This window comes from Halobacillus sp. ABH2_015, assembly GCF_056158945.1.
Genome location: NZ_JBSWUG010000002.1, coordinates 3,178,418 through 3,293,760, shown reverse-complemented (window position 1 = coordinate 3,293,760; position 115,343 = coordinate 3,178,418). Strand labels below are relative to the sequence as shown.

General features: G+C 47.8%; 104 protein-coding genes and 1 riboswitch (1 of these 105 cut by a window edge). Of the genes, 70 read left to right on the top strand and 34 right to left on the bottom strand.

Going from position 1 to position 115,343, the window contains the following annotated elements:
* From ACXAD6_RS17065 to ACXAD6_RS17025, 9 genes are all read left to right on the top strand, one after another.
* Positions 1–611, top strand: the 3' end of a protein-coding gene (locus ACXAD6_RS17065) for a lysine N(6)-hydroxylase/L-ornithine N(5)-oxygenase family protein (protein ID WP_474969913.1). Its footprint begins 694 nt before the window's first position; 611 of the gene's 1,305 nt are visible here — the last part of the coding sequence; its start codon lies beyond the left edge, outside the window; its stop codon occupies positions 609–611.
* Positions 612–1,269: 658 nt separating this feature from the next.
* Positions 1,270–2,307: an N-acetyl-gamma-glutamyl-phosphate reductase gene (argC, locus tag ACXAD6_RS17060; RefSeq protein WP_474969912.1), complete on the top strand. Its 1,038-nt coding sequence runs from the start codon at positions 1,270–1,272 to the stop codon at positions 2,305–2,307.
* A gap of 21 nt (positions 2,308–2,328) precedes the next feature.
* Positions 2,329–3,555, top strand: coding sequence for a bifunctional ornithine acetyltransferase/N-acetylglutamate synthase (gene argJ / locus ACXAD6_RS17055; protein WP_474969911.1), 1,227 nt, complete (start codon positions 2,329–2,331; stop codon positions 3,553–3,555).
* Positions 3,518–4,327 carry an acetylglutamate kinase gene (argB, locus tag ACXAD6_RS17050; RefSeq protein ID WP_474969910.1) on the top strand — a complete coding sequence of 270 codons (810 nt, stop codon included), beginning with the start codon at positions 3,518–3,520 and terminating at the stop codon, positions 4,325–4,327. The genes argJ and argB overlap by 38 nt, the downstream gene beginning before the upstream one ends.
* Positions 4,324–5,484: an acetylornithine transaminase gene (locus ACXAD6_RS17045; protein WP_474969909.1), complete on the top strand. Its 1,161-nt coding sequence runs from the start codon at positions 4,324–4,326 to the stop codon at positions 5,482–5,484. Before argB ends, ACXAD6_RS17045 begins: the two co-directional genes overlap by 4 nt.
* 98 nt (positions 5,485–5,582) lie before the next feature.
* On the top strand, positions 5,583–6,644 hold the full coding sequence (locus ACXAD6_RS17040; RefSeq protein ID WP_474969908.1) for a carbamoyl phosphate synthase small subunit: 1,062 nt from the start codon (positions 5,583–5,585) through the stop codon (positions 6,642–6,644).
* Positions 6,637–9,657: a carbamoyl phosphate synthase large subunit gene (locus ACXAD6_RS17035; protein ID WP_474969907.1), complete on the top strand. Its 3,021-nt coding sequence runs from the start codon at positions 6,637–6,639 to the stop codon at positions 9,655–9,657. The genes ACXAD6_RS17040 and ACXAD6_RS17035 overlap by 8 nt, the downstream gene beginning before the upstream one ends.
* Complete coding sequence (gene argF, locus ACXAD6_RS17030) at positions 9,654–10,610, top strand: ornithine carbamoyltransferase (RefSeq protein ID WP_474969906.1); 957 nt, start codon at positions 9,654–9,656, stop codon at positions 10,608–10,610. The genes ACXAD6_RS17035 and argF overlap by 4 nt, the downstream gene beginning before the upstream one ends.
* Before the next feature lie 193 nt (positions 10,611–10,803).
* Positions 10,804–11,289 (top strand): GyrI-like domain-containing protein, encoded by a 486-nt coding sequence (locus tag ACXAD6_RS17025; RefSeq protein WP_474969905.1) that lies wholly within the window; start codon positions 10,804–10,806, stop codon positions 11,287–11,289.
* Positions 11,290–11,440: 151 nt separating this feature from the next.
* Here ACXAD6_RS17025 and ACXAD6_RS17020 read toward each other — a convergent pair whose 3' ends face one another.
* Entirely contained in the window at positions 11,441–12,847 is a 1,407-nt protein-coding gene (locus ACXAD6_RS17020) for a Na+/H+ antiporter NhaC family protein (RefSeq protein WP_474969904.1), read from the bottom strand.
* Positions 12,848–13,011: 164 nt separating this feature from the next.
* Between ACXAD6_RS17020 and ACXAD6_RS17015 the strand changes: the two genes are divergently transcribed.
* The 3 genes from ACXAD6_RS17015 (at position 13,012) to ACXAD6_RS17005 (ending at position 15,555) form a co-directional block, all read left to right on the top strand.
* Complete coding sequence (locus ACXAD6_RS17015; RefSeq protein ID WP_474970452.1) at positions 13,012–13,437, top strand: SRPBCC family protein; 426 nt, start codon at positions 13,012–13,014, stop codon at positions 13,435–13,437.
* Positions 13,438–13,573: 136 nt separating this feature from the next.
* Positions 13,574–14,713: a DEAD/DEAH box helicase gene (locus ACXAD6_RS17010; protein WP_474969903.1), complete on the top strand. Its 1,140-nt coding sequence runs from the start codon at positions 13,574–13,576 to the stop codon at positions 14,711–14,713.
* Positions 14,714–14,799: 86 nt separating this feature from the next.
* Positions 14,800–15,555, top strand: coding sequence for a CAP domain-containing protein (locus tag ACXAD6_RS17005; RefSeq protein WP_474969902.1), 756 nt, complete (start codon positions 14,800–14,802; stop codon positions 15,553–15,555).
* Positions 15,556–15,655: 100 nt separating this feature from the next.
* On the opposite strand, the gene ACXAD6_RS17000 is transcribed toward ACXAD6_RS17005, so the two are convergent.
* Positions 15,656–16,273, bottom strand: coding sequence for a hypothetical protein (locus tag ACXAD6_RS17000; RefSeq protein ID WP_474969901.1), 618 nt, complete (start codon positions 16,271–16,273; stop codon positions 15,656–15,658).
* A 93-nt stretch (positions 16,274–16,366) separates the two neighbouring features.
* On the opposite strand from ACXAD6_RS17000, the gene ACXAD6_RS16995 reads away from it, so the two are divergent.
* The 4 genes from ACXAD6_RS16995 (at position 16,367) to ACXAD6_RS16980 (ending at position 21,148) form a co-directional block, all read left to right on the top strand.
* Positions 16,367–17,758 carry an amidase gene (locus ACXAD6_RS16995; RefSeq protein ID WP_474969900.1) on the top strand — a complete coding sequence of 464 codons (1,392 nt, stop codon included), beginning with the start codon at positions 16,367–16,369 and terminating at the stop codon, positions 17,756–17,758.
* Between the two features lie 271 nt (positions 17,759–18,029).
* A complete protein-coding gene (locus tag ACXAD6_RS16990) occupies positions 18,030–19,202 on the top strand; it encodes an MFS transporter (protein WP_474969899.1) in 1,173 nt (390 codons plus the stop codon).
* Between the two features lie 101 nt (positions 19,203–19,303).
* Positions 19,304–20,590, top strand: coding sequence for an alpha/beta hydrolase family protein (locus ACXAD6_RS16985; protein ID WP_474969898.1), 1,287 nt, complete (start codon positions 19,304–19,306; stop codon positions 20,588–20,590).
* A gap of 183 nt (positions 20,591–20,773) precedes the next feature.
* On the top strand, positions 20,774–21,148 hold the full coding sequence (locus ACXAD6_RS16980) for a hypothetical protein (protein ID WP_474969897.1): 375 nt from the start codon (positions 20,774–20,776) through the stop codon (positions 21,146–21,148).
* A gap of 47 nt (positions 21,149–21,195) precedes the next feature.
* On the opposite strand, the gene ACXAD6_RS16975 is transcribed toward ACXAD6_RS16980, so the two are convergent.
* Genes ACXAD6_RS16975 through ACXAD6_RS16965 form a run of 3 tightly spaced genes read right to left on the bottom strand, consistent with a single transcriptional unit; the run spans position 21,196 to position 23,932 of the window.
* Positions 21,196–21,918: a Bax inhibitor-1/YccA family protein gene (locus ACXAD6_RS16975; protein WP_474969896.1), complete on the bottom strand. Its 723-nt coding sequence runs from the start codon at positions 21,916–21,918 to the stop codon at positions 21,196–21,198.
* Positions 21,919–21,978: 60 nt separating this feature from the next.
* Positions 21,979–22,599 carry a response regulator gene (locus tag ACXAD6_RS16970; protein WP_474969895.1) on the bottom strand — a complete coding sequence of 207 codons (621 nt, stop codon included), beginning with the start codon at positions 22,597–22,599 and terminating at the stop codon, positions 21,979–21,981.
* The gene (locus tag ACXAD6_RS16965) at positions 22,577–23,932 is read right to left on the bottom strand and encodes a sensor histidine kinase (RefSeq protein ID WP_474969894.1); all 1,356 of its coding nucleotides are present in this window, start codon (positions 23,930–23,932) and stop codon (positions 22,577–22,579) included. The genes ACXAD6_RS16970 and ACXAD6_RS16965 overlap by 23 nt, the downstream gene beginning before the upstream one ends.
* 174 nt (positions 23,933–24,106) lie before the next feature.
* On the opposite strand from ACXAD6_RS16965, the gene ACXAD6_RS16960 reads away from it, so the two are divergent.
* Genes ACXAD6_RS16960 through ACXAD6_RS16950 form a run of 3 tightly spaced genes read left to right on the top strand, consistent with a single transcriptional unit; the run spans position 24,107 to position 26,820 of the window.
* The gene (locus ACXAD6_RS16960) at positions 24,107–24,709 is read left to right on the top strand and encodes an anthranilate synthase component II (RefSeq protein ID WP_474969893.1); all 603 of its coding nucleotides are present in this window, start codon (positions 24,107–24,109) and stop codon (positions 24,707–24,709) included.
* On the top strand, positions 24,706–26,439 hold the full coding sequence (gene pabB / locus ACXAD6_RS16955; RefSeq protein WP_474969892.1) for an aminodeoxychorismate synthase component I: 1,734 nt from the start codon (positions 24,706–24,708) through the stop codon (positions 26,437–26,439). The genes ACXAD6_RS16960 and pabB overlap by 4 nt, the downstream gene beginning before the upstream one ends.
* A 12-nt stretch (positions 26,440–26,451) precedes the next feature.
* Entirely contained in the window at positions 26,452–26,820 is a 369-nt protein-coding gene (locus tag ACXAD6_RS16950) for a thiol-disulfide oxidoreductase DCC family protein (protein WP_474969891.1), read from the top strand.
* 585 nt (positions 26,821–27,405) lie between these two features.
* On the opposite strand, the gene ACXAD6_RS16945 is transcribed toward ACXAD6_RS16950, so the two are convergent.
* A complete protein-coding gene (locus ACXAD6_RS16945; RefSeq protein ID WP_474969890.1) occupies positions 27,406–27,567 on the bottom strand; it encodes a hypothetical protein in 162 nt (53 codons plus the stop codon).
* Positions 27,568–27,707: 140 nt separating this feature from the next.
* On the opposite strand from ACXAD6_RS16945, the gene ACXAD6_RS16940 reads away from it, so the two are divergent.
* Positions 27,708–28,538: an STAS domain-containing protein gene (locus tag ACXAD6_RS16940; RefSeq protein WP_474969889.1), complete on the top strand. Its 831-nt coding sequence runs from the start codon at positions 27,708–27,710 to the stop codon at positions 28,536–28,538.
* 41 nt (positions 28,539–28,579) lie between these two features.
* Here ACXAD6_RS16940 and ACXAD6_RS16935 read toward each other — a convergent pair whose 3' ends face one another.
* Positions 28,580–29,590 carry an NADP-dependent oxidoreductase gene (locus ACXAD6_RS16935; RefSeq protein WP_474969888.1) on the bottom strand — a complete coding sequence of 337 codons (1,011 nt, stop codon included), beginning with the start codon at positions 29,588–29,590 and terminating at the stop codon, positions 28,580–28,582.
* A gap of 107 nt (positions 29,591–29,697) precedes the next feature.
* Here ACXAD6_RS16935 and ACXAD6_RS16930 point away from each other — a divergent pair, with 107 nt between their 5' ends.
* Positions 29,698–30,411 carry a GNAT family N-acetyltransferase gene (locus tag ACXAD6_RS16930; RefSeq protein WP_474969887.1) on the top strand — a complete coding sequence of 238 codons (714 nt, stop codon included), beginning with the start codon at positions 29,698–29,700 and terminating at the stop codon, positions 30,409–30,411.
* Between the two features lie 64 nt (positions 30,412–30,475).
* On the opposite strand, the gene ACXAD6_RS16925 is transcribed toward ACXAD6_RS16930, so the two are convergent.
* Positions 30,476–30,847 (bottom strand): DUF779 domain-containing protein, encoded by a 372-nt coding sequence (locus tag ACXAD6_RS16925; RefSeq protein WP_281658864.1) that lies wholly within the window; start codon positions 30,845–30,847, stop codon positions 30,476–30,478.
* Positions 30,848–30,886: 39 nt separating this feature from the next.
* The gene (gene adh / locus ACXAD6_RS16920) at positions 30,887–32,407 is read right to left on the bottom strand and encodes an aldehyde dehydrogenase (RefSeq protein ID WP_474969886.1); all 1,521 of its coding nucleotides are present in this window, start codon (positions 32,405–32,407) and stop codon (positions 30,887–30,889) included.
* A 173-nt stretch (positions 32,408–32,580) separates the two neighbouring features.
* Here adh and ACXAD6_RS16915 point away from each other — a divergent pair, with 173 nt between their 5' ends.
* Positions 32,581–33,453: a 5'-3' exonuclease gene (locus ACXAD6_RS16915; protein ID WP_474969885.1), complete on the top strand. Its 873-nt coding sequence runs from the start codon at positions 32,581–32,583 to the stop codon at positions 33,451–33,453.
* A gap of 628 nt (positions 33,454–34,081) precedes the next feature.
* Here ACXAD6_RS16915 and ACXAD6_RS16910 read toward each other — a convergent pair.
* The 4 genes from ACXAD6_RS16910 to ACXAD6_RS16895 form a co-directional block, all read right to left on the bottom strand.
* Entirely contained in the window at positions 34,082–35,344 is a 1,263-nt protein-coding gene (locus ACXAD6_RS16910) for a helix-turn-helix domain-containing protein (RefSeq protein ID WP_474969884.1), read from the bottom strand.
* A gap of 145 nt (positions 35,345–35,489) precedes the next feature.
* Entirely contained in the window at positions 35,490–36,125 is a 636-nt protein-coding gene (locus ACXAD6_RS16905; protein WP_474969883.1) for an SDR family oxidoreductase, read from the bottom strand.
* A gap of 60 nt (positions 36,126–36,185) precedes the next feature.
* Positions 36,186–37,136, bottom strand: coding sequence for a PD-(D/E)XK nuclease family protein (locus ACXAD6_RS16900; protein ID WP_474969882.1), 951 nt, complete (start codon positions 37,134–37,136; stop codon positions 36,186–36,188).
* Between the two features lie 29 nt (positions 37,137–37,165).
* Positions 37,166–37,489 carry an MGMT family protein gene (locus tag ACXAD6_RS16895; protein ID WP_474969881.1) on the bottom strand — a complete coding sequence of 108 codons (324 nt, stop codon included), beginning with the start codon at positions 37,487–37,489 and terminating at the stop codon, positions 37,166–37,168.
* A 110-nt stretch (positions 37,490–37,599) separates the two neighbouring features.
* Between ACXAD6_RS16895 and thiD the strand changes: the two genes are divergently transcribed.
* Positions 37,600–38,403: a bifunctional hydroxymethylpyrimidine kinase/phosphomethylpyrimidine kinase gene (gene thiD, locus ACXAD6_RS16890; RefSeq protein ID WP_027956670.1), complete on the top strand. Its 804-nt coding sequence runs from the start codon at positions 37,600–37,602 to the stop codon at positions 38,401–38,403.
* A 66-nt stretch (positions 38,404–38,469) separates the two neighbouring features.
* Here thiD and trhO read toward each other — a convergent pair whose 3' ends face one another.
* The 4 genes from trhO to ACXAD6_RS16870 form a co-directional block, all read right to left on the bottom strand.
* Complete coding sequence (gene trhO, locus ACXAD6_RS16885; RefSeq protein WP_474969880.1) at positions 38,470–39,411, bottom strand: oxygen-dependent tRNA uridine(34) hydroxylase TrhO; 942 nt, start codon at positions 39,409–39,411, stop codon at positions 38,470–38,472.
* Between the two features lie 88 nt (positions 39,412–39,499).
* The gene (locus tag ACXAD6_RS16880; protein WP_474969879.1) at positions 39,500–40,834 is read right to left on the bottom strand and encodes an MFS transporter; all 1,335 of its coding nucleotides are present in this window, start codon (positions 40,832–40,834) and stop codon (positions 39,500–39,502) included.
* Between the two features lie 111 nt (positions 40,835–40,945).
* Entirely contained in the window at positions 40,946–41,494 is a 549-nt protein-coding gene (locus ACXAD6_RS16875; protein ID WP_474969878.1) for a cysteine hydrolase family protein, read from the bottom strand.
* Between the two features lie 49 nt (positions 41,495–41,543).
* Positions 41,544–42,773, bottom strand: a complete 1,230-nt coding sequence (locus tag ACXAD6_RS16870) for an MFS transporter (protein WP_474969877.1) — start codon at positions 42,771–42,773, stop codon at positions 41,544–41,546.
* 313 nt (positions 42,774–43,086) lie between these two features.
* On the opposite strand from ACXAD6_RS16870, the gene treP reads away from it, so the two are divergent.
* The 5 genes from treP (at position 43,087) to ACXAD6_RS16845 (ending at position 49,104) form a co-directional block, all read left to right on the top strand.
* Entirely contained in the window at positions 43,087–44,496 is a 1,410-nt protein-coding gene (gene treP, locus ACXAD6_RS16865) for a PTS system trehalose-specific EIIBC component (protein WP_474969876.1), read from the top strand.
* A gap of 23 nt (positions 44,497–44,519) precedes the next feature.
* Positions 44,520–46,205, top strand: coding sequence for an alpha,alpha-phosphotrehalase (gene treC / locus ACXAD6_RS16860; protein WP_474969875.1), 1,686 nt, complete (start codon positions 44,520–44,522; stop codon positions 46,203–46,205).
* A 21-nt stretch (positions 46,206–46,226) separates the two neighbouring features.
* A complete protein-coding gene (gene treR, locus ACXAD6_RS16855) occupies positions 46,227–46,943 on the top strand; it encodes a trehalose operon repressor (protein ID WP_474969874.1) in 717 nt (238 codons plus the stop codon).
* 88 nt (positions 46,944–47,031) lie between these two features.
* A complete protein-coding gene (locus ACXAD6_RS16850) occupies positions 47,032–47,535 on the top strand; it encodes a DUF6933 domain-containing protein (protein ID WP_474969873.1) in 504 nt (167 codons plus the stop codon).
* Positions 47,536–47,706: 171 nt separating this feature from the next.
* Positions 47,707–49,104: an MBL fold metallo-hydrolase gene (locus tag ACXAD6_RS16845; RefSeq protein ID WP_474969872.1), complete on the top strand. Its 1,398-nt coding sequence runs from the start codon at positions 47,707–47,709 to the stop codon at positions 49,102–49,104.
* 264 nt (positions 49,105–49,368) lie between these two features.
* Here the strand turns inward: ACXAD6_RS16845 and ACXAD6_RS16840 are convergent, their stop codons facing one another.
* Positions 49,369–50,739, bottom strand: coding sequence for a tetratricopeptide repeat protein (locus tag ACXAD6_RS16840; protein ID WP_474970451.1), 1,371 nt, complete (start codon positions 50,737–50,739; stop codon positions 49,369–49,371).
* Positions 50,740–50,964: 225 nt separating this feature from the next.
* Between ACXAD6_RS16840 and ACXAD6_RS16835 the strand changes: the two genes are divergently transcribed.
* Positions 50,965–52,914 carry an aconitate hydratase gene (locus tag ACXAD6_RS16835; RefSeq protein ID WP_474969871.1) on the top strand — a complete coding sequence of 650 codons (1,950 nt, stop codon included), beginning with the start codon at positions 50,965–50,967 and terminating at the stop codon, positions 52,912–52,914.
* A gap of 174 nt (positions 52,915–53,088) precedes the next feature.
* Here ACXAD6_RS16835 and ACXAD6_RS16830 read toward each other — a convergent pair whose 3' ends face one another.
* The 4 genes from ACXAD6_RS16830 to ACXAD6_RS16815 all read right to left on the bottom strand — a co-directional run bounded on the left by ACXAD6_RS16830 (position 53,089) and on the right by ACXAD6_RS16815 (position 55,588).
* On the bottom strand, positions 53,089–54,042 hold the full coding sequence (locus tag ACXAD6_RS16830; protein WP_474969870.1) for a ring-cleaving dioxygenase: 954 nt from the start codon (positions 54,040–54,042) through the stop codon (positions 53,089–53,091).
* A gap of 73 nt (positions 54,043–54,115) precedes the next feature.
* Entirely contained in the window at positions 54,116–54,817 is a 702-nt protein-coding gene (locus tag ACXAD6_RS16825; protein ID WP_474969869.1) for a YqjF family protein, read from the bottom strand.
* Between the two features lie 77 nt (positions 54,818–54,894).
* Positions 54,895–55,044, bottom strand: coding sequence for a sporulation histidine kinase inhibitor Sda (gene sda, locus ACXAD6_RS16820; RefSeq protein ID WP_474969868.1), 150 nt, complete (start codon positions 55,042–55,044; stop codon positions 54,895–54,897).
* 16 nt (positions 55,045–55,060) lie between these two features.
* On the bottom strand, positions 55,061–55,588 hold the full coding sequence (locus ACXAD6_RS16815; RefSeq protein WP_474969867.1) for a helix-turn-helix domain-containing protein: 528 nt from the start codon (positions 55,586–55,588) through the stop codon (positions 55,061–55,063).
* Positions 55,589–55,836: 248 nt separating this feature from the next.
* On the opposite strand from ACXAD6_RS16815, the gene ACXAD6_RS16810 reads away from it, so the two are divergent.
* Entirely contained in the window at positions 55,837–56,448 is a 612-nt protein-coding gene (locus ACXAD6_RS16810) for a trimeric intracellular cation channel family protein (protein WP_474969866.1), read from the top strand.
* A gap of 205 nt (positions 56,449–56,653) precedes the next feature.
* On the opposite strand, the gene cysK is transcribed toward ACXAD6_RS16810, so the two are convergent.
* The 3 genes from cysK to ACXAD6_RS16795 all read right to left on the bottom strand — a co-directional run bounded on the left by cysK (position 56,654) and on the right by ACXAD6_RS16795 (position 59,238).
* A complete protein-coding gene (gene cysK / locus ACXAD6_RS16805; protein ID WP_474969865.1) occupies positions 56,654–57,583 on the bottom strand; it encodes a cysteine synthase A in 930 nt (309 codons plus the stop codon).
* A gap of 87 nt (positions 57,584–57,670) precedes the next feature.
* Complete coding sequence (locus ACXAD6_RS16800; RefSeq protein WP_474969864.1) at positions 57,671–58,303, bottom strand: YpmS family protein; 633 nt, start codon at positions 58,301–58,303, stop codon at positions 57,671–57,673.
* 17 nt (positions 58,304–58,320) lie between these two features.
* A complete protein-coding gene (locus ACXAD6_RS16795; protein WP_474969863.1) occupies positions 58,321–59,238 on the bottom strand; it encodes an SGNH/GDSL hydrolase family protein in 918 nt (305 codons plus the stop codon).
* 172 nt (positions 59,239–59,410) lie between these two features.
* Between ACXAD6_RS16795 and ACXAD6_RS16790 the strand changes: the two genes are divergently transcribed.
* The 14 genes from ACXAD6_RS16790 to ACXAD6_RS16725 all read left to right on the top strand — a co-directional run bounded on the left by ACXAD6_RS16790 (position 59,411) and on the right by ACXAD6_RS16725 (position 74,040).
* The gene (locus ACXAD6_RS16790) at positions 59,411–61,687 is read left to right on the top strand and encodes a helicase C-terminal domain-containing protein (protein ID WP_474969862.1); all 2,277 of its coding nucleotides are present in this window, start codon (positions 59,411–59,413) and stop codon (positions 61,685–61,687) included.
* Between the two features lie 73 nt (positions 61,688–61,760).
* Positions 61,761–62,249, top strand: coding sequence for a carboxymuconolactone decarboxylase family protein (locus ACXAD6_RS16785; protein WP_474969861.1), 489 nt, complete (start codon positions 61,761–61,763; stop codon positions 62,247–62,249).
* 193 nt (positions 62,250–62,442) lie between these two features.
* Complete coding sequence (locus tag ACXAD6_RS16780; protein ID WP_474969860.1) at positions 62,443–63,030, top strand: biotin transporter BioY; 588 nt, start codon at positions 62,443–62,445, stop codon at positions 63,028–63,030.
* A gap of 141 nt (positions 63,031–63,171) precedes the next feature.
* Positions 63,172–64,272, top strand: coding sequence for a M24 family metallopeptidase (locus ACXAD6_RS16775; RefSeq protein WP_474969859.1), 1,101 nt, complete (start codon positions 63,172–63,174; stop codon positions 64,270–64,272).
* Between the two features lie 546 nt (positions 64,273–64,818).
* Positions 64,819–65,166, top strand: a complete 348-nt coding sequence (locus ACXAD6_RS16770) for a lmo0954 family membrane protein (protein ID WP_474969858.1) — start codon at positions 64,819–64,821, stop codon at positions 65,164–65,166.
* 16 nt (positions 65,167–65,182) lie between these two features.
* Positions 65,183–65,821, top strand: a complete 639-nt coding sequence (locus ACXAD6_RS16765; protein WP_474969857.1) for a PspA/IM30 family protein — start codon at positions 65,183–65,185, stop codon at positions 65,819–65,821.
* 90 nt (positions 65,822–65,911) lie between these two features.
* Positions 65,912–66,631, top strand: coding sequence for a cell wall-active antibiotics response protein LiaF (liaF, locus tag ACXAD6_RS16760; protein ID WP_474969856.1), 720 nt, complete (start codon positions 65,912–65,914; stop codon positions 66,629–66,631).
* Positions 66,628–67,665: a sensor histidine kinase gene (locus ACXAD6_RS16755; RefSeq protein WP_474969855.1), complete on the top strand. Its 1,038-nt coding sequence runs from the start codon at positions 66,628–66,630 to the stop codon at positions 67,663–67,665. Before liaF ends, ACXAD6_RS16755 begins: the two co-directional genes overlap by 4 nt.
* On the top strand, positions 67,665–68,297 hold the full coding sequence (locus ACXAD6_RS16750; protein ID WP_474969854.1) for a response regulator: 633 nt from the start codon (positions 67,665–67,667) through the stop codon (positions 68,295–68,297). Before ACXAD6_RS16755 ends, ACXAD6_RS16750 begins: the two co-directional genes overlap by 1 nt.
* 307 nt (positions 68,298–68,604) lie before the next feature.
* On the top strand, positions 68,605–69,303 hold the full coding sequence (rpiA, locus tag ACXAD6_RS16745; protein ID WP_474969853.1) for a ribose 5-phosphate isomerase A: 699 nt from the start codon (positions 68,605–68,607) through the stop codon (positions 69,301–69,303).
* An 83-nt stretch (positions 69,304–69,386) separates the two neighbouring features.
* Positions 69,387–70,913, top strand: coding sequence for an RQC-minor-2 family DNA-binding protein (locus ACXAD6_RS16740; protein WP_474969852.1), 1,527 nt, complete (start codon positions 69,387–69,389; stop codon positions 70,911–70,913).
* Between the two features lie 187 nt (positions 70,914–71,100).
* Positions 71,101–71,745 (top strand): DUF4166 domain-containing protein, encoded by a 645-nt coding sequence (locus tag ACXAD6_RS16735; RefSeq protein ID WP_474969851.1) that lies wholly within the window; start codon positions 71,101–71,103, stop codon positions 71,743–71,745.
* A 14-nt stretch (positions 71,746–71,759) separates the two neighbouring features.
* Complete coding sequence (gene kynA, locus ACXAD6_RS16730; protein ID WP_474969850.1) at positions 71,760–72,596, top strand: tryptophan 2,3-dioxygenase; 837 nt, start codon at positions 71,760–71,762, stop codon at positions 72,594–72,596.
* A gap of 94 nt (positions 72,597–72,690) precedes the next feature.
* Positions 72,691–74,040, top strand: coding sequence for a polysaccharide deacetylase family protein (locus tag ACXAD6_RS16725; RefSeq protein WP_474969849.1), 1,350 nt, complete (start codon positions 72,691–72,693; stop codon positions 74,038–74,040).
* A 52-nt stretch (positions 74,041–74,092) separates the two neighbouring features.
* Here the strand turns inward: ACXAD6_RS16725 and metX are convergent, their stop codons facing one another.
* The gene (metX, locus tag ACXAD6_RS16720) at positions 74,093–75,148 is read right to left on the bottom strand and encodes a homoserine O-acetyltransferase MetX (RefSeq protein WP_474969848.1); all 1,056 of its coding nucleotides are present in this window, start codon (positions 75,146–75,148) and stop codon (positions 74,093–74,095) included.
* Positions 75,149–75,171: 23 nt separating this feature from the next.
* On the bottom strand, positions 75,172–76,872 hold the full coding sequence (locus ACXAD6_RS16715) for an O-acetylhomoserine aminocarboxypropyltransferase/cysteine synthase family protein (protein WP_474969847.1): 1,701 nt from the start codon (positions 76,870–76,872) through the stop codon (positions 75,172–75,174).
* Positions 76,873–76,981: 109 nt separating this feature from the next.
* Positions 76,982–77,090, bottom strand: a riboswitch (SAM riboswitch).
* A 143-nt stretch (positions 77,091–77,233) separates the two neighbouring features.
* Here ACXAD6_RS16715 and ACXAD6_RS16710 point away from each other — a divergent pair.
* From ACXAD6_RS16710 to ACXAD6_RS16695, 4 genes are all read left to right on the top strand, one after another.
* Entirely contained in the window at positions 77,234–77,431 is a 198-nt protein-coding gene (locus tag ACXAD6_RS16710) for a DUF2188 domain-containing protein (RefSeq protein ID WP_027953364.1), read from the top strand.
* A 120-nt stretch (positions 77,432–77,551) separates the two neighbouring features.
* The gene (locus tag ACXAD6_RS16705) at positions 77,552–78,769 is read left to right on the top strand and encodes an FAD-dependent monooxygenase (protein ID WP_474969846.1); all 1,218 of its coding nucleotides are present in this window, start codon (positions 77,552–77,554) and stop codon (positions 78,767–78,769) included.
* A 41-nt stretch (positions 78,770–78,810) separates the two neighbouring features.
* On the top strand, positions 78,811–79,266 hold the full coding sequence (locus ACXAD6_RS16700) for a hypothetical protein (RefSeq protein WP_474969845.1): 456 nt from the start codon (positions 78,811–78,813) through the stop codon (positions 79,264–79,266).
* A gap of 51 nt (positions 79,267–79,317) precedes the next feature.
* Entirely contained in the window at positions 79,318–80,283 is a 966-nt protein-coding gene (locus ACXAD6_RS16695) for an NAD(P)/FAD-dependent oxidoreductase (RefSeq protein ID WP_474969844.1), read from the top strand.
* A gap of 263 nt (positions 80,284–80,546) precedes the next feature.
* On the opposite strand, the gene rarD is transcribed toward ACXAD6_RS16695, so the two are convergent.
* Positions 80,547–81,452, bottom strand: coding sequence for an EamA family transporter RarD (gene rarD / locus ACXAD6_RS16690; protein ID WP_474969843.1), 906 nt, complete (start codon positions 81,450–81,452; stop codon positions 80,547–80,549).
* A gap of 300 nt (positions 81,453–81,752) precedes the next feature.
* Positions 81,753–83,339 carry an FAD-dependent oxidoreductase gene (locus ACXAD6_RS16685; RefSeq protein WP_474969842.1) on the bottom strand — a complete coding sequence of 529 codons (1,587 nt, stop codon included), beginning with the start codon at positions 83,337–83,339 and terminating at the stop codon, positions 81,753–81,755.
* A 274-nt stretch (positions 83,340–83,613) separates the two neighbouring features.
* Here ACXAD6_RS16685 and ACXAD6_RS16680 point away from each other — a divergent pair, with 274 nt between their 5' ends.
* The 8 genes from ACXAD6_RS16680 to cls all read left to right on the top strand — a co-directional run bounded on the left by ACXAD6_RS16680 (position 83,614) and on the right by cls (position 89,865).
* Entirely contained in the window at positions 83,614–83,739 is a 126-nt protein-coding gene (locus ACXAD6_RS16680; RefSeq protein ID WP_474969841.1) for a hypothetical protein, read from the top strand.
* Between the two features lie 30 nt (positions 83,740–83,769).
* A complete protein-coding gene (locus ACXAD6_RS16675) occupies positions 83,770–84,078 on the top strand; it encodes a hypothetical protein (protein WP_474969840.1) in 309 nt (102 codons plus the stop codon).
* 74 nt (positions 84,079–84,152) lie between these two features.
* Positions 84,153–85,331: a methionine gamma-lyase gene (megL, locus tag ACXAD6_RS16670; RefSeq protein ID WP_474969839.1), complete on the top strand. Its 1,179-nt coding sequence runs from the start codon at positions 84,153–84,155 to the stop codon at positions 85,329–85,331.
* A 152-nt stretch (positions 85,332–85,483) separates the two neighbouring features.
* Entirely contained in the window at positions 85,484–85,978 is a 495-nt protein-coding gene (locus ACXAD6_RS16665) for a PTS sugar transporter subunit IIA (RefSeq protein WP_281658899.1), read from the top strand.
* Positions 85,979–86,036: 58 nt separating this feature from the next.
* Complete coding sequence (locus ACXAD6_RS16660) at positions 86,037–86,174, top strand: hypothetical protein (RefSeq protein ID WP_474969838.1); 138 nt, start codon at positions 86,037–86,039, stop codon at positions 86,172–86,174.
* Between the two features lie 6 nt (positions 86,175–86,180).
* On the top strand, positions 86,181–87,650 hold the full coding sequence (locus ACXAD6_RS16655) for a glycoside hydrolase family 32 protein (RefSeq protein WP_474969837.1): 1,470 nt from the start codon (positions 86,181–86,183) through the stop codon (positions 87,648–87,650).
* 77 nt (positions 87,651–87,727) lie between these two features.
* Complete coding sequence (locus ACXAD6_RS16650; protein ID WP_474969836.1) at positions 87,728–88,276, top strand: 3H domain-containing protein; 549 nt, start codon at positions 87,728–87,730, stop codon at positions 88,274–88,276.
* A gap of 146 nt (positions 88,277–88,422) precedes the next feature.
* Positions 88,423–89,865 carry a cardiolipin synthase gene (gene cls / locus ACXAD6_RS16645; RefSeq protein WP_474970450.1) on the top strand — a complete coding sequence of 481 codons (1,443 nt, stop codon included), beginning with the start codon at positions 88,423–88,425 and terminating at the stop codon, positions 89,863–89,865.
* 716 nt (positions 89,866–90,581) lie between these two features.
* Here cls and ACXAD6_RS16640 read toward each other — a convergent pair.
* The gene (locus ACXAD6_RS16640; RefSeq protein WP_474969835.1) at positions 90,582–91,793 is read right to left on the bottom strand and encodes a S1C family serine protease; all 1,212 of its coding nucleotides are present in this window, start codon (positions 91,791–91,793) and stop codon (positions 90,582–90,584) included.
* 118 nt (positions 91,794–91,911) lie between these two features.
* Here ACXAD6_RS16640 and ACXAD6_RS16635 point away from each other — a divergent pair, with 118 nt between their 5' ends.
* From ACXAD6_RS16635 to ACXAD6_RS16595, 9 genes are all read left to right on the top strand, one after another.
* Complete coding sequence (locus ACXAD6_RS16635) at positions 91,912–92,598, top strand: response regulator transcription factor (RefSeq protein WP_474969834.1); 687 nt, start codon at positions 91,912–91,914, stop codon at positions 92,596–92,598.
* Positions 92,595–93,935, top strand: a complete 1,341-nt coding sequence (locus tag ACXAD6_RS16630) for a sensor histidine kinase (protein WP_474969833.1) — start codon at positions 92,595–92,597, stop codon at positions 93,933–93,935. The genes ACXAD6_RS16635 and ACXAD6_RS16630 overlap by 4 nt, the downstream gene beginning before the upstream one ends.
* Positions 93,936–93,988: 53 nt before the next feature.
* Positions 93,989–94,510, top strand: coding sequence for an acyl-CoA thioesterase (locus tag ACXAD6_RS16625; RefSeq protein WP_027953351.1), 522 nt, complete (start codon positions 93,989–93,991; stop codon positions 94,508–94,510).
* A 297-nt stretch (positions 94,511–94,807) separates the two neighbouring features.
* Complete coding sequence (locus ACXAD6_RS16620) at positions 94,808–96,193, top strand: alanine/glycine:cation symporter family protein (RefSeq protein WP_474970449.1); 1,386 nt, start codon at positions 94,808–94,810, stop codon at positions 96,191–96,193.
* 132 nt (positions 96,194–96,325) lie between these two features.
* On the top strand, positions 96,326–98,215 hold the full coding sequence (locus ACXAD6_RS16615) for an ABC-F family ATP-binding cassette domain-containing protein (RefSeq protein ID WP_474969832.1): 1,890 nt from the start codon (positions 96,326–96,328) through the stop codon (positions 98,213–98,215).
* Positions 98,216–98,385: 170 nt separating this feature from the next.
* On the top strand, positions 98,386–99,633 hold the full coding sequence (locus ACXAD6_RS16610) for an aminopeptidase (RefSeq protein WP_474969831.1): 1,248 nt from the start codon (positions 98,386–98,388) through the stop codon (positions 99,631–99,633).
* 188 nt (positions 99,634–99,821) lie between these two features.
* Positions 99,822–101,309, top strand: coding sequence for a phytoene desaturase family protein (locus ACXAD6_RS16605; RefSeq protein ID WP_474969830.1), 1,488 nt, complete (start codon positions 99,822–99,824; stop codon positions 101,307–101,309).
* Between the two features lie 48 nt (positions 101,310–101,357).
* Positions 101,358–101,525: a hypothetical protein gene (locus tag ACXAD6_RS16600; RefSeq protein ID WP_474969829.1), complete on the top strand. Its 168-nt coding sequence runs from the start codon at positions 101,358–101,360 to the stop codon at positions 101,523–101,525.
* A 130-nt stretch (positions 101,526–101,655) separates the two neighbouring features.
* Entirely contained in the window at positions 101,656–103,182 is a 1,527-nt protein-coding gene (locus tag ACXAD6_RS16595) for a BCCT family transporter (RefSeq protein WP_474969828.1), read from the top strand.
* 49 nt (positions 103,183–103,231) lie between these two features.
* Here ACXAD6_RS16595 and kynB read toward each other — a convergent pair whose 3' ends face one another.
* The 3 genes from kynB to recQ are packed head-to-tail and all read right to left on the bottom strand — an operon-like array spanning position 103,232 to position 107,277.
* Positions 103,232–103,852: an arylformamidase gene (kynB, locus tag ACXAD6_RS16590; RefSeq protein WP_474969827.1), complete on the bottom strand. Its 621-nt coding sequence runs from the start codon at positions 103,850–103,852 to the stop codon at positions 103,232–103,234.
* A gap of 10 nt (positions 103,853–103,862) precedes the next feature.
* Complete coding sequence (gene kynU, locus ACXAD6_RS16585; protein ID WP_474969826.1) at positions 103,863–105,131, bottom strand: kynureninase; 1,269 nt, start codon at positions 105,129–105,131, stop codon at positions 103,863–103,865.
* Positions 105,132–105,144: 13 nt separating this feature from the next.
* Positions 105,145–107,277, bottom strand: coding sequence for a DNA helicase RecQ (gene recQ, locus ACXAD6_RS16580; RefSeq protein WP_474969825.1), 2,133 nt, complete (start codon positions 107,275–107,277; stop codon positions 105,145–105,147).
* Between the two features lie 110 nt (positions 107,278–107,387).
* On the opposite strand from recQ, the gene ACXAD6_RS16575 reads away from it, so the two are divergent.
* The 4 genes from ACXAD6_RS16575 (at position 107,388) to ACXAD6_RS16560 (ending at position 111,754) form a co-directional block, all read left to right on the top strand.
* Complete coding sequence (locus tag ACXAD6_RS16575; RefSeq protein ID WP_474969824.1) at positions 107,388–108,323, top strand: NADP-dependent oxidoreductase; 936 nt, start codon at positions 107,388–107,390, stop codon at positions 108,321–108,323.
* A gap of 140 nt (positions 108,324–108,463) precedes the next feature.
* On the top strand, positions 108,464–109,924 hold the full coding sequence (locus ACXAD6_RS16570; RefSeq protein WP_474969823.1) for a circularly permuted type 2 ATP-grasp protein: 1,461 nt from the start codon (positions 108,464–108,466) through the stop codon (positions 109,922–109,924).
* Complete coding sequence (locus ACXAD6_RS16565) at positions 109,917–110,879, top strand: alpha-E domain-containing protein (RefSeq protein ID WP_474969822.1); 963 nt, start codon at positions 109,917–109,919, stop codon at positions 110,877–110,879. The genes ACXAD6_RS16570 and ACXAD6_RS16565 overlap by 8 nt, the downstream gene beginning before the upstream one ends.
* Before the next feature lie 23 nt (positions 110,880–110,902).
* Positions 110,903–111,754, top strand: coding sequence for a transglutaminase family protein (locus tag ACXAD6_RS16560; RefSeq protein ID WP_474969821.1), 852 nt, complete (start codon positions 110,903–110,905; stop codon positions 111,752–111,754).
* Between the two features lie 42 nt (positions 111,755–111,796).
* Here ACXAD6_RS16560 and brnQ read toward each other — a convergent pair whose 3' ends face one another.
* Entirely contained in the window at positions 111,797–113,116 is a 1,320-nt protein-coding gene (gene brnQ, locus ACXAD6_RS16555; protein WP_474969820.1) for a branched-chain amino acid transport system II carrier protein, read from the bottom strand.
* Positions 113,117–113,458: 342 nt separating this feature from the next.
* Here brnQ and ACXAD6_RS16550 point away from each other — a divergent pair, with 342 nt between their 5' ends.
* On the top strand, positions 113,459–115,312 hold the full coding sequence (locus ACXAD6_RS16550; protein WP_474969819.1) for a cation:proton antiporter: 1,854 nt from the start codon (positions 113,459–113,461) through the stop codon (positions 115,310–115,312).
* Positions 115,313–115,343: the final 31 nt, after the last annotated feature.

Below are 115,343 nucleotides of genomic sequence, written 5' to 3'. Positions count from 1 at the left end.
AATCGATGGAAGAATCAAAGTTGAGTCTGGAGCACTTTTCTCCGGATTATGTGGATTATTTTTATCAGCTTCCCCAAAAGCAGAAAGATGATATTTTTGCCGGGCAGGGATTGTATTACAAAGGAATCAGCAATCATACCATTAATGATATCTATAATTTGTTATACGAGCATTCGGTCGGCCGGGAGACATTGAACGTCGGATTGAAAGTGCTCAGTGAAATCAATGGAATAAAAAGAAATGAATCGGGGGGCTTCACCCTTGAAGGCCGTCATATTCAGAAGGGTGAAACATTCAGTCATGATTCTGAAGTGATTATTGCAGCCACAGGTTATCAGCCATATGTTCCGGACTTTGTCACGGAACTCACCGATCTATTGGTGTGGGACGATGAGGGCCGGTATAAAGTGACAGAGGATTACCGTCTGGTGCAGCAGAAACCGAACTCCAATCATATTTATGTCCACAGCGGCATTTCCCACACCCATGGCGTTGGTTCCACAAACCTCGGGTTGTCGGTACACCGGAATAAGGTGATTATTAACCACCTGACGAAGAGAAACGTTTATCCTTTGAATGAGACCAACGTTTTCCAAACCTTTGACGTCTAATAACCGAAACGGCGTGGCACATGCTGGACCATTTCATTGTATAGACAACCCTGTGATTTCTGCTTTGGCTGTTATGATCCATACGGATGGTTTTCCGGTGAAGGGGAAGCACATTTTTTCGCACCTATGACTTTATAGGATAAGAGAGGAGTTTTTCTGGTGAACAGAAAAACTCCTCTTTTTCATTCCGTCATAAGGTGAGGTCTCGAGGAGCGTTCGGTGGTGACGCCTGCGGGAACAGCACGGACCAAAGATCCACTTGGACAGATGGTTTTCCTGTCCAAGTTAGCTGAGGTCGTGCCCGCGGCAAGCATCCACCGATAAGCGGAACGTGACCGTCAAACCTTTTATGTGGAAAGATCCTTACCTTTTCTTAGATAGGGAAGGGCATATAAGACTTTGATTGTGGTTTTTGTGTATAAATGTGTGTATATGTGAATAAAAACAGAAATTTTCAGGAATAGGTGTCAGTTATGCACATGTGGATAACTTTGAGCTGGAAAAGCTGGATGAATTGCAACAACAGCAGTCTATGAGATTACGACACTGTAAAATCGTCAGAATGTGGCAACAACCTATTGACAGATGACTTCTAAGGGTTAATAATATTGTAAATATACAGACCTTATCATATTTATACATAAAGGTGGTTTTTTCGTTGAAAGCAGGAATTGTAGGGGCGACAGGATACGGAGGCATGGAACTGTTCCGGATCCTCAGCACCCATCCGCAGATCAGTCAAATAACGCTGTACTCCTCATCAAGGGCAGGAGAAGTTTATGAGGAAATGTTTCCTCAGTTTGCAGGGGGAAGCCGTCATGAATTACAGGATCTTGTCCCTGAAAAGATGAAGGAAGAGCAGGATGTCCTGTTCCTGGCAGCACCCTCAGGAGTGTCGTCGGAACTTACACCTGAACTGCTTGGAGGAAAAGCTAAAATTATCGATGTATCCGGAGATCTGCGCCTGCGGGATCCTGAAGCTTATCAACAATGGTATAAAAAGCCGCCCGCTCCTGTTGAAACCCTTCAGAAAGCTGTTTACGGACTTCCTGAATGGAATGCAGAAGCCATTCGTGCAGCCGGAGTGATCGCTAATCCGGGTTGTTACCCGACGGCTTCTCTGCTCGGACTCGGTCCAGTGATATCCGAAAACCTTGCTGACCCATCATCTATTGTCATCGATGCGAAATCGGGTGTTTCCGGAGCAGGTAAAAATGCCAATCCATTGACGCATTTCGCTCATGCCCAGGAAAATTTCCAGATTTATAAAGTGAATCAGCATCAGCATATCCCGGAGATTGAGCAGCAGCTTTCTGTATGGAGTGGAGACACGCGTCCGGTGACGTTTTCCACCCATCTGGTTCCGATGACGAAAGGAATCATGGCTACGATCTATGTAACATTAAAAGAAGAAAAGACAGCCGAAGAACTGCATTCTCTTTTTCTCAAATACTATGAATCCAAACCATTCGTCCGTGTGCGAAGGCCGGGGGAATTCCCAGCTACGAAAGACGTATCCGGGTCCAATTATTGTGATATTGGTGTAACGGTCGACCCAAGAACGAACCGGGTGACCATCGTCAGTGTCATTGATAACCTAATGAAAGGTGCAGCCAGTCAGGCCGTTCAAAATATGAATCTATTATTCCAGCTTGACGAAAGAACAGGACTTGCGCCACATCCTGTCTATCCCTAACTAAAGAAGGAGAGAAATGATTTGATACAAGTGGATAAATCAAAGCAGATGGAAAAAGTAACGGGAGGCTCCATTTTGTCTCCAAAAGGGTACCGTGCAGGCGGGATTCACAGCGGCCTCCGCTACCGTAAAAAAGACTTTGCCCTTCTGCTAAGTGAAACACCAGCTTCTGCTGCAGCCGTTTATACCCAGAGTCATTTCCAGGCTCCTCCATTGAAGGTGACTCAGGAGAGTGTCAATGAAGCAGGGAAACTCCAGGGGATTGTCATTAACAGTGCTGTAGCGAACGCCTGTACAGGAGAAGAAGGTTTGCAGAACGCCTATGAAATGAGAAAAATGATCGCCGGACGCTTTGGTCTGCCTGAACATTTTGTAGCCGTCGCTTCCACCGGTGTAATCGGACAGCAGCTTCCTATGGAGAAAATATCCTACGGGTGTGAAACCGTTGAAGTATCGGAAGAGGGGTACAGCGATTTTCAACAGGCGATTTTAACGACAGATACCTGTCAGAAATCCGCCTGCTATCAGGTGGTGATTGATGGGAAAACCGTGACCATCGGCGGCGCATCCAAAGGTTCAGGGATGATTCACCCGAATATGGCGACGATGCTTGGTTTCATTACGACCGATGCGGCTATTGAACCCGCAGCGCTCCAACGCGCGCTCAGCCAATCGATAGATAAATCGTTCAACCAGATTACTGTGGACGGGGAAACTTCCACGAATGATATGGTTTTGACGCTTGCCAACGGCCATGCGGATAATGAACCGCTTGATGAGGATCACGAAGACTGGGATGCATTCCAAGCGACCCTTCAACTGGTGTGCGAGGATCTGGCCAAGCAGATCGCTAAAGACGGGGAAGGAGCTACCAAGCTCATCGAAGTGAACGTTTCCGGTGCTCGTTCAGATGAAGAGGCACGGATCATTGCTAAGAAGGTAGTCGGCTCAAGTCTTGTGAAGACGGCCGTCTACGGGCTGGATGCCAACTGGGGCCGGATTGTCGGCGCGATTGGTCACAGTGAAGCTGAAGTGAACGCGGAAGCGTGTGACATTTATATTGAGGATCAGCTCGTCTTCAGCAAAGGGACGCCGTGTCCGTTTTCAGAAGAGCAGGCAACGGAGGATCTGGACAATGAAGAAGTGCATATTTCCATACACCTTGATGAAGGAAATGGAGCTGGAACGGCCTGGGGGTGTGACTTAACGTATGACTACGTCAAAATCAACGCCAGCTACCGAACATAAACCAACCATTGTCATCAAACTCGGCGGCAGTATGCTCGATAAGCTGACAGACGATTTTTATGACAGTTTCCAGGAACTCCTTACCCATTACCGCTGCATCATCGTGCACGGTGGAGGACCTGCTATCAGCCGGCTGCTTGATCGTCTGCAGATCCACGGGGAGTTTATTGAAGGGTTGAGGAAAACGACAGCAGATACGATGGAGGCTGTTGAGATGACCCTCGGTGGTACCGTGAGCAGTCAGATTACAGGAAGGCTTGCCGGACGAGGGATAAAGGCTCTCGGTGTGAAAGGATCTGAAGCCGGATTGTTGACCGCTGACTTTGTGGACGAAGCACAGCTTGGTTTCGTTGGAAAAGTGAAAGAGATCGATCCATCCGTGCTCGATCACCTGCTTGAGGGTGGATACGTACCAGTCGTCGCTCCATTTGGAAAAACGACAGACGGACGCACGGTAAACATCAATGCCGATACCGCTGCCGCCGCAGTAGCAAGAGCTGTTCAAGCAGAAAAGCTCCTCTTTGTCACAGATGTTCCCGGTATTTTAGTAGAAGGGGAGCTGGTTGAGGGTACCACCCCGGAGGAAATTAATCAGTACATCCAGGAAGGTGTCATTTATGGGGGGATGATTCCAAAGGTGCAGTCCGCCGTAGAAGCCTTATCGGACCGGCTTCAGGAAGTGTGGATTGTAAGCGGCGGGGATCGTCTTGTACAGGGCAGCCATTTGAAAGGGACCTCCATCCGTTCTGGACGAAAGGAGACCGTATTATGAGTTTATTTCCGACATATAACCGTTTTCCGTTAACGATTGTATCTGGAGAAGGTACAAAAGTGACGGACGATCAAGGAAAGGAATATTTGGATTTTGTATCAGGGATCGCTGTCTGTAATCTCGGACACCGTCCACCCAAGGTCCAGGAAGCCCTTCAGAAGCAGCTCGATCAGGTGTGGCACGTATCCAACCTTTACGAAATTCCTGCTCAGCAGAAAGCGGCGGAGCTTTTATGTGAAGGATCGGGTCTGGATTATGCCTTCTTCTGCAACAGCGGGGCGGAAGCGAATGAAGCGGCTATTAAATTGGCCCGCAAGCATACAGGAAGGGAAAAGATTATTTCCTTCAAACAGTCCTTCCATGGACGGACCTTTGCGACGATGAGTGCGACAGGCCAGGCGAAAATTCAGGAAGGGTTCGGAAGTCTGCTGCAGACGTTCGAATACTTCCCTTACAATGACAAGGAAGCCATTGAGCGCGTTCATGATGGTTCAGTTGCCGCCATCATGGTTGAGGTGATCCAAGGGGAAGGGGGCGTCATCCCTGGTACCACAGAATTTCTGCAGGCAGTTGAAGCCAAGTGTGACGAACTCGGGGCACTTATGATCATTGATGAAGTACAGACAGGGATCGGCAGGACAGGGAAATCGTTCGCCTACCAGCATCATGGTCTGAACCCGGATATCGTAACGACAGCGAAGGGGCTTGGCAGTGGGTTTCCGGTCGGAGCCATGATCGGAAAAGAAGAACTGGCTCCTTCCTTTTCAGCCGGGTCCCACGGCTCTACATTTGGCGGAAACCCGCTGGCTTCTGCCGCTGTGCAGGCGACGCTGGAAGAGATTTTTGTTTCTTCCTTCTTATCCGACGTAGAGGAGAAGGGACGCACGTTCGTCCAAGCGCTCCAAGAAGAGCTTGGCTCTTTAAACAGCGTCAAGGATATCCGTGGAAAAGGATTGATGATCGGAGTGGAGGTGGACACGCCGGCTATTGAGCTCGTCCACTCCCTCAGAGGCAGAGGACTGCTGGCTGTTGTAGCCGGACCGAATGTCCTGAGACTGCTTCCCCCATTAACGGTGGAAACGGACGAACTGCAGCGGGCGGCCGCTTTGATCAAGGCATCCCTTGTGGAACAGGAAAAAAACCTGCAGAACGCCTAATAGATGAGACGGTGACTTCTAAGCGCCGTCTTTTCCAGACACTCAATGTATAAAAATTCAGTGTATATAATAAATATTCATTCAGCGAGGTGAAGGGCATGGAAAGTTACCTACATTTGCAAGACGGCCGGACATTTAAAGGAAAGGCTTCTTCGACGTTACAAGAACCGATGCAGGGGGAGATTGTTTTCTTTACCGGCATGACCGGATATCAGGAAGTTCTCACAGATCCCTCCTACAAAGATCAGATCGTCGTTTTCACGTATCCACTCATTGGAAACTACGGCATTAATGAAACGGATGAAGAAAGCAGCGAAATTCAAGTGAGTGGAGTGGTCATGTACCAATGCACACAGCAGCCTTCTCACTTCCAGTCGACCCAGTCGCTCGGGGCCTATTTGGATGGGCAGCAGGTGCCCTATCTCACGGGCGTAGATACAAGGGAAGTCACGAAAGCGATACGGGCTCATGGAACACAACAGGCAGTTATGAGTCATCAGAATCATCACGACTTTTCCGAACCGTCTGATCAGCAGATATTCGCTGTACAGGGGGAGACGGTAGAGACGTATGGTGAAGGAAGTCTTCATGTCGCTTTAATCGATTTTGGTTGGAAAAAATCCATCCTGCAGGCTTTGCTGAAGCGCCAAGTGAAAGTTTCGGTTATTCCTTTTACACAGGTTGAAGCCGTTCATAAGGTGAAACCAGAGGCCGTCATTTTGTCCAACGGTCCCGGTGACCCGAAAGATGCTTTACCGAAGATTGAACAGATCAAATCCATTCTCGACGAGTATCCGTCCTTCGGAATCTGCATGGGCCATCAGGTCATTGCACTGGCCTACGGAGCGGATACGGAGAAGCTTCCATTTGGTCACCGTGGTGCCAACCACCCGGTCAAAGATGCCGTGACAGGGAAGGTTTTTTTAACGTCCCAGAATCATAACTACGTTGTGAAAAAAGACAGCTTATCACAGACCCCGCTGTCAGAGCGTTTCTTTAATGTGAATGATCGTTCGATTGAAGGGTTGATGCATGATTCAGGACGGTTGATGTCGGCTCAGTTCCACCCGGAAGCCCATCCTGGTCCACAGGATGCGGAATGGTTGTTTGATGATTTCATTAGTCTTGTAGGCAGCAAAGGAGTGAAGGAACATGTCTAAAGTATTGGTGATCGGATCAGGACCCATCATGATCGGTCAAGCCGCAGAGTTTGATTATTCCGGAACACAGGGATGTCTGGCACTGAAAGAAGAAGGTCATGAAGTCATCCTCGTCAACAATAACCCGGCGACCATCATGACGGATTATGATGTGGCGGATAAAGTCTACTGCGAACCGCTGACGGTAGCGAGTCTGGAAAAAATCATTGCGATGGAGCGCCCCGATTCTCTGTTAGCGGGCCTGGGCGGACAGACGGCTCTGAACCTCGCCGTCGAACTGGAAAAGGAAGAAGTATTGAAAAAATATAACCTCACCCTTCTGGGGACAGGGATCTCCTCGATTATGCAGGGAGAGGACCGCGAATTGTTCCGTGCTTTGATGAACGACCTTGATCAGCCGGTTCCGGAAAGTGAGGTCATCACTACGACGGAACAGGCGCGCGTATTCGCTGCGGAAGTCGGTTATCCGATCATCAGCCGCCCGGCCTACACCCTTGGGGGACGCGGTGGTGGAATCGTTCACGATGAGGCAGACCTGGATGAATTGATAGCTACAGGTCTGAAGGCGAGCCCGATTCATCAGGTCATCGTCGAAAAAAGCATTGCCGGATTTAAAGAAATCGAATATGAAATCATGCGGGACCATAAGGGGACGTGTATCTCGGTATGCAATATGGAAAACTTCGATCCCGTCGGTGTGCATACGGGGGATTCCATCGTCGTTGCGCCTTCCCAATCTTTGACCGATGATGACTATCAAATGCTTCGTTCCGCTTCGATAAAAATCGTATCGGCGCTTGAAGTCATTGGAGGATGCAATGTCCAGCTGGCCCTTGATCCAGTAAGCAAGCAGTATTACGTCATTGAAGTCAATCCGCGTGTCAGCCGCTCCTCCGCCCTTGCTTCAAAGGCGACAGGCTACCCGATTGCTAAAATGGCCGCCAAGATTGCACTTGGATACACACTGGATGAGTTGGAGAATCCATTGACAGGATATACGTACGCAAGTTTCGAGCCTGCTCTTGATTATGTTGTCGTCAAATTCCCAAGATGGCCGTTTGATAAGTTTCCACAGGCGGACCGTTCGCTTGGTACGAAAATGCGGGCGACCGGCGAAGTGATGGCGATCGACCGCACGATGGAGGGAGCGTTCCAAAAGGCTGTACAATCGCTCGATACAAGAATTCCTGAAGTGGAAAATCATTGGTACCATCTGCACCAGCCGACAGACCTGCGCTTTTTTGCTATCTATGACTTGATTCGGAAAGGGACGTCGATGGATAAAATCCATCAGGAAACACACATCGATCCTTTGTTCCTTCAAGTCATCCGTCATTTAGTCGATACAGAAAAGGCTCTTGGTACGGAAGGACTGTCACAGCCGCTGCTTCATCAGGCAAAAGTCTACGGGTTTTTGGACGACCATATCGCAGCGCTTGCCGGGTGTACAACAGCCGATGTGGAAGAGGCACGCAAAGCGTATGATATCCAGCGTTCCTTTAAACTTGTCGATACATGTGCAGCCGAATTTGAAGCCGCCACAAACTATGTATACAGTACATTTGCCGGTATGAATGAAATTGCACCGCTGCCTTCAAAAGGGAAGAAGGCGTTGATTCTTGGTTCCGGACCTATTCGAATCGGTCAGGGGGTTGAATTCGACTATAGTGCGGTTAAGGCGATTGAAAGTCTTCAAAAGCAGGGATGGACGACGATCATGATCAATAATAATCCGGAAACGGTCAGTACTGATTATGAAACCGCCGACCGCCTTTATTTTGAACCGATCCAAAAAGAAATCATCGCTTCCATTGTGGAACACGAAAGCATTGACCTTGTCTTCCCTCAGTTTGGAGGACAGACGGCGATCAATCTGGCTGAAGACTTGGAGAAAGCGGGCCTTCCGTTAGCTGGCGTCCGCGCCGATGTGCTTGATGCCCTGGAGGACCGTGATAAATTTTACGCAGCGCTGAAAAAACTTGGTATCCCGCATGTGGCCGGAACGACCTGTCATTCCAAGCAAGAAGCGCTGGAAGCTGCGGATTCCTATACCTTCCCGCTTCTCTGCCGCCCTTCGTATGTCATTGGTGGTCAGGGGATGGTCATTGTACAGGATAAACAGGAGCTGGAGCAGGCGCTCGCTGAATCGGATGATCGTCATTATCCGATCGTTTTGGACTCTCTGCTCCAAGGGGCGGAAGTAGAGGTGGATCTCGTGTCGGACGGCCATTCGATCTACCTGCCGGACATCATCGAACATATCGAGCCTGGTGGAGTTCACTCAGGCGACAGTATGGCTGTATTCCCATCCACACTGGCAGATGCATGGAAGCAGAAAATCCGCACGTATAGTGAAAAGATTGCGGCGGAATTCGCCTATTGCGGCTTAATGAACATCCAATTTCTCATTCAGCAGGATAACGTGTACGTCCTGGAAGTCAATCCACGGGCAAGCCGTACGGTTCCGATCGTCAGTAAGGTCGCAGATATCCCGATGGTCGACTGGGCCGTCCGTATCCTGATCGATGACGCTGAATTCAGTCTGTCCCAACAGCCGGCTCCCGTTTTTCAGGAGACAGCTGTCAAATACCCGCTCTTCTCCTCCTATGCCATGACGGACCTGGATCATAAGCTTGGTCCAAACATGAAATCGACGGGAGAAGGCATGTGTCTCGGAACAACGGTCGAGGAAGCTCTTGCCAAGGTATTCGCTCATCTCCCTGATCTGTATGACGTGAAGGAAGCGTGTATGGTGGAACTCGAAGGAAGACACGTTCCAGAAGCTTCTGACCTGTCATTCGAGGAATGGATTACGAAAGAAGATGCGGCTGTTTATGTCAATGACCAATCGGGTGAGGAAGCAGAAAAACGCAGAATTACAGCTGTCAAAAACGGCCTGACCGTCATGAGCGAGGCAGCGACCTTTGATGCGTATGTGAAGGGGTTGGAATGCAAAGACCCTGTACCTGTCCCTCTGCCGCAGCAATCCCTTGAAGGAGTGAAACCCCTATGAATTTAATGGAACAAATGCACGCAGCTAATGAATCCCTGCACGGCCGTCATCTGCTCACGTGGCTTGATTATACCCAGTCGGATGTCTCGCGGCTCCTGGCGGCCGCCCAGCATGTGAAGGAGAATCCTTACTCGCAGTCCATGAAAGGGAAGACGCTGGGCATGATCTTTGAGAAGTCTTCCACAAGAACCCGGGTGTCCTTCGAAGTCGGAATGGTCCAAATGGGAGGGCACGCCCTATACTTGAATTCAAGAGATATTCAAATCGGTCGCGGTGAAACGATCGCTGATACAGCACAAGTTCTGTCAGGGTATGTGGATGCGCTTATGTACCGCACCACCTCCCATGAGAAACTCGAGGAACTGGCTGCCCATGCTTCTGTCCCGGTCATCAACGGGTTGTGTGATCGCTACCATCCGTGTCAGGCTCTTGCGGACATCTTTACGATTCTTGAAATCAAAGGCCGTCTTTCTGGATTGAAAGTGGTCTATATCGGCGATGGCAACAATGTGGCCCACTCTCTGATGATCCTATCCGCTATGATGGGGATGGAAGTGGTCATCTGTACCCCGGAAGGCTATGAACCGGACAAGGAGCTGACAGAACGGGCCCGGGGGCTGGCTGGCAAATACGACGGGAAAGTGACGATCGAACCGGACCCCAAGCGGGCCTCATGGAAGGCTGATGTCATTTATACAGATGTCTGGGCAAGTATGGGGCAGGAGGACGAAGCGGAGGCCCGCCTTCAGGACTTCAACGGTTACCAGGTCAACGATGCATTGTTGAAGCAGGCAGCTGACGATGTCACCTTCCTCCACTGCCTCCCTGCCCACCGGGGAGAGGAAGTGACGGCCGACGTCATTGATGGAAGCCATTCGGTCGTTTTTCAACAGGCGGAAAATCGTATGCACGTGCAGAAGGCGGTTCTGCAGGCGGTTATCGGCTGGAAATAAAAATGACATAAATGCTCCTCCCTGCACCGTAAGATAAAGGAATGGAACTTTATACTTTATCTTACGCCAGGGTGCATAAAAAGATAGTCGAATGGCTGCGAATATCATCGAACGAGTTATTTCTACAAGGGATTACAAGGTTTCATGTGGAAGTAGTCAAAGAGAGATCAAAATCAAAAGGAGTGGCCATGCAATGAGTGAGCAAGTGACAACAGCAGTGGAACCTAAGGTCGTTGAAAAGCCCCATTTCAAGGTGGTCGGTGTCTCTTGTCAAACGATGATGGATGAACGTGCCATCAAGGTGCCGAGGCTGATGGAACAGTTTCATACGATGAAACTGCCGAAAGTGAAGAACCGTGTCCACGCCCCCCGGTCGATCGGAATGTTTGTAGACCCGCCGAATTGGAATGAATCCAGAGATGCTTTTTATTGGATTGCTGCCGTGGAAGTTGAGAGTTTTGAGAAGATTCCACAGGATATGATTACTAAAACCGTCCCTGCTCACACGTACGCCATGATCGATTATGACCCTTCTATTCATGACTTTGACCCGTATACGTTTCTTCATCAATGGATTGTAGAAAATGGATATCAGCAGGTGGAAGGATTCGGCTTTGAGGAGTATCAGCCTTACACGGGACAGGAAACAAGATACTGCCTCTATCTGCCAATCAAATGAGGCTGGAAAACCACTCCGGCTCCCCGGTGTTTAAGCTGGATAAAATGTGGATTACCGCTCGGCTTTCTGCCGCAGTCGTCACCAAATGAGACTCAGAAAAAAAGGAGCTGATCTGTTTAAGCGGATCAGCTCCTTTTTTGTGCTTCAATGTTCAAGTCAGAAAGAAGGAAAGCATGAAATAGAGAACAGCGGCAGCACCGGCGGCAATGAGAGCGGGACGGAGCTTGAACCGGGCGTACTTCATAGGATTCAAATCCAGAATACCGGCCGTCGTATTCGTATCGTCACTTAATGGAGAAGCAAAAGCTCCGAACGTACCACTTGCAAAGACAGCTCCGATCACCATAGGAAGGGAACTGTCGGCGGCAGCAGCAATGGATACTCCGACAGGCATGAGGATGCCCCACGTCCCCCAGGAAGACCCAATGAAGTAGGAGATGCCGCAGCCTGCAATAAATGTAATCACGGCGACAAATCCTGCAGGGACCCAGGAAAAGGAGGAGGAAATCGTCTCCGCAAAACCAAGCGCTTCCGAGCCGGTGCTCAGCCCCCATACCATCGCAAGGAGGAGGATGACGCCCATCATATCATTCCCGCCGGCAATTAAGCTGTCCATCATTTTTTTCAAAGATTCCGACCGCAGCTTCAAATAGATGACAAAGGCTGTTAACGTAAGCACAACCGCAAGTACCATGGCATCAAGCACATTGGCGTTGATCAGAGCATCAAGCCCCTGGCGGCCGGCTTGAACGCCGAGACTGTACATGAGTAGAAAAGTCAGGAGAATGACGCTGATCAAAGGGACAATCAAATGCCACGGTTTGGCAGGAAGATCTTTCGTTACGGCCGGGTGGCAGTCCTCCCATTGATCATCCTCCGTCTGTTCCTCATGATTTTCAGCATCAGTGGCAGGCGTCTTATTTTTATGAAAAAAACTTAGATAGAAGCCTACCCCGAGCATTGCAAAAGCGAAAAAGTTGTAGGGAATGCTTTGGATGTAAAGGCTGTAGGCATCTCCCTCCAGTCCCGCCTGTTTGAGTGATAATTCGATGACGGAGGTCATGTAGCCGACGAAGGCTGTAGCGATCGGAATCAGGACGACGAGGGGGGAGGCGGTCGTCTCGATGACAAATCCAAGCTCCTGTTTCGTCATAGGGATGGATTTTCTTAGAGCTTTCATGACAGGTCCGATCGTGACGATCCGGAAGCTTGGGGCGCTGAAGGTTCCGACAGAGGAAATCCAGGTCAGCATGAAAGCTCCCCGCTTATGTTCAATCCGTTCGGCCGCCTCCTGCACAAATCCTTTAATCCCGCCTGACATTTTAATCAGACCGATCAAAGCAGAAAAAGCATATAAAAACAGGATAATTTTAATGTTGCTTTCATCCTTCAGGCCGTCAATAATGAAACCGAGAGCCGTCAACATCCCTCCAAGCCAGTGGAAATCCATAATATATCCGGCAACAACAACCGCGAAGAGGAGACTTGGAACGACCTGCCTGGTCCATATGGCTGCGAAGATGACAACGATAAATGGAAGGACGGATAACCAGTCCATCATCGGTCCTCCTTTCAAACCTCTATTTTTCGTAGGTTGTGTGTTTCCACACGTGTTATACCTCCAGGAGCGGGAGAAATGGAATCATCATCTGGAAAAAGGGGGACGGGCCTTTTGTGGAGAATAGGAAAAGGAGAGAGAAAGGAGGAAGGCTATTGAGTTTTATGACCCAGACGGTCCTGATTGAACGGCCGGTAGAAGAAGTGTTCCAAGCTGCCGTGGATTTTTCCAACAGTCCGCAGATTATGGAAGCGGTCGTTGGGGTGGAACTGCTGAGTGATGGCCCTGTAAGAGAAGGGTATAAATTCAAAGAGACGAGAGAGATTAGAGGCAGGAAGGTCTCGGCGGTCATTGAGGTCACCGCCTTGGAAGAAAACCGGTCGTATTCGGTGAAAAGTGTACAGAGTGGTCTTGACCTGCGTTACCATTATCAGTTTGAACCGGCGCCGGGAGGAACGAAGGTGGTCTTCAAGGGTGAATTGTTCACACAGGGACTGCGCAATACGCTGACCCGCCCGTTAATCAAACAGATCATTAAAAAAGAAGACCAGGATCATCTGCAGCACTTGAAGAAGTTTATCGAATCTTAAACGCAATCATGCTATACTGGAAGTAAGCTGTGGATCACACATGAAGGCCTCTCCATCAAACGAATTGGGAAGAGGCCTATTTTTTATACCGTGAATCATACACAACGTTTTTCAGATAGAAAGGAACGAATAAATCATGACAGATAAACAACAGGAATGGCTGGAGAGCTTATCTTCCTCTACGAAACAGGCATGGGAGGAATCCGGCTTTGATTCGTGGACAGCTGTGCAGGAAGCGTCTTTTCCTCCTATTTCAGCGGGGGAGGATGTGCTGGCAGAAGCACCGACAGGAAGTGGGAAAACCCTTGCCTATCTCCTTCCACTGATCGAGAAAATCGACAGCAGCCAAAAGCATACGCAGATCCTTCTCCTTGCTTCTTCCCATGAGCTGGTGATGCAGATCCACCAGGAAATTCAAAAGTGGACGAAGGGAAGCGGGATTACGAGCACGACGTTGATTGGCGGGGCGAACGTGAAACGCCAAATCGATAAATTGAAAAAGAAACCACATATGGTGGCAGGGACGCCCGGGCGTGTCCATGAGCTCATCCAGAAAAAGAAATTAAAAGCTCATGAAGTAAAGGCTGTCGTTCTTGATGAAGCGGATCAGCTCCTTGTCCCTGAACACAAAGAGACGATCAACCATATTTTAAAAAGCGTCCAGCGCGATACGCAGAAGCTGTTATTCTCTGCGACTCTTCCAGACGAAGTCATCGACCTGGCGCAGACATTCATGGATGAGAATGCCGAAGTCATCCGCATTGATGAAGAGATGAAAAAGCCACAAGTGACCCACCATTATATCGTCAGTGAAGATCGGGAAAAAATTGAAGTGGTCCGGAAGCTGGCCCACACCGAAGGGTTTACCGGACTAGCCTTCATGCAGGATATCGCCAAACTGAACGTGATGGCTGAAAAGCTGGTTTACAAAAAGCTGGATCTTGGTCTCCTTCACAGTGATGCGAAAAAAGAACAGCGTGCAAAAGCGGTCAAGGAGTTCCGTAACGGGACTTATCCATTATTGATGGCGACAGATGTGGCCGCGAGAGGACTGGATATCCACGAAATCAATCACGTCGTCAATCTGGATATTCCGAAGGACCCGAGTTCTTATGTGCATAGAGCAGGAAGGACCGGCCGTATCGGGGCAGTGGAAGGACGCGTCGTTTCCATCGTCAACCCCGTGGAAGAGAAGCGTTTGAAAAAGATGGCTAAAGACCTTGATATTCCGTTAGAGGAAAGTATCATCTATAAAGGCCGTCTGCAGACCCGGTAGCAGACAGCGGGAAAGTTGCCTTTTGAAGGGGAGCATGGAATACTGGAAGTAGAATCATACCTTCACAAACCAAGGAGAGAATCATCATGATAAAGAAACTTGTCCTCTTTTCAGCCGCCTTGTTTGTCATTATTGTTGCAGCTACTCCTGTCTCTGCTCAGGACCTTTTTAAAGAAGGGCCGAAAGCCTCTTATGAAAAAGTCAGCCAACATATTCAGGGATGGGTGCAGGAAACCGATTTTCAAAAAGAAGTGGAAGGATTCCGGTCCGACCTTCAGGACTTCTTTACGTTTATAGATCAAATCGAATGGACCTACCCGGATGAGTCTCCGTCGGAACAGGACGGGGAAGGGGAACAACCTTCAGCTGAGTCTTCCTCCTCTGCTCAACCGGATGGAGAGGACGAAGCCGAGCCGACAGCGGAAGTGCAGGCGCTGGACAGCTACACCCCCGGTGAATATGAGCGGGAAGTCGTTGTCCTTGTCAATAAAGAGCGGGCTGAAGAAGGTCTGCCGCCTTTAGAAATGCATGATCGATTGAGCGGCATGGCCGATGTGAAATCCCAGGATATGGCGGATAAGAATTACTTCAGTCATGAATCGCCGACATATGGAAGTCCGTTTGATATGATGGATCAGTTTGACTTCTCCTACCTTGCTGCTGGTGAAAATATTGCAGCCGGACAGCGGACACCGGAGGAAGTAGTGGAAGGCTGGATGAACAGTGACGGTCACCGGGCCAACATCCTTCATGAGGATTTCACTCATATCGGAGTGGGTTACGTAGAAGGGCAGGGCAGGTTCGGTACGTATTGGACCCAGTTGTTCATGAAGCCGAGATAAATGTGAACAGGAAAGGCTGCCGGGAATGTTCCCGGCAGCCTTCTTTTTTCGTCTGCGGTGTGGAAAATAAATGTGTACTTGTTACGCTGTAAGTATGGAATCATGAAGGTTCGTTGCGTTGGACACGGTGGAACTTCCCTTTCACCGTTGACTGGTCCGTTTGTTCTTCTGCAGCTGCCCACGTATGGATGAAATAGAAAAGGTACATGATCAATGCGGTGGTCCCTGTCGTCATAAACGTGATGGATACAGGGTCTCCCTGTACATAACCGGCGGCTTGGTGATAAAAGTAGAAGAGCATACCTGTAACGATCAAATAGGCGAACTTTTCCATAGAGGTTCGTTTCCGCAAAAAAGGAGCCGGGATCAAAAGAGGAGACCAGAAAAGCAGCGCCGCCCAAAATGACAGGCTCAGATGGATGCCCGTCCATATGGAGGACGGTGCCTCTTGGGCCGGGAAGTCGTATGCGGCGGTGGTGCCTGCCAGAAAAATTGCTGCGGTTACCGGCAGGCAGGAGACCGTAGGAAGCAGCTGTTTCCAGGAATGGCGGAACCAGCTCCCCCTTTTTGTAGTGTATCCAATCAAAGCCGGGGCTGCACCAAAACAGAGAAACGTCCGGATCAGCTGAAGCAGTCCTTCCTGATGGGTGAAACTGATAAACAAGGACAAAATCATGAGAGCGGCCGCATACGCCGTCCAGAAGATGTTAGGATGCACACCTTTTCCCTCCTCTTTTGTTTGTTTTACTTTACCCTGGCATAAAGGGGACAAACCTGTACATATTCAGGAAAGTATAAAGGAGGAAACATAATGGAACACCGTGAACTTTACCGTTATGATGCGTGGGAGCTTCGAAAGAAACTCCTTCAGAAAGAATGGAAAATTGAAGAAGTGATCGATCACTACCGGGCTGTCATCAACCGGAAAAACCCGGATCTGAACGCTGTTGTTCATCAAATCGAAGAGCCTGTGAACACCGATGGTCCATTTATGGGGCTCCCCTTCTTAATTAAAGATTTGAATGCCGTGAAGGGCCATCCGTTAACATATGGATCCAAAGTGATGGAAGGATTCAAGGCTGGATGGGATGATGAATTCGTCAAGCGCTTTAGAAAAGGAGGCTTGACCATCATTGGAAAGTCCAACACCCCTGAATTCGGCTTTACACCAGCGACAGAGTCTGTCCATCTCGGGTTTACGAAAAATCCGTGGAACAAAGATTTCTCACCCGGTGGATCGAGTGGTGGAGCTGCAGCGGCCGTCGCATCAGGGATGGTTCCTTTCGCCCACGCCAGTGACGGTGGAGGCTCGATCCGGATTCCTGCTTCCAACACCGGGTTGTTCGGATTCAAGCCGACAAGGGGGCGGACTCCATTCTCCATGCACTTGAACAGTTTTGCGGTAAGTCATGGGGTGACTAAATCTGTCAGGGACAGTGCAGCCCTGCTTGATATTTTAGAAGGCCCGCAAAAAGGGGATCTATTTGCCACTCCTGCGCAGGGAAAACCTTATGCCGGCCTGGATCATCGCGATCTGGGCTCCTTGAAAATCGGATATATGGCTGATTTCGGCGACGTTATGCCGATCAGTCAAGATGTTCAGGAAGCCGTAAATAAAACAGCACGGCTGTGCGAATCACTCGGTCATCACGTTGAGCAGGCGTACCCGGACATTGATTTGAACAAGTTTATGGATGCTTTTGTCGTCGTGTGGGTCGTAGGAGGCGCATTGGCCGTGAAAGAAGCGGCACGGATGAATGGGAAAACGGCAGACCGTCACAGCGTAGAACGGATGCTTTCCACCCTTATTGAAAAAGCAGAAGGTTATTCAGCTCTTGATTATGAAAAAGCACGTCTCTATCTGGCGGCTGAAAGCGCGAAATTCCATGCGTTCTTTGAGAAATACGATGTTCTCCTTCACCCGGTCAATGCTTCTTCCGCGCTTCCGCTCGGCTGTTATAACGGGGAAGAGAAGACGATTGATGAAATCCTTGCTGTTTCAGCGGCCTATGCCCATCTGGCCCCGGCAGCCAATGTGACGGGGCTCCCTGCGATGAGTGTGCCGCTGTATTGGAAAGAGAACCATGTGCCTGTCGGTTCCCACTTCACGGGCCGGTTCGGAGATGAAAAGACGCTCTTTAAACTGGCGGCGCAGCTGGAGGAGGCGGAGCCATGGTTCCACCGATATGAAACATTAATATAATAATGAAGGCTGGTGGATTCTCCCGCCAGCCTTGTTTGTTTTTATAAATCAGGTCATCTTCATCTCTGTATGCCGTGTTTTAAGGTTTCATGAGTGGTGGATAACCAGGAAGATAAAGGATATTCACAGGAAGAGGAGATCATTTTTCTAAAATAATAGTAAGAAATTTTATAAAAAAACGGTTACATAGAAGATTGGAGTTTTACTAAAAAAAAACCGGGGTATTTCCTGAAAATGTTCCCATACAAAAGACGATCAGGAGGTACCACACATGAAGAAAGGGAAAAGTTTACACGCTTTAATCATTTTAATGTTTACTCAATTTATATCAGGCGGGGTGACCAACACCAAAGGGATTGTCCTTGACCAGGTGGAAAATGATCTGGGTCTGGACATGAGCCAGTTTGGTCTTGTCGTTTTAATCTTCCAGCTTGGCTTTACGCTTGCCAGTGTCATCATTGGATATTACACAGACAAAAAAGGTCTGCGTACGATGACCATCATCGGCTCGATTATTATGGGTCTTGGATTCCTGGGGACAGGTCTTGCCCCCAATATTATGTTTTTCCTCGGTTTTTATATGATTGTCGGTTTTGGTCTTGGAGCGCTCGGGGTAGCTTCCAACGCCATTGTTCCCGCCGCTTATCCAGAAAAACAGAACCAGATGTTCAACCTTGCGATGGGTGTTTATGGTCTTGGGATGGTGATCTTCCCACAAGTATTGAACTTCCTTTTCCAATTCGCGTCCTGGAGATACTTTTATCTAGGCATTGCGGTTTCACTGGTTGCTGTCATTATCTATATCACAAGTGTAGCCTTCCCTTCAGGGAAAGCGGAAAAAGTCGATTTGAAGGCTTTTATTCCGATGCTGAAGGATGCTCAATTCGTTTTCCTTATGATCTTTCTCGTCTTTCAAGTATCGGCGGAAGTGTCCTTTACAAACTTCTTCCCGGTCTACCTCAAATCGCTTGATTTAGGAGGCATGGCAACGGCAGAGAAGGAAGATCTGGTAGCGGCTATTCTATCGATTTTCTCTGTTTTCTTCATGGTTGGAAGACTCGCAGCCGCCTATATTACCAAATGGGTGAACGAGCGGGTGATCCTGATCAGCTTTTCGGCAGGGGCGCTGCTGATGGTCGGTATCAGTTTCCTTGTAGCGGAAAGCTTCCCGTATCTTTTCGCAGGAGCCGGCCTGTTCTTCTCAGCATTGTTCCCGACAGCGACAGCGTTTGGGACGCAGATGTCCAAAACCAGCGGTTCTGCCTTAGGACTGATCTATATTGCCGCCGGTATTGGCGGGGGTATTGCCGGTTACATTGTAGGCCTGGCCTCTGAAATTTTCGGAATGGCCGGTGGATTCAGCATCGTGCTCGTATTCCTCGCCCTTATGCTGCTCATGACCTTCTTTATGAACAGCAGCAAATCCCGTCAGCAGCAGGCTTGATGTTTACTCCGTCTCCTTGAAGAGACGGAGTTTTTTTATTGATGTTGTGATATTCACTTGAATTTCCTGTAAAATTTAAGAAAGGAAAGGGTGGGAAATCAATGGATAAGTGGGTAGGGGGCATCTTTCTGGTCGTTCTTTTCTTAGTTGGATGTCAAACGGGAGAAAAGGGAGAAGATCAAAGGAGTGTTGAAATGCTGGAGGGGAGATGGGAAGGTTCCATTGAAGTGCCGGGACAGCCGCTGGGCATTGTTATACATATGGATAAACAAGAAGAATGGCAGGGAACCATCAGCATCCCTGCCCAAAACGTGGAGGATTTCGTCTTGTCCGATATTACGGCAGGCGGGGAGGAAGTGGCTTTCACGATGCCGGTACCGGGTCAATCCATTCAATTCAATGGACAATTAACAAACGGGGAGCTTGCGGGGACATTTACCCAGGGAGGACAGTCCTATCGTTTCCAAATGCAGAAAAAAGAAGCGGTCCCTGAAGAAGAGGGGGAGTTTCTGAGTATAGAGATGGATTCCGGCACCCTCTACGGGGAGTTGGTGATGCCTGAAGGGTTGGAACAGGCGCCGGTGGCTCTGCTCATTCCAGGATCAGGCCCGACGGATCGTAACGGAAATTCGCAGGGCGTGCAGGGGAGGAATGACAGCCTGAAAATGCTTGCCGCGACACTTGCGGAATCCGGGATCGCTTCTGTTCGCTATGATAAGCGGGGCGCGGGGAAGAACCGTGAGGCCGTTATGGATAATCAAAACATGAGGTTTGAGGTGTTTGTTCATGATGCCAGCCAATGGATCGACAAACTCTCCAGGGATGACAGGTTTACGAAAACAGCGGTCATCGGGCACAGTCAGGGATCACTTGTCGGCATGATGGCCGCTGAGGGCCATCCGGTGGACGCTTATGTCTCCCTTGCAGGCGCCGGCCAGCCGATTGATCGAGTGCTTGAAAACCAGCTCGAGGAGAGTCTGCCAGAGGATTTATATAAGGAAAGTCTGGATGTGTTGGAAAAGTTGAGGAATGGAGAGGATGCCGGGAGGGTGAGTTCTCCCCTGCAGAGCTTATTCGCTTCTGACCTTCAGCCGTTTCTCCGTTCTTGGATGAGCTATGATCCAGCCGGCCGGATCAGTGAGCTGGATATGCCGGTGCTCCTTGTGAACGGTACCCATGATGTTCAGATTCCGGTAGCGGAAGCTGAGCGTTTAAAGAAAGCGGCACCGGAGTCGGAGCTTCTTCTGGTGGAAGGGATGAATCATGTATTGAAGGAAGCTCCTGAAGACCGTGAAGGAAATCTGGAAACATATACAGACCCGGACCTTCCGCTGCCGGAGTCCTTCACTGATCCATTGATCACTTTTTTACAGAACAACGGTTTTTGATAATCATGATGAAATCCACTCAATGCCAGACGATTTTCTATAACAGCATAGCTGCCTTTCTTCTAATATCTTTTGAAGCAGTAACCTGCCTGGCCCTTTTTAACAAGCAGGCAGGAGACGGCTGGCGATGACACCAACACAAGAAAAGAGGGATTTTTTATCATTGAAGGTTCAGATCTTATTATGCAACTCTATGTCTATATAGGTATTGGCGGGCTGATGACAGGTTTGATGACTTACCTGATTATACGAGGTATTATTAGAAAAAAGCCCTTTGGTGTATGGATCATAATCTTTGCAGGATTCACAATAGCTTTCGGGATTTCAACTATCCTCACGGGCATTTTCGACATCCAATCAACAAAGTCTATCCTCCAAACTGACGAAAGTGGAGTTTTATTAGACCAGTTAACACCCAACAGCATCAGCCTGCCGGTATTATATATATTCCTCAGCATGCAAACCCTTTTGGGATACACTCTTACCCGCAAGCATGAAAAGGAAAAGGCTGCCCGAAAAAAAGAAAAACAGGACCGGCCGGTCAATGATAAAGTATGAAAAAAGCATGGAAGGAACCCTGGGGTTCCTTCCATGCTTTTAGTGTTTCAGCGCCGAATCTTCTGTAAGAGTCTGAGAATTTCAATATACAGCCACACAAGCGTCACAATCAGACCGAAGGCGCCGTACCATTCCATATGCTTAGGTGCCCCGCGTTCCACTCCCTGTTCGATAAAGTCAAAATCAAGGACGAGATTCAACGCAGCGATAGCGGTAATAAATAGACTGATGCCGATGCCGATGGGCCCGCTGGAATGGAGATAGGGCACTTCCATTCCGAAAAACTGCAGAATGAACTGCACAAGATAGACGAGGAATATTCCAAGCGTAGCGGAAACAACCATCAAACGGAAGTTCCTCGTTACCTTAATGATTCGGGTGGCATATAGAAAAAGCAGGGCAGCCATGACTGCCAGCGTTAAACTGACCGCTTGAATGACAATGCCTGAGTAAGCTCCCTCCGCATAAGCGGACAGCCCTCCGATCAGAAATCCTTCCAAAGCGGCATAAATGGGAGCTGTAACAGGAGCAGCTTTTGGAATAAAAGCGGTCACCAGGGCGAATACCAATCCTCCGAGCGCTCCGATCAACATCATCATTGTTACGTCCGCTCCCTGGGCGTACTGATACCATGTATATCCGGCAGTTCCAAGCAGGAACAGGAATAAAACGGCTATTTTGGCGATCGTTCCGCCAAGAGTCATTGTTTTCCCCTGTTCACGGGATCGCTGGAACGCGTCTGTTTTTAATATCGGGTTGCTGGTTCTCAATAGAGAGCCTCCTTTATAAATCGTTCGATACCCCTGTACCCTGAGGGCGGGGGATGTATGTTAGTGTGCGTACCATTTATATAATTTTTTCGGACGGCCGATGCGTTGGTGGCTCACGACCTGTTTTACTTTTCCTTCTTCCAGCAGGTGCATTAAGTAACGATAGACCGTTGGATAGGCAAGACCGATTTCCTTAGAAATCACATCGACAGGGAAGGCTTCCCGGTTTTCCTGTAAGTATTGAGCGATGGAGTGGAGCGTACCTTTGCTGATTCCTTTGGCGGTAAAGACATCTTCCTCTTCTTCCTGGACATGTTTCATATTCGCAATCTGGGCATGGAGTTTGATTCGTGAAATGAGATCAGGAGCTTTCACAGGCTTTAATGCGAAATCCGTCGCCCCTTCTTCAAGGAAACGGTCGGCGACTTCCTGCCTTTCGTCGACGGTCAGGACAAGAATAGGCACGATCGAGTTATGCCGGCGGATTTCCTTGACTGTCTGTAAACCGTCCATCTCCGGCATATGGTAGTCTACGAGAATCACATCATAGTTTCCTTTCAGAAACAGATCTACGCCTTCACGGCCATTGGCGGCCGTATCGGACTCCCATTGGGCATGACGGCAGAATTCCGTAAGCATATATCTAAGAGATTCGTCATTATCCATGATTAATATTTTCATCTCGTACTCTCTCCTTCGGTAAGTGAATCCAGAACGTAGTTCCCAGGCCTTTCTTACTTTCAATCGTCATTTCAGCGCCATGCTCTTTCACGACGTTTTTCACAAATGTCAGGCCGACCCCCGGATGGGATTTCGTACTGTAGCCTGCATTCCATATTTTATTGATGTTTTCTTTACTGATGCCATGGCCGTTATCCTGGACACCGACGGATACGCCCTGCCCGCTCTCTTTCGTAGCAATCGTTACTTTGGCATCTGCTTTTCCTTCGACCGCATCTCCGGCATTATCAATTAAGTTGACAAGCGCTCTTGTCATACGGATTTTGTTGATATTGATTTCCAGTTCTTCGTCCGCAGCCAGGTCAAACGTGTACATCGTCTCTGATTCCGACAGTTTATTGGCCCTGACATATTCGATGAAAGTCTTTAATGAACACCAGTTCTTTTTTTCATGATAGAGGATTTCGGAAACCATATCACTGGTGGCTTGGATGGATGAGGATATTTTATTGGTGTACTGCAGGATTTCCCTGTCTTCTGTCTTCATCTGGATGAGGGAGTTGAGCCCTTCCATTAAAGAGAGTGGTGTTTTCAAATCATGCACGAGGTGCAGAGCTTCCCGTCCGGATCTGGATTCCACCATGTCGAGACGGGCAATATCGAGGTCCTGCCTCATGCGTGTTTTCTGTTCAGCCACAGTCAGGTAGACAGCAAGGACGGTGGCGTTACTGATAAAGAAGGCGAAGAAAAGGAAGCTGTAAAGGCTGATCGCCTGTTCAAAGCCGAGCAGTTCTGCCGTAGTTTTCACCAGCATGGAAAGCTCTCCGCCCCCGAATCCGAAGGCTGTCAGGTACGTGATCGTATCCAGCCACTGGAATCCGAATAAAAGCTGGGCGAGAATAAAGGCTTTGTAAATCGGGCGGAGCTGTCCTTTGCCTAACAGGTGAAGAACAGCTATGGATAATAAGAGAATGATGGCGGGTCCGCCAAAATGATAGTTGATCGAATTATACCCGTTGATGATGGCATAGACAAGGGGAATGATGGCGAACGGCACAGCAATCTTGAGCCAGGGTCGTTCCAGGCGTCTTCCTAATTCATCACCAAGAAGGAGGGCCCCGATATAATGGGGCAGCGCCCGGATGGTGTTCAGCATGACAAGGCCGAAGGCAGCGAGCATCAGGGTGCTTCCATCGGGATCGGTTTGGAGGGTTTCCATCCATTCATCAATGCCTGTCCGTTCAATACTCAGCCACAGCGGCATCGTAATACCGATTACGATACAGGCGATCTTGATCCATATGCTTTTTGAATAAAGCAGTTGTTTCCACATTTGATTCATCCTCACTGGAGCGCATCTTTTTATACATTCTAATATATCCATCAGTCATTTTCGATTGTTTTTTCCTGAGCTGATGGATTTTACCAGCAGTTCTTCCTATGAGGAGGACCTCAAAGGGTAGTATAATGAAAGCATTATGATTACGGACGAAAGGTGAACGAAACTATGATCGTCGTTATTGATAACTATGATTCTTTTACGTATAACTTAGTACAATATTTTCGGCAGATGGACACAGAAGTCATCGTCAGGAAAAATGATGCCGTATCGGTAGAGGAAATCTCCCTGCTTGCACCAAATCTGATTGTGCTGTCCCCGGGGCCTGGTAAACCATCAGAATCCGGTGTCTGTCTGGAGGTACTCCGGGCCTTTGAAGCCGACATCCCTATTCTTGGTATTTGTCTCGGCCACCAGCTGATTGTAGAAGCTTATGGAGGCTTGGTCCGTAAAGGGAGGCAGCCGATGCATGGAAAGGTAACAGCGATTACCCACGATGGGGCACACGTGTATGAAGGGCTTCCGGAAAAGGTACAGGTTACACGGTACCATTCCCTTGAGGCCGATAAGCGCCAGCTTCCGGAGCAGCTTGAGCTGACAGCTTCATCTGAAGATGGAAGTATTATGGGGGTCCGGCACAAAGACTATCCAGTGGAAGGGATCCAGTTCCACCCGGAATCGATTCTCACTGAACACGGCTTTACGATGCTGTGGAACAAGTATCAGCAGTCTCTGCACTATCAAGCAGGCAGGAAAGGGGCGGTTGTATGAATGAAGCGCCTTTCCTGCATTTTGAGTTTGTGAACGAGCACGGAAAAAAGGAGACCAGCCGATTTGAAAAACCGGTCGAAATCTTAACCACCGACGACCACAGGGAAGTGAAGGGAATTTTCGATCGGCTGGAGCATGTTCTTGATGAAGGGTATTATGCGGCGGGATTCGTCTCCTATGAGGCAGCACCGGCTTTTGATGAGGCGTTCACGGTTCATGATTCACCGGAATGGCCGCTCGTCTGGTTCGGTATCTTTGAGAAAGCGATGGACGCTCCTGAGCCTTCCTCGAACCTGCCTTTTCATGTGTCCCAGTGGAAAATGAAGGGCAGCTATGAGCACTACCAAAAAGGCATCGAGCAAGTAAAGAGGGGCATAGAAGAGGGGGACACGTACCAGGTCAATTATACGACAAGACTGGAAGCAGCGTTTTCGGGTGATGCTTATTCGTTGTATAAGCGCTTGATTAAAAATCAGAAGCCCGATTATGGCGCTTATATAAATATGGGAGGACATAGTCTTTTATCCGCCTCTCCTGAACTTTTTTTCCGGATGGACAACGACACGATTACAACAAAGCCGATGAAAGGGACGGCTGCGCGTGGAAGGTTTCACCGGGAAGATGAAGAGCAGTACAGACATCTTCAAGTTTCTGAAAAAGAAAAATCAGAAAACCTGATGATTGTCGACCTATTAAGGAATGATCTCGGCCGGCTTGCCATACCCGGGTCTATCCGTGTGCCGGCTCTGTTCGATATAGAAACCTATCCTACGGTCCATCAAATGACTTCCACCGTGAAAGGGGAGCTTCCTGCCTCCTTCACGATGTATCAGGTGTTTGAAGCGTTGTTTCCGTGTGGATCGATTACGGGGGCGCCTAAGGTGCGGACAATGGAATACATCCAAAAGCTCGAAGATTCTCCCCGTGACGTGTACTGCGGAGCGATCGGCTTTATCACTCCGCGGAGGGAAGCTGTTTTTAACGTCCCGATCCGGACGATCATGATCAATCATGACAGCGGAAGGGCGGTTTACGGAACCGGGGGCGGGGTAACTTGGGATTCGACTTCAGAAGGGGAGTACCAGGAGGTCCTGACCAAAGCGCGTCTTCTCACAGAAAACCGCCCCGACTTTCATCTGTTGGAAACGATGAGGCTGGAGGAGGGACACCTTCACCTGCTGGATTACCACCTGCAGAGGCTCGAGCGGTCGGCCCGGTATTTTCGTTTCTCTTTAAACCTATCCCGATTGAAGCAGCGGTTACTGGATGAAGCGGATCAGCGGCCGGAGGGTCTGTACAAAGTAAGACTGCTCACGGGTGAAAAGGGGCGGGAGGAAGTTCAGGTCACACCGATGGATCAGCCGGATTCCCTTGTCCAGACCGCTCTTGCCGACACCCCTGTGTCCGACCAGGATCCTTTTTTGTTTCATAAAACAACCCACAGGGAAGTGTATGAGAGACACAAGAAGCCCGGTAAAGCAGCTGTTCTGCTTTGGAACGAACGGGGGGAGCTGACAGAATTCACAATAGCGAACCTCGTCGTTAAATACCAGGGAGAGTACCTCACCCCACCAGTTACCAGTGGTCTTCTCGGAGGGACCTACCGGCAGTACCTGTTGGATGAATCACTGATAAAGGAGCAGATTCTCTACAAGGATCAGGTTGGAGAATTCGATGAAATCTGGATGGTGAACGCCCTGCGCGGATGGGTGAAGGTGGAGTTTTCATAAAGGAGTGATCCAGTGAAGCATATCGTGTTTTACGATGCGCAGTGTCCTTTCTGCTTCTATGTAAAAAAAGTATTGAGAAAGTTTGACTGGATGGAACAGATTAAATGGGTAGCTGTACAGGAAACAGAGAAATATGGGAAATACCCTTACTTAAAGGATCGAAACGTCTTAGATGAGATTCATATGCTGACAAAGCAGGGGGAAGTCACTCAGGGGTTTGAAACGATTCGGCGGCTGATGCTTGCCCTGCCATTTTTTGCAGCCCTTGGCGTCCTCTTATCCCTCCCTGGCGCCTCCCGGATCGGATCGCCATTATACCGTTGGTTTTCCGCCCACAGGCACCAGTGGTTCGGGAGATACGATCTTCCCAGATATGCATGAAAGCCTTCTGCACAGAAGGCTTTTTGACTGTAGAATAAGCCTGTGTTAACCAGTTAGAGTTGTCCATTTGTCGTGTGAAGGGTCACTTTCCGCTTATCGGTGGATGAATGCCGCGGGCACGCCCTCCGCTGACTTGGTCAGGAAGGTCGCCTGCCCAAGTGGGTCTTCGGCCCGTGCTGTTCCCGCAGGCATCACCACCGAACGCTCCTCGTGCCGACGTTAGAATATAGAGGAGAGAGACTGTGCCCTGCGCTATGGCCGCTTGCGTGGAAAACAAAAAGGGAAAGAACAGGCGCTGGTGCCGGCTGGCTGCCGGAATATGAAGAAGACTTTCCTCCATCCAGCAAGGATAAGCGGGGTGAAGGAGAGTCTTTTTCAATTTTAAAGAACTCTCAAGGAGCGGTGCCCCTTCCACTCCTGCGGAAGAACGAGTAGTCCGAGATCGCCGAGCGTGGGTTTTGCGAGGAAACTCGGGCGCTCGTCTGCGGAAAGGGAAGGGGCTTTCGCTCCTGGCAGCAAGAAAGAAAAAAGCTATAAAGAAACAGAGGTTCCTCTACAAGCTGAAAGCCTCCTTTACAGAAGGCTTTATTTTTGGTTTTTCTTAAAAAGGCGGTAGGACCCAAAGGCAATGATGAGAAGGGCGATGATCAAGGATGTCCATTCCCCCTGAGAAACACCAATATAGAGCCCCCTGGTCAGGAAGAGAAGGCAGAGTACAAGAAAAACAATCAGAGTCGCTTTATTCATATGGATCCTCCATGGATAAACGTTTTCTTTCTCATCATACAAAAATTGAACAAAGAAGAATAGGCATAGTTATTCTTTCAAAAAATAGTTTATGGTATGGTTAGGACAAAAGAATACTTTAAACAGGGAGACGGTTGCAGATGAATAATGAGCTGTCCTACATAAAAGAGAAGATTTTATCCAGCAGGGAGACGCTGGGTGAGCAAGTCAAGGCGATGAAGAAAAAAGAATATGGGGTACAAGCCCTCATGACTGCTGACTGGGAGCAGTTGTTCATTTATATTGCCCAGAGCCTGGAAGAAGAGACGTTGGAAATTCATGAAAAAGTGAAGAACTGGTCGGAGAAAGAAGTGGAAAGCAAAATCAACCAGGGCGGGGAGTTATCCCAGTCGCTGCGAGCTGTACATTTCGTCCGTCGGGTCCTTTGGGATCACTTTCAGGAAGAGGTGGAACAGGACGTTTTTTCTTCTTCTGCGATTATAAAAGTAAGTAAAACGATCAGTTCCATCCTGGATGAAGTTACCCGTCATTTCAGCGAATGTTATTCAAGGAGCATCCAGCAGGAGGCAGAACGGAAAGAAACCAGACTCGCTGAATTGTCTGTGCCGGTTGTTTCCATCGTTGAAGGAGTGGCGGTTCTTCCTCTTATTGGAGAGGTCGATCCCCCAAGGGCAAGAATGGTGATGGATACGTCTCTGCGCCGGAGTATGGAACTGGATCTTGATGAGCTGTTCATCGATGTATCCGGGGTTCCGATCATAGATACGTATGTAGCCAACTACATTTATCAAATCTTTCATGCCTTGGAGCTTGTCGGTGTGAAAACGACATTGACAGGACTGAGACCGGAAATGGCCAAAACAATGGTGGACCTTGGGGTCAACTTTAAACGGATCCATACGAAAGGCGGCCTTGAACAGGCGCTTAGTGATCTGGGAATCCAGCGCCCTTCCAAATCGCTTGAAACGTAAAAAAACCTGTAGAAGGAGCCCTTCTACAGGTTTTTTTACAATTAGGAATGGGAAGGTTCAGCAACTTTTACGAGCTGTTTCCCGAGGTTGGTCCCTTCAAACAGTCCAAAGAAAGCGTCCGGGACGTTTTCGAAACCTTCGATGATTGTTTCTTCATACGTCAGCCGGCCTTCCTGAAGTTTCTGGGACAAGTATTGGAAGCCTTCACTGAAACGATCCTGATAATCGCCTACAGTGAACCCTTTAATAAGGGCGCTTGATTTAATAAGGTGGGACTGCATGCGAGGTCCCTGAGCGTTCGGTGTATTGTATGTGGAAATTGCTCCACACTGGGAAATCCGCGCAAATTTATTCAGGCGTGGATAAACCGCATCGGAGATCTCACCACCGACGTTATCGAAATAAATATCAATGCCGTTCGGGCAGGCTTCATCAAGACGGGAAGGAACGTCATCCGTTTTATAGTTGATGACTTCATCGACACCCAGCTCATCTTTTAAATACGCAAGTTTTTCATCAGAGCCGGCGATACCAACGACGTGGCAGCCTTCAATTTTACCGATTTGAACGACAGCTGAGCCAACAGCCCCGGCCGCACCGGAAACGACCAGTGTCTCGCCTTGTTTCGGCTGACCAATGTCCATCAATCCGAAATACGCGGTTAATCCCGGCATACCAAGGATACCGAGGGATGTGGTTACAGGTCCCAGACTTGGGTCGATTTTTCTCAGGGTATTTGGATCAGCCGTTGTGAACTCCTGCCACGGAAGCATGCCGGTTACGATATCTCCCGACGCAAGGGCATCTGATTTTGATTCCACAACTTCAGCGACAACGCCGCCTTCCATCGGTTCATTTAATTGGAAAGGGGCTACGTAAGACTTTGCATCACTCATACGTCCACGCATGTAAGGATCTACAGATACGTAAAGAAGTTTCACAAGGACCTCTCCCTGCTTTGGTTCAGGTGTTTCTGTTTCAGCGATGTTGATATGCTCATGGGTAGGCGCGCCTACGGGTCTTTCTACCAGCTGGATTTCTCGATTACTCATTTAATCATCCTCCTTTGTTTCTATTTTATCGTAACGCTTTTTAAACCCTGCTGAAAAGTAATAGGGCCTGCGTAATGAACATTCATTCAATGGAAGGGGATACATGTATGATGCCTGCAGAAGAAGGTGCCATCAAACGAATCGAAGGTGAAAAGTATATCACCATTGAAGATACAGGGAGATTGTCTGCAGCGGACATCTGCTCATTGGCAGATGTTCTTGAACAGGATGCTTCCCCGGGGCAGATCATTACGCTTATGCTGGAAAATTGTCCTGAAGCAGAAGTGTACCTGCTGAACAACGGCTTTACCAGGCACAACACGACCGTTTTTTACCGGACCCCTTTAAAGTCTCTGCCTTCTGTTTCCTCTTCATACACATGGAAGACAGTCTCAGAGATAGGGGAACCTTTATTTAAGAAAGTCTGGGAGCAGTCGATGAACGATTCTCCAAACGGAAAGTCGACGCTGACGATGGATGATCATATGGAAAGCGTCAAACAGGAATTAGGAAAAGGATACGAATCCTCCTGTCTGACCGTTTTTGAGAAGAGGCGGCCGATTGGGATTGTTATGCCTCATATTGAACCAGGAACAGAGAATGAGGGGCGGGTGTTTTATTTCGGACTGGTGCCTGAAGAGCGTGGAAGGGGAAAGGGGACGGCGTTGTTTTTTGATACTCTCCGCAGGTTGAAGCATGACTTCGGTGCTTCCTCCCATGTAGGTTCGACAAATATCCGGAACAAAGCGATGCTGAGGCTGTTCGAAAAAGCGGGTGGTGTCCAAGAGAGAGTCACGACAGCTTTCAGGAAACAAAAGTGAATGGACATCCGAGGATTGAAAAAAGGCTGCCGGGAATATTCCCGGCAGCTGGTTGAGAGCCCTTTTACTTCTTCACTTCTGCTTCTTTCAACTGCTGATACTCTTCATCCGTGAAGGCGCGGGACCTCGTAAGAAATCTTTTCCCTTCGACTCCTTCGAGAGAAAACATGCCTCCCCGTCCGTCCACAACATCTATGATCAGCTGGGTATGCTTCCAGTAATCAAACTGCCGCTTATTCATATAGAAGGGGGTGTCCCCGATTTCCCCGAGCCGGACATCCTGACTGCCAATCATCAGATCGCCTTCTTCGTAACACATCGGCGAGCTGCCGTCGCAGCATCCGCCTGATTGGTGAAAAAGGAGGGGGCCGTGCTTATTCTTCAGACGGTCGATGAGATCCAGGGCAGCATCGGTTGCTTTTACACGTTCCACCATCTTAAAGAGGTCTCCTTTCTTTTAGGAAGCTGAGGGGGATCAAAAGAACCCAAGCTTTTTCGGACTGTAGCTGACAAGCATATTTTTCGTCTGCTGATAGTGATCGAGCATCATTTTATGATTCTCACGGCCGACGCCGGACATTTTGTATCCACCGAAGGCTGCATGAGCAGGATAGGCATGGTAGCAGTTTGTCCACACACGTCCGGCTTCAATGCCGCGGCCGAAACGGTAGGCGGTATTCATATCCCGCGTCCATACACCAGCTCCGAGACCGTAAAGGGTATCATTGGCGATTTTCATAGCTTCGTCATGGTCTTTGAATGTGGTCACAGACAAGACGGGTCCGAAGATTTCCTCTTGGAAAATACGCATGCTGTTGTTCCCTTTAAAAACGGTCGGCTGCACATAATAGCCGTCCTTAAAGTCGCCGTCCAGCTGATTGCGTGCTCCACCGGTCAGGCACTCGGCACCTTCATCCTTACCGATTTCCAGATAGGACAGGATTTTTTCCAGCTGTTCAGAAGAAGCCTGGGCACCCATCATCACTTCAGGGTCCAATGGGTTTCCGGTTTTGATTTCTTTCACCCGCTTTATCGCACGCTCCATGAATTCATCATAGATGGACTCCTGGATAAGGGCACGGGATGGACACGTGCAGACTTCACCCTGGTTCAAGGCGAACATGACCATGCCTTCGATCGTTTTATCAAGGAAATCGTCATCTTCGCGCATGACATCTTCAAAGATTATGTTTGGTGATTTACCACCAAGTTCAAGCGTGACAGGAATGATATTTTGAGAAGCGTACTGCATAATCATACGGCCTGTCGTCGTTTCTCCAGTGAAGGCCACCTTGTTGATGCGGGGACTCTGCGCCAGAGGCTTACCAGCTTCCAGACCGAAGCCGTTCACGATATTCAGGACGCCTGCAGGAAGAAGGTCCTGCACCATTTCCATGAAATAAAGGATGGATGCGGGTGTCTGCTCGGCCGGCTTCAGAACGACCGTATTTCCTGCAGCCAGAGCAGGGGCGATTTTCCAAACACCCATTAAAAGCGGGAAGTTCCAAGGGATGATCTGACCGACAACGCCCAGTGGTTCTTTAAAATGGTAGGCGACCGTATCCTGATCGATTTCCCCGATGCTTCCTTCCTCTGATCGAATGACAGAAGCGAAATATCGGAAGTGGTCTACAGCAAGAGGGATGTCTGCATTCAAGGTTTCGCGTACGGCTTTTCCGTTTTCCCATGTTTCAGCGATGGCAAGCTTTTCAGCGTTTTCCTCCATCCGGTCTGCAATCCGGTTGAGAATCAGCGATCGTTCCGTGACGGATGTTGTGCCCCAGGAATCTTTTGCTTTATGAGCCGCATCCAAAGCCAGTTCAATATCCTCTTCTGTGGATCGTGCGACCTGACAGAAGGTTCTGCCGGTTACAGGAGTCACATTTTCAAAGTACTGCCCCTTAATGGGTGCTGTCCATTCCCCGCCAATGAAATTATCATAGCGCTCCTTAAACTGAACGTCCGACCCTTCTGTGTTTGGAAAAGCATAAACCATAGATCCATCCTCCTATTAAAATAATTTTGCAAGCGTTTACATTATCCTTCATTTTGAAACTACCATTAAGATGGAAAATTGTCAATTTACAGAAAACAAAACTGAAAAACAGCGCTCGATGCTTTGGACATTCTTGTTATAATAAGAGTATCTAGTGAAAAAGGAGCTTATGTATGACGACCAACCGAGTACTGCTTGTCGATGGCATGGCACTATTATTCCGCGCTTTTTACGCCACGGCTATGAGTAATTATTATATGATCAACAGCAAAGGCACACCGACGAATGCTGTCTATGGGATGATGAAGCATTTATTCACCGCTTTGGACACCTATCAGCCTACCCACGTCATCTGCTGCTGGGATATGGGAAGTAAAACCTTCCGGAACGATTTATATCCGGATTATAAAGCGAATCGGGGGGAGCCGCCTGTTGAGCTGATTCCCCAATTTGAACTGGCTAAAGAAACCGTCGCGGCCTTGGATATACCGAATGTTGGGCGGATCGGGTATGAAGCGGATGACTGTATGGGGACGCTCAGCCGGGTGTATAGTGAGGATTCCCAGGTTTTCCTGCTGACAGGAGATCAGGACCTCCTCCAGCTTTTGAAACCGAATGTGAATGTCGTCCTATTGAAGAAGGGATATGGAAACTATGCCGAGTATCATGAAGACAGCTTTTATGAGGAAAAAGGCATCACACCTTCTCAGATGATTGATTTGAAGGCCTTAATGGGGGATACGAGTGATAACTATCCAGGGGTGAAAGGGATTGGTGAAAAAACAGCCCTGAAACTTCTTCTGAAGTATGGAACTATTGAAGGCATCCTTGAAAATATCGAGGAACTGACGAAAGGGCAGCGCTCGAAAATAGAAGAGAACCTGGAGATGCTTCATTTATCAAGGAGGCTTGCTGCGATTCATTGTGAAGCAGAGGTTGACTGTTCTCTTGATGAGGCGCTGTTTTACATCGATGAGGAGAAAATGGGAGCTAAATTCGATGAGCTGGAATTTAAGAACTGGAAGAAAAACATTACCGGGATGTAAAAAGGAAAAGGCGGAAGCGGATGCTTTCTCCTCAGGCTGTAGAAAAATCCGGGTTATCCAGGCAGAGTTCTCCGCATGTCGTGTTGAGGGGACAAGTTCCGCTTATCGGTGGATGCTTGCCGCGGGCACGGCCTCAGCTGACTTGGTCAAGAAAACCATTTGACCAATTGGATCTTCGGCTCGCGCTGTTCCCGCAGGCCTCACCACCGAACGCTCCTCGTCCCGACGTTAGAATATAGAGGAGAGAGTGTGTGCCCTGAGCAGGTTCGCAGATTCAAAAGAACGGCATGGGCTGCGCTTGTGCGCACTTGCGTGGAAAAGAAAAAGAACAGGCGCTGATGACGGCTGCCTGAATATAAAAAAGACTCTCCTCCATCCAGCAAAGGTGAGCTGGGAGAAGGAGAGTCTTTGTCGATGTTAAAGAACTCTCAAGGAGCGGTGCCCCTTCCACTCCTGCGGAAGAACGAGTGGTCCTAGATCGCCGAGCGTGGGTTCTGCGAGGAAGCTCGGGCGCTCGTCCGCGGAAAGGGAAGGGGCTTTCGCTCCTGGCGGTAAGAAAGAAAAAAGCTCGTAAAGAAACAGGGGTTTCTCTACAAGCTGAGGAGGAAGCGGTTGCTTTCTCCTTTTTTTATAGTAAATCTTTTTTTTGGGTTTCTCTGTAGTGGTTGGCTTCTTTGTAGTACATGGCGGCTTTTTTGTACATGCGTTTTTCGTAATAGAGGTTGCCGAGCATTTCTACAAATTCTTTATAGTCTTTGTATTCATTCAACCGCCGGAAGTCAGGAATAATTGTATGCTCGAGCTTTTCCATGAAGGAATCTTCGAGTGTTGTTTCACTCACCATGTTCCTTAAGATATAAAACTTATGTTTGTATTTCAGGAGATTTTCCTTTTCCGACTCAGCCTCTCCATCCGCAATGTACTTCCAGCACTGGGGTAAATCATTACTATAGTAGCTGGTCAAAGCAAGCAGGTAGATCGTACTGGATCTGAACATGGTTTCCTTCGTATCGATTTCATAGGCTTGGTGCAGGTAGTGATAGGCATCAGAGTATCTTTCCTGATTAATATAGTTGATCCCCAGGTTGTGATAAATCCTTCTTTTTTCAGTAACAGGCAGCTGATATTTAGCGACCTTCAGCACTTTTAAGAGGAACCTTTCAGCAATTTGATGCACGCCGAGGGCGTTGTAATTAATCGCAATAATAATATAGTTATCAACCATGCGTTGATAATAAAGTGTAGCCTCATAGATCTCTAAGGCCTGGTAGGCATAGTAGGTGGATTCAACAAACGACCGGATTTTTGAATACGCTAAAGCTAAATGGAAATAAACCTCCCCGTCGTGGATGGGAAGTCTATTCATGAGGTGTTCGGCTTCCATAAAGTGCTTCAGGGCCTTCTTCAATTCCGCTGATAACAAGTAATGAACACCGACGGTTTTATGGAAAAAAAAACGATATTCTGGATTTGCACCGTCATAAATATTCGAAAGTTCCTTCATGACGTCATCCGTAAGGGTTTTTCCGATTTTAGTCATTTGATGGCGGGTGTGAACAATTTTATATAAGTTGGTCAATTCAATATTCTGGTTATCATCTAATTGATGGGTACACTCTTCATAGAGTTCTTCCATAAGGGAGAAATCCCTCATCTGGGCAGCCTCGTGCCAGGCATGCAGATTGTTGTATATTGCCTCGTCGAACTCTTCGTTAATATCAATCAGTTTAATTTTTAAGCGCTCGCCGAGCAGGCGGTAAATCTCTTCACTGGCATTGATTGTATCGTGCTCGATCTTACTCAAATAAGAGACCGAGCAGATTCCTGATGCAAGTTCTTCCAAGGTCATATTTTTAAATTTCCGATGTTGTTTAATTAATGAGCCTTTCATAATTCACTACTCCTTTAACGCATCAGTTGTTAACATTATAGCAGAGAATTATATTTTTCAATACTTTTGTCCTATGAAGTGACTTTGTGCCTATGCCTATTGCTTATGTATAAAAAAACCAGGCGCGCGGCCTGGTTTTTTTTGATTATAATGTTTTTAATGCCTCTTCAATCTGCTGGTTACCGGAAATCATTTCAAATGTCTTGTGATAGCAGTTCTGTTCTTGAAGGCAGGCAATCATTGTTTTCGCAACATCTTCTCTGGAAATCGTTCCAGCGTCTACTTTTTCACCGACCTGGATTTTGCTCGTGCCGGATTCATTGGTCAGACCGCCGGGACGGACGATGGTATAGTCAAGCTCCGTGGATGCAAGATAATCATCCGCTTCGCCCTTCATTTTCATGTAATGCTTCAGTTCCTCAGGCCCGCGTTCCGGTTCACCTGCGGCCATACTGCTCAGCATAATGAATTTCTTAATGCCGAGGTTTTCGGTTGCTTTGACGAGGTTGATCGCGCCATCACGGTCGACAGCTTCTGTCTGGTCAGCACCGGTACTGGATCCTGAACCGGCTGCGAAAATAACCGCATCCATTCCTTTAACCGCATACCCTACATCACTCTTGGTTACATCGGCAAGGACTGGTGTTCCACCAAGCTTCTCGACCGCTGCTTTTTGTTCTTCTTTACGAATCAGGCCGTAAGGCTCATGGCCGTCAGCTTTTAAATATTCTACTAATAGACGTCCGGTATGTCCGTTTGCTCCTGCTACAAGTACTTTCATGTCGTATACAGCTCCTTCTAGAATGTCTTCTGCTAATTGTTTAGCCTTTTCTCATCTTTCTCAAACATTCGAATTGGAAGGGAAGCAGAGTTCCTGATAATTGCACCGTGAACAGATGGAAGGATTGCTCTGCATCGGAAACTGCTGAAGGGGGAGGGGCTCATTTTTATCCGGATCGGCCAGGTACAGCTTCATCTGCTCCATACTGATTTGATAGAGGTGCTGGACATTGATCAGATCCTGATCGTCCAATTGGTGCTCCACATGTGTTCCATCAAGGAGATATTCGTTTCGGATAATGATGTCGTCCAAAGATGGAATTTCGTACTTTTGAAGCAGGTACAGGGCGTAGAGAGAAAGCTGACTGCGGTCTTCTTCGGAGGACTTTCCGGTTTTCCAGTCTACGATGATCCATTTATTTCTTGTGACATCTTTGTAGACAAGGTCCATCACAACAAAAATCTTCACACCGTCCGCTTTCATGAAACGAAAGGTTTCCGAATCGATGAATTCCATTGATTCTTTATTCTGAACATCCTTGAATGTCCGGCTGTTAAAAAAGTGTTTCACTACATGCTTCAGCCTTCCTGTAATTTTCTCCACCTTGGCTGCCGGCAGGGTATTGGACTGGCTGTAGTATATTTCATGAAGCATGGTGTAGTGTTTCGGTCTGTTCATCCACAAATGTTCTTTTTTTGTGGATTCAACAAAACCACGGTTCAGATGGTGGCGGATGTCATCCAAAAGATGATTCTCGCCCGGCAGGGGCTCATCCCTGCGCACTTTTTGCAGGGTTTGATAAATCAAATCGTGGACAATGCTTCCGAACAGCATTTCCAGATTGGTGATCTTCTTTAAACGATACGCCTGTCGGGCCAGCGAATCAGCCTGACGCAGCCATCCATTATGGGAAACATAGTAATCATAGGCGTATTTCCTGGAACAGGTCAGCATGGTCTTATGCCGCGAAAGAGACCAGGACAACTCGGGATATGGTTTGATTTCAAACATAGAAAAACATCCTTTTTTCACACATTCAGCTATATGGATTCATAAGGTTCATGATTCACGTATTGATAGGTTTCCAACGACACTTTATTATGAAGCACCAAAATGCCTTCATCCTCTAAAAGATTCCGCTGGACAGCCGCTTTTTCTTCATCCTGAAAAGCGATCCGCCCCTGGGCATTCACTACACGGTGCCATGGGAGGTGGTAGGTGGAGCTCATACTGTGAAGGATACGGGAAACCTGTCGGGCTGCGCGTGGGTTACCGGCCGTACGAGCTACCTGTCCATAGGTCATAATGTGTCCTTCGGGGATCTGCTTAATGATGGTTATGGTCCTTTCGGTGAACGGTTTCATCTTCACGTCTCCTTTGCCTTTATTCTACAGGATAGAAAAGGGGACTGGATAGCTTTGGACCTTTTGTTTTTGTTACAATTTATGAACAGAGAAGAAAGAGGAGGTCCATGATGGGACAAATACCAAGAGTCTTGAGTATCGCTGGTTCGGCCTCACAGGGAAGTGCAGGCATTCAGGCGGACTTGAAGACATTTCAAGAATTTGATGTTTACGGAATGAGCGCTGTAACAGCTCTTGTTGCAAATAATAGAAAAACAGAGCAGGGGATTTTTACACAGCCGCTTGTGTCTATCGAAGCTCAAATATACGCATCACTTGAGCATGTAGGCGTGGATGCATTAAAAACAGGGATGCTGTTTACGGAAGAAATCATTAAGCGGACGGCTGAAATCATTGAGGAGTCCCAGGTGGAGAATGTAGTGGTGGACCCTGTGATGGTCGGGAAAATGGGTTCACAGCTGCTGAAGGATGAGGCTGTTGAGACACTTATGAACGAACTGCTGCCATTAGCGAAAATCATCACGCCCAATCTTCAGGAAGCGGCCCATATGCTTGGTGTTCCGGTTCCGGAAACCCCGGAAGATATGAAGGCAGCGGCGCGTGATCTGTATCACCTTGGTCCAGAGTATGTATTGATTAAAGGGGGAGCGTTGAAGGATTATCCAGCCGTTGACATGCTCTATGATGGAAGCGGAATGATGGAACTGGAATCGGAACGTGTCCAGACAATCCATACAAGTGGAGCGGGTTGTACGTATTCTGCAGCCATCACCGCTGAACTGGCTAAAGGGAACAGTGTGGAGGACTCTGTCCGGCGGGCTAAGTCTTTCGTTACGACAGCCATTCAGCATGCGTTATCCTTTGACCGCGGCATCGGTTCCACTTATCATGCTGCCCACCGGCTTAAAGGATAAGCCCGGACCTGATGGAGTGCGGAATGATAAAAGGCTTGTCCCCAAGCAGGGGACAAGCCTTTTTGTTTAACCGTGAATACGGTCGTATTTATCAATCTGCTTTTTCTGAACAGCATCCCAGCGGTTTTCCGGGTGCTCTTTACATTCAGCTGTGCAGGCTGCGTGATGCTCTTCTTCACAAGCTTCGCAGCAGACATACTGGCGGTTGCAGACGGGATTGCTGCAGTTGATCATGCGGTCTTCCGCTTTTCCACAGTGCTCACATTCAGCGATGACCTTTTCTTCTACGTGGTTGACGGGAATAGAGATACGCTCATCAAAGACGTACATCTTTCCATCAAACAACTCACCTTTCACTTCCGGGTCCTTGCTGTACGTGGTGATTCCACCTTCAAGCTGGTACACATCCTCAACACCGTTTTTCTTAAGAATACCGGTCAGCTTTTCACAGCGGATGCCTCCCGTGCAGTAAGTCAGGACTTTCTTGCCCTTCCACTGGTCTGCATTTTCAGCAATCCATTCAGGGAATTCGCGGGAGTGGTTGACGTCCGGCTGAATAGCGTTACGGAAATGGCCGATCCGGTATTCATATTCGTTTCTGCCGTCAATGACGATCGTATCTTCATCTTTCAACATTTCGTTGAATTCCTTCGGCTTCAGGTGCTTACCTCCGAAGGTTTTAGGATCGATATCATCTTCTTCGAGGCTCCAGTTGACAAGTTCGGGCTTCACACGGCAGTGCATTTTCTTAAATGCGTGGCCTTCATGCTCATCCATTTTGAAGTGGATGTCTGCGAAGCGCTCATCGGAGCGGACGTAGTTCATATATTCCTCGACCTGTTCTACTGTACCTGAGACGGTTCCATTGATTCCTTCATGAGAAACAATGATTCGTCCTTTCAGCCCGAGATCCTTACAGAATTTCAGGTGGTTTTGGCAATACTCTTCGTAATCAGGAAGGTCAACATACTTATAATACAGCAGAACTCGATAATCTTTTGAGCTCATAAGTGATTCCTCCTATTGTTCTATCTATATCAGTTTGGGTTAATTAAAATTTTTCCATTCTCCATCATATTCGATTCTGCGGTAAAATTCAAATGTCAGTTTTTTGAACGTTTGGAACTTCCGTCTTTCTTGTATAAAGCGCCAGTGTCAGAATGGACAGAGCCATAAGAACAATCAATATGCCGAATGGAAGGGAGAATTCAGACACCGTGTACGGCTGCTGCCTGAAATCCAGGAGAATCCCCGCAAGGACAGACCCGGACGCACTGCCGATAAACTGGATCTGTTGTTTAAGCCCGATTCCGGCCCCGATCTGTTCATTGGGCAGGATATGGGATACCTCGTTTGTTGAGCTAGACGACAAGCTGGAGAATCCAAAGCTTGTAAACATATACCCGGCCATAATGAGATAGGGGCTGAGCCCGGAGAACATGTAAAAGATAAAGGCGGCGATCATTAATAACACCTGTGACAATAATAGGATTCTGATGTTTCCGTAGCTGTCAATGAGACGGCCGATATACACCGCAGCCACAGCTGAAAGCATGGCTCCCGGGAAAATAATCAGGCCGATGGCTGCCGCTCCTTTTCCATACACCTGTTCAAGCATAATCGGCATCAGGAATAGAACAGCAAAGTGAAGCGTGAAACCGAGAAAACTCATATATAAGATTTTCCGGTACTGAGCATTCTTTAAAATCTCAGGTTGAATGAACGGTACATCTGTATGATTGATTCTTCTCCATAATAACAGGGCGGCCAGAATGCCCCCTGCTAAATACCACGGCGTAAAGGTGGAAAAGTATAAAAGGAAAAAGGTAGCCGTACCTCCAGACCATACAGCGCCCCACACATCAAAGCTTCCACGTTTCGTTGTTTCAGCCGGCATGACCCTGTAAAGGAGAGGAACGATGAATAGAACCATAACGGTGACAACAAATAAGAAATTCCAATCGACGTAGTCCGTAATAAATCCGCCGGCAACAGGCCCGAGACCAAAACCGAGGGAAGAGGAGGAAGCGATTAATGCATAAGCACTTCCCCGGCGTGCCGGCGGAATATACCTTCCGGCGAATACCATGGACAAGCCTGGGATAGCAGCGGCCCCTGACGCCTGTAAAAGACGGGCGGTCAGCAGCCATAGGTAGGAATCTGCAAAGAATCCCAGAATGGAAGATAAACTGAAAATGGTGATCCCGATCGTCAACAGATGACGGATAGGGATATAATCCGTTAGCCGCGTGTAGGTGATCGTAAAGACAGCCAGGACAATGGAATAACCGGAAACAATCCAGGCTCCTTCGGAAGGTTCGAGTGAAAACTCCCGCAGAATGCTCGGGAGTGCTATGTTAAACATCGTTGTATTCATGACAACAATGAGAACAGCAGCACTTAATATAAACACGGTTTTAAAATATTTCATAGATGGTTCTGGTGATGGTGACAACCTCATCACTCCCTTCCTTTTGGTTCTGTAATGCCGGGCCATAAGAAAAGCTTCCGATTCCCCAACGGGAAACGAAAGCTGCGCCTGTTAGATAACCTTGGCACCAAGCACGGTTTCAAAATGGGCCAGTGCCCATGCATGACCACTTTCATTGAAGCTGGCGGTCCCTTCCTTATAAATCGTAAGGGAATATCCGAGATTGTAAGCGTCCACTGCTGTATGAAGCACACAGATGTCTGTACATACCCCTGTAAGATGAAGGTCAGTAACGCCCCGTTCGCGTAATTTCAGATCGAGGTTGGTTCCGGCGAAAGCACTGTAACGGGTCTTATCGATGTATAGGACCGAAGAGCGGTCGGCATAGGTGGAATAGACCTCCCCGGTTTTCCCATACAGATGTCTGCCCTCTGATCCTCTTATATTGTGAGGGGGGAACAGCTTCGTTTCCGGATGATAAGGATCGTCTTGCTCATGAACATCGACCCCGTAAACAAGCATCTGCCCCTGCTCAACAAAATCCCTGCTCAACTTGGTAAGGAATGGGTCGAGCGCCTGAGCTGCTTTTCCACAGGTCAACGCCCCCTCATCCGCCACAAAATCGTTCGTGTAATCAATGACTAGTAGTGCACGGTTCATCGAATCCCTCCCGGAATGTCTTTACACCTATATTAACAGATAAAATCTGTTAGTGGCTGGATGCGTGATTGAAAACGGGTTTACGTTTGTGAAGGACCAAAAACAGCATGCCACCGGAAAGAAGAAGCAATCCACTGGTCACGAAAAAGACCATCGAAAATCCATATGCACCTGCAACCATACCGCCCATGGCGGGGCCGATGATGTTTCCTAGGAAACGGAGACTGGTGTTGTAGCCAAGGACTTCTCCCTGCATAGCTACAGGGGCTTGCTGTCTAATGTAAGCAGTTCGAACAGGAATAATGCCTCCGATGGAAACACCGAGAAGGAACCTTAATAGAACAAGCTCCCATATGTTCGTAACGAAAGCGGCCGGCAGGTATACGACACCTGCCATAACCAGAAGGAAGATGAGAATCTTTATATAACCGATCCGGTCTGCGATTTTTCCCCATTTTCTAGCCATCATTAAATTACCCAGTCCGGCAGCGGAAAATGCAATTCCGGAAAACAAGGCGAGGTTTTCCGGGCCGTGGAGTTCCCCGACAAACAAGGAAAGGATCGGTTGAATACTGAAGTGGGCAATCTGGACAAATAAGGACACCACCATAACCATTAGTAATAGTGGGTGGTGAACAATATGGCTGAGCACTTCTCTCGTGTTATAGCTGGTTTTCTCATCGGCGCTTTCCTTTTTCACTTTCTGCTCACGTACCCCGAAATAGACGATGATGGCTGAAAGGGCTACGGTAAAGGAAACGTATTGGAATGTAGCGGCGTAACCAATGGCATCGGCAATCCATCCCCCGAGCAGCGGTCCGAGGAGGCTGCCGGTAATACTCCCGGTCTGAAGCGTTCCCAGTACACGTCCGGCTGTCTCCTTAGGTGTCTGCGTAGAGATAAGGGCCTGGGACATGGGAATAAACCCGGTGAATACGCCCATAAATAAACGCAGGAAAAAGAGCTGCCAAACGGATGTGGCATGCCCCATAAAGAAGACCGATAAGCCTAGTCCGAGCGCAGACATGACGAGAATTTTCTTCCGTCCATATCGGTCTCCAACCTTCCCCCATATCGGTGAAAATATAAAAGCAGTGACAAATGTGACGCCGAATACCCATCCGGACCATGTCTGAACGTAGGCATCTGAGAAATTTCCGAATGTTTCAATGTACAACGACAAAAAAGGAAGAACCATCGTGATGCTTCCTGCAATAAAGAAATTTGCAAACCACATCACCCACACATTTTTCCGGGCTTCTGCTGTGCTGGTCTGCATGCTTATCCCTTCTTCCTATTTATTTCGACACCCTAAATATATACCATAACAGATAGGGATGAAAAAACAATCTGCTCATATAATAACGATGTTTTGGGCTTTTTTCGTTTTTCTTTATGAAGGAAAGAAAGTCCATTTATAAATGATTAATGTTAACGGTTGCATAACTTGTATATACAAATTATAATAAAGTCATATCATGTATATACAAGTTTATTTTGATGGTTGTTAAAAGCGTTTAAGAATAGCGCTTGGATACCCGTAGATGAACCTCGTTGTTTGGGAAGAAAAAATAACATCTGGAGGTAAGGATATGAATCACAAAAAACAGGCCGAAGAAATTTTAGAAGCCATTGGTGGAAAGGAAAACCTGTCGGCTGCCACGCACTGTGTCACTCGGCTGCGGCTGGCCCTGCATGATGAGGGGATTGTCGATCAGGAGAAACTGAATCAGATTGAAGCCGTCAAAGGTTCTTTTTCTACGAATGGCCAGTTCCAGGTTGTCGTAGGCCAGGGAACAGTTGATAAAGTGTATAAGGAATTTGTAGCACTGGCCGGTATTGGTGAGTCTACAAAAGAAGAAGTGAAACAAGCGTCAAGTGAAAAAATGAATCCGCTCCAACGAGCCATAAAAACATTGGCTGATATTTTCATTCCGATTCTGCCGGCCATCGTAACCGCTGGTCTGCTTTTGGGTATCAACAATCTGCTTACAGCACCCGATATTTTCTTTGATAATCAGTCTTTGATTGATGTGTATCCTCAGTGGTCTGATATTGCGAACATGATTATTATTATCGCCAATACGGCATTCGTGTTCCTGCCTGGATTGATCGGGTGGTCCGCTGTCAAGAAATTTGGAGGCAGTCCGATTTTAGGGATTGTTATTGGACTCGTTCTCGTTCACCCGGACTTATTGAATGCTTGGTCCTATGGGGAAGCTGTTTCCGAAGGCTCCGTTCCTACGTGGAATTTATTTGGTATGACGGTCGAGAAAATCGGCTATCAGGGTCAGGTGCTTCCAGTCCTGGCTGCAGCTTATCTGCTTACGAAGATTGAATTGTTCCTGCGCAAGCGGATTCCGGACAGCATACAACTGCTTTTCGTTGGGCCGATTGCTTTACTTGTCACAGGCTTTTTGACCTTCATTATCATTGGGCCGATTACATTTGCGATTGGAAACGGGATTACAGATGGACTTGTAGCTGTATTTGATACGTTCTCCTGGCTTGGCGGGCTGATTTACGGCGGCTTGTACGGCGTGCTCGTCATAACAGGGATGCACCATACGTTCCTGGCTGTAGATATCCAGCTTGTCGGTTCTACAGGCACGACATTCCTATGGCCGATGCTTGCCTTGTCTAACATTGCCCAGGGATCAGCGGCGTTTGCGATCTGGCTTGCATCGAAGGATGAAAAACTGAAGGGGCTTGGTGTATCGTCAGGAGTTTCCGCATGGCTTGGGGTTACAGAGCCTGCCTTATTCGGTGTGAACCTGCGCTTCAAATATCCATTCATTATAGCGGTCAGTTCATCCGCCATTGCCGGACTGTATATCTCAGCTCAAGGGGTGCTGGCTAATTCGATTGGAGTCGGCGGTGTGCCGGGCATTTTCTCCATCGTCAGCGATTATTGGCTGGATTTCATGATAGGGATGGCTATCGTCATCGTGCTCCCTCTAGTAGGAACGTATCTCTATGCAAAACGTAAAAAAGACGTATAAAACTATGAAATGGTGGTGAGGTCATGAATGAACAGCCCTGGTGGAAAAAAGCGGTTGTCTATCAGATCTATCCGAAAAGCTTTAACGATACAACGGGCAATGGAGTCGGAGATATCCAGGGGATCATTGAGAAACTGGATTATCTGAATGAACTTGGAGTGGATGTTCTCTGGCTGACTCCGATGTATAAATCCCCTCAGAATGATAATGGGTATGACATCAGTGATTATTACGATATTCATGATGAATACGGAACAATGGAAGACTTTGAACGACTGCTTCATGAAACGCACAAACGCGACATGAAGCTGATCATGGATATTGTTGTGAACCATACGTCGACCGAACATCAATGGTTTCAGGAAGCTCTTCAGTCCAAGGAAAGTCCGTACAGGGATTATTACATTTGGAAGGACCCTGTAAACGGTGGTGCGCCTTCCAATTGGAAATCCAAGTTTGGGGGGAGTGCCTGGGCCTATGATGAAACGTCCGGTCAATATTACCTTCACCTTTTCGATATTACTCAGGCAGATCTGAATTGGGAAAATGAACAGGTGCGCGGGGATATTTATGAAATGATGCGGTTCTGGGGAGAGAAAGGTGTTGACGGTTTCCGCCTGGATGTCATTAACTTGATATCCAAGGACCAGGAATTTCCTGATGATGATGGCTCTAAAGCTCCGGGGGACGGCCGTAAATTTTACACGGATGGTCCAAGGGTCCATGAATTCATGCAGGAAATGAACTGGGAAGTTTTCCAGCCTTATGATTTGATGACGGTTGGGGAAATGTCATCAACTACGATTGACCACTGCATCAAATATACGGCTCCTGAACGCAAGGAGCTCAGCATGACCTTTAACTTCCATCACTTGAAGGTGGACTATCCGGGTGGAGAGAAATGGACCGTAGCCGACTTTGATTTTCATGAACTGAAAGCCATCTTATCGAAATGGCAGAAGGAAATGAATGAAGGCGGCGGGTGGAACGCTCTATTCTGGTGCAACCACGACCAGCCGCGCGTCCTCTCAAGATTTGGAGATGACGTGAACTATCCGGAGGAATCCGGGAAAATGCTTGCGACTGTCATTCATATGATGCAGGGCACGCCTTATATTTATCAGGGAGAAGAGTTTGGAATGACCAATCCTAAATTCAACCATATCGATCAATACAGGGATGTGGAATCCCTGAACATGTATGAAGAATTTAAAGGAAAAGGGTTCGATGAAGATCAGATCCTTGCTGTTCTAAAGCAGAAATCGAGAGATAATTCACGGACACCTGTCCAGTGGAATGATAACTCGAATGCCGGGTTTACAGATGGAACGCCGTGGATTGAGCCTGCAGATAACTACAAAACCATCAATGCTGAAAAGGTCATGAATAAGGAAAACTCCATTTTTCATCATTACCGCAGGCTGATTCAGTTGAGGAAGTCCCACGATATCATTACGTTCGGGAATTACCAGCTTCTTACGCCGGAACATCCACAGGTGTTCGCTTATCTTCGGGAGTGGAATGGAGAAAAGCTGCTGGTTATCAATAACTTTTACGGAGAAGCTGCGACGTTCCAGCTGCCATCATCCATAGACAGTCAGGAAGAGATGGACGTGTTGATCAGCAACTATGAGGACGAACCATCAATCAGAAAAGAAATCTCTCTCCGCCCTTATGAATCTGTGGTTTATCATCTCCCAGGCAGGTAAAATGGAAGAGGGGGATAAACCTTGAAGAACAAATACGTAGTCATCTTTAATCAACTCGTGAAAAAGATACAGCAGGGGGTCTTTTCTGCCGGTGAGACACTTCCATCTGAACATGAGCTGACTGCTCAGTTTGATACATCCCGGGAAACGATCAGAAAAGCGCTGAATTTGCTTGCTCAAAATGGATATATCCAAAAAGTGCGTGGGAAGGGATCGGTCGTTCTGGAAAGGAACAAATTCAAATTTCCTGTTTCGGGTCTGACCAGCTTTAAAGAGCTGGCTGACCAGATGGGACAGGAAGTGAAAACGTCGGTGCATGAATTGGCGATCGTCACACAGGCCTCCCACATCCGAAGGCAGCTGGGATGTCCGGAAGATGCGAAACTTTGGAAGCTGATCCGCTCAAGAGAAATTGATGGAGAACGGATCATTCTTGATAAAGACTATATCCGTGAAGATTTGATCCCGGATATTACGAAGGAAACAGCGGAGCAGTCTCTCTATCACTATATAGAAGAAGAGCTGGGACTTGAAATCAGTTTTGCCAAAAAGGAAATCGTCGTCGAAGATATCACGGATGAAGACAGGGAACTGCTGGACTTGAATGGTCATCAGCAGGTGGTCGTTATTCGAAGTTACGTCTACCTTGCCGATACGACAGCCTTTCAATTTACAGAATCCAGACACCGTCCTGACAAGTTTCAATTTGTGGACTTCGCCAGGCGCACGAAAGCTTGAACAAAGGAGGGCCGTAATGGTTCTCCTTTGTTTTTTATAGTGAAAAAGGTAAAATAGGTGTAGCTAAAGAAATGAAAGAGGTGGAAAGATGTTCGTCATTGGTGCTACAAAAAAACTGCAGAATGAATTGAAATCCCCTGTTCGTGATTTGAATGATTATCAGGATGTCCCCGATTTATATAAATGGCATGCAAATATGATTACGGTGAAGGGTAGAAAGTGCCTGATGCTTATGAACAATGAAACAGGTATAAATTTGACGCTCTTCGGTTTGCAGAAAGAACAATTTGAGCATCTGGATAATGTGATTAAAGGCTCCCTTCAGCAGCTGTTTCAACTGCTGGATGTTGATAAGAAGGCAGCCTACTATATCCTTGATGCCACTGATGAAATCGTTTATACCAAAACGGATAACCGCAGTGTCATGGGCATGATGAATGAAACAAAAGCAAGAATCGATCATACCGTGCGTGACCTGTCTTACGAGGAAATCGACGCCGTAGCGTTGAATAAGGATAACAATGTATTCCCGATGAGCCCTCTGAAGAACCTGGATCCCGTCACCACTTTAAACAAATACTTTGAAGAGTAAATGCACACGGTATTCGTGTGCATTTTTTTATAAATAAGCCGGTGCCTCATTGGAAATTCCCTTGTTTTTCTTGGTCCGAATTGGGACAGACGTAAATAAGCTTCTTGGTTTTACATACGGTAAGGGGTATGTTATAAATTCAATATAAGCTTTTTAAGGAGGATGCGAACGATGTTTTTTAAATCATTTTTTGATGAAGAATTAGCTCAGATGTCTTATATGACAGGATGCCAGCGAACGGGTGAAGCTATGGTGATTGATCCCGCACGTGATATCAATCCTTATCTTGAAACAGCTGAAAAAGAAGGATTTACAATCACGAAAGTGACGGAAACACACATTCATGCCGACTTTCTCTCTGGTGCCAGAGAACTGGCTCAGCATACTGGAGCTGTTCTGTATTTGTCCAATGAGGGAGACAATGACTGGAAATACGAGTATTTAAATGAATTGAATCACGTGTTACTGAACGGGGGAGATCAGTTTTACGTTGGAAATATTAAATTTGATGTTCTTCACACCCCCGGACATACCCCTGAAAGTATTTCATTTGTCTTAACTGATGAAGGAGGAGGCTCCAAGGTTCCTATGGGGATTTTCACAGGAGACTTCGTCTTTGTAGGGGATGTCGGCCGTCCGGATCTGTTGGAAAAGGCTGCCGGTTCAGAAGGGACGTCCAGGCAGGGAGCGCGCCAAATGTTCCAGTCCCTTGAAGCTTTCAAAGAACTTCCTGATTATCTTCAAGTCTGGCCGGGTCATGGCGCAGGCAGTGCCTGTGGGAAATCATTAGGAGCAGTCCCTGCTTCTACGGTTGGCTATGAAAAAGCAAATAACTGGGCGCTTCAGCACACGGATGTCGATGAATTTACAGAGGAATTGATTGATGGACAGCCGGAGCCACCGAAATATTTTGGGATGATGAAAAAGCTGAATAAAGAAGGCCCGTCTTTGAATAAGGGAAGAGATATAAAGAAATTGACAGTGGATCAACTGGAAGGTTATCGAGGAAATGATACGGTCATCATTGACACGAGAGATAAGTGGACCTTTGCGGCAGGCCACCTTCCAGGAACGATCAATATTCCTTACAATCGATCTTTCTCAAACTGGGCCGGCTGGCTCGTCGACTATGACCAGTCCATCGTACTCATCGGTGAGGAAAGCCGGTTAGATGAAATGAAAAAATCACTGGAAGCCATCGGTCTGGATGAAGTTACAGCTTATGTTGCCCAATCAGATCTCAGTCAGATCGGAGGACTTGAAACTTATACGTCCATTACCCCGGAGGAACTGGAGAGTCACTATAAACAGGATGATCAATATGTGGTCATCGATGTGCGTAATCCAGGTGAATGGCAGGCAGGTCACATGGATCAGGCCCGTCATTTCATGCTTGGACATTTGAAAGACAACCTGGATGAAATTCCGAACGACCGGACACCAATCGTCCACTGCCAATCCGGGGTCCGCTCCGCGATCGCTGTCAGCCTGCTGCAGGCCAACGGCTTTAAGGACACCATCAACTTGAAGGGTGGATATGCGGCCTGGGAACAACAAAGGGATAAATAAATCCTGATGAAAACACGACTTTGGGAACAAGGTCGTGTTTTTTTTTGGCAAAAAAAGACCCCTACTCAAGAAAAGTAGAGGCGAAAGTTTGTATAGGTATAGGATTAGGGGAGGTGTTAATTATATAAAAATTAAATTAACACGTAAATTAAACTTGCTCAGCAACTAATGGTCTAGGGTAAGTTTCTACTGCGCTATCTGCAGTCATCGGAGCGGCGATAGATACAGCCAGACCTAGAACAGCGACAAATGCAATGATCTTTTTCATAACATAATTCCTCCTAAGTCAGAATGTTTATTTAACAATTGCATTGCTAACCTTAAATATTCGGAAGAGCGTTTATACATTCTCTGCCTTTCAAAGAGATCGGCTAAGAACTTAGAATACCTGATCACATAAACATGTTCCTTCTTTTTTTGAAAATATGGAAGGACAGTTTCCTCAATGAAGGGAAGTGTTTCAGGCAGTTCTTTCAGTAAATTGTAATACACCATAAAGTGCAGGTAGTGACTTTCAGAAGCAGTTTTTTCGACTTCCGATAAGCCTTTTTCAATCCATTCAAGACACCCGGATTTATCATCCAAGCGGTAGTGTTCAATGACCAGCCCGTGAATGATATTCAAGTACTCGTGATAATCATAAGTAGATTTAGATTCACGAACATATTCTAAACTTTTCTTATAATTATGAATGGAAGAATCGTGGTTTTCAATTCTGGATTCCAACACTGCAATGTTGATATAAACCAGTTTGAGTTGTTGATTATCTTTGGTCTGAGATGCAATCTTTTTAGCCAGATTATAATTTTCAAGAGATTTCGTATAGTTTTTCAACCGGCTGTAATTGATGCCTAGAAGAATGTGGCAGTCTGCACTTTTGGCAAGATCGTACTGGCTCTTATAAGCTTCCAAGGCCTGATCTGCATAGAAAACAGAGGCAGAAACATGATGAGCCTGGCTGGAACTTAAAGATAAGTGGTAATATAAATCGCTTATTTCCCACTTTTCGATGCCCGCTGAACTGATGTAGTTCTTGGCTTTCATCAACTGTTGAAAAGATTCATCAAAATTCCCTCGATAATATTCAAGCAGGCCGGAACTTACGTGAAAATAGTACTTCATTTCAACATCGAATGTATCTTCATGCTGTTTAATATCTTTCCATGCCTCATAAGCCTTCTCCACCTTGTTTTCTAATAAAAGATGGCGAATGCGGAAGAGCTCGAAAAATATATACAGATGATGATTGTTCAGCGTATCCTTTTGATGAGAAAGTTCCTCTCTCAATCTTTCCGCGTCTTCCCTTTGCTTGTAAAAAATCGTTTTATACCATTCCTTCAGCTTTTCTTTGGAAGGGTGGTTATAGGAAGAGTCGTGAAAATCAAGGCCGAGGCGTTCATACAAAAGTTCGAGTACCTCAGAGGCAGGAACGGTCTGATCGTTCTCAATCTTGGATAAATACGCTGGCGAAATAATTCCATCTGCGAGCTGGTTTTGTGTTAACCCTTGCTTCACCCGATGGAACCGAAGCACTTTTCCATATTCCATTTTCCACACACCTAGTTGATCAACTGTTGATTTGGGAGAACAATTCTCTTTCAAATCTATTTTTAGAATACATGTTCGTTTCATCATTTTCAATAAATTTCGGCAGTTTCCCAAGTCGCAGAAAAAATGGTACTTAAGAGGTGGTTTTTGAAGGTGACTTTCATAGAAGGGACAGAATGGGTGTCCATTAGAGGTTTTTCAAGGGAAAATATGGGTTTATGAGTAATGATACACGAGAACGGGTATAAAAGGTATAGGAAAATTTCATCTATTCTTGAAATATCGACCAATCAGTGAGGAGGAGTGATTCGTGTGGGATACAATGTCACACAGAAGCTGATCCAGGACCACTTAGTCGAGGGAGAGATGACGCCTGGATCGGAAATCGGTTTGAAAATTGATCAGACTCTTACGCAGGATGCTACAGGGACAATGGTGATGCTTGAACTGGAGGCAATGGGGATTGAAAAGGCTCAAACAGAGGTTTCTGCTCAGTATGTAGACCATAATTTAATCCAGGAAGACAGCAAAAATCCAGATGACCATTTGTTCTTAGAAAGTGCCGCCAAGCGGTTCGGGCTTTATTTCAGCCGTCCGGGAAATGGTGTCAGTCATCCTGTTCATATGCAGAGGCTGGCAAGGCCGGGGAAAACACTGCTGGGATCTGACAGCCACACATGTGCCAACGGCAGTATGGGCATGCTTGCCATGGGGGCAGGCGGCATCGATGTCGCAATGGCTGTTGCCGGTGAACCGTTTTATGTAAAGATGCCGAAAGTATGGGGCGTAAAAGTGAGCGGTTCCTTTCCGGACTGGGTCAGTGCGAAGGATGCCATACTGGAAATGCTGCGCAGGCACGGGGTCAAAGGCGGAGTGAACCACGTGTTTGAATATTATGGACCCGGTTTGAAAAATCTCACAGCCATGGACAGGCATGTCATAGCGAATATGGGAGCAGAGCTTGGGGCAACTGGAACGGTCTTTCCTTCCGATGAAGAAACGAAACGATTCATGAAGCTTCAAGGCAGGGAAGACGAATGGATAGAACTGTCACCGGATGAAGATGCCACGTATGATGTCCACGATGAATTGAATCTCTCAGAAATTACACCAATGGTGGCCAAGCCCTCCAGTCCGGGAAACGTGGTACCTGTTGAGGAAGTGGAGGGAGAAGGAATCTACCAGTCTTATATCGGTTCCTCGGCGAACCCTGGATTCCGTGATTTTGCGACAGCCTCCAAAATTGTTGAAAGTAAACATATAGCCGATGGCGTTTCTTTTGATATAAATCCGACCTCCAGACAAATGCTGATTGACTTGTCACAGGAAGGGCATATCGCTAATTTCCTTCAATCTGGAGGACGTCTCCATCAGGCGGGGTGTAATGGATGCATCGGTATGGGACAGGCACCTGCCACAGGACGGAACAGCCTGCGTACAACACCGAGAAACTTCCCCGGACGTTCCGGGACGAAAGAAGACAGTGTCTTTTTATGCAGCCCGGAAACCGCAGCCGTTTCTGCTTTGACAGGAGTCATAACGGACCCGAGAAAAGCCGGGTTTGACTATCCTGATGTGAAGGATTTGGATGAGCCGACCGTGGATACACGTCTTCTGGATGAACCTCTGCCCTACGAGGAGGCAAAGGACGTCGAATTAGTCAAAGGTCCAAACGTCGCCTCGATTCCTGAAATGGAGGAACTTCCGGACGAAATGGAGCTCCCTGTGCTCCTGAAAATGGGGGATGACATTTCGACCGATGAGATTCTTGCAGGAGGAGCGCGAGTGCTGCCATACCGAAGTAACCTGCCGGAAATTAGTAAGTTCACCTTTGAGATCGTAGATGACACGTACTATGACCGGGCGATGGAACAGAGAGAAAAGGGTGGTCATGCTGTTGTGGCAGGTGCCAACTACGGACAGGGTTCCAGCCGGGAACATGCCGCTCTGGCTCCTAAGTATTTAGGGATGAAAGTAGCGGTTGTCGAAGATTTTGCCAGAATTCACTGGCAGAACCTGGCCAACTTTGGCGTCCTGCCGCTTACATTCAAGGATCCGGCTCAATTGGAAGAGATTGAGCAGGGAGACGTTCTCGTTTTCAAAGGATTGAGAGAGCAGATCAAAAAATCGCCGGTGGTTGAAGCTGAAATTAAAGGCAGGGGCCAAACGATTAAATTGGAGCATGCCCTATCAGACAGACAAATGGACATTATGGAAAAAGGCGGTTTAATCAACTGGGTTAAATCGCGTCTTGAATCGTAATACAGATTGCATTTTAACGAAATCAGCTTGTAGGGGAAGGTATTTCTCTACAAGCTTTTTTCATGCTTTGGGAGTCTGCTTCCCCGTCTTTTCGGAAGGGAGGAGATGAGAAGAATAAAGAAAGCCTCGTACGGTTGGCGGATTGTACGAGGCGTATGCACAATGGAGCACGATTCATGTTCTGGAAGTATCCAGTGGAGCCAGCGTTTTTTCGATTTTTTCGCGTTCGTGCTCTAAGAACGGTGGAAGAGCCAGTGATTCACCCAGGTGTGCGGGGTCTTCATCAGTGGCAAATCCAGGTCCGTCTGTAGCCAGTTCGAATAAAATGTGGTTGGCTTCTCTGAAGTACAATGATTTGAAATAAAAGCGATCGACAAGACCGGAATTCGGATAACCGGCGGCATCGATGATTGTCTTCCACTTTGCTAATTCTTCTTCATTTTCAACGCGGAAGGCAACGTGGTGAACACTGCCCCTTCCAGGCTTTTCAGGTTGTGCATCCGGCTTTTCCTCCACATGGACTTCAGCTCCTGACCCACCTTCCCCTGTTTCATAAACCGTCCATTGATCATAGGCGCCGACTTTACGGAAACCGAGGACTTCCGTCAGTACTTTTTCTGTTTTAACGGCTTCATGAACGGTCAAATGAACAGGGCCGAGTCCAAGAATACCGCTGTCTTGAGGAATGGGGGAGTTTTTCCAGGGTGTTCCTGCACGTACGCCGGTGTTGTTCTGATCGGATACAAGCATAAGCCGCTGGCCTTCCGGGTCTCTGAACGCGAGCGTTTTTCTACCCAGACGTTCCTGTATCCTGTCTACATCAAGGTCGTAATCATTCAAACGCTTCTGCCAGAATAGCAGGGCTTCATCATCTTTCACCCGTAGAGATGTAGTGGAGATGCTCCTTGTTCCCGGATAGGTATGGCCGGCCCGGTGTATTTCGAAAAAGGTCAGGTCCGTCCCGGGATTTCCCTTTTCATCCGCATAGAATAGGTGGTACATAGAAGGGGAATCCTGGTTTACCGTCTTTTTGACGAGCCGCATCCCAAGCACACTTGTATAAAAATCATAGTTATTGGCTGCGGAAGCTGTAATGGCTGATACGTGATGGATGCCTTTTAACTCCATGAATGATCCTCCTCATTTACTTTGAATTCGAGATAATTATAACGCAGAGAGTCATGAGGTTCAACATGTGCGCTCATGACTTCCGTTCGTACGGAAAAATACGTGTCTGGACGGATTTGGAATAATAGGTGATCGGTCGACGCTGGAAATGTTCGGCAGGGAGAAAGTCCAGCAGATGATTCGTTCCTACGGCCGCTTCAGCTTTCTGCAGCATCCAATTATTATGAATAATGGGCCCTTTATAAACACGCTTCCCCCGAACCACCCAGAGGGCGTACCTTTCCGTCAGCCAGTATAAAAGTGAGCCTGGACGGGCCTGCATAGGCTCACTGAGTGTTTGGAATTCCGCATGAAAGTGGGCAGGTGTGTACCCTTTATGGGTCCGCCTGCTGGAAAACTGTGTGATCGAATCATTTTTATCCATCCGCATAGAGGCGTGGACGTAAGGAAGTCCGAAAGCGGTGCACGCTAAAAAAACCCCTAGAGGATGATCGGAGTCAAGGGTAATGAAATAAACCCCTGGTTCGCCGTTGTAGGAGACATATGTTCTTACATTCAGTTCCAGAAGATCCGTGCCAAACGGGAGTTTCGGCAGGCCGCGGAACCGGATATTCCTCATACGGAAGGGGACTACAGCAATCCAGGCTGAGCCGTCAAATTCGTCTATATCGAGCTCCTCAGGTACATGAGCCCGCAGTTCATCTACAGGGACGGGCCAGTGTATGAAATATAAATCATCCCAGTCCTGATGCATAATCCATCGGTTCTTATCCATGATTATCACCTCTGGTTAGCTTTACCCGCCCTGAAGTGGAAACATACATTCCGAAGGTGTTCAATCGGCTGTTCCGGTTATTCGAAAGAAGCGATTTCTCCTGCTTCTCTTTCCCTTTTCCTCATCTCATTCAGCAGAAGCTGGATGAACTCCTCCTCCAGCTTCAACTCCATGGCTTTATGAATGGCATCTTTCAGGAGGAAGGGAGATAGTTTATCAAAAGCCATAGCAGTTCCTCCTTCGTTACGTAAGCATTTCAACAGAAACTGTTGCCACACCTGTAATACTTCCAAGCTGATCGTAAAGAGGCTGGGCAAATACGTCATATCTGGTCAAGCCTTCGGATAGGGGAAAGGCGAGGATTTCTCTTCTCGCCATTCCATCGTCGATCACACGCTGCTTCAGCTTCATCAATGCTGTTGTGCCTTCATTAAAGTCCAGTTCCTCATCTGTTTTACCCATGACTACATTCATTTTAAAGTCCGGGTGGGGGTTGAACATCCATGTATAACGGAGGTTCAAATCACAGTGAGCAATGACTATGGGGGAATTTACGAGCGCTTTTTCGAAAGGTTCACTTAAGTGCTCGGTGTAAAAAAGAGATGGATTGATGTGCAGGTAAGACGCAATTTGAGAAGCAACCGTCATACTGGGGTTTCTGGTACCGTTCTCTATTTGTGCGTAATAGGCTCTATCAATATGAGCTCCTTCTGCAATCTCCTGCTGGGTGAGTGCCTGTTCTTTTCTTAAATTGATCAGCCAGCTTCTCATTTCTGGTTCATCACATCCTACTTTGCTTAGTTATATAATGAATTCTACTTATTGAAGAAAATTCCTTGTGGCATATTGCAACAAAATTCACTATATATGGTAGTGTATAGAAAAAAACATACTAGTCCTAGCGTTTTGTTCGCATTTTTTACATTTTTTGAGTTTTTTCGATAGAGGGGATGGAGAATTTGGTATAATCGGTGCGGCATGACATTCGTATATCGGGAAGCAGAGGGAGGGGGATAGGCATGACATGGGAAGTTTTAAACATCCTCGCCGTCAGTGCATTTGCTTTTAGTGGAGCTATTGTCGCACTGAACGAGAGGTATGATATATTCGGTACGTTTATTTTAGGAATCGCCACACCGTTCGCGGGAGGGATTATCCGGAACATTGCTTTGGATGTGCCGGTGATTCACGTATGGGATCAGGGATACTTATTTTACGTCGCATTAATCACCATTGCCATTGTGTACTTTTTTCCAAAAACGTGGGTAATGGCCTGGGACCGCTGGAATATCTATCCTGATGCTGTGGGACTCTCTGCATTCGCTCTGCAGGGAGCGTCCTTTGCTGTCCAGCATGAATTCCCACTGGGCGGAATCGTTTTCGCTGCCATCCTGACAGGAGTGGGCGGGGGTGTAACAAGGGACGTGCTGGCCCAGCGGCGCCCGATGGTGCTTCACCAGGAGATTTACGCGGTATGGGCAATGGTGACTGGTGTTGTGATTGGGCTTGGGTGGGTCGACCTTTACAATCCATTTCATACCTACAGCATTTTTCTACTGATTATCCTGAGCCGCGTGTTGTCGTATCATCTCGGATGGCATTTACGATTTCGGGATTTGTACCGCATATAAAAAAGCCTGTGTTAACCAGTTTGAGTTGTCCATTTGTCGTGGGAAGGGTCACGTTCCGCTTATCGGTGGATGCTTGCCGCGGGCACGCCCTCCGCGGAAAGGGAAGGGCTTTCGCTCCTGGCGGTAAGAAAGAAAAAAGCTTGTAAAGAAACAGGGGTTTCTCTACAAGCTGAGGAGTCCATCGTGGACTCCTTTTTTATATCTTTTAATATCGGAATAGATCGCCTGATAAGTAGCGCTCTCCTGTATCCGGAGCGATACAGACGATGACTTCTCCCGGTTTTTTCTGTTTGGCGGCCTGGATGGCAGCCCAGCAGGCGGCGCCGCAGGATGTCCCAAGGAGCAGCCCCTCTTCACGGGCCAGACGACGGGTGATGTCATAGGCATCTTCGTCGGTGACCTGGTAAATCTCATCATAAATCTCCTGATTCAATATACTTGGAATGAATCCCGGGCTTGTACCGACCAGCTTATGCTTGCCTGGCTGACCGCCCGACAACACGGGAGATCCTGCCGGTTCCGCAACGTGGATGGTCATGTCCTTGAAGCGTTTTTTTAATTCTTCACCGGTTCCTGTAATCGTTCCTCCAGTCCCTGCTGTGGAGACAAAACCGGCCAGCGGTTTACCGAGTTCATCCATTGCTTCGATAATTTCTGCAGCTGTGGTATGGCGGTGAGCATCAGGGTTGGCCATATTCTCAAACTGCATCGGCATAAAGCCGCCGTCGATTTCTTCGACCAGTTCTTTTGCCTTGGCGATGGCTCCGGGCATTTTGGCGTCTCCCGGCGTCAGAACAATTTCCGCTCCGTATGCTTTCAGAAGATTGATCCGTTCCTGTGTCATCGTGTCCGGCATGACTAGAACAGCGCGGTATCCTCTGGCGGCGGCATTCATCGCAATACCGATTCCCGTATTTCCACTTGTCGGTTCAATGATGGTGGATCCCTCTTTTAAAAATCCATCCTTTTCAGCCTGTTCAATCATATTGAAAGCAGCCCGGTCTTTCACACTGCCGCTCGGGTTGTACTTTTCCAGTTTCATATAAATATCTGCGCCACCCTCTGGAGCCAGGCGGTTTAATTTCACTAACGGAGTATCTCCGATTAGATCCGCAATGTTGTTGACTACGCGCATGAACGTCACATCCTTTTGTTAGACCTGTTGCTTTAAGTTTACCATAGGAAGTGGAGGCCATTCATCCGCTGTGCTCTCCCGACTGCTTCAAAAATTGTCTTCCACCATCTGTTGGGCGAATTGGAACGTATCTTTCGGTACGGAAATTTTAAAAGCCAGCTGGTTGGCATTCAGGTTGAAGCGGTCCACTTTCACATTGAAGTTACTGGCCGTTTCCATCTGGGTGACGGCAACATAGATATTTTCTTCATTCGGGTTCACGATGACCCATTCCGGCAGATTGTAGTTATCCTTTAAGAATTCCAGTACTTTCTTATTAGGAAGAGGCAGCTGTCCAAGAGAGATTTTCTCCTGTTCCAGAACAAGGTCGCCGTTTTCCTGGACCACAGGGTTTAATTCCACCTTGATGGGGACTACCTGTTCAAAAGCCTTGATATTTCCGGATAACGTAACGTTTTTGTCGATCGAGACGGAGTAATCAAATACGGTCTGGTTGGACAGCTCGGATAAGTATTCATTGGCGAGCTGCTCCATATTCTCTTTCGTTGAGACAATGGTGAACTCGGCATCGGTATTTTCTTTTCCACGGTCTACATTGACAAGGGTATACGAGCTCGGGAGAAAGACTAAAGCCAGAAGCCACCCGATGATCCCGATGTTGATGATGGCAAGGACCCAGAAGGATGTCCGCCATTTATTGTTAAGAAGTAATCGTTTCATTTATCATTCCACCCAGGTTATTCTTCAATATCTTCTCTAATATGAGCGAGTACGCGTTCTGCCATTTCCTTGTATCCCTGTTCATTGGGGTGGAAATGGTCTTCTTCCCATAGGAGTTCTTCTTCGTTTCCATCAAAGATATCACGGATAGGAATAAAGTGGGCCTGATCATAGGTGCCGATGATCCTTTCGCTCGCCTCGTTCCAATCGCCCATGATTTCTCCAAGCTCGGGGATGTTATCAAAATACTGGTTAAATGGATTGTACAGACCAACGAAGTAGATGGGGGCTTCGCCGTTCAAGTTTTGTGTCTTCTCAATAATTTCCTTGAGCCGCTCTTCATATCCATCGCGTTCGTTTCGGAAGTCCTGGTAGTTTAAATCTGTGAAGTTATCTTTAACCACCTTCATCACATCGTTGGCGCCGATGGTGATGAGCACAATGTCTGCCTGTTCGATGGACCGGGAAATATCTTCGTCTTCCATCCGTTCTAACATCTGGTCCGTACGATTGCCGCGTTTTCCGTAATTGATCACTTCAAGAGACGTATTGTTGTTAGTATTTGTGAAGTTGTCTTCAAGAATACCAACATAGCCGCCATTATCTGTCCCGTCTCCGACGCCCTGCGTCAAAGAGTCCCCAATGGCAACTACGGTCAAATCATTTTTTATGAAAAGGTCACGTGCGCTGTCCATGACACTTGTGAAAACGTCCCGCAGACCTTCGCCAAGGGCGTTTTCGTCTTCCTCTGTTGAAACTTCCTCCTGCTCTATCTCTGGCTGCTCTTCTACATCCGCGTCTCCTGTTTCTAACGGCTGTTCATCAGGTGTGCTGGATGACTCCTGCTCCTCTGGTGTATAGATAAAGGAGGCTGTTATAAAAAAGGCAAGAATGAGAGTAAGCAGGATGGAGGCTGTCCATCTCCACTTTTTCACGTTAGGATCCCTCCTGAGGGGGCGTTAATTTTATTATATGTGGTTTTATTTTTATGGGAAATGAAAAAGTTTTATCCATAATTATAGCATGACGCCTTTACAATAGACATACGTGAACGAGTGTTGGAAGATGAGGGTAGGGAACGAATTGGTTGCGGGAGGCGTTTGAAAAATGGATCGAAGTATGACGATTTCTGTAAGAGAGCTGGTCTCTTATGTGTACAGGGCTGGAAGTATTGATGAAAGGTTCCAGTCCAATACAGCTCTGTTGGAGGGAACAGCCATCCATCAGGAAGTGCAGAAGAAATATAAGGACGGAGATGAAAAGGAAGTTTTCCTTCAGTGTGAATATGCGTATGGAGAGCTTCGTCTGATTGTCCAGGGCCGGTGTGACGGCCTGCTTGAGGGAGAAGACGGGCCGGTCATTGATGAAATCAAGTCGACATCCGGGGACCTGGAGGAACTCGACAGTTCTTCTCATCCCGTTTACTGGGCTCAGGCAAAAGGCTACGCCTATATCTATTCTCTCCAGGAAAACCTGGAAAAAATCGATGTCCAGCTGACCTATGTGCAGAAACGGACGAAGGAAAAGAAACGCCTGCAGATAAGATTCACGCATGAGGAACTGGCTGACTTTATGGAGGAGACCGTGAAGGCTTATCAATCCTACGCCTCTGTCCTTCATCATCTGGAGGAACAGAGGGAAGCCACGGTTCCTTCCTTTTCTTTTCCGTTCTCTACCTATCGGACAGGCCAGCGGAAACTGGCGGGGAGTGTGTACAGGACGATTGAAGAAAAACGGAACCTGTTCGCTCAGGCCCCCACCGGCATCGGGAAGACGATATCGACTTTATTTCCGGCTGTCAAAGCTCTTTCTCTTGATAAAATGGACAGGATTTACTATTTAACCGCTAAAACGACGACGAGAGCGACAGCTGAGGAGGCACTGGCCAAAATGGAAGAGCACGGTCTCTCCCTGAGGTCGGTCACCTTAACGGCTAAGGAGAAAATCTGTTTTCAGGAGGAAACGATCTGTCAGCCGGATTATTGTGAATATGCAGATGGGTATTACGACAGGGTGAATGACGGCATTGTGGATGTACTGAGGAATGAGACGCAGCTTACACGCCCTGTGATTGAAGCGTATGCCAGAAAACACCGTTTATGCCCGTTTGAGTTTTCTCTTGATCTTACGGATGTGGTGGACGTGATCATCAGTGATTACAATTACATCTTCGACCCACGTGTTGCCTTAAAGAGGCTGATGCCTGACCGTAAGAAAAAAACAGCCCTCCTTGTGGATGAAGCGCATAACCTTGTTGAACGGGCGAGAGAAATGTACTCGGCCTCGATTTATAAAAACCCATTCAGGGAGGCTTCTGATTCGTGGGAAGACGAGGAGGGGGTCCGAAAGACCGCCCTGGCAGTGGCTGATGACCTGGAGCGCCTTGCCGGTTTCCAAGGTGGGGAGATCGTCATCAATGAGATCCCTGGAGAACTGGAAGAAAACCTGGAACGGTTCATTGGGAAAACGGAGCAGATCATCCAGGAACAAGCGGAGGACGAGCGCTCCGAATCTCTTGTTGACTTGTATTTCACCGCCCAGAATTTCCTGAGGATTTTTGAGTTTGTGGATGATCACTATCGTTTTATAGCGGCAAAAGGGGAAAACGGGGATCTGATGCTGAAGTTGTTCTGCCTGGATCCTTCCCACGTATTAAAGAAGGTGACAGATGGGTTCCGCTCCGGTACATTCTTTTCAGCCACGCTTTCACCTTTTGCCTATTATAAAGAAATGCTGGGAGGGACGAAGGAGGATTACATCCTTCAGCTTCCATCCCCTTACGACGCCTCTCAGGTGGATGTCACAATTACGCCGTTATCAACCCGGTATAAAAACCGGAATCAAACGGCCGGAATTCTGGCAGAGCGGTTGAAAGACCAGGTGGAAAGCTATAGTGGAAACCACTTATTCTTTTTCCCGTCGTATCACTACATGGAGCTTGTCTACCAAGAGTTCCGGCAGATGTCCCCTGTCGATGCAGTCATGCAGGAAAGGGGCATGGATGAGAGTCGGCGGGAGGATTTTCTTGCCCAATTCGTTCCAGGAGGGCGTCTGGCAGGTTTTGCTGTCATGGGTGGTGTTTTTTCTGAAGGTGTCGACCTCCGCGGAGACCGGCTGAATGGTGTGGCCGTCGTTGGTGTCGGTCTGGCTCCAAGAAACTTCGAGAAAGAGTTGATTAAAGACTATTTCAATGAGAAAGGCCGCCGGGGGTATGATTATGCTTACGTATATCCTGGAATGAACAAAGTGCTCCAGGCTGGTGGACGCTTGATCCGTTCGGAAGAGGATCATGGAGCTATCCAGCTTATAGATGACCGGTTTGTTTCTGGAAAATACACGAGTTTATTCCCAGAAGATTGGAGAAATTATCGAATTATTAAATAAAAAGATTTCCCGGGAAATTTATTGGCGGATACCGCTGTGCCGGGAATGGATTTTGTAGAAATGAGGGATAGATATGCCTTGGATTAAACCAGTGAAACAACAGCATATGAAAGAAATAAAAGGAGAAGATGAGCCTTCCTCTTTGTTTGACCGGCTTATTGCCAATGACCCCGGTTTATATGAAGCTTTTCTTCCACTTCAACAGGCAGTGAAGAATACCGGCCTTCCAGATGATTTGCGAGAGGCGGTCATCACGTTTTTGTCAATGAAAAATGGCTGCCGCTACTGTACAAAAAGTCATGCTTCCTTGTTAGAAGGCCACACAGGTGTGAATGATGTAGAAGAATGGCTGGATCATTATGAAGCATCATCCATGAGTGAGCAGTGGAAAGCTGTCCTGAATTATGCCGAACAGTTAACCGCCAAACCTGTAGAGGTGGATCAGGACAGCGTGAACCGCCTTACGAAAGCAGGCTTTAGTGTTCGTGAGATTGCTGTGATCAACCATACCGTGGCTTATACGAGCTATACGAATCAGTTGTCGATGGGGCTTGGATTGTAAAGGTTTAAGCACCGCTCGAGACTGGGATTTTCAGACTGTCGGGAACTTTTCCGGCAGTCTTTTTTTGGCCGCTGTGTATTTTTTCAAAAGGTGTGTGTTTGAAAAAGTTTATTGTAAACTAAAATAAATTAGTGTTGACATTATGTCAGGGTTTTTTTATCTTTAAGGAAGAAGTTGTGGAGGAGGAAAAATGATGAAGAAGTCGAAACTAAGCGTTTATGACATCACTTTAGGGAGTTTATTTGTTGCGCTGATGGCTATCGGTGCCAATATTACGGCTTACCTGCCATTTCTCCAGGTTATGGGAGTTCCTCTGACCCTGCAGACGTTTTTCGCTATTCTGGCAGGGCTTATGCTCGGAAGCCGTCTCGGGTCTTTTTCGATTCTCGTGTATGTTCTTTTAGGTTTGGCGGGAGCACCGATCTTTGCTGGGTTTAAAGGCGGGTTGTCGGTTGTGATTGCTCCGACGTTCGGATTTATTTTGTCTTATATTATTCTTGCTTATTTTGTAGGGAAAATCGCTGAATCCAGGCGGACGATGCCGAGGTACATGATGGCCGCTGCCGCCGGCATCATCATCAACTATTTTGTCGGTGTCCAATTATTTTATCTCGCACTGAATTTCTGGGTGGGAGGAGACGGGATCAGTCTCGCTCTGGCGTGGTCCAGTATGGTGCCGTTTATCATAAAGGACAGTATTCTCGCCGTAGGTGCAGTCTTGTTTACTCAGAGGTTGGAAAAGGCGTGGCTTTCCAAAACAAGACTCAGACAGGCGGCATAGTCCTGTCGTTTCATGAAAGAACGTAAGGTCCTGCCCGCATAGGGGACAGGGCTTTTTTGCCATTTTTCGGACTTTTGTGTGAGTTGGATAACGGTCTGGATTGCTATATGATGAAAGAAGATTCGAAAGGAGAGATGGAGAATGAAACATCGTTTGGATGAACTGGCTGCCTACCTGAAGGAGAAGGGTATTGATGCAGCTTTTATTAATTCACCGGAAAACTTCTTTTATTTAACCGGGTTTCTAACTGACCCTCATGAAAGACTGTTAGGATTGGTCGTCTTTCCGGAAGCAGACCCTATAGCTGTTCTTCCGGGAATGGAAAAAGCACAGCTGCAGGAAACAGGGTGGAGCCATGAAATCATTGGTTACGCTGATCATGAAAATCCTTGGACGTTGATGAAGGATTCTATGAATCAGGCGGGGATCACGAACGTACATCATGTGGGCATAGAAAAAGAAGTGCTTTCCTACGGGCGTAGTGAGTCCTTTTTTGCGTTGTTTGATGACGCAGAGGTTCTGGACATCGAAGGGAAATTAAACGAGATGCGTGTCGTGAAGGATGAGCAGGAAATCGCGGTTTTGAAGGAAGCGGCAGAACTCGCAGATTTCGGGGTCAAGGTAGGGACAGAAGCCCTGAATGAAGGGGTTACGGAAATGGAAGTCCTGGCGGCGATTGAGTATGAGCTTAAGAAAAAAGGCGTCGCTCAAATGTCCTTCTCCACGATGGTGCTTTTTGGTGAGAAATCCGGCCACCCTCACGGAAATCCTGGAGACCGTAGATTAAAAGAAGGAGACCTTGTCCTGTTTGATCTTGGAGTCGTCTGGAAAGGATACACGTCTGATATTACGAGGACCTTCGCTTTCCGCTCTGTCAATGAAAAGCAGAAAGCTATCTATGAAACGGTTCTGGAAGCATTGAATGCATCCCTGGCCATCAGTCGTCCTGGAACAAGGATTGGTGATCTGGATGAAGCGGCGCGTCAGATCATTACAGAAGCCGGCTACGGCGATAAGTTTCCACACCGGATTGGACATGGACTGGGAATCAATGTGCATGAATTCCCTTCTATGAGCCATTTGAATGACGGGGTATTAAAAGAAGGGATGACGTATACGCTCGAACCGGGCATTTACGATCCTGAAATCGGCGGTGTCCGTATTGAAGATGATGTACTTGTCACCCCGGAAGGATTTGTCACGCTGACAGAAACACCAAAAGAACTCACCATCATAAAGTGAATAGAGCAGCCGTAAGACGATCAAAGGAAAGGTGCCTGCAGAAGGCACCTTTCCTTTTTTTATTGTGTCTCTGTTATTGCTTGGTGTTGTTATTTAACATGTGAGCTCCTATCATCACCCCTTTCTGTCATGGGATTTGTAGGAGGCGGCCTTGAAAATGACTCCCTTTCCGTGGGGTACCGTGAGCCGCGGAAAGCGGACGGTTTTCCCTGCCATCCCATGCTCTGAGTAAATAGCAGACCGGACCCCTAATTCCAGACGGAAACGATTTAGTAATCGTTTGAAATATCAACCACAGACTTTAACAGAGCTTTTATTGTAGAAAAAGTGCGGGCCGGACGATCATTCCTTTTGTCTGTGAAATCAAAACAAACGAATGGGAGGGCTTTGGTTCCGGAAGGTATATAGATCTTTTCTCTCCTATGGAAAACGAGGGCGGAAGGGATATAAGCCTCTGGTCTTAGATAAAGATATATCCCCGGCTCATTACGGAAATCCTTCAGCACCGGTATGATAAAGACAAGAACAGTGCAGGGAGGGAAATACATGAAAAAGTTTCTGTTGTTCCTCGCAGGTCTGATTGCCCTTGGATTATTCATTGCGAACCTTGGCCCGATGATTCTGCTTGGTGTCAGTGTGTGGCTGCTTTATATCGTTTTCAAGCAGTTTGTGAAAAGTGACTCGACAGCCGGGAAGATCGGCTGGATGGTCGTCGGCTTGATTGTTTTAAGCGTCGCTGTTTCCAATGTTTACGCGGTCGTCGGCGTCGCTGCTGCTTTTGTCCTTTACTGGATTTATAAAAATTGGACAAGCCGTCCACGTGATCCCGCGTCTGAAAAAAAAGACGATCCATTTACAAATTTTGAGCGTCAATGGGCAGAGTTGAACAAATAACAAAGGAGATGGAAACATGGCCAACCTATTTACACGACTAAAGGATTCAATTACGGCAGATCTTCATGAGGCATTGGACCAAAAGGAACAGAAGAACCCGGCCGCTATGCTGAATCAGTACTTAAGAGAAAGTGAAAAGGAGACGGAAAAAGTCCGGAAGCTGGTGGAGAGGCAGTACCAGTTGAAGGATGAATTCACGAGGGAATATCAAAAAGCGTCAGATCTGGCTGAGAAACGTAAGCATCAGGCGCATGTGGCTGAACAGGCCGGCGAAACGTCCATGCATAATTTTGCGGTAAAAGAGCAGGAAGAATATGAATCGCGTGCTGAAAAGCTGAAGCAGTCTCAGGCAGAATGTGTAGAGCAGCTGGAGGCCCTTGAGCGTAAGTATGAGGAAATGAAGCATAAACTAAAGGATATGCATTTGAAACGGATGGCGTTTATGGGACGTGAAAATACAGCGCGTGCGCATCACACAATGAACCGTGTGCTGGAGGATGGCTCAGACAAGCCGTATTCCAGATTCTCTGAGATCGACCGTTACATGGAGGACCTGGAGTATAAGGTGAACAGTGCCTATTACCGTCATACGTTTGACAGTAAGATGGCAGAGATTGAGAAAAAGGTCCGGAATAAGCAGGAAGTGTCGGGGTAACTAAATCATGGTATGATAAAGGCGCAGTTCTCTGCGTCTTTCCTTTGTCTAAAGGGCGCAGGTGGATAAGAGGAAGGGGGAATGACCGCTGTGCTTAAAAGAATTTCAACAGATATGCTGAACACGATTTTAATCACGGGGGTGATTCTCCTGATTATTGAAATAGTGTTCTTTAACGGAGGTCTCATTTTTTCTGTCGGTTTTTCAGCCGTACTGATTTACTTCGGTTGGAAGAATTATAGACCGCTTTGGAGAAAAGTCATGTTTTGGATCGGGGCGGTCAGTCTCGGGCTGACTGTACTAAGTATGATTGCCGTTCGTTTTCTCGTGCTGGCCATCCTTTTTCTGGCGGTCCGTCATTATTACAAAACGAAGCAGCACCCGGAAAACGTTCAGCTTGGAGAGATGGACCAGGAACCGCATGACCCTCCGGAAGAACCTGTATTCACTCAAAAGTTTTTTGGGCGGCAGGCGACGCCCCCACATTCCTATCCGTGGCAGGATGTGAATGTGCACGGAGGCATAGGCGACCGGGTTATCGATTTAAGTGAGACCGTTCTTCCTTCGAACGAATCCGTTATTTCCATCCGTCATTTTATAGGCAATGTCACGATTTATGTTCCGTATGAGGTGGAAGTGACGATCCTTCACAGCGCCATCATTGGAAGAAGCTCGATTTTTCAGTTTAAAAAGTCCAGAATGCTCAATCAGATGACGTATTACCAAACACCGGATTATCAGGAAAATAAGCCCCGGGTGAAGGTGATTACGTCGATATTTTCCGGTGATCTCGAGGTGAAGCGGATATGAACCTTTGGCAGAGGCAGATTGGGTCGGGACTTTTCACGTTCTTTCTATTTGCTGTTCTCCTGACCGCTGTAACATTCGCCGCTTTTCCGGTAGAGCGGTGGTCAGTGCTCTGGACAAGAGAGGTGCTCGATCTTCCGTATGGATTTTTGATTCTGCTGTTATCCCTGTTTATGGGACTTGTAACCGGTACGGCCCAGGGGTGGTACTGGCGTCGTCAGCTTACCCATATCGAACAGCAGCTTGGAGAAGTCGTGAAAGGCAGTCCTCTGGAGACGGACACGGCGGATCTGGCAGAAGTGAAAAGAATTGAAGATCGAATGAAACAGCTGGAAGAGAAAATTGTGAAACAAGCCGAGCTTTCTCAACGTATGGTTACAGAAAGAGCGGAAGAACGGGAAAAAAGCCTTCAGGAAGTAGTCATACAAGAAAGGAATCGTCTGGCCAGGGAACTTCACGATTCTGTCAGTCAGCAGTTGTTTGCCGCTTCCATGATGATGTCAGCCATTAATGAGACAAAAGACCATGAGCGGGAAGGCGTGGATCGGCAGCTGAAGATGGTAGAGAGGATGATTCATCAATCCCAGCTCGAAATGAGGGCACTGCTCCTCCATCTGCGGCCGGTTCCCTTGAAAGATAAAACGCTGGCGGAAGGAATGACAGAGCTTCTTCAGGAGCTGATCCAAAAGGTGCCGCTTCAGATTGACTGGACGATTGAAACATTTCCATTAGAAAAAGGTGTGGAGGACCAGCTCTTCCGGATTCTGCAGGAATCGGTATCCAACACACTGAGGCACGCCAAGGCATCGACCCTTTCGGTTATGCTTCTGGAGCGTGATCAAACCGTTATTTTGAAAGTGATCGACGACGGTATGGGGTTTCATGTGGAAGAGAAAAAAACGAGTTCCTACGGTCTCCAAAATATGGAGGAGCGTGCCTTTGAAGTGGGCGGCGTGCTAAAGGTTGTCAGTGTGAAAGGACAGGGGACCCGGTTGGAAGTAAAAGTGCCCCACCGACTTAAAGGAGGTCAATCCTGATGATTCGAGTATTATTTGCAGATGATCATGAGATGGTCCGTATTGGTGTATCCGCCTATTTGTCCTCGCAGCCGGATATTGAGGTGATCGCTGAAGCAGGGGACGGCGAAGATGCTGTAGCGCTTGCCTTTCAACACCGGCCGGACATTATTTTGATGGACCTCGTGATGGAACATATGGATGGGATTGAAGCGACAAAGCGGATTACAGCCGAATGGCCGGAGGCGAAGATTATCATCGTCACAAGTTTTCTTGATGATGAGAAGGTGTATCCCGCTTTAGAGGCAGGAGCGGTCAGTTATATGCTGAAAACGTCAAAAGCAGAGGAAATTGCCCAGGCGATCCGTGCCACTTTTGAAGGACGGTCCATTCTGGAACCGGAGGTCACCGGGAAAATCATGACAAAGATGCGTCACCCCGACCAACGGGCGCTCCATGAAGATTTGACGAACAGAGAAAAGGAAATTCTGCTTCTGATGGCAGATGGCAGGACGAACCAGGAGATTGCAGAAGAGTTGTTCATAGCCTTAAAAACGGTAAAGGTTCACGTAAGCAGTATTCTTGGGAAATTACAAGTATCAGACAGGACGCAGGCCGTCATTTACGCATTCAAACATGATCTTGTCCATTAAATACATGAAAGAGTATACGAACACCCCGGCCATGCAGGCCGGGGTGTTTTCAGTGGAGGAAGGTGACGTAGACAAAGGCGGTAATCAGAATGAGATAGAAGATGACCAGTTTCCAATAGAGTCTTCTCATGCTTTTCCCCCTTTACTTCGGCCCGTCGTATTCCATTAAGTTTATGTGAAGGAGACGTAAAGAATGACAAAGTTTACCCCGTCGCTGTATCTGTGGGGAACCTGTTTGATACACTTTTCCTAACACCTGTGCTTGTTTCATGAGACTTTCGGGAATACAAAGAGAGAGGTGATTTGTATGAATTGGAACAATCAGCTGGCCGGGAAACCGGTATGGGATGGCGGAATATCCAATCGGGAAGCCAAAGAACGGACCGCCGCCAGAGTGAGCGGATATGTTGAAGATCAGCAGGTGATCGGCGTCGGTTCCGGGTCGACGGCTTTCATTGCTCTGGAAAAGATCGCTGAACGGGTAAAGAACGAGGGGCTGGACGTTTATGCCGTACCGACATCGAAAGAAGCGGAGATGAACTGTGCCTTGTTCGGCTTAAAGACGACAACATTGACAGCTGCAAAGCCCGACTGGGGTTTTGACGGAGCGGATGAGGTAGACAATGCCGGCCGGTTGATCAAAGGAAGGGGCGGAGCGTTATTCGCTGAAAAACTCGTGATGGCAAGCTCCCCTAAAACGTATATTTTAGTGGATGAAAGTAAATATGTTCAGAAACTCGGTGAAAAGTATGCTGTTCCTGTTGAAGTGGATCCGAGGGCTGTGCATCTTGTAGAAACAAAGCTTCAGGAATTCCCTTGTGTGGACATTCAGCTGCGGATGGCGGCGGCGAAAGACGGCCCCGTGCTCACGGAAGCAGGAAATCTCCTGCTGGAAGTGCGGTTCCAACACATTCATGATGAGTTGGAAAAAGAGCTCAGTGCCATCCCTGGAGTTATAGAAACAGGACTGTTCATTGGGTATCCCGTGGAAATTTTAACGGTTTGACGCCCATTTTACTTATATTTGTTGGTAACTCGTAATACTTTTTCTATAATAGTAGTAAATCCTTATTCAAAGGGGAATTCATTATGGGACTGCCAAATAGGATTGCTTACCAGGATCATCGCTACCCTCATGTTGTACTTGCGCCGATTGGGAAAAAGAACAAACATATTCGTTCCATCGGACATAAATTTGAACGGGGGTTATTATCCAGGCTTAACGATGCAATTGTGGATCATATCGGCAGGAAGTCTCTGGACACAACGTCCATCCAGAATTATCTCGGACTAACCGGAGATGCAGTTCTGCCTGTAGCTTTTCAAAAGGAAGAGAGGATCCATCCACATTTGCTGCGCCCAGAATTATTTTTATGGAAGTCCCTGCCTGAAGAACATGGACTACCTTTAAAAGATCAATATTTATATAACACAGATTTCACTCAGCTGTCCGCAGACCAGTTGTATGACCATGTCGGGGAAGTGCTGGATGATTATCTGTTTCTTTCTCACATCAGCACGGAAAGTCGTGAAGACTGGCTTGATAAAATAGCAGATGCGTTTCACCGGCATCCGATGGTCCAGCTTTTTCATCAAAAGCGCGACGTCATCGATGCGGTCGAAACAATGAATCAATCCTCACTCATTTCTGTGCTGAACTATCCTGAGGACATCGCATATTGGAGGCACCGTGTCGAAATCGTCATGCGCCCGTTCCGAGCTCTTCCACAGGCGTGGGTCGAGCAGGAACAAGGCAGCTGCCCCCATTCAAAATGTTTACAGTTCGATGCCGGGGAGAAAACGATCTGCTGCTACTGTGAAACGTGTGATTTCTGTCTTTATTATGACACGGTGGAAGATATGGTCCGTTTTCCTGAAGAGTTTGATGTGGAACGGGCAGCCAAGCGCACATCGACGATTGAGCAGCAGTTCAATGACATAGCGATACAGAACAGCAGGCTTCTCGAGCAGCTTGGCCAATTGAGAGCTTTGAAAAAACAGCTCAACACCGCAAGGAAATCCCTTGATGAAAGCCTGGCTGTCGTCAGCCGTATCGAAAAGTATCAGCGCAGAAAAGACGACCTGTCCGCCTATCCTTTACTGGACATGTATGACAAATTAAGCCGGGTTCATATTCCGGAGAAGCGGACCGATTCAGAGCTGCTGTGGCTGGCAGGTGTCCAGCTTCATGATGTCCGTATTCTTAAGGAGTTGAACCGCTGGCAGAAGGTCGTGCCGGAGCATGTCTACCCGAATACCCGGCATGTCCTTGAGGAACTGAAGGCGCGTCTCGAAGAAGTCCGCTACAATGATGAGGATATCATTCTGACCATCAAAGGAAGGTCCATCACTTATGCGGATACTCAGCAGATTCTTGACCTCATCTATTATTATGGCAGTGAATATCCGGTGCACACCCTGGTCCAGATGCTCGCGGGCAAGCCGACGAACAAATTAAGAAGTCTCTATCTTCATGAAACACGCTGGTTTGGTCTGTTATCGAGCTGGCCGGAAAAGCATATTCAGCGGTTGTTCACCCAGCTGGAAAAGCAGGGCTGGCTGATGAAGCAGCAGAAGGGTTATGCAATCAGTGATTATGCAGAGGAAGTTATGTAGAACAACGTTTTTTCATAAGAAAGACCTGCTTGTAAGGGCAGGTCTTTCTTTTCTGCATGCAGCTGAATCGTAAGCGTTTACTTGTGCTATAATTCATGTACAGCCAAGGTTCCGTCTTCCCTAGTGTATTCATCACGAGGCACGGGGAGAACAGGAAAACGGATAGTTTAAAGGAGGCCGCATACAAATGAAATCCATCTACCACAAAGCACTCGGGGAGCAGTTCCATAACCTTCATCCTGAGCTGCAGAAAAAATACGGATTAACGAGTAAGCAGAATCTTATGGTCCTTGGACAGGGCAGAATGACGGAAATCCGAGGAACTCCGGCGTTCGTTAGGCCGCTGATGAGTGCGGGGGTTAAGGATCACCTTCTCTTCAGAGAGCGTGGAAAAGATGTGCCGTTTACCCTCGAAAATTACGTCTATGAAGATGAAGAGGGCAGAGAAACGATCAGTTGGATCCGCCGCTTCTTTTTCCCATATGCCATCCGCGGTTTTGATTCTGCTGCGAGGTATGATGAAGAAAAACAGTGTCTTGTCGATCATCTTGGCCGTTCGGGCCTGGTAGAGGCAGAATTTGATCTTCACGTTACTTCAGAAGGCGGATTGTATATGGAGTCAAGAACGAATCATGTGGGAGGAGTGCTGGGCATGACCGGGCCTGTGACGTCCGTATATGAACATTATGAAGAAAAAGAAGGGGCGACACGGGTGCACGTCCATACAGAAGACCCTGTCCTCGGAACGCTCTTAATGTATGAAGGGCTTGTTCACACAGAATTCCTCCCGATGACGTTCCGCAATATCCCACAGCGTGGAGTACTTGACTAAAGGAGGTCCCACTCATGACCCAGCAACCGCCGAAAGGCAGTGAAGGCGTGCATACGGATTTTTCCGATCGGATGACTTATGGAGAATATTTACGTTTAGACCAGCTGCTTGATGCGCAGAAGCCGCTTTCTTCCCATCATGATGAAATGCTCTTTATTATGATCCATCAGGTGAGTGAAATATGGATGAAGCTGATGCTTCACGAACTCCAGGCAGCCATCCGGTCGATTCAACATGACGACATGCAGCCGGCTTTTAAAATGCTTGCCAGAGTCTCCAGTATTCAGAAGCAGATCATCCAAGCATGGGACGTACTGGCGACGATGACCCCGTCAGAATACATGGAATTCCGGGATCACCTCGGCCAGGCTTCGGGGTTTCAATCCTACCAGTACCGGATGATTGAGTTTGCTCTTGGGTATAAAACGAATGCTGTATTGAAGATTTACCGGAAAGATAAAGATCTTCACAATCGACTGGAAAAGGCCTATAAAAATCCCAGCTTGTATGATGTGACACTTGAGCAGCTGTCCAAAGCAGGTTTTGATCTCGATCCACAGGTGCTGAACAGGAATTATAAAGATGTGTATGAGCAGAACCCTTCGGTTGAAGCCGCCTGGGCAATGGTCTACAAAGATGTAGATCAGTATTGGCATCTGTATCAGCTGGCTGAGAAGCTTGTCGACTTGGAGGACAGCCTCCAGCAGTGGCGTTTTCGTCATATGAAGACAGTGGAACGGATCATCGGCCATAAAAAAGGGACAGGAGGATCCTCGGGGGTCGGCTACTTGAAGAAAGTTCTGGATCACCGCTTTTTCCCTGAGCTCTGGGACGTCCGCACCCACTTTTAATGTCAGAATAGGCTGAATATATCTGATTAATTAAATGATTGTTACATTTGTGTTACAATAGGTTGTGTGACTAATAGATAAAGAGGGAAGAATTATGAGACAACCTATTTTATATATATCACTGCTGGTCGTTTTAGTTGTATCAGGATGCTCATTTATCGCAAAAGCTAATGAAAATGATTCTAAACCATCTGATGAAACAGAACCAATGTACGATATCGATATGAAGACGGAACTCGTGGAGCATAATGAATACCACATAACCATCCACTATCCGCAGACAACCAACCATCAATTGAATCAGACGATTGTTGATTACGTCAATCAACAGAAGGCCGACTTTAAACAGGCCAGCTATCAGAATAAACAATCCGTGGAGGCTTCTGAATCCCATGAGCTTCACGTGGACTTTGAGATGCTCTATCAGGATCACCGTTTCTTCGTAGTCCGCTTCATAGAAACGATGGATGTAGGCGGAAACGAGGTTATCCAAAACCAGACCGTCATGAATTTTGATAAGAAGGACGGACGCAGGCTTGAGCTGGACGAGCTGCTCAAGAATGATCCGGAAGTGCTTGATGAACTGGCTGCATTGACAGAAGAAGCAATGAAGGAAGAGGAAGTCGCCACCCATTACCATCTACCTCTTCACGTGAATAAGGGAACATTTGAAGATGTGGCCCTTACCAAAGAAGGGGTGAGGGTCTATCTTCAGGCGGAGGACGGCACATTGGGATATGTACTGGTCGAACTTGAAGAAGGGCAGGATCTCATTCGGAAAGAATTTGTAGAAGCTTTGGAATCCGCTTCCGACGCATCGGAAACATCTTCTTCAGAGCAGGAGCAAAGCCCCGTGGAGGCTGTTTCAACGGATGACCTTGGGGTGGAAACCGGAGAAAAGAGAGCTGCTCTCACTTTTGATGACGGTCCTCATCCAACATGGACAGTGGATATTCTCAACCTTCTGGAGAAGTATGACGCCAAAGGCTCGTTTTTCATGATCGGAAAACGGGTGTCCTATTACCCGGAAACGGCCCGGATGGTGGCTGAGCAGGGTCATGAAATCGGAAATCATACGTGGGATCATCCCCGCCTCGCCCGGTTAAATCCGGAAGAGGTGGATGAGCAGATCCTCGCTGCCCAGGACGTGATCAAGCAGGCCGCGGGAGTAGAAACGGCTGGATTGAGACTGCCGTTTGGCGAGAATCCTCCAAAGGCTTATAAAGGCGATTGGAATACGGTTCCATGGACGCTCTATTCCGAAGAGTGGAGCGAACAGGAGCCGGAGGAAATAGCGGAAGAGATTATTTCACAGGCAGAGGATGGTTCAGTGATTCTTCTCCATGAATTAGAGAGCCGGACCCCTGAAGTCGTAGAGCTTGTGCTGGAACAGTTAACTTCCCAAGGGTTTCAATTTGTGAAAGTCAGTGATCTTCCATCATAAAAAAGACGGGTAGATGAACATCGTGTTCGTCTACCCGTCTTTTTTATGTTTTCTAGTCCTCATTCAGCTCATCTTTGATGAAACGGCCCCATTGTTCGAATTCAACGAGAAAGCCGTCGTGACCATAATCCGTAGGGATATGCCTGTGGACGGCCTTCGGTGCCGCCGATGAAAAAGCGGAAATCAGCTCTTCTGGATACAGCAGGTCGTGTTCAAAACTGAACGTGATCAAGTCTGCTTTATACTGAGCGGCGGCCGCTTTCCATCCTCCCCGGTTTCTCCCGATGTCATGGTTATTCATTGCATCAAGCAGGTACAAGTAGCTGTTCGCGTCAAACCGTTCTTTGATTTTATCTCCCTGATAATCCAGGTAGGACTGAATTTCATAAGTGTCTCCTCCATTGGACCGGTCAAACCTTTTTTCAAAAAGAGCAGGGCTTCTGTAAGTCACCATGCCGGTCATCCGCGCAATTTCAAACCCCTGCAGGGACTCATTCGTCGTGTAGTTCCCGTCTTGGAAAAAAGGATCGTTTTTAATGGCTTTCGCCCCGATATGATTGAAGGCGATGCCGTAATCACTTAAGTAGGGGGTGGCAGCCATAATCAGCAGCTTCTCCATAAAGTCAGGGTAGAGGAGCCCCCACTCATACGCCTGCATACCTCCAAGCGATCCTCCCGCAACAGCTTTGACCTGATGAATGCCCATCTTTTTTAAAGCCTCATACTGGGCACGGACCATATCCCGGATGGTCACTTTAGGGAAATGCTGACGGAATGGTCTGCCTGTATCCGGATTCATACTGGCGGGACCTGTAGACCCGTGACAACCTCCCAGAACATTGAAAGTAATCACTTGGAACAGGGAGGTGTCGATTGGCTCCCCCTCCCCGATTAATCCTGCCCACCAGCCGGGCTGCTCTTCCGTACCCACAGCTGCCTGGTTCCCGGTTAAAGCGTGGCAGACGACAATGACGGGAGCATGAGACGGGCCGGTGCGTTCGTAAGCCAGTTCGACAGATTCCAGCCGTCCGCCGGATTCGAAATGGAAGGGTCCCAGTTCAATCGTTTCCAAAGCTGCTGTCTGGCTGGCGGGGTTTTTTAAAGACATGCTTTCATTCTCCTTTCTGGCCATTATACAGTGACGAGTGTTTGAGATAAGTGGTGTCCTGAGCGGATCGAAACGATCGTCTCGTAAAGGCTCGCACCGGATAGGATTTGTTCATTTTTCAGGGAAGAAGCAGTTTTGGACCAGATGACCGATGGATTCGCCGACTGGGCCAGATCCGTTTGGTTTTCTCCAAGGGTTTCAAAGTAAAGAATATCGAAAGCTGGATCGTTCTGTTCCAGAATGTCTTCCACCTTTGAAAAAGTAGTCACATCAAAACCGAACCGCTCCAACTTGGAGGCTTCCTCCTGCAGGCCTCCCGGCTGATCAGGAATGACGCCGATCGTTTTCCGGCGGATGTTCCCATTGGACCGGTCGAGAGAGGAACGGAGAACGGTCTCCGCTGGATGAGGCTGTTCCTTATAAGGGCGGCTGTATCCATTGGCCTTTTCTATGGCTTGATCCAAGTCCTGTATAAGATCAGTCACAGATTCCAGACCAACCGACAAGCGGACAAGTTCTTCGGAAACACCGGACTTTTTCAAGTTCTCCTCATTCAACTGCTGATGGGTGGTGGATGCCGGATGGATGATCAATGATTTCGCATCACCCACATTAGCTACGTGGGACCAGAGTGTGGAGTGATCGATCAATTTACGACCGGCTTCGCGTCCCCCTTTGATTCCGAAGACAACCATGGATCCGGCTCCGCCTTTCAAATACTTTCGGGCAAGGTCATGAGTAGGGTGATCCTGCAGTCCAGGGTAATTCACCCAATCCACCCCTTCATGATTCTGCAGGTATGCAGCAATCTCATAGGCCTGTTCTGCATGCTTTTCGATTCTCAGGTGAAGCGTTTCAAGTCCCTGCAGGAGCAGGAAGGCGTTCTGGGGGCTCAGGCAGGCGCCGATATCTCTCAAAATCTGAACACGGAGCTTAACCGCATAGCCGGCAGGTCCAGCATCAATACCGAAGCGGATGCCGTTGTAGCTTTCATCAGGCTCAGTAAAACCCGGGAATTTTTCGTGATTCCAGTCAAAACGCCCGCTGTCTACGACAATACCGCCGATAGCTGTACCATGGCCCCCGATCCACTTCGTTGCGGAGTGGACAACGATATCGGCTCCCCAGGCGATCGGTTTGCATACATAAGGGGTGGCGAAGGTGTTGTCGACAATCAAGGGAATGTGATGGGCGTGGGCAATATCCGCTACCGCTTCAAAGTCCAGCACATTCAGGCTTGGGTTCCCGATGGTTTCAGCAAAAATCGCTTTCGTTTCAGGTGTAACAGCTTCCTCAAAGGCATTAGGATCGTTCCCATCTACGAAAACAACGTTCACACCATAGCGGGGAAGGGTGTGGACGAATAAGTTATACGTACCTCCGTACAAGTTGGAGGAAGTGAGGATGGTATCTCCGGCTCCGGCAACGTTCAGGACGGCCATCGTGATTGCCGCCATCCCGGAAGCTGTAGCGACAGCAGCGGCACCGTCTTCCAGAAGGGCAACACGCTGCTCAAATACATCGACCGTCGGGTTTGTGATTCTGGAATAGATGTTCCCTGGTTCGGCCAGGGCGAATAGGTTCTGGGCATGATCGGTATCATTAAATACATATGACGTTGTCTGATAGATGGGAACAGCACGCGATCCTGTTGCTGGATCAGCTTCCTGTCCACCGTGAAGCAGCTGTGTTTCATCACCGTATACATGATTTGAATTGGTCATTGTTTCATTCCTCCTTATGATTTCCAGGACATCCTGATCCTCGGTGTAGAGGGAAAAAGAAAAACCCTCTTCTGTAAGTAAGAAGAGGGCTTTTATGTATGCTTACCTCCCCTTATCTTTCAGATCATCTGATCTGTAGGATGTAGCACCTTTTCAAGTTTTCCTTGAAGGTTGCCGGGCGTCTCAGGGCCTAGTCCCTCTGCCGCTCACGATAAGAGTTTTCAATATTTAATTTATCTGACTTGTTTGAAATTATAAAGGGGTCCAGCTCTCTTGTCAATTCCCAGCTTGAAACAAGGGTGTTTAAATCTATAATAGGGCGGGAATGGATAATTAAGTCTATGTTGAAGGAGATGTTTTCATGAAGGAATATAGTGTAGTACCAAATAAAGATGTAACCGGATGGTTCGTAAAAATTGAGGACGTAGCTCCGACAGATTTATTTGATGAGCGTGATACAGCTGTAGAAAAAGCGGAAGAAATCGCGAAACAGAACAAACCGAGCCGCTTGTACATCCTTGACCAGAATCACGAAGTTGAAGAAGAGCGTACCTTTTAAAAAATCCCCGTCCAGGGGATTTTTTTATGGCTTCCTATGCTTGTTTTCCTGTGGCTGTAGTTTTTTTGCGTGAAACCGATTATGATGGGACACAGGTTGAGAAAGAAAGGAAGGACCGGAATGAATCATACATATGACGTGATCATTACAGGAGCCCGGGCAGCTGGGGCAAGTCTGGCTGTCCTGCTCGGGAAAATGGGGAAGCGTGTCCTGTTGATCGATAAAGCCGCGTTTCCGAGTGACACACTGTCTACTCACTTTATGTCCCATACCCGCTTCCTTGAGGAACTGGGCATCCTTCATAAACTGGAGAAGACCGGTTTGAGAAAAGTGAGCCGGATGCGGACGTATATCGGCCAAAGTTTTATAGAAGGACCGAGAGCGGATTATACGATTATACCTAAACGAGATGTCCTGGACCCTCTTCTGATCGAGCAGGCCGAGGCGTTGAGTTCCGTCACTTTTATGCCGCGTACGTCAGCAAGAGGTTTGATCAGGGAGGACGGGCGCGTTGCCGGGCTTCACCTTGAAACAGAAGGGGAAGCGTGGGAGGCCTGTGCAGCGTGGGTGGCCGGAGCGGATGGAAAGAACTCGAACATCGCTGCCTGGACGGAAGCAGAGAAGTATCGGGAAACGAAGCCTCTCCGTCCGGTCTTATACGGTTATTACACAGGCGTGGAGCCGTTAAGCGAACCTGTAACGGAGATTTTCCTGCATGAAGGACGAATCGGCTTTGTATTTCCAATGGAGGAAAACCGGGATTGTCTCGGTATTGAAATCCACCCTGGGGAATTTACGGACATGATGAAAGCGCCGCAGGATACATTTGAACAAACGTTTAATCAATTTTACGGAATGAAGAAAAGGATGGAAGGGGCAGTTCTGCAGGGAAAGATTATCGGAACCCCCGGAATGCCGAACTTTTTCAGGAATGCTTATGGAGAGGGCTGGGTCCTCCTTGGAGATGCTGGTCACAGTAAAGATCCAAGTACGGGGCTTGGAATCAATGATGCGTTTCTACAGTCCTTTCTGCTGGCCGATGCTTTTCAGCAGATGGATGAAGGGGTGGATTGGAAAACAGCCCTGGATCGTTTTCAGAGTCGAAGGGATGAACAGCTGCTGCCGGGATTTCAGCTGACATTGGATTATATTCAATCGCTCCGGAAGTGGACAGACAACGAAATGGCATTGTTTCAAACCATCGCCGCCAACCCTATGGCGTGGAATAAGCTGATGCCTCATATGGGACGGCATTTGAAAGAAGACACCAAGGATTTCCCTCTTTTTTATCAATCGGTGGAAGGGGAAGCTTCCTCCTTCGGTTTCAGGAAGGATTAACTTCCTTTGAAGGCGAAATGGTTAAGAGAGGTGATGAGAAGATGGAATGGTCGAAAACATCAGCTTTCGAAAAGCTGCAGGAAATTTATACAGATAAAGTGATGCAGGACGAAAAAAGAAGAATCTTCCAAATGGTGTACCGCCATCTGCATGGCCATCTTGACGATCTTGCTGTGGAAACAGGTCTGACAGAAAAAGCTGAAAAACAATTGAAGTTTTTTAAAGAATACACGTTTATGCCGGGCGATAATCTTTTTCAGTCGATGCGCTGGGTCTTTTTGGTCGCCCGTGGAGAAAAACCGAGGGAAGCAGAAGAAACGAGGGATCACTTGAACCGGATTTACCGTTCGTTGTATCAGCCGGCCGGCTTGAAGAATCCGGCCATTCCTGAGACTTTCTGGGAAACGCCTCTCGGTGTCGCCTGTTTGGTGGCAGAAGAAGGAGTCGAGGCGGTTTATCCGATTCTTGATGAAGTTCTTGAAGTCGAAAAAATATAGGATGAATGGGGTTTTCTGCAAAGGAAGCCCAAGAGAAGGGGAGGGTCAAGGATGGAACATTATGAAGTGACGATTATCGGTGCAGGCCTTGCAGGAATAACAGCCGCGCGCCGTTTGATGAAGCAGGGACGTACAAATATCATGCTTGTCGATAAAGGGAAAAGTGTCGGGGGACGCCTCGCCACCCGCCGGATTGCGGGCGGCAGAGCGGACCACGGGGCCCAGTTTTTCACGGTCCGTACAGAAGAACTTGAAGAAGAAGTCCAGCACTGGGTGGAGGCCGGATGGGTAAAGGAATGGTTCGGTGACGACCACCCGCGGTACACGGCTGTAGACGGAATGAATGCTTTTGCCAAGCAGCTTGCTGAGGGTATCCCCACTTTATTGGAAACAAAGATCGAGAAATTATTAGAAAATGACGGGGGATACAGGGTCTACAGTGCAGACGGTTCTGAATGGCAGACGGACAGTCTGTATTTGACGATGCCTGTGCCCCAGGTTCTGGAGCTCTTCAGAAACAGTACCATGAGCATGCCTGAACCTGTGAGAAAACAATTGAAAGGGATCCTGTTTGAGCCAACGTATGTGGGATTGTTTGAATTCAACAAGCCTACAGAACTTCCTGAGCACGGCCATTTGGATCAAGACCTTCCTGAAGGTGTGGAACGGATTGTCGATCATAGTAAAAAAGGAATTTCCGAAGATGTGATCGTCAGTGTCTACATGACAGCAGACTGGTCCAGAAAATACTACGGTGAAGATTATGTCATGTCTCTGGTGAAAGAAAAGGCGGAGAACTATCTTCCATGGGACGACCTGGAGTCGGAGCAGTTGAAGCGGTGGAGGTATGCCCAGGCGAAGAAAGTTGTGAAGGAGTCCTGTCTTGATGTGAATGGAGACGGCAGACTCATCCTCGGAGGAGACGCGTTCCTCCGCCCGAATGATACAGCCGGCCGGACCCGTTTTGAAAGTGCCTATTTGTCAGGGAAAGATGCTGCTGCCCATCTGCGCTGGTAGAAAAAGTTCGTCCTATCCAGTTAGAGTTGTCCGCATGTCATGTTGAGGGGGGCACGTTCCGCTTATCGGTGGATGCCTGTCGCGGGCACGGCCTCCGCTGACTTGGTCAAGAAAACCATTGGACCAAGTGGGTCTTCGGCTCGCGGGCTCGTCCGCGGAAAGGGAAGGGGCTTCCGCTCCGGGCGGCAGGAAAGAAAAAAGCTTGTAAAGAAACAGAAGCTCCTCTACAAGGTGAAAGGTGTTCTCTCTAAGAGAACACCTTTTTATGTGACTTTCGGTTCGTATTTCTTCATGCGCTTCATGCGGGCCATCGTATAGACGGCAAGTCCTGCCCAGATGAATGTAAAGGCGACGCCATGCACCGATGTGAATGGTTCGTCGTAGAGGAATACACCGATGAACAGCATAATCGTTGGCGCGAAATACTGTAAAAAACCCACCATGGAAAGCGGAATCCGTTTGGCCCCCGCTGAGAATAAAAGTAACGGTACAGCGGTCACGACTCCGGCGCCGAAGACAAGGAGTGCTGTGAGCAATCCCCATTCTACGGATGCCCCCTGCCCGCTTAGCTGCTGGAGCAGGAAGAAAAGCGCAGCTGGTGTAACGATGAACGTTTCAATGGTCAACCCAAACATGGCGTTCAACGGCACCAGTTTTTTAAGCAGGCCGTATGTTCCGAAGCTGAAGGCCAAGAGCAGGGCAAGCCAGGGGACGGAGCCGAACTTTAGTGTCATATAAAGGACGCCTGTTCCAGCGAGAGCGAAAGCGAGCCACTGGGCTTTCGAGAAGCGTTCCTGAAGGAAAATCATGCCGAGCAGAATGCTGACCAGCGGATTAATGTAATAGCCGAGGCTGGCTTCAACCACGTGGTTGGTATTGACAGCAAGTATGTAGGTCACCCAGTTGATACTGATGGTCACAGATGCCAGTGTCATTCCGATCATCTGCCGCTTATTCTTTAAAATCCGTCGGCATTCTTTGAAAAACGCCTGCTGTTTTTGAAGAACCAAAATGATCAGCGTCATAAAAACAAACGACCAGACGATGCGGTGGGCAAGAATCTCAAAGGCGGAAATTTCCTGAATCCATTTCCAGTAAATCGGAAGAATGCCCCATAGAATATAAGCTCCGGATGTATAGATGATTCCTAGTTTTTGATCATTTTCCATCTCTGTCCTCCTTTCCATAAAAAACTGTTCGATGTACGTCCGAATCATTATAGCACCATTTGCAGAACAGAATGGAAAGAAAAGGCCTGAAGTGCCTCCTTTTCCCTTGAAATCGAAAAGGGTGCGCTTCAGGGCCACCTATGAAGAGGAACGGTTCTGAGATGATCAAAAAGTACAGGCCGGCCAATGGCCTCTCCGGAAGATACGGGCGGCTGACCAATGGCGGTGATCTGGAAGCATGAGAAAAGCTTGTAGATAAACACATGGTTTCTCTACAAGCGGTAAAACGTTTGTTATTGATTACGGCGTGTCCTGCGGCCGGTCTGCATCACCAAGGTTTTGAAACGGGAGTTCCGCATGGTTGTCGATTGCTATTCTCAGAAGCGGCTGATCGGCTGGTCCTTCCATGACAGAACCATCATAGGAAAAGCGGGACCCATGACACGGGCAGTCCCAGGAATGTTCCGCACTGTTCCATTCGACTTCACATCCAAGGTGGGTACAGGTGGTATCCAGGACGTGAAGCTGTCCCTCCTCATCCCTGAATGCACCTGCCCTCTGTCCTTTCCACTGGACAACCATTCCTTCCCCTTTCTTTAAACGGTTCGGTTTATCTTCCACCAGTTCGACTTTTCCTTCCACCAGGTGGGCGGCTACATCGAAGTTCTGGGAAATGAACTGCTTCATACTTGGATCTGACTTGAAACGGGATGGTTTGAAAAGCTCGTGGAACAAGGAGGTTTCCCCGCATACATAATCGGTAATCAGCTGGGCAGCGAGTGTTCCATTGGTCATGCCCCATTTTCGGAAACCGGTCGCAATAAAAATCCGGTCGTTTTTCCGGGTGATCGGTCCGATATAAGGAACCTTATCGAGCGTCGTCAAATCCTGGGCAGACCATTGGAAGAGCTTCTTCCTGATGCCGAACGTCACGGCAGCAAACTCCTCCAGCGCCCGGTAGTGGAAGCTTGTATCGATCCCCTGACCGGTCTTATGACTTTCTCCACCGATGATCAGAACATTCTTTCCGTTGTACTCAGCCGTGCGGATCGAACGTTTCGGTTCGTCGATGGACAGGTACATGCCCGCAGGAACTTCACGCTCAGGTTCGACAGCGATCACGTAGGATCTTTCCGCATACATGCGGGAAAAGTACAGGCCTTTTCCATCATAAAAAGGGAAATGGCTGCAGGAGACCATTTTCTCGCAGGCCACGACGGACCCGCCGCCGGTTTTAATTTCAAGGCGGTCTTTTTCAGTAACGTCAACCGCTTTCGTCTGTTCGTAAATTTCTCCTCCAAGTCTCACAAATTCCTCAGCGATGGCTTTCAGATATTTCACAGGGTGGAACCGGGCCTGGTTTCTCATGCGGAGTGTCTTTTCAGCATCCATGCTGAAAGGGAGCGTATGACCTGTACCACCGGGAATGTCCAGCGTCTGATAGGCTTCGTACTCCTTGTCCAGTTTCAATGCTCCTTTAGAGGTGGTTGCGAATAAAAAAGCGTCTTCTTCCGCCCAGTCGCAAGCGATATTGTACTTATCGACCCATTCTTTCATCGTTTGGAGAGCCTTTGTCTGTGCCTGGTAATAAAGGGAGGCGGACTCCTCACCAAAGTGTTTAATCAACTCGTGATAGATTAATCCGTGCTGGGCCGTTACTTTGGCTGTTGTATGTCCGGAGGTGCCGTTGATCAATCGGTCCGCTTCCAGAAGAATGACTTTTCTCCCGGTTTTAGCGAGCAGATAAGCCGTCGTTATTCCGGTCATACCACCTCCGATGACAGCGACTTCCGCAGATGTATCTTCTTTTAACGGTTCATAGGAAGACAAGGATGTATCTTCTCTCCATAGTGGTTCAGGTTGTGTCCACTGTTCATAATGTGTCATAGAAACCCTCCTGAGAGATGCTTTTCTTACAGTGTTTCCTTTCCTTACCAAATCATGTATCTGGAAAAAGTATAAGTTTTCGACAATCGCATGACATAATGAGGCTGCAGGCTTCTACCTGATCCCTGTATGGAAACTTTTGTAGTATAACCAGTGGGTATATGGAATCAGATGGAAGTGATAAACAGGATGGAAGTATGTGTGGCACGGCAGCCGATTTTGACGGTGGATGACGTATGAGCTTCTATACCGGAGTAGGGAGGAGAACAAGTTTGTGCCCATGGATGAGAACAAGGCAGCATCGGACGTGCTGATGAACAGTTTCGTTACAATCGGACTGGATCGGTTGTCCAATGATAAGCCCTGCTTTATTAATTTCATGGAGGACCTGTTGTTTTAAAAAATACCGGAATACTTCGCCCCTGAAGAATTGGTCGTTGAGATCCTTGATGAAGTGTCATTCAGTTTCGAGATGATCCAGGTGTGCCGTGAGTTGAAATCAAAAGGGTACACCATTGCTCTTGACGACGTTATCGATCCGGAAAGGGCCTTTATTTTCGAACTGCTTCATTACGTGGATAACCGTATGGTTACAGAAGAGAACCGCTGCCACTTGCAGAAGGGATTAAAGAAGTTGATTTTGAGTGGCTGGAGCGGCTCTTTCATGAACATTTCAATGAACTTAAGGACGGAGACGATGTGGAAGAACAAGAGTCTCTGTGATGAATATAGTAGGTAAGGGGGGAGCCTTTTCCCTCCTTTTTTGATAAACTATTAATGTAAACGCTTACAGAAAAGGGAAGGGGAAGGGTTATGAAAAAGACACATATGGAAACAAAGATGATTCACAATGAGCAGGCTGGACATAATGAAACAGGGAGCCTGACCACCCCGATCTATCAAACTTCTACATTTTCATTTGCTTCTGCTCAGGAAGGGGCGCGCAGGTTTGCCGGTGAGGAGGAGGGCTATATTTATTCCAGGCTCGGCAACCCAACCGTCGCCCAGTTTGAAGAACGAATGGCTGCTTTGGAAGGTGGCGGGAAGGGACTTGCCTTTGCATCTGGGATGGCGGCTGTTTCGGCCGTCCTTATTGCGCTTACAAAAGCCGGTGACCATATTGTCTGTTCCAATGGTCTGTATGGGTGTACGTACGGGCTGCTCAAGATGATGGAAGAGAAGTATGGGATTACTCATGACTTCTGTTCTATGGAGACAGAGGAGGATCTGAAGCAGACGATAACGGACCGGACGGCCTGTATTTTCGTGGAAACGCCGATTAATCCAACGATGAAAGTCATAGATTTGGAGATGGTGTCACGGACAGCCTCTTTGTCCCGCATCCCGGTTGTCGTTGATAATACGTTCTGCACGCCTTATCTTCAAAGACCGCTCGAACTTGGATGCGACGTTGTTGTTCATAGTGCAACGAAATATATAGGAGGACACGGGGATGTCGTAGCCGGTGTCGTCGTAGGGAGCCGGTCGTTTATGGAGAAGCTTGCTTCTTCCCAGCAGAAGGACATCGGCGGTATCTTATCTCCATTTGATGCGTGGCTGTTGATCAGAGGAATGAAAACGATGCACCTCCGCATGGATCGCCATAGTGCGAATGCGTCTGAAATAGCGGCTCGTCTGATTCGTCATCCGAGAGTGAAGCACGTGCATTATCCGGGCTTTGAGGATGACAGGCAGTCCGCGATTGTACAGAATCAAATGAAGGCCGGAGGGGGAGTCATCGCATTTGAATTGAACGGAGGACGGGAAGAAGCGGAACAATTCATCAACCGGTTGAACCTCATTAAGATTGCGGTCAGCCTTGGAGATGCCGAAACATTGATCCAGCATCCCGCTTCCATGACTCATGCGGTCGTTCCTGAAGAGCAGCGGAACGCCATGGGCATTCACGAATCGCTTATCCGTATATCCGTCGGACTCGAAGCCGTCGACGATATTTGGTATGATTTATATCAGTCCCTCTCGGAAGATTGATGAACGCGTCAAAGCCGTGACACCTGTCCGGCTTTTTTGTTTTGTTCGGCGTTTATCCTTTCCGGTGCAGGGAAAAGTAAAAGTAAAAGTAGCTTCATGAACAACCGTGAAACTAGCTTTAACATTTATAAAAACATAAAGGACGGTGCCGTATGTTTAAAAAATTATTCGGTAAAAAAAATGAAGAAGAGCAGCTGACTGCTCCTGTCAGCGGGAAAGTTGTCGCTCTTGATGAAGTGGACGACCCTGTATTCAGCCAGCGTATGATGGGGGATGGTGTTGCCATTGAACCTGCAGATGGAAAAGTGGTCAGTCCTGTATCCGGAGAAATCGTTCAACTGTTCCCAACCAACCATGCCGTAGGGATCAAAACGAAGTCCGGTGTTGAAGTCCTTGTCCACATCGGTCTTGAAACCGTATCAATGGAAGGAGAAGGTTTCGAAGGTCACGTGAAAGCTGGAGATCAGGTGAAAGCTGGAGACCATTTGATCACATTTGATATGGATCTGGTTAAAGAAAAAGCGAAAAGCACCATTACTCCTGTCATCATTACCAACTATGACGATATCATCGACTCTTTTGAACCATCGTACAGTGATCATGCAGAAGCTGGTCAGTCTACAGTGGCTGTCTTAACGACGAAGTAATAGGAAAAGCCTAAAATACCCTGGTGTTTTAGGCTTTTTTCTTTTTTATGCAGAAGATTTGAAGAAACAAAGCAATCTGCGTGGAGCAGCATGGCTGTCGGCTCGTATTCATCTGCTGGGATATGAATGGAAAATAGATAGAAAACGCTATATAATAGGTGGAAAGAATCAGGTGATAGGACGTATTTATACATAGAGGGGGATGACATTGACGGAGCGGGACGAGGAACTGAGAGAACTTGTAGAAGCAGAAGTACGTAAAAACAAAGAGAGTGTGGAAGGGGATCCTTACCGCCTCACGTACCACCATATGCCTGCAGCAGGATTGATGAATGATCCGAATGGATGGATCCAGTGGAACGGCACCTACCACTTGTTTTATCAGTGGATGCCTTTCCATACAGGCCACGGCGCCAAATTCTGGGGACATCGGACATCCAGGGATCTTATCCACTGGACGGAGCAAAAGCCTGCGCTTACGCCGTCCGAATGGTTTGATAAGGACGGGGCATTCTCTGGGAGTGCTGTTGTATCGGATGATCAGCTGCATCTTTTCTATACAGGAAATATAGATGGTGATGGAGACCCTGAAGAGGAGTATCAGTGCCTGGCTGTTTCGAGTGACGGGGTGACCTTCACGAAAAAAGGTGTCGTCGTGGAGCGTCCCGAAGGGTATACCAGTCATTTCCGGGATCCTAAAGTATGGCATCATGAAGGAAAGTGGTACATGGTTGTCGGGGCACAGACGGAAGCCAAGCAGGGGCAGGTGTTGTTATATCAATCACAGGACCTGGAAAACTGGGAGTTTATCGGACCTGCCGCAGGGAGTTTCCAAGGGCCGCTGCAAGCGTTCGGTTATATGTGGGAATGCCCGGATTTCTTTCATTTGAACGGCCGGGATGTATTGATTGTTTCTCCACAGGGGCTTGACCCGGATGGGATGGATTATGCCAACACTTATCAGAGTGGATTTTTCACCGGCAGTTTGGATTATGAGGCAGGGACCTTCGATCATGGCGCCTTCAAGGAACTGGACCGAGGATTTGAATTTTATGCGCCGCAGACGATGGAGGATGAGCATGGAAGACGCCTCCTTGTCGGATGGATGGGAGTGCCTGATCAATGGGAGGAGGATCACCCAACGGTCGATAACCATTGGATCCATGCCCTGACCCTTCCGCGGGAATTGACATGGAGGGATGGACAGTTGATTCAGTCCCCGGTGGAGGAACTGCAGGAAATGAGAGGGCCGGTCCTTCTGCATTCGTCCATCACAATTGAAAATGATCAGAAAGCTGTGAGAGGAGTAGAAGGGCGGTCCATAGAGCTTAACCTTGAATTTGAAAAGCTCGGGGATCAGTTTGCGCTGGAATTCTACCAATATGCCTCCCTCAGCTATAGAAAAGGCATTCTTACTTTATCGCGTCCGCGTCTGGATGAGCATTCCAAAACGGAATTCCGGAGAGTCCGTCTTGAACGGCCATTGGAAAGCTTACGTATCTTTGCGGATACATCCAGCCTGGAAATTTTCGTGAACGGGGGCGAGGAAGTGTTCACCTCGCGGATCTTCCCTCAGCCGGAAGAAGAGCATATATTGTTTACTTCACTTGGGGAGAGCACCTTCTCCATTGAAAAGTGGAATTTGTCAGGGTGGACACTTGAGCAGGGATGAGGCTCTGTCAAGCTTCCTGAACACTATTTCTGTATGGTAAGATAAGGATACGTATTTTGCACGAAGGGGTCATGTCTATGAGTCAATCTTCTAAAAAAATGAAAGCAAATGAACGGCGGGAGTACATCCTCACCCTGTTGAAGCAGCGGGGGATGCCGATTACGGGAAGTGCTCTAGCTGAAGAAATGAATGTAACGAGGCAGGTGATTGTCGGTGACGTTTCCCTGTTGAAAGCGGGGAACGAACCGATTGTGGCTACCAGTCAGGGCTACATGTATATGTCAGAGGCTAAAGAAGATCTGGCTTATCAGCGGACCATTGTCTGTCGGCACGAAGGAAGCGAGACAGAAAATGAATTGAATATCCTGGTGGATCATGGTGTCCACGTCCGGGACGTCGTCGTCGAACACCCGGTATACGGGGATTTGACCGCACGACTTCAAGTCGCAAACCGCCGCGATGTAAAGAAGTTCATTGAAAAAGTCCGTTCCACCAATGCTCCCTTTTTATTGGAGCTTACGGGCGGCATTCATACGCATACGATTGCTGCAGAGAGCAGGGAAGCGCTGGATGAAGCAGAACAGGCTCTTAAAGAAGCAGGAATTCTTTTGGAACATCAAGGATAGATGGGTACGAGACAGGCATAAGGTGAAGCGCCTGTCTTTTTTTATGGTATTTTTTACATGATTTCATTCCATTCCCAACCTTTGTGAGGTAGAGAATATGATATATTGAGAGAAATGGTGTTCATTAAAAGGCAGGTGTCTACATGATCGATATATTTCCAATTTTATTAAGTATTATTCTTGGCTTAAACGTCCTGCTCGCTTTGGCGATCATCTTCCTCGAACGAAGAGATGCCAGTGCGACGTGGGCGTGGCTGATGGTGCTCTTATTCATTCCTATTGCCGGATTCCTGCTGTACTTGATTTTCGGGAGGCGACTCAACCGGAAAGAAATCTTCACGTGGGATAAAAAGAGCCGTCTCGGTCTTCTTACGGCTGTCCAGGAGCAGTTGACGGCCATTAAGGAAGGACATCTGGAAGTTCAGCATAAAGACATTATTCCTTATGAGGATCTGATATACATGCATCTGAAAAACAACGATGCCCTTCTTTCCCAGAACAATGCTGTGCAGATCTTTACGGATGGGCAGAAGAAATTCCAGGCTCTTCTTGAAGATATTGAACAGGCGGAAAATCATATCCATCTGCTGTATTACATTCTCCGGGATGATAACCTTGGACAGCGGCTCGCAGATGCGTTGATTCGAAAGGCGAAAGCCGGTCTTGAAGTAAAGCTTCTTTATGATGATATGGGATCACGTCTTTTGAAGCGGGGCTACCTGAAGAAGATGAAGCAGGCCGGCATTCAGGTGGAGTCGTTTTTTCCTTCCTTTATTCCGAAGGTCAATTTGAAGATCAACTACCGTAACCATAGGAAACTGGCAATCATTGATGGGAAGATCGGTTATACCGGTGGTTTTAATATTGGGGATGAATACCTTGGCTTTAATAAGCGGTTCGGCTACTGGCGCGATACTCATCTCCGTGTCGAGGGGGATGCGGTGAACAATATGCAGACGCGTTTCATTCTCGATTGGAACCATGCCTCCCGCAGAGACATCGTATATGAAGAGCGTTATTACAAAGCGGAGCCAAAGGGCGACGTCGCGATGCAGATTGTTTCAAGTGGACCGGATTCTGAATGGGAACAGATCAAACATGGTTATCTGAAGATGATTCTGTCTGCAAAAAAACATGTGTATATCCAGACACCGTATTTCATTCCCGATGACAGTCTTCTTGATGCTCTCCGTGTAGCTGTTCTTTCAGGTGTCGATGTTCGGATTATGATTCCGAATAAGCCGGATCACCCTTTTGTTTACTGGGCGACTTATTCCAATATCGGCGACATGCTGAAGGCCGGGGCAACGGTTTATATTTACCAGAAAGGATTCCTTCATGCCAAGACGATTGTCGTGGACGATACTATCGCTTCCGTCGGAACGGCCAATATCGATGTACGCAGCTTCCGGCTCAATTTTGAAGTCAATGCCTTTCTTTATCATCCGGATGCAGCGAAAGAGCTGTCTGACCGTTTTCATGAAGATATCGTAGATTCGACTGAGCTCACTCTGCCGCTTTATCAATCAAGGTCAACGTGGATCCGTTTCAAAGAAGCGATCTCCCGGCTGCTGTCGCCGATCTTATAACGTAAAAACCCCTGCCTGTCATAGGCAGGGGTTTTTGGACTGTAAATATAGGATTTGGAGATCCCCATATGTCTTATGAATGGTCACGTTCCGCTTATCGATGGATGCTTGCCGCGGGCACGGCCTCAGCTGACTTGGTCAAGAAGATTACTTGACCAAGTGGATCTTCAGCTCGTGCTGTTCCCGCAGGCGTCACCACCGAACGTTCCTTGTGAGCTCCATACATGACGAGGTGGGCATCGGGCTTTTAATCAAGATAAGGTTATCTCCCTTCGTATGGAAAAATCATAGACGGGAAAGAGCATGTTCACTATAAGATTTTTGATGGTTTTCTAATGGTGCTTGAAAAACACGATGCTTCTTCTCCTTTATATCTGAAAAAAACCCCTGCACACCGTGTGCAGGGTTTTTTTGAGAGAGGTTGATTTGGTTTTACTTCGATCATAGAAAGGACGGAGCGGCAGGCATCAAACAAACAGGATAGGAGGGGGGGATCTCAGCTGTTTGGTGACACCGGCCGGCCTGTCGTTTCTGTACCTGCCTCTGTTCTGAAAAAGGAGGTTAGTCTTTTTCGGAAGCAGAGGCTCCACTTTACTTTGGCTGGCTGCTGAAACGGCCGTGCCTGCTCACCGGCATAGGGGTTGGGTTCCGATGAACAAGGCCTGACTGTTCCGTGTTTTCTGTTCGTATCCGTATTCTTCATATCTGTTCAATACTTACTGAGAGGTCAGTGTGAGCTGGACGGTGGTTGGGGTCCCGTCCCGATACACTTCAAGCTCTACATTATCTCCGTTCTGTGCTTGGCTGTAGAGATACTGCCGTAGACGGATGAGCGAGTCTACTTTATTCCCGTCGATGGCGGTGATGACATCGTAGCGTTCCAGTCCTGCTTTTTGAGCAGGGGAACCTTGCTCGACGCCCTGGACAAGGACGCCGTGGGTGATATCAGTTGGTAAACCCAGTTCGCTTTCCAGAACAGGATTTGGAATCTGGCTTACATCCTGCAGGGAAACACCCATATAGGGGCGCTGTACTTCCCCGTTGGTCTCTAAGTCTTCAATGACAGGTTTGGCGGCGTCCATAGGAATCGAAAAGCCAATGCCTTCGACTTCGGCCTGGGCGATCTTCATAGAATTGATACCAATGACTTCACCTTGTAGGTTAATCAGCGCACCACCACTGTTGCCCGGGTTAATGGCTGCATCTGTTTGTATGACTTCGGTCTGCCAGTCGGCCTGGTCGTCACCATTGATGTCCACCGGAATATTCCGGTTCAATCCACTGATGATTCCTTTAGTGGCCGACCCTGCGAATTCCATGCCCAGTGGGTTGCCGATGGCTATGGCTGTCTGGCCGATCTCTACGTCACCGGCATTCCCTAAATCGGCAACTTTCTCGACATGTTCGCTATCTATTTGTAAAACGGCCAGGTCTGTCAATGGGTCGCTGCCTTTTAATTCGGCTTCTGCTTTGGTCCCATCACTAAGGATGACCTCAAGGGCTGAAGCATTCTCAATAACATGATGGTTGGTGACGACAAATGCCTGATCACCTTCTTCTTTGTAAATGACCCCGGAACCTGTGCCGGCCTGTTGTGTTCCCTGAGCTGAACTTTGAATGTTGCTTATACCAACGACTGCCGGAGAAACCTCATTCACTGCTTGAGTGACATCTTCTTCGTTCTGTCCGATATTCACTTCATCAGCCTGTGCTGTCGGCTCTTCGGTGTTGATTTCAATAGAAATTCCTTTCCATTGAAAGACCGTCGTTACGATAAAAACAGCGATAATGGCACCGAGGACGCTGAAGGCCATCCCCGAACGTTTATACTGCTTTCTGCTTACATTCTTATCATCATCCAACATAGAGTAACGGCTGCCCCTTTCGTGAAGATCTGCTGGAATGTCTTTGGTGTTTCCCTCTGACAATTCTTATTATAGGCATGACTTATGGAATGACTTTGGAGAAAATGTGTAAAAAGTGTGTAATGGAAGAGGAAGTTCTGAAAATGTGAGAGAATAAAAGAAAAAACCAGGAGGAAACGTGATGAACCGACTTATTGGATTGGTGGAAGATGATCCAAACATCAGGGATATAGTAGAAGCCTACTTAAAGAAAGAAGGCTATCAAGTGATCAGCGTGGAAACGGCAGAAGAGGCCTGGGGAATATTCGAAGCGTCGTCTCCGGACCTCTGGGTGCTGGATATCATGCTGCCAGGCATGGATGGGTATGAATTCTGCAAGAAAATCCGACTGACTTCAGAAGTTCCGATTATCATCATTTCTGCCAAAGATGACGAAATCGATAAAATTCTCGGCCTTGAGCTCGGTGGTGACGATTATTTGACGAAACCCTTCAGTCCTCGGGAACTGGTCGCGAGGGTGAAACGACACTTGAAGCGGTGGGAAGCCATGAAGCCTCTTTCAGAAGAAAGGCTCGATGTGATCAAGGCCGGCGAGCTTGAACTGAGTGAAGCCGAAAGGCGGGCCTATTTCAAGGGAATGGAAGTGGAAGTCACGACAAAGGAGTTTGAAATGCTCCGCATTCTGGCTTCCCAGGAAAACCGGGCGTTCTCAAGAGAAGAGCTTCTTATTAAAGTATGGGGCGATGATTATTACGGCAGCGACAGAGCCGTCGATGATCTGGTCAAACGACTGCGGAAGAAGATGAAGGAACTGCCGATTGAAACCGTTTGGGGTCATGGCTACAGGTTGAGGGATCAGTCCTCATGAAGCTGCTCTATCAATTGAATGCAGCCTTCACTGCGTTAATCATCATCGTTATGTCTATTACAGCTTTTTTCGTTTATTCCTTATTAATGGATATGCTTATTCAGGATGAACAGCGCCAGTTGAAAGGCAGGGCGGAGCTCTTAATTGATTTGATTAATGACCAGGATGAAGACCGTACCCCGGAGTTATCCCAGTTGATTCAGGACCGCAATTATCCCATTTTATTGTTCGACAGCGACAATGGAGAAATCCTGTTCCGCACGATGCCGGCCGCTATTGCTGCTTCCTGGATGGAGCGGTATGAGGGAGAATTGGAAGGGGAGGAAGTGTGGGAGAGTGAAGGGGAGAAGTATGTGGTCTATGATTTCCCGGTCAATGCTGGAAACAGTCAGATTCTTGTGATGGCGACCCCGCTGAATGATCTCCAGGCGGTCCAGTCCGTATTTGCGATCCGGATGATCATGGTCTTTCTGATCGGCCTCCTTCTCGCCTTGATTGTCAGCTACATTTTAACGTGGAGGCTCGTTACACCGTTGACGAAGCTGAAGCAGGAAGTGAAAAAAATCGAGAAACGACGGTTCGATGATGTTAAACAGGTCCAGGCTTCCGGGGAGATCAAAGAAGTCGAGCAGAGCGTCCGGCACATGGCTGCGGAGCTTGCGCGTTACATCCATTCCCAGAAACAGTTTTTCCAGAATGCCTCCCATGAGCTGAAAACACCTCTCATGTCGATTCAAGGCTATGCAGAAGGAATACGGGACGGTATTTTCCAGGGAGAAGCGGCGGAAAAAGGATTGAACGTCATGGTCAGTGAAACGGAACGGCTGAAAAAGATCGTCAATGAAATGATTCTGCTTGCTAAGCTCGACAGCAGTGAAGATGTCTACCATCCTGAACAGACAAACATCACTGATGTAGTCATACAAGCGAAAGACAGACTCATTCCGCTTGCGAACGATAAGGATATGACCATTGACTTGAAAGGCGGCGATTCGTTTTATTCGTTTGTAGATCGAGAGCGTATACTCCAAGCAGTCATCAACATATTAAGTAATGCTGTCCGTCACGGAACCCATCATGTAACTGTAGAAATCGAAACGCAAGCCGAACAGATGCACGTCAAAATCAAAGATGATGGCACAGGGATTCCAGAGGCACTTCTCCCGCAGATGTTTGAGCGGTTCATCAAAGGGAAAGAAGGGGAAACGGGACTCGGTCTTGCTATCGCCCGGGCTATCATCGAGAGGAGCGGAGGGACCATCAAGGCCTATAACCGCGATGATCAACCAGGAGCCGTTTTTGAAATCCGTTTTCAAAGGAAAGACGAGCTTCTCTAACATGATATAATGTATCTCAGAGAACGATTCCACATGAAGGTGAGGAAAAAGATATGGATGCAAAACCTTGTATAGATTCACTGACCGTTAAAAATTCACATGTACTTCCTCCGGATACGAATACCCACGGAACCCTTTTCGGTGGAAAACTGATGGCTTACATTGATGACGTGGCTGCAATAGCTGCCGTCCGGCACTGCCGCAAACCGGTGGTCACCGCTTCCACTGACTCTGTCGACTTTCTTCAGCCGGTATTTGAAGGCGATACGATCTGCCTTGAAGCCTTTGTGACATGGGCGCATAATACATCCATGGAAGTATTCGTGAAAGCAACGACAGAAAACCTGCTGACAGGAGAACGGAAAGTATGCACTACCGCATTTCTATCCATGGTGGCTGTTGATGAAAACAATGACCCGACACCAGTACCGCCGGTGTACCCGGAGACAGAGGAAGAACAGTGGCTTCATGATCACGCCCAGAAGCGTCATGAGCACCGGAAAAGCCGTCGGAAGGAATCCAAGGAACTCGCTGAGAAATTCGGCACGAGTCTTCCGTGGCTAAGGAATTCCTAATACTAGACCAGGAGAGGCAGCGCTTCTCCTGGTTTTTTAATACCCGCATATCCATAACTTCGGCGGCTCCTGAAAGATACCGGACTTTCGAAACAGAAATATCCTGCTGCGGGAGGGGATCCTTTCATCGGAAAGGCAGTAGTGGTGAAATCCAATTGTATGATAAAATAAAAAAGTTGAACTTATTCATGTTTTTTTCCTTTATGATAAGGGAATACGTGTGTTAAAACAGGAAAACATTTACATTTTATAGGAGTGATCAGTGTGCAGGAAGTCTTATCCTTTTTGAATGACTGGATGTGGGGGACCATTCTTGTCGCCGCCTTACTGGGTGTGGGCTTATGGTTTTCAATACGTCTGAAATTCGCACAGTTTCGTTACATACCCGAGATGTTCCGTGTCTTGTTCGATAAACGGGCGATCTCGGCAGAAGGAAAGAAAGGAACTTCTCCTTTCCAGGCCTTCGCTATTAGTACGGCATCCCGTGTCGGTACAGGAAACCTGGCAGGTGTCGCTGCGGCTATTACTGTCGGAGGACCTGGTGCGGTCTTCTGGATGTGGATTGTAGCTATCCTCGGAGGAGCTTCAAGCTTTATCGAAAGCACCCTGGCCCAGGTCTATAAGGTTCCGGATAAAAACCAATACCGAGGCGGACCGGCTTATTATATTGAAAAAGGATTAAAAAACCGGACGCTGGGGATTGTCTTTGCCGTTACCATCACTTTTACATACGGTCTTGTATTCAGTTCTGTGCAGTCCAATACGATCAGGCTTGCCTTTGAAAACTCCTTTGATGTTGATAAATGGCTGATGGGGGCCATCCTGACTGTTTTCGTAGCTTTAATTATCTTTGGTGGACTCAAGCGTATCGCCCAGGTGACGCAGTACATCATTCCGATAATGGCGATCTTCTATATCATTCTTGCCACCTACGTCCTGTTCGGCAATATTGCTCAAGTACCGGAAATGATCGGCCAGATTTTCGCAGGGGCGTTCGGCTTCCGTGAAATCGCTGGTGGAACCTTCGGCGGTATGATTCTGATTGGAATTAAGCGCGGCCTGTTTTCCAACGAAGCCGGTATGGGTAGTGCGCCGAACGCAGCGGCTACGTCAGAAGTGACCCACCCGGTCAAGCAGGGACTGATTCAGACCCTTGGTGTGTTCACGGATACGCTGCTTATCTGTAGTGCTACAGCTGTCATCATCTTGTTTGCCGGGGGTTATGAAAACACCTCCCTTGATGGCATCCAGCTGACTCAGGAAGCTTTCGAATCCCAGCTTGGATCATGGGCAGCGGTATTTATCGCTATTGCCATTCTTCTATTTGCCTTTAGTTCGATTGTTGGAAACTATTATTATGGAGAAACGAACATCGAATTTATTAAAACGAGTAAAAGCACCATTTTCATCTATCGTCTTGCGGTATTGGCTATGGTTATGTTCGGTGCTGTCGCTGAATTTGACCTTGTCTGGTCACTGGCGGATCTAACGATGGGAATCATGGCCTTAATCAACCTGTATGCCATTTTCCGGTTGTCATCGGTGGCCTATGCAGCTCTCAATGACTATGTGAAACAGAAAAAAGCTGGGAAAGACCCTGTCTTTTATCAGGATCACCTGCCTGGTGTAGACGGAATGGAATACTGGAGAAGAGACCAGTCCTCTGAGAAGGAAGACGCATAAATTGATACAAAAGCTGTGGACGGGCGATGCCCTGTCGACAGCTTTTTTCTTCCCTCCCAGACCCTGTCCTCCACAGCAGAAGCGGCCGGTGTGATATGATGGGAGCAGATTCTTATTAAAGGAATGAGCGTAATGAGTGTAGTATCAGTCAATCAACTGAGTAAAAGTTATGGAGATAAAGATTTATTTGATGACCTATCCTTTACGATATCCAGCCAGCAGAGAATCGGCTTGATCGGTGTGAACGGGACCGGAAAATCGACCCTGCTGAAAATTCTGGCCGGTATGGAAACAGGGGATCAGGGCGATATGGATCATGCGAAGGATTTCACAGTGGAGTATCTGCCACAGGACCCTGAATTCAACCAAAGCCAGACGGTTCTGGAACATATTTATGACGGGGAAGCTGAAATTATGGTGCTGATGCGCAGGTACGAGCAGGTCATGCTGGAACTTGCTGAAAATCCGGAGGACACCGGCGTCCAGGAGCGGATGCTCGACCTGCAGCAGAGAATGGATGAAAAAGGGGCCTGGGGAGCGAGCACTGTAGCCAAGACCGTCCTTTCCAAGCTCGGCGTCACGTACTTTGATAAAAAAGTATCGGAGTTGTCGGGCGGTCAGAAAAAGCGGGTGGCCATCGCCAAGGCGCTTATTCAGCCGGCGGATCTTCTGCTGCTTGATGAACCGACCAACCATTTGGATAATGAAACGATCGAGTGGCTGGAGGAGCACCTTTCCTCCTACAAAGGGGCTCTTATGGTTGTGACGCACGACAGGTACTTCTTGAATAGAGTAACGAACCTGATCTATGAACTCGATCAAAGCAGTCTGTATACGTATGAGGGAAACTATGAAACCTTCCTTGAGAAAAAGGCTGAACGCGAAGCGTGGGAACTGCAGGCTGAACAAAAGCATAAAAATACCATGCGTAAGGAACTTGCCTGGCTGAAAGCTGGAGTGAAAGCGAGATCTACAAAGCAGAAAGCGCGTATTCAGCGGGTGGAAGCGATGAAAGAAGAGACCTTCCACACGAAAAAAGAAAATGTTGATATGGCTATCGGCTCATCAAGGCTTGGGAATCAGGTCATCGAACTACAGGGGGTCACCCACAGTTACGGCGGCCATAAACTGCTGGAGGACGTCGATTACTTAGTCGTCCCCGGAGAGCGGCTTGGGATCATCGGTCCCAACGGATCTGGAAAAACAACCCTCCTGAATATTATGGCGGAACGGATTACACCGGACGCAGGAAATGTTCACACAGGCCAAACCGTGAAGATCGGATATTACACACAGGATCACGGAGAGCTCGATGAAAGCTTGAAAGTGATTGAATACATTAAAGAAGTGGCAGAAGTCATTCGGACTGAAGACGGAACAGAGATTACCGCCGAGCAGATGCTCGAACGTTTCCTATTTCCACGACCGCAGCAGTGGACCTACATTAAGAGGCTCTCCGGTGGAGAACGCCGGCGCCTTTATTTGCTGCGCGTCCTGATGAGTGAACCGAACGTTTTGTTTCTTGATGAGCCGACGAACGATTTGGATACAGAAACCCTTGGCGTTTTGGAAGACTATCTGGAGCAGTTCCCCGGTGTCGTCATTACGGTTTCCCACGATCGTTATTTCCTTGACCGCGTCGTAAACCAGCTGCTTGCGTTTGAACAGCGTGGAAAACTGCGTCGTTTCTATGGAAATTATTCCGAGTACCTGGAAGCTGTCAAAGAGGAGCAGACGGTTTTGAAGGAAAATAAACAGCCGTCCGCCCAGGAGGAAACGAGAAGAGGGAACCGTAAGCGGAAACTTTCCTATAAGGAAAAACAGGAATGGGAGACCATTGAAGACGATATTGCCGCTTTGGAAGAGAAGATCGAAGAGTTAAATGACCAGCTGGCTCAAGAGGCTTCCAATTATGACAAGGTCAGGGAGCTTACCGCTCAACAGGAAGAAGCGGAGGCGGAGCTGGAGCAGAAAATGGAACGCTGGGAAGAGCTCTCCCTCATAGTTGAAGGGCTTGAATAATGTTCAGAGAAAAAGGATGGCACCTTGAAAGAACGTGCGCCTTCTTTTTCATATATGCAGGGCAGTGGTCCATCCGACCCTGTCCCGCTTCCTTTCATATGTTTTGTAGTCATCGTTTTTTTGTGGAATAATGAATACGGATACACTGTTTAAATATAGGAGGTAGACAGATGAAAATGCCAAGTATGGATAAACTCGAAAAATATGCAGAATTGGCGCTTCGTACAGGCGTCAATCTTCAAAACGATCAGCTTTTAATGATCAATTCCACCATTGAAGGGGCGGAATTCACTCGTATTGTCGCCCGTAAAGCGTTTGAAATGGGAGCCAAGGATGTACATATTAACTGGGGAGACGATGAGCTGACACGCATGGCTTATGAGCACGCGGATCAGGAAACACTCTCCCACGTACCGGAATGGCAGCAGGAAAAATACACGTATTTTGCAGAGCAGGGAGCAGCCATCCTATCCATCCGTTCCACGGACCCGGATCTTTTGAAAGGGATTGATGCTGGGAAAGTAGCTTCTGCTGCTAAAGCACGCTCAGAGGCGATGTCCACATTCCGTAACTACACGATGAATGACCGGATCCAATGGTCGATCATCAGTATTCCTCTTCCAAAGTGGGCGAAGAAGATTTTCCCAGGGGAAGAGGAAGATACAGCTGTGGAGAAATTGTGGGAGCAGATTTTCAGCATCGTCCGTGTGGACCAGGAAGATCCGGTGGACGCTTGGAAAAAGCATAATGATACGCTTATCACCGCCCGTGAATATTTGAATAAGAAACAGTATCAGAAGCTGATTTATAAAGCGCCGGGCACTGATCTTGAAGTGGCGCTTCCAAAAGGACATGTCTGGAAAGGCGGACCGGCCAAAACGGCAGAAGGTGATATTTCATTTAACCCGAACATGCCGACAGAGGAAGTTTTCACAGCTCCTCACAAATACGGTGTCGATGGGAAAGTGGCGAGCACGAAGCCGTTGAACTACGGTGGGAACGTCATCAATAACTTCTCTCTCACTTTCAAAGAAGGAAAAGTGGTGGACTTTACGGCGGAAGAAGGAAGCGAAACCCTTCAACACCTGCTGGATACGGACGAAGGCTCCCGTCACCTTGGTGAACTCGCTCTCGTGCCTCATGAGTCACCGATTTCTCAATCCGGACTGATTTTCTATAACACCCTTTATGATGAAAACGCATCTTGTCACCTTGCGCTTGGAAAAGCGTATCCGAATAACGTGCAGGGCGGTTCCGACATGAATGAGGAAGAATTAGATCAGAATGGTGTCAACCACAGCCTCACCCACGTGGACTTCATGATGGGATCCGGGGAACTGGATATCGACGGTGTGCTTGAAGACGGTACAACCGAAGCCGTCATGAGAAAAGGCAGCTGGGCGATTACGTTTGAATAATGAATAGGAAGACAGCCGGGGACGTCCCGGCTGTCTTTTTTTGTTTCTTCCTGTTCATAAATACCATCCATAATGTGTAAAAAGATTATCTTAGAATAACTTCTGATTCAGTAATGGTATTGAATCGGCTGCTTTCTTTTTAAACATCGGCCGATTAGGGGAATGAATAAAAAAAGGAGGTGGCCGATTTGATCTATGATGCTGCTGTTGTGGGGGCTGGTTTCGGGGGACTGGCAGCCGCTGCGGATTTAACCTATAGAGGGTATAAGGTCGTCGTATTTGAAGCGTCCAACGAACTGGGCGGAAGCGCGGGTAAATTCGAGAGGAATGGTTATCGTTTTCAATCCGGTGCTACCGTTGGGATGGGGTTTGAGCCCGGAGGTGTACTGGACAGCTTATTTGAACGGCTGGGGATTGAGAAACCGTCAATGAAAAAGCTGGATATTATTATGGATGTCCACCTTCCGGATCGCATCATTCATTATTGCCGTGACCGGCATGAGTGGTATAAAGAGATGGCCCGGGTTTTTGAAGGACCCGGGAGCACGTTTGAGAATTTCTATGATGAAGTGTTCAAAGTAGGACATCTGGTGGATCAGCTGACAGACAAGCTTCCGGTGTTTCCTCCAAGGACATGGGGGGACTATGCTCAGCTTCTGACGCTTGTGAATGAAAATTCTCTCCGGCTGCTTCCCTATATGACACAAACCGTGGAGGACCGGCTTAAAAAACATGGGCTGGATCAGCATCGCATGTTTAGGACGTTTTTAAATGGTGAATTAATGGACAGTGTACAGACGAGTGTAGAAAAATGTCCTGCCTTTTTAGGTTTTGCTGCTCTTCAAACGTTTCATAAAGGTGCTTTTGCCGTCCACGGTGGTCTTGCTGAAGCTGCTGATAAACTGGCTGCCTATATTCGGGAGCATGACGGGTCCATTCTCATGAGGCATCCGGTTCACTCCATAGAAAAAGGAGAGGCAGGGTTTATCCTTCATTCCAAAAGGAATTCCACCTTTCAAGCCCGTCAGGTCATCCTGAACAATTCTGTTCACAACCTTCATGACACGTTAACAGAGGACCTCAGCTCACAGTCCTATATTCGTCCCCGGAAAGAAACAGCAAAGAAAGCCTGGGGGGCGTATATTATTCACGGCGGTGTAGACGCAGACGTATTCCAAAATACGGATGTGCTGTACCATCAGTTTATCGATCCCGATCATCCGGATGACCTCCATAATGGCGGACAGTTCTTATTGTCATTATCGGACCCGGAGGATCCTTTGATGGCCCCCGAAGGGAAGCGTTCGTTCACCCTGTCCACCCATACCGACATTTCTCCCTGGTGGGAGTCCGGCCATTATGAAGCCGAAAAGCGTTGGATGAAGGAGAAACTCATACGGACCGTGGAGCACTATTTTGAAGGGTTCACTGATCAGCTTGACCTTGTCCTGCCGGGTACACCCGTCACTTTTCAAAAATGGCTGCGCCGTAAAGATGGGAAGGTAGGCGGTTATGCACCTGCTGGAAAATACAGCTGGCTGTCCAGTTACTCGATAAGAACCGGCATCCCTGATTTGTATCAGTGCGGGGATACCGTTTTTCCGGGTGCCGGAACACTCGGCGTAACGCTTTCAGGGTTAATGGCAGCAAAACAGGCCGCAAAAGGACTAAAATGAAAAACGTTGGGAATACAAAGAACAGCATACGAAAAAGGAGAGGGTCCTATGGTGGGCGACGGATATGAGATGAACATCTTTGGAGCAAACCCCAACCGTCACGATGAATGCTCACGCTGTGGAAAGCCGCTCGTTTCCGGGGCAGAGGAAGACATCAATCTTTGCAGGGAATGTCAGCGCCGGCAGGAAGACCACAAAGTGGAGGTACGGGATTGAAAGGTCACAATAGTGACCTTTTCATCGGCCGGATAAAAGATTTTTCTTTACACCATAATAGGGGTAATGTTAGAGTCAGTTATTGTGCTTTCCTCCGAGAAAGTAACACCATTATCAAAAGGAGATCAAAATGGATAAACAATCGAAAGGCCGGATAGACTGGCCTGTATTTGCAATCAGTGGAGGCTTATTGACACTCTTCGTGATTATTGCTCTTATCGACATTTCGTTTATAGAAACAGTTGTAAGTGAAAGTTTTGCCTGGTCAGCCACTTATTTTGGTGCGTTCTGGCAGGTATTGATGCTGGCGACCTTCTTCGTCGGTATATGGCTTGGATTTTCTAAATATGGAAAAATAAAAATGGGTAATATGGATAAACCGGAAATCGGTTTGTATAAATGGCTTTCAATTATCATGGCTACACTACTGGCTGGCGGAGGCGTCTTCTGGGCTGCTGCTGAGCCGATGTGGCACTTCCTTACTGCACCGCCGTCTCAGTCCGGAGTAGAAGCGGGCACAGAAGCGGCAATTGATCCTGCACTTGCTCAGAGCTTCATGCACTGGGGCTTTCTTGCTTGGGCGATTTTAGGTACGATCAGTGCTGTCGTTATGATGTACGGACACTATCAAAAAGGGATGCCTATGAAGCCGAGGACCCTGCTTTATCCAATCTTTGGTGAAAAGCTTCGGAGCAGCTTCTTTGGAACGATGATTGATGCGTTTGCTGTTATTGCCGTGGCAGCAGGAACAATCGGTCCGATCGGATTCCTTGGTCTGCAGGCCAGCTATGGACTGCAGGAAATCTTCGGAATTCCTAATACATTCAGTACGCAATTTACAATCATCCTGGTTGTCGTTCTTGTCTCTACGATTTCAGCTGTGTCCGGACTTTATAAAGGGATCCAGATGCTGAGTAGTTTCAACGTCCGTCTTGCTCTTGGACTAATGATTTTCATCGTCATCTTTGGTCCCGGCGGCTTTATTATCAACCATTTCCTATCTGGATTTGGTTATTATGTGGATCAGTTCATTCCTATGAGTACGTACCGCGGGGATGAAGGCTGGTTATCTCTATGGACCGTCTTCTTCTGGGGCTGGTTTATCGGGTATGGTCCAATGATGGCCATTCTTGTCAGCCGGATTTCCAGAGGTCGTACGATCCGTGAAATTATCATAGCGGTGTCTGTATTCGCTCCGGTTATTTCAACGTTCTGGTTTACTGTCCTTGGTGGATCTGGAATATTCTTCGAAATGGAGAATCCGGGATCGGTTTCAAACGCTTTGAATGAGGCAGGAAACCCGGCAGCGATGTTTGCGATTACCGGACAGTTCCCACTGGCGGAAATCGTATCACCGCTCTTCTTGATTCTGACGATTCTATTCGTTGTGACAACGTCTGACTCCATGTCCTACACCATTGCTATGGCCGTGACAGGAGAAGGTAACCCGCAGACATGGCTCCGTGTATTCTGGGCTGTGCTTATGGGAGCGATTGCTGTCATTCTTCTGATTACAGGAGACAGCGGAATTACACAGCTGCAGAACTTTATTGTGGTGACTGCCGTTCCTGTGTCACTCCTTCTGCTTCCTATGATCTGGCTGGCGCCGAAAGTGGCGAAGATCATGGCTGTGGAACAACGGATTTCAAAAAAATAAAGATAAAAAAGGTGGACGTCTTTTGACGTCCACCTTTTTTACTGCAACATTACAGGTTTCTCAGCACCGCACGTACCGGACTGCCGTCTGCTTGAGTCATTTTCAACGGGAAGGCCATAAGCTCATAGATGCCCGGCTGGATGTTTTCCAGGACGAGACCCTCAAGAATGAGCAGATCATGGGCGCAGAGACTGTGATGGGCAGGGAGGTCTTTGCTCGTTTCTGGATCAACAGAAGGAGTATCGACGCCGATTAGATCAATGCCTTGTTCAGCAAGGTAAGCAGCCAGGTCACTTCCGATCACTGAGTAGGAAGAAGGAAAAGCGGACCGATCAGGCCAGCTGTTTGTACGAAAGAGGATTTTATCCACTTCTGTCAAATCGATATCCATCACTTGTTCTTTATGAATGACTTCCGGTCGGTCCAAATGAACGACCACCGCTTTTCCTGCGAAACGGTCGACAGGCAGATCTGCTATCCGGGCCCCTGAGGGATCATAATGGAAAGGGGCATCGACATGTGTTCCGATGTGACAACTGCCTTTGAACTGCCCCACGTTGACAGATCCGGTGTCTTCCATTGCATAAGTGATTTCATACGTAAAAGGTTCATCCCCCGGCCATGGCGGGGTGCCTGCATCCAGTTTCATACTGATATCCATCCACTTCATCGGTATCCTCCTAAGCGATAATATCCCGCTCATTTTTAAATGATTTATGCTTTTCTTCCTGTACGATTTGTTTGATGGTCATGACAACCTTAAACACATCCTCGTAGGAAGTGTAGAAAGCGACAGGGGCGAGCCGTATGACATTCGGGGATCGATAATCGGGAATGACCCCTTCGCTTTTCAGTGCTTTACAGAGACTGGCCGCTTCTTCATGGACGAGGCAGACGTGACCGCCCCGGCGCTCCTTCTCCACAGGGTTACCCAGGGTGAACCCGAGGCCTTTCAATTCCTGATGAACTAAATCCATGAATAATTGGGTGAGGGCCAGTGACTTCTTTCTGATTCCCTCGATGCCTGCTTCCAAAAACATTTCCAGAGATCCGAGAAGCGGAGCAGAACTTAAAATATGCGGGGTTCCAATCTGGAAAGCACCGGCACTGGAAGAGGGAGTCAGATCGTGATCCATATCAAACTGCTTGTCTTTATCAGAACTGAACCAGCCGGCAAGTCCGGGATGAGTCCCGAGATGCCGGCGGTTTACGTACAATCCACCTGTACCACCGGGGCCGCTGTTCAAGTATTTGTACGTACACCATACAGCGAAATCCACCTCCCATTCATCCAGCTGATGCGGAACAGCGCCGATGGAATGGGCAAGATCAAACAATACAAGAATTCCATGCTTGTGAGCCTCGTGGGTGAGGGTTTTCATATCAAGAAGCTGCCCGCTTCTGTACAGAACGGAAGGCAGCAGGAGAAGAGCTACGTCATCCTTCATCTGGGCGATAATGTCCTCTTCTTTCAGTGTATACCCATCAGCGCTGGCGATTTGTATAAAATGCTCCTCAGGGTCAAGGTGGTGCAGGGCCATCTGACTTTTGACAGCATAAATATCGGAGGGGAAGTTTAGTTCGTCCCCGATAATTTTTGTCCGCCCTTTTTCCGGATTGTAAAAGGTCGCAAGCAGTTGATGGAGATTTGTCGTAATGGATCCTGTGTTGATGACCTGTTCCGGAGAAGCCCCAAGGAGAGGAGCCGTCATCCGTCCGAGTTTTTCCGACATGTAGTACCACGGTTCGTCAGCTTGTGTCCATCCTTCGATGCCGTGCGCTTTCCAGTCATTAAGAGATTGCTGCAGAGCAGATTCGGAACGCCTGGACAACAGTCCAAGAGAGTTGCCGTCCATGTAAATGCTGTCTTCTTTTAAAAAGAATTCCGATTTATATTCATTCAGTTCATCATCTGCGTCCCATTTTCTTACATCATCCAGGGTAATCATCCCATTCCTCCTTTTATCTGTTCAGGTAACGGTGTTTGATTAATACAGCTTTTATCATGGAATACGTAAACGTGTCCGGAAGCTCTTCTTTCAACGGCTTCAGCTTTTTCTCCTCGAGCTTGTGATAATGTTGAAGGACCTGCTCCTCTTGTTCTTCATCAAACCAGTAGTCCCACGAAATATCTTCTCCTTCCTGCACACAGCGGAACAGGTGGTTTTCAATCGTCTGCGGACTCATGCCGCGCTGATCTGCAATGTCCCGGATAGAGTGACTGCCGCTTTTCCACAGCTCAAACGTTACGATGTGGCTGGGCCTGTCATCAAAGGGATCTCTCGGTTCCGGCCGGCGTGACGGGATTGGGGCTGATTCGGTTTGTTCGGACCACGGCCGGATCACTTCCAGGAATGTCTCGCCGTACTGCTCGTACTTCCGCTCTCCCACCCCTTTCATCTGAAGCATCTCTTCTTTCGTTCGGGGCAGGTGATTGGAAAATTCTTTCAAGGTGGCATCAGAAAAGATGACGTATGGCGGAAGTCCGGCTTCATCAGCCAGCTGCTTCCTTAAGTGCCGCAGTTCTTCAAAATACTGCACATGATATTCACCTGACTGTTGGACGGCGGCAGTTTCCACGAGCATTTCTACAGGTTTATCCCCTTTGAGGACAGCTGCTGCTTCTGAGGTGAGCTGGAGGGAAGGGTATTTCCCTGATCCGGCCGTTAAATAACCTTCAGCCGTCAGGAAGTGAATAAACTGGGTTAATTCCTTCTCCGTAATTTTCGGCATGATCCCATAGGTGGAAAGCTCGTGAAAACCGAACTGCTTCACCTTTTGGTCGCGGGAGCCCTTCAGCACTTTGGCTGTCAGACCTGCCCCGAATCCGCCTCCCATGCGTTTCACACAGGACAGCACCATCTGGGCTTCTTTCGTGCGGTCTTCCACTTCTCCATTATGTGTACAGTTGGAGCACTTTCCGCAGCGTTCATAGGGGACAGGGTCGTTGAAGTACTCCAGAATATACTTCTGCAGGCACGTATGGGTGTGGCAGTAATTCGTCATCGCCTGCAGTTTGGCGTACTCTTCTTTCTTCTTTTCCTCAGAAGGCGACTGGTCGATCAGGAACTTCTGCAGATTAATATCTTTACTCGCAAAAAGAAGGATACAGTCACCGGGTTCGCCATCCCTTCCTGCACGTCCCGCTTCCTGATAATAGGATTCTATATTCATCGGCATAGCGTAATGGATGACATAGCGGACGTTGGATTTATCGATGCCCATCCCGAACGCATTCGTGGCCACCATCACTTTGGTCTCGTCCTGTACAAAATCCATCTGTGCCTGTTTCCGCTGATGCTCTGTCATACCGGCATGGTACCTGCCTGCTGCGTAGCCCTTTTTCTCGAGAATATAGTGCAGCTGGTCGGCTTCTTTCCGGGTGGCGGTATAGATGATACCGGACTCATTGGGGAGCTGGCTCATGTATTCTGTAATAAACTCACGCTTATCTCTTCCTTTAACGATACGAAAAGCCAGGTTTTCCCTTGCGAACCCTGTGTTGATCACATGACCGTTTTCGACATGGATCAGCTGTTTGATGTCGGCCACGACTTCCTGGGTGGCTGTCGCTGTCAAAGCCATGAGTACAGGGAGGTTCGGAATTTTATTAAGCGTCGGGACGATGGAACGGTAGCTCGGTCGGAAATCGTGTCCCCACTGGGATATACAATGGGCCTCATCGAAAGCAATTAGAGAAAGAGGGATCCTGCTTACAGCGGAGAGAAAGGAAGGAGTCTCAAATCGTTCCGGTGCGACGTAAATGAAGGAGTAGCGCCCTTTTTCCATATCTCTCAGTCGTGTCCGCTGCTCTTCTGCCGTAAGGGAGCTGTTTATGTAGGTGGCAGCCACCCCGTAGGAAAGCAGGGCATCGACCTGATCTTTCATTAACGAAATCAATGGCGATATGACGACAGCCGTTCCTTCAAGCGCAAGTCCCGGGATCTGATAGCACAGCGACTTTCCGCCCCCGGTCGGCATGACGGCGAGGGTGTTCTGCCCGTTCATCACCTGTTCAATCGCTTCTTCCTGTCCCGGACGGAAGGAAGAATATCCGTAATACTGCATTAAAATTTTTTCGGCCTGTTCCATCATGTGAATCATCCTTTAATGTAATCGTTCTCCTCACATCTTACCATGTTTCACGTGAAAATATAGGGGAAAACTAACCTGGATCAATCTTCAAAAAAGGAGTCGGTTTTATCATGAAAGCTGTCATCATTGAACAGTACGGAGGTCGGGAGCAGCTCGTTGAGAAAGAAGTTCCAAACCCTGTACCTGAGAACAAGCAGGTGGTCGTGGATGTCCGGGCAACCTCCATTAACCCGATTGATTGGAAATTGCGTGAAGGGTACTTGAAAGATGCGGTTCCTTTCGAATTTCCGATTATTCTTGGATGGGATGCCGCAGGGGTCATTACCGAAGTAGGAGAGGATGTGAAGGATTTTTCACCGGGGGACCGGGTATTCGCAAGACCGGATACGACAAGATTCGGAACATATGCCCAGTACACAACTGTGGATGAACATCTGCTGGCACCGCTGCCTGAGGGAGTGACTTTCGAAGAAGCGGCCGCTGTTCCTCTGGCCGGTCTTACAGCATGGCAGTGCCTCGTCGACTTTTCGGATATTAAAGAAGGGGATCGTGTACTTATCCATGCGGGATCAGGCGGAGTGGGCCATTACGCTGTCCAAATTGCCAAACATCTCGGAGCATATGTTGCGGCCACTGCGAGCGGCAAAAACCGGGAATGGGTAGAGAAGCTGGGAGTGGACCGCTTCATTGATTATAAAGAAGAGGATTTCTCTGAGGTCCTGCAGGATTTTGACATCGTTGTCGACACCCTTGGCGGAGACATTCAGGAAAAAAGCTTTCAGGTTCTGAAAGAAGGAGGGAAGCTTCCGTCAATCGTCCAGCCCCCTGATGAAACGAAGGCGGCCGAGAAAAACATCAAGACTGGTTTTGTCTGGCTGGAACCGAACGGAGAACAGCTCTCCAAGCTGGGTAAGATGATGGAAGAAGGCACATTGAAGTCTGTGATCGGCCATGAGCTGCCGTTCTCCCAGGAAGGACTTCGTAAAGCTCATGAAATCAGTGAAAGCCACCATGCCAAAGGTAAAATCGTCATTACAATGAAATAAGAGTGTGTCCCCAGGAAACCTCGAATTTTGAGGAATTCTGGGGCTTTTTGTTAAATGTACTAATTTTCTTACAATTTCGGCCTAATCTTTGTTAACTTAGGGTAAAGGATAGTGATTACATAGGAAACGGAGGAGAGGTCGTGTTAACCAATTATAAAACGGGTGTCTACTTTGATGAAATGATGAAGGAAGATGGACAGCCCAAAAGTCATTACCAATGGTTTTATCAATTGGTCCATCAATTTAATGAACGAGAGCTGATGAATAAACATGAAACCGCTCAGTTGAATTTTCTCAGGCAGGGGATCACCTTTACGGTTTACAGTCATACCGGAGGGACGGAACGAACGATGCCCTTTGACTTTGTGCCGATTATTATCCCGCGCGGAGATTGGGAAAAGATCGAGAAAGGCATGAAGCAGCGGATGACGGCGCTCAACCACTTTCTCGATGATATTTATCATGAACAGCGTATCGTGGAAGCCGGTGTGATTCCGAGGGATCTGATTGAAAACAACCCGTACTATTATGATAAGCAGATCGGCGGGGTGCGCGTGCCGCTGAACAATCATATCTTCCTTGCCGGGGTGGACCTGATCCGGGATGAGCACGGAGAGTACCGGGTGCTGGAGGATAACCTGCGCAATCCATCAGGCATGTCCTATGTTTTTCAAAACCGGTATGTCATGAGGCAGGTCTATCCGGAATTGTTCAACCAGCATTCTATTGAGACACTGGAACATCAATTATCTGAACTTCACCAGTCCTTGATCACACAGGTGCCGTTGAATGCCAAGCCCGGGAAGAAACCGACAGCTGTTCTGCTGACCCCGGGCATCTATAATTCTGCGTATTATGATCATGTCTTTCTTGCCCAGCAGATGGGGATCGAGCTTGTGGAAGGACGTGACCTGGTGGTGAAGGATGATATGGTGTATATGAAAACGACCCGCGGTCTGCAGAGAGTGGATATCATCTACCGCCGGATTGATGACGATTTTCTCGATCCTGAAGCCTTTCGTCCTGACTCCATGCTCGGTGTGAGCGGATTATTGAGAGCGTATAAGAAAGGGAATGTGTCGATTTTGAACGGGATCGGCAACGGCGTGGCTGATGATAAGGCCATGTATGTGTATGTTCCGGACATGATCCGCTTCTATCTCGATGAGGATCCGATCATTCCCAATGTGGAAACATATTTTCTCAGTGATCCGGAGCGTCTCGATTATGTACTGGAGAATATCGACCAGCTGGTGATTAAAAATGTCGGTGCTTCCGGTGGATACGATATGCTTATCGGTCCACAGTCCGATGAAAGCGAACAGGAAATCTTCAGGAAAAAGATCGTGGAGAATCCGAGCCGGTATATTGCCCAGCCGACCATTAAATTATCCAGAGCTCCTGCGTATCAGGAAGGACGCTTCTATCCCTGTCATGTGGACCTCCGTGTCTTTATCATGAGCGGTGAGCAGATGAACGTCCTTCCAGGCGGACTTTCCAGAGTAGCCTTGAAGGAAGGATCGCTCGTCGTGAACTCTTCCCAGGGTGGAGGCGGCAAGGATACATGGATTCTTTCAGAAAGTGGTGATCAACATGCTTAGCCGGGTAGCGGATTCGCTGTATTGGATGTCCAGAAATATCGAGAGGGCTGAGAACAATGCCCGGGTATTGAAAGTACAGCTGATCCATATGCTGGAGGCTTCCAGCAAAGATGCACTGGACAAGGAATGGGAGGAAATTCTGGAAGTCTGTGCTTCTACAGCGGATTACTACAGTTTTTATGAACGGATGGATCGGGAAACGATGATCCAGTATTTGACGATCAGTCCGCTCAACGTCAATTCCCTGATGCACACGATGAATTACGCCCGGGAAAACGCAAGGGCGACAAGGGACATCCTTCCCGAAGAATTATGGGAAGTGCTGAATCAGTTCCACCTCGATCAAAAAGACTGGCAGGAGCTTCCGAACACCAGGGATCATACCCAGCAGTATTTAAACCGGGTGATCCAGACATCCATGACCTCCCAGGGAGTGATTGAATCAAGCATGAGCCGTGGTACGCCTTATTCATTCATCAAAATCGGAAAATGGCTGGAGCGGGCTGAAAAAATGGCGCGCATCCTGAACGTTACCTGTGAGAAAAACCGTAAGGAAACCGACGGGGGCACTCATCATTATTACCACTGGCTGACGGCTCTCCATTTTCTGAATGGGTATGATGCCTATATTAAAGAACATCCACCGACGATGGAGCCGAAAAATGTGTTGAGCTTCCTTATTAAGGAACGGAATTTCCCGCGCTCGATTCAGTACTGTATGGATCATGTCCTTGAGGCTGTGACTAATTTGGAGGATGGGAAAGTCTCACACTACTCGGAAAACCTGTTTCAAATGCTGGAAGTGATTCAAAATGAAATCGAAGAATCATCGATTGAAGATATGGGCATGGAAGAACTGATGCAGTTCCTTGACCACTTCCAGGACCGCTGTATGACATTAAGCCGGATGTTTTCGGAAACCTACTACTTAATCGAACCTGTTCGGGTGAAATAGAAAACAATCAGGAGGAATACCCAGTGAAGTTTCAAATCGAACATACCAATACCTTCTATTATGATAATTTCGTGGACCAGAGCATGAATCACATCCGGCTTAAACCGAGAACCGATGAATGTCAGCGTCTGCTTGCCTACCGGACGGAAATTACGCCGTCCTCCATGACAAAGGAACATATCGATTTATGGGGAAACCATGTGGAAACATTTTTTATTCCGGAAAAACATGAACACCTTACTCTTAAAACGATTTCCACCGTCAGTATTCAAAAAAGTCCATTCATCCGTATGATTGAATGTTCGGATGAGATGCAGTCGATTTTCCATTCAGAATTGTTCCGGAATCATTACCTGGCTTATATTAATGAGACGCCCTATACTTTTTTATATAAAGAACAGATTGAAGAATTCAAGGATATTCTTGGGCCGATGCAGGACCCTGTCCGGTATTCCCTGCGGTTGATGGAGTACATTCACGAGTCGTTCCGTTATGATACAAGTACGACCCAGGTGAGTACGAAAGCGTATGAGTCCTGGCCGTTTCGTGCAGGTGTCTGCCAGGATTATGCCCATATTATGATTGGCGTCCTCCGTTCCCAGGGAATACCCGCCCGTTACGTAAGTGGGTATTTATACGTAGGGGAAGACTCTGCCTTAGTCGGAGATGCCGCTACACATGCCTGGGTGGAAGTCATGATTCCGGGTATCGGCTGGGTCGGTCTTGACCCGACCAATAATGTAGAAGCCCTTGAGCAGCATATCCGTATCGGTACGGGGAGGGACTATGCAGATGTCAGCCCGCTGCAGGGGGTTTATCGCGGGGGCGGACAGAACCTGGACGTGAAAGTCAGCGTCACGCTCATTGATCAGTAATAAAAAAAATCCCTCTTTCATGAAAGAGGGATTTTCTAATACTTAAGATTTCTGGTAACTCTCTGTCGTTCTCGTCTGCCCTTTGAAGGTTTGATACAGCCAGCCGGCAAGACCACCGATAATGGCCGGGAACAACCAGCTCAGGTTCAGCTCATAAAAGGGAAGGCGGCTGATAAGCGGGGTAATCGCGGAAACATCGGCTCCGAATGCTGCCAGTCCATCATAGAGCCCGATGAAAGCTGTCAGAATGATGGCTCCACGGTACACATAGGAAGAGTGGTTGAACAGCCGGCTCATGAATGTCAGACCAACAAGGACGATCGTAATAGGGTAGACGAACACTAAGACGGGTACAGAATAGGAAATGATCTGGTTTAACCCGATGTTGGAAATAGCGAGACTGACGATGGTCACGAGTACAATGACGGAATGATACGACAGCTTCCGGACACGCTTCGAGAAAAACTGTCCACAGGCGACGGTCAGTCCAACACAGGTGGTCAGACAGGCCAAACCGACAATAACACCGAGAAGGACGGTACCGGTATCTCCAAACATGATCTGGGCGGCCCCGGATAAGATCGCACTTCCGTTATCATACGTACCTTCTACCGCCATTTTAGCTCCAATCCAGCCGATAGCCACATAAACGGAAGTCAGACCGGCGGCTGTGACAAGCCCCGCTTTTAATGTGGAGAGCGTCACCTGCCTGGGCTCTGTAACACCGCGGTCCCTGAATGATGATACGACAAGGATTCCGAAAGCAAGGGATGCGATGGCATCCATGGTCAGGTACCCTTCCACAAAGCCGGTAAAGAATGGCTGGGCCGCATACTTTTCACCTGCCGGCTGTATGGGACCGTCAAGGGCGAAGAAGCTGCCGATTACAAGGGCGACAATAGCCAGAAACAGAGCAGGTGTTAAAAATTGACCGATACGATCCACTAATTTGGAAGGGTTGCGGCTCAATAAATACACGAGCAGGAAAAAGACGATGGTAAAGATGAAGAGCGTCAGGGATTCTCCGTTCACAAAAGGCGCTACGCCTGTTTCAAAGGCAACGTTGGCTGCCCTTGGTATGGCGAAGAAAGGTCCGATCACTAAATACACCATGGAAGTAAAAAGAATTCCGAACAGAGGGTGCACGCGTCCGGCCAGCTGGACCGCGCCGTTTTGAACAAGGGATATGGCAGCCACTGTGATGATGGGAATACCGACTCCCGTTATGACGAACCCTAGAATAGCAGGTGTATAAGACGTTCCTGATTCAATTCCTAATGTAACAGGGTAGATTAAATTGCCGGCGCCGAAAAATAAGGCAAATAGTGTAAATCCGATAAACAGCGTATCTCTGGCTCTCATAAAGCAGCTTCCTCCTCAAGGGTGTCTATATATTCTGCGTAAAAAAAATCGCTCCTATCCAGACATGAGCACAGCTTGTCTGGAAGTGACGATAGGCGTGGGATCCATCAAAAATTTTAAGAAATTTCAATTAGCACCGGAGTAATGTTATCAGGGTGGGAATACCATGTCAACCCTTTTGTCTGAAAATTTAAACGGTTAAGATTACCAGGGAAAGAATGTCATGATATTTTTATAAAACTGATAAGATAAGTTAGTTTACAGAAGGAAAACCGGGTTATAGAATATGGCTATACATCAATCACGGCTGTTGATAAACATAGAAGATAAGGAGACTACTACATGATCGATTCGCTGTTACTGCAATTGACCCTGGTTGGCTTTCTCGGCGTCGGCTCTCAATGGGTGGCATGGCGCTTCCGTCTGCCGGCTATCGTAGTCATGTCCATAGCCGGACTGCTGGCTGGACCTGTATTTAACTTAATGAATCCGGAACAGGACTTTGGGGATCTTTATAAACCGATTATTTCCCTGGCTGTTGCGGTGATCTTGTTTGAGGGCAGTTTGAATCTTGACTTTAAGGAAGTTCGGGGACTGGGGAGGCCGGTGTTCCGGATTGTTACGTTCGGCGCATTCTTCAGCTGGATTCTCGGTTCCTTTGCTGCCCATTATGTTGCCGGGCTGTCCTGGGCGGTCGCCTTTACGATCGGCGGTTTATTTATTGTAACCGGACCAACCGTAATCCTCCCGCTGCTCAGGCAGGCGAAACTGAAACCCAGACCCGCCAAGATTCTTAAATGGGAAGGGATTATCGTCGATCCGATCGGAGCGCTTCTTGCGGTTTTCGCATTTGAAATCATTGTGTTTTTAACTGTCAATGACCCATCGGCCCTGCTTATGTTCTTTTTAGCTTCAGCTTTCGCAGTCTTTCTTGGCTGGCTGTGCGGAAAAGGCGTAGGGTGGATGTTCGAAACCGGCTACGTGCCGGAGTTTCTAAAGTCGCCTGTCGTATTCGCAGTGGTCATTGCCTGCTTTACAGGAGCGGATGAAGTCATGCATGAGACAGGTCTTCTCTCTGTTACAGCTATGGGGATGACCCTTGCCAACATGCATATTTCATCCATTGCGGACATGAGGCACTTTAAGGAAAATATCTCCCTGCTGTTAATTTCAACAATCTTTATCATGCTGACAGCTTCCTTAACGGTGGATACACTGGTGGAGATCTTTAATATCCGGATTATCGGTTTTGTCCTTCTGATGTTATTTATCGTTCGTCCGTTGTCGATCTTCCTGTCGACAATCGGGACCGATTTGTCAAAATCAGAAAAACTGCTCGTAGGCTGGATTGCTCCAAGGGGAATTGTGGCCCTTACGGTTGCCAGTTACTTTGCGAGTATCCTTCTTGAAGGTGGATATGAAGATGCATCCATACTGATCTCCCTCACCTTTGCCCTTGTCTTTACGACAGTTGTGGCTCATGGATTTTCCATCGGCTGGCTCGCTAAAAAACTGGGCTTGTCTATGGAAGGTCCGCCTGGGGTGTTGATTGCAGGAGGAAGTGCCTTCACAACAGGCCTGGCAAAAACGCTGGAAGACTTGAAAATCCCGGTACTTCTTACGGACTCTTCCTGGCAGCGCCTGTCACGGGCGCGTTCCAGAGGCATTGCCTCCTATCACGGGGAGATCCTTTCTGAACAGACGGAATATTATCTCGACATGACGCCTTATGAATACCTCGTGGCGGCAACAGAACTGGATTCCTACAATGCACTGGTCTGTACGACATTCGTGCCGGAATTTGGCCGGAACAACTCTTTCCAATTGAGCCTCTCCAATAAGGAAGGGGATAATTTGGAAGATCTTGTTCATACAATTGGAGGCCGTGTTCTGTTTGAAGAAGGAGCTTCGTGGGAAGAACTGAACGCCCGGGTTGAAAATGGGTATGTGTTCAGAAAAACAACCCTGACGGCTCAATATTCTTTTGAAGATTATCGGAAGAATATGGATGAACATGCGATGCTGCTATTCGCCAAACGGACCTCCGGTAAAGTTGAATTCTTTACACCGGGGATGGAGTTCCGTCCTGAAAATGGGGATGTGATCGTTTCCTTAATGCCTCCGAGCAAGGAATTCGAAAAAATTCAGGAAAAGCTCGAAGGCCAGAGGAAGAACCAGGAAGAGAGAAAATCATAAAGCAGCAAAGTCAAAGTTTGACTTTGGAAAA

What these genes read in the sequence shown, in the direction of transcription:
- argB (WP_474969910.1), top strand. Translation starts at nt 3,518, where the DNA reads ATGACTACGTCAAAATCAACGCCAGCTACCGAACATAAACCAACCATT.
- ACXAD6_RS17045 (WP_474969909.1), top strand. Translation starts at nt 4,324, where the DNA reads ATGAGTTTATTTCCGACATATAACCGTTTTCCGTTAACGATTGTATCT.
- ACXAD6_RS17040 (WP_474969908.1), top strand. Translation starts at nt 5,583, where the DNA reads ATGGAAAGTTACCTACATTTGCAAGACGGCCGGACATTTAAAGGAAAG.
- ACXAD6_RS17035 (WP_474969907.1), top strand. Translation starts at nt 6,637, where the DNA reads ATGTCTAAAGTATTGGTGATCGGATCAGGACCCATCATGATCGGTCAA.
- argF (WP_474969906.1), top strand. Translation starts at nt 9,654, where the DNA reads ATGAATTTAATGGAACAAATGCACGCAGCTAATGAATCCCTGCACGGC.
- ACXAD6_RS17025 (WP_474969905.1), top strand. Translation starts at nt 10,804, where the DNA reads ATGAGTGAGCAAGTGACAACAGCAGTGGAACCTAAGGTCGTTGAAAAG.
- ACXAD6_RS17020 (WP_474969904.1), bottom strand. Translation starts at nt 12,847, where the DNA reads ATGGACTGGTTATCCGTCCTTCCATTTATCGTTGTCATCTTCGCAGCC.
- ACXAD6_RS17015 (WP_474970452.1), top strand. Translation starts at nt 13,012, where the DNA reads ATGACCCAGACGGTCCTGATTGAACGGCCGGTAGAAGAAGTGTTCCAA.
- ACXAD6_RS17010 (WP_474969903.1), top strand. Translation starts at nt 13,574, where the DNA reads ATGACAGATAAACAACAGGAATGGCTGGAGAGCTTATCTTCCTCTACG.
- ACXAD6_RS17005 (WP_474969902.1), top strand. Translation starts at nt 14,800, where the DNA reads ATGATAAAGAAACTTGTCCTCTTTTCAGCCGCCTTGTTTGTCATTATT.
- ACXAD6_RS16995 (WP_474969900.1), top strand. Translation starts at nt 16,367, where the DNA reads ATGGAACACCGTGAACTTTACCGTTATGATGCGTGGGAGCTTCGAAAG.
- ACXAD6_RS16990 (WP_474969899.1), top strand. Translation starts at nt 18,030, where the DNA reads ATGAAGAAAGGGAAAAGTTTACACGCTTTAATCATTTTAATGTTTACT.
- ACXAD6_RS16985 (WP_474969898.1), top strand. Translation starts at nt 19,304, where the DNA reads ATGGATAAGTGGGTAGGGGGCATCTTTCTGGTCGTTCTTTTCTTAGTT.
- ACXAD6_RS16980 (WP_474969897.1), top strand. Translation starts at nt 20,774, where the DNA reads ATGCAACTCTATGTCTATATAGGTATTGGCGGGCTGATGACAGGTTTG.
- ACXAD6_RS16970 (WP_474969895.1), bottom strand. Translation starts at nt 22,599, where the DNA reads ATGAAAATATTAATCATGGATAATGACGAATCTCTTAGATATATGCTT.
- ACXAD6_RS16965 (WP_474969894.1), bottom strand. Translation starts at nt 23,932, where the DNA reads ATGTGGAAACAACTGCTTTATTCAAAAAGCATATGGATCAAGATCGCC.
- ACXAD6_RS16960 (WP_474969893.1), top strand. Translation starts at nt 24,107, where the DNA reads ATGATCGTCGTTATTGATAACTATGATTCTTTTACGTATAACTTAGTA.
- pabB (WP_474969892.1), top strand. Translation starts at nt 24,706, where the DNA reads ATGAATGAAGCGCCTTTCCTGCATTTTGAGTTTGTGAACGAGCACGGA.
- ACXAD6_RS16945 (WP_474969890.1), bottom strand. Translation starts at nt 27,567, where the DNA reads ATGAATAAAGCGACTCTGATTGTTTTTCTTGTACTCTGCCTTCTCTTC.
- ACXAD6_RS16940 (WP_474969889.1), top strand. Translation starts at nt 27,708, where the DNA reads ATGAATAATGAGCTGTCCTACATAAAAGAGAAGATTTTATCCAGCAGG.
- ACXAD6_RS16935 (WP_474969888.1), bottom strand. Translation starts at nt 29,590, where the DNA reads ATGAGTAATCGAGAAATCCAGCTGGTAGAAAGACCCGTAGGCGCGCCT.
- ACXAD6_RS16930 (WP_474969887.1), top strand. Translation starts at nt 29,698, where the DNA reads ATGATGCCTGCAGAAGAAGGTGCCATCAAACGAATCGAAGGTGAAAAG.
- ACXAD6_RS16925 (WP_281658864.1), bottom strand. Translation starts at nt 30,847, where the DNA reads ATGGTGGAACGTGTAAAAGCAACCGATGCTGCCCTGGATCTCATCGAC.
- adh (WP_474969886.1), bottom strand. Translation starts at nt 32,407, where the DNA reads ATGGTTTATGCTTTTCCAAACACAGAAGGGTCGGACGTTCAGTTTAAG.
- ACXAD6_RS16915 (WP_474969885.1), top strand. Translation starts at nt 32,581, where the DNA reads ATGACGACCAACCGAGTACTGCTTGTCGATGGCATGGCACTATTATTC.
- ACXAD6_RS16910 (WP_474969884.1), bottom strand. Translation starts at nt 35,344, where the DNA reads ATGAAAGGCTCATTAATTAAACAACATCGGAAATTTAAAAATATGACC.
- ACXAD6_RS16905 (WP_474969883.1), bottom strand. Translation starts at nt 36,125, where the DNA reads ATGAAAGTACTTGTAGCAGGAGCAAACGGACATACCGGACGTCTATTA.
- ACXAD6_RS16900 (WP_474969882.1), bottom strand. Translation starts at nt 37,136, where the DNA reads ATGTTTGAAATCAAACCATATCCCGAGTTGTCCTGGTCTCTTTCGCGG.
- ACXAD6_RS16895 (WP_474969881.1), bottom strand. Translation starts at nt 37,489, where the DNA reads ATGAAACCGTTCACCGAAAGGACCATAACCATCATTAAGCAGATCCCC.
- thiD (WP_027956670.1), top strand. Translation starts at nt 37,600, where the DNA reads ATGGGACAAATACCAAGAGTCTTGAGTATCGCTGGTTCGGCCTCACAG.
- trhO (WP_474969880.1), bottom strand. Translation starts at nt 39,411, where the DNA reads ATGAGCTCAAAAGATTATCGAGTTCTGCTGTATTATAAGTATGTTGAC.
- ACXAD6_RS16880 (WP_474969879.1), bottom strand. Translation starts at nt 40,834, where the DNA reads ATGAAATATTTTAAAACCGTGTTTATATTAAGTGCTGCTGTTCTCATT.
- ACXAD6_RS16875 (WP_474969878.1), bottom strand. Translation starts at nt 41,494, where the DNA reads ATGAACCGTGCACTACTAGTCATTGATTACACGAACGATTTTGTGGCG.
- ACXAD6_RS16870 (WP_474969877.1), bottom strand. Translation starts at nt 42,773, where the DNA reads ATGCAGACCAGCACAGCAGAAGCCCGGAAAAATGTGTGGGTGATGTGG.
- treP (WP_474969876.1), top strand. Translation starts at nt 43,087, where the DNA reads ATGAATCACAAAAAACAGGCCGAAGAAATTTTAGAAGCCATTGGTGGA.
- treC (WP_474969875.1), top strand. Translation starts at nt 44,520, where the DNA reads ATGAATGAACAGCCCTGGTGGAAAAAAGCGGTTGTCTATCAGATCTAT.
- ACXAD6_RS16850 (WP_474969873.1), top strand. Translation starts at nt 47,032, where the DNA reads ATGTTCGTCATTGGTGCTACAAAAAAACTGCAGAATGAATTGAAATCC.
- ACXAD6_RS16845 (WP_474969872.1), top strand. Translation starts at nt 47,707, where the DNA reads ATGTTTTTTAAATCATTTTTTGATGAAGAATTAGCTCAGATGTCTTAT.
- ACXAD6_RS16840 (WP_474970451.1), bottom strand. Translation starts at nt 50,739, where the DNA reads ATGATGAAACGAACATGTATTCTAAAAATAGATTTGAAAGAGAATTGT.
- ACXAD6_RS16830 (WP_474969870.1), bottom strand. Translation starts at nt 54,042, where the DNA reads ATGGAGTTAAAAGGCATCCATCACGTATCAGCCATTACAGCTTCCGCA.
- ACXAD6_RS16825 (WP_474969869.1), bottom strand. Translation starts at nt 54,817, where the DNA reads ATGGATAAGAACCGATGGATTATGCATCAGGACTGGGATGATTTATAT.
- sda (WP_474969868.1), bottom strand. Translation starts at nt 55,044, where the DNA reads ATGGCTTTTGATAAACTATCTCCCTTCCTCCTGAAAGATGCCATTCAT.
- ACXAD6_RS16815 (WP_474969867.1), bottom strand. Translation starts at nt 55,588, where the DNA reads ATGAGAAGCTGGCTGATCAATTTAAGAAAAGAACAGGCACTCACCCAG.
- ACXAD6_RS16810 (WP_474969866.1), top strand. Translation starts at nt 55,837, where the DNA reads ATGACATGGGAAGTTTTAAACATCCTCGCCGTCAGTGCATTTGCTTTT.
- cysK (WP_474969865.1), bottom strand. Translation starts at nt 57,583, where the DNA reads ATGCGCGTAGTCAACAACATTGCGGATCTAATCGGAGATACTCCGTTA.
- ACXAD6_RS16800 (WP_474969864.1), bottom strand. Translation starts at nt 58,303, where the DNA reads ATGAAACGATTACTTCTTAACAATAAATGGCGGACATCCTTCTGGGTC.
- ACXAD6_RS16790 (WP_474969862.1), top strand. Translation starts at nt 59,411, where the DNA reads ATGGATCGAAGTATGACGATTTCTGTAAGAGAGCTGGTCTCTTATGTG.
- ACXAD6_RS16785 (WP_474969861.1), top strand. Translation starts at nt 61,761, where the DNA reads ATGCCTTGGATTAAACCAGTGAAACAACAGCATATGAAAGAAATAAAA.
- ACXAD6_RS16780 (WP_474969860.1), top strand. Translation starts at nt 62,443, where the DNA reads ATGAAGAAGTCGAAACTAAGCGTTTATGACATCACTTTAGGGAGTTTA.
- ACXAD6_RS16775 (WP_474969859.1), top strand. Translation starts at nt 63,172, where the DNA reads ATGAAACATCGTTTGGATGAACTGGCTGCCTACCTGAAGGAGAAGGGT.
- ACXAD6_RS16770 (WP_474969858.1), top strand. Translation starts at nt 64,819, where the DNA reads ATGAAAAAGTTTCTGTTGTTCCTCGCAGGTCTGATTGCCCTTGGATTA.
- ACXAD6_RS16765 (WP_474969857.1), top strand. Translation starts at nt 65,183, where the DNA reads ATGGCCAACCTATTTACACGACTAAAGGATTCAATTACGGCAGATCTT.
- ACXAD6_RS16755 (WP_474969855.1), top strand. Translation starts at nt 66,628, where the DNA reads ATGAACCTTTGGCAGAGGCAGATTGGGTCGGGACTTTTCACGTTCTTT.
- ACXAD6_RS16750 (WP_474969854.1), top strand. Translation starts at nt 67,665, where the DNA reads ATGATTCGAGTATTATTTGCAGATGATCATGAGATGGTCCGTATTGGT.
- rpiA (WP_474969853.1), top strand. Translation starts at nt 68,605, where the DNA reads ATGAATTGGAACAATCAGCTGGCCGGGAAACCGGTATGGGATGGCGGA.
- ACXAD6_RS16740 (WP_474969852.1), top strand. Translation starts at nt 69,387, where the DNA reads ATGGGACTGCCAAATAGGATTGCTTACCAGGATCATCGCTACCCTCAT.
- ACXAD6_RS16735 (WP_474969851.1), top strand. Translation starts at nt 71,101, where the DNA reads ATGAAATCCATCTACCACAAAGCACTCGGGGAGCAGTTCCATAACCTT.
- kynA (WP_474969850.1), top strand. Translation starts at nt 71,760, where the DNA reads ATGACCCAGCAACCGCCGAAAGGCAGTGAAGGCGTGCATACGGATTTT.
- ACXAD6_RS16725 (WP_474969849.1), top strand. Translation starts at nt 72,691, where the DNA reads ATGAGACAACCTATTTTATATATATCACTGCTGGTCGTTTTAGTTGTA.
- metX (WP_474969848.1), bottom strand. Translation starts at nt 75,148, where the DNA reads ATGTCTTTAAAAAACCCCGCCAGCCAGACAGCAGCTTTGGAAACGATT.
- ACXAD6_RS16715 (WP_474969847.1), bottom strand. Translation starts at nt 76,872, where the DNA reads ATGACCAATTCAAATCATGTATACGGTGATGAAACACAGCTGCTTCAC.
- ACXAD6_RS16710 (WP_027953364.1), top strand. Translation starts at nt 77,234, where the DNA reads ATGAAGGAATATAGTGTAGTACCAAATAAAGATGTAACCGGATGGTTC.
- ACXAD6_RS16705 (WP_474969846.1), top strand. Translation starts at nt 77,552, where the DNA reads ATGAATCATACATATGACGTGATCATTACAGGAGCCCGGGCAGCTGGG.
- ACXAD6_RS16700 (WP_474969845.1), top strand. Translation starts at nt 78,811, where the DNA reads ATGGAATGGTCGAAAACATCAGCTTTCGAAAAGCTGCAGGAAATTTAT.
- ACXAD6_RS16695 (WP_474969844.1), top strand. Translation starts at nt 79,318, where the DNA reads ATGGAACATTATGAAGTGACGATTATCGGTGCAGGCCTTGCAGGAATA.
- rarD (WP_474969843.1), bottom strand. Translation starts at nt 81,452, where the DNA reads ATGGAAAATGATCAAAAACTAGGAATCATCTATACATCCGGAGCTTAT.
- ACXAD6_RS16685 (WP_474969842.1), bottom strand. Translation starts at nt 83,339, where the DNA reads ATGACACATTATGAACAGTGGACACAACCTGAACCACTATGGAGAGAA.
- megL (WP_474969839.1), top strand. Translation starts at nt 84,153, where the DNA reads ATGAAAAAGACACATATGGAAACAAAGATGATTCACAATGAGCAGGCT.
- ACXAD6_RS16665 (WP_281658899.1), top strand. Translation starts at nt 85,484, where the DNA reads ATGTTTAAAAAATTATTCGGTAAAAAAAATGAAGAAGAGCAGCTGACT.
- ACXAD6_RS16655 (WP_474969837.1), top strand. Translation starts at nt 86,181, where the DNA reads ATGACATTGACGGAGCGGGACGAGGAACTGAGAGAACTTGTAGAAGCA.
- ACXAD6_RS16650 (WP_474969836.1), top strand. Translation starts at nt 87,728, where the DNA reads ATGAGTCAATCTTCTAAAAAAATGAAAGCAAATGAACGGCGGGAGTAC.
- ACXAD6_RS16635 (WP_474969834.1), top strand. Translation starts at nt 91,912, where the DNA reads ATGAACCGACTTATTGGATTGGTGGAAGATGATCCAAACATCAGGGAT.
- ACXAD6_RS16630 (WP_474969833.1), top strand. Translation starts at nt 92,595, where the DNA reads ATGAAGCTGCTCTATCAATTGAATGCAGCCTTCACTGCGTTAATCATC.
- ACXAD6_RS16625 (WP_027953351.1), top strand. Translation starts at nt 93,989, where the DNA reads ATGGATGCAAAACCTTGTATAGATTCACTGACCGTTAAAAATTCACAT.
- ACXAD6_RS16620 (WP_474970449.1), top strand. Translation starts at nt 94,808, where the DNA reads ATGTGGGGGACCATTCTTGTCGCCGCCTTACTGGGTGTGGGCTTATGG.
- ACXAD6_RS16615 (WP_474969832.1), top strand. Translation starts at nt 96,326, where the DNA reads ATGAGTGTAGTATCAGTCAATCAACTGAGTAAAAGTTATGGAGATAAA.
- ACXAD6_RS16610 (WP_474969831.1), top strand. Translation starts at nt 98,386, where the DNA reads ATGAAAATGCCAAGTATGGATAAACTCGAAAAATATGCAGAATTGGCG.
- ACXAD6_RS16600 (WP_474969829.1), top strand. Translation starts at nt 101,358, where the DNA reads ATGGTGGGCGACGGATATGAGATGAACATCTTTGGAGCAAACCCCAAC.
- ACXAD6_RS16595 (WP_474969828.1), top strand. Translation starts at nt 101,656, where the DNA reads ATGGATAAACAATCGAAAGGCCGGATAGACTGGCCTGTATTTGCAATC.
- kynB (WP_474969827.1), bottom strand. Translation starts at nt 103,852, where the DNA reads ATGAAGTGGATGGATATCAGTATGAAACTGGATGCAGGCACCCCGCCA.
- kynU (WP_474969826.1), bottom strand. Translation starts at nt 105,131, where the DNA reads ATGATTACCCTGGATGATGTAAGAAAATGGGACGCAGATGATGAACTG.
- recQ (WP_474969825.1), bottom strand. Translation starts at nt 107,277, where the DNA reads ATGATGGAACAGGCCGAAAAAATTTTAATGCAGTATTACGGATATTCT.
- ACXAD6_RS16575 (WP_474969824.1), top strand. Translation starts at nt 107,388, where the DNA reads ATGAAAGCTGTCATCATTGAACAGTACGGAGGTCGGGAGCAGCTCGTT.
- ACXAD6_RS16565 (WP_474969822.1), top strand. Translation starts at nt 109,917, where the DNA reads ATGCTTAGCCGGGTAGCGGATTCGCTGTATTGGATGTCCAGAAATATC.
- brnQ (WP_474969820.1), bottom strand. Translation starts at nt 113,116, where the DNA reads ATGAGAGCCAGAGATACGCTGTTTATCGGATTTACACTATTTGCCTTA.
- ACXAD6_RS16550 (WP_474969819.1), top strand. Translation starts at nt 113,459, where the DNA reads ATGATCGATTCGCTGTTACTGCAATTGACCCTGGTTGGCTTTCTCGGC.